This window comes from Streptomyces tyrfis (assembly GCF_037034285.1).
Classification (GTDB): domain Bacteria; phylum Actinomycetota; class Actinomycetes; order Streptomycetales; family Streptomycetaceae; genus Streptomyces.
Genome location: NZ_JBAGJZ010000005.1, coordinates 1 through 115,343 on the forward strand (window position 1 = coordinate 1; position 115,343 = coordinate 115,343).

At 72.6% G+C, this 115,343-nt stretch carries 83 protein-coding genes, 1 tRNA gene, 2 pseudogenes and 1 riboswitch (1 of these 87 running past the window's edge); of the genes and pseudogenes, 60 read left to right on the plus strand and 26 right to left on the minus strand.

Features of this window, described 5'->3' with window-relative positions; translation table 11 throughout:
* The first annotated feature begins 259 nt into the window (after positions 1-259).
* Positions 260-332 (plus strand) — tRNA-Thr (locus tag WA762_RS05325).
* A gap of 123 nt (positions 333-455) precedes the next feature.
* Here WA762_RS05325 and WA762_RS05330 read toward each other — a convergent pair.
* Complete coding sequence (locus WA762_RS05330) at positions 456-3,083, minus strand: SpoIIE family protein phosphatase (protein ID WP_335933324.1); 2,628 nt, start codon at positions 3,081-3,083, stop codon at positions 456-458.
* Positions 3,084-3,485: 402 nt separating this feature from the next.
* Here WA762_RS05330 and WA762_RS05335 point away from each other — a divergent pair, with 402 nt between their 5' ends.
* The 9 genes and pseudogenes from WA762_RS05335 to WA762_RS05375 all read left to right on the plus strand — a co-directional run bounded on the left by WA762_RS05335 (position 3,486) and on the right by WA762_RS05375 (position 17,936).
* The gene (locus WA762_RS05335) at positions 3,486-8,918 is read left to right on the plus strand and encodes a HAMP domain-containing protein (protein ID WP_335933326.1); all 5,433 of its coding nucleotides are present in this window, start codon (positions 3,486-3,488) and stop codon (positions 8,916-8,918) included.
* Positions 8,919-9,159: 241 nt separating this feature from the next.
* Complete coding sequence (locus tag WA762_RS05340; RefSeq protein ID WP_335933328.1) at positions 9,160-9,831, plus strand: response regulator; 672 nt, start codon at positions 9,160-9,162, stop codon at positions 9,829-9,831.
* Between the two features lie 400 nt (positions 9,832-10,231).
* Positions 10,232-13,039 carry a DNA translocase FtsK gene (locus tag WA762_RS05345; RefSeq protein ID WP_335933330.1) on the plus strand — a complete coding sequence of 936 codons (2,808 nt, stop codon included), beginning with the start codon at positions 10,232-10,234 and terminating at the stop codon, positions 13,037-13,039.
* Between the two features lie 204 nt (positions 13,040-13,243).
* Positions 13,244-14,047 carry a helix-turn-helix domain-containing protein gene (locus WA762_RS05350; RefSeq protein ID WP_335933331.1) on the plus strand — a complete coding sequence of 268 codons (804 nt, stop codon included), beginning with the start codon at positions 13,244-13,246 and terminating at the stop codon, positions 14,045-14,047.
* Between the two features lie 159 nt (positions 14,048-14,206).
* Positions 14,207-15,676, plus strand: coding sequence for a 30S ribosomal protein S12 methylthiotransferase RimO (rimO, locus tag WA762_RS05355; RefSeq protein WP_335933332.1), 1,470 nt, complete (start codon positions 14,207-14,209; stop codon positions 15,674-15,676).
* Positions 15,673-16,356 (plus strand): CDP-diacylglycerol--glycerol-3-phosphate 3-phosphatidyltransferase, encoded by a 684-nt coding sequence (gene pgsA, locus WA762_RS05360; RefSeq protein WP_335933333.1) that lies wholly within the window; start codon positions 15,673-15,675, stop codon positions 16,354-16,356. Before rimO ends, pgsA begins: the two co-directional genes overlap by 4 nt.
* Positions 16,353-16,862 carry a CinA family protein gene (locus WA762_RS05365; protein WP_335933335.1) on the plus strand — a complete coding sequence of 170 codons (510 nt, stop codon included), beginning with the start codon at positions 16,353-16,355 and terminating at the stop codon, positions 16,860-16,862. The genes pgsA and WA762_RS05365 overlap by 4 nt, the downstream gene beginning before the upstream one ends.
* Positions 16,863-16,971: 109 nt before the next feature.
* Positions 16,972-17,355: a helix-turn-helix domain-containing protein gene (locus WA762_RS05370; protein WP_335933337.1), complete on the plus strand. Its 384-nt coding sequence runs from the start codon at positions 16,972-16,974 to the stop codon at positions 17,353-17,355.
* A gap of 307 nt (positions 17,356-17,662) precedes the next feature.
* Positions 17,663-17,936: pseudogene (locus WA762_RS05375) on the plus strand (ferritin family protein).
* 795 nt (positions 17,937-18,731) lie between these two features.
* On the opposite strand, the gene WA762_RS05380 reads toward WA762_RS05375, so the two are convergent.
* From WA762_RS05380 to WA762_RS05390, 3 genes are all read right to left on the minus strand, one after another.
* Positions 18,732-19,496, minus strand: a complete 765-nt coding sequence (locus WA762_RS05380; protein WP_335933339.1) for an SDR family NAD(P)-dependent oxidoreductase — start codon at positions 19,494-19,496, stop codon at positions 18,732-18,734.
* A gap of 183 nt (positions 19,497-19,679) precedes the next feature.
* Positions 19,680-20,513, minus strand: coding sequence for a DNA-formamidopyrimidine glycosylase family protein (locus WA762_RS05385; protein ID WP_335933340.1), 834 nt, complete (start codon positions 20,511-20,513; stop codon positions 19,680-19,682).
* Positions 20,514-20,713: 200 nt separating this feature from the next.
* Positions 20,714-25,390, minus strand: coding sequence for an Lhr family helicase (locus tag WA762_RS05390; protein ID WP_335933341.1), 4,677 nt, complete (start codon positions 25,388-25,390; stop codon positions 20,714-20,716).
* Between the two features lie 116 nt (positions 25,391-25,506).
* Between WA762_RS05390 and WA762_RS05395 the strand changes: the two genes are divergently transcribed.
* From WA762_RS05395 to WA762_RS05405, 3 genes are all read left to right on the plus strand, one after another.
* Entirely contained in the window at positions 25,507-26,376 is an 870-nt protein-coding gene (locus WA762_RS05395) for an AraC family transcriptional regulator (RefSeq protein ID WP_335933343.1), read from the plus strand.
* Between the two features lie 136 nt (positions 26,377-26,512).
* Complete coding sequence (locus WA762_RS05400; protein ID WP_443080522.1) at positions 26,513-27,352, plus strand: AzlC family ABC transporter permease; 840 nt, start codon at positions 26,513-26,515, stop codon at positions 27,350-27,352.
* Positions 27,349-27,672: an AzlD domain-containing protein gene (locus WA762_RS05405; protein ID WP_335933344.1), complete on the plus strand. Its 324-nt coding sequence runs from the start codon at positions 27,349-27,351 to the stop codon at positions 27,670-27,672. Before WA762_RS05400 ends, WA762_RS05405 begins: the two co-directional genes overlap by 4 nt.
* Positions 27,673-27,871: 199 nt before the next feature.
* Here WA762_RS05405 and WA762_RS05410 read toward each other — a convergent pair whose 3' ends face one another.
* Positions 27,872-28,786, minus strand: coding sequence for a hypothetical protein (locus WA762_RS05410; RefSeq protein WP_335933346.1), 915 nt, complete (start codon positions 28,784-28,786; stop codon positions 27,872-27,874).
* A 79-nt stretch (positions 28,787-28,865) separates the two neighbouring features.
* Here WA762_RS05410 and WA762_RS05415 point away from each other — a divergent pair, with 79 nt between their 5' ends.
* From WA762_RS05415 to recX, 4 genes are all read left to right on the plus strand, one after another.
* On the plus strand, positions 28,866-29,060 hold the full coding sequence (locus tag WA762_RS05415) for a DUF3046 domain-containing protein (protein WP_335933348.1): 195 nt from the start codon (positions 28,866-28,868) through the stop codon (positions 29,058-29,060).
* Positions 29,061-29,261: 201 nt separating this feature from the next.
* On the plus strand, positions 29,262-30,434 hold the full coding sequence (locus WA762_RS05420) for an AI-2E family transporter (RefSeq protein ID WP_335933613.1): 1,173 nt from the start codon (positions 29,262-29,264) through the stop codon (positions 30,432-30,434).
* A 253-nt stretch (positions 30,435-30,687) separates the two neighbouring features.
* Positions 30,688-31,809 carry a recombinase RecA gene (gene recA / locus WA762_RS05425; protein WP_335933349.1) on the plus strand — a complete coding sequence of 374 codons (1,122 nt, stop codon included), beginning with the start codon at positions 30,688-30,690 and terminating at the stop codon, positions 31,807-31,809.
* 3 nt (positions 31,810-31,812) lie between these two features.
* Positions 31,813-32,538, plus strand: coding sequence for a recombination regulator RecX (gene recX, locus WA762_RS05430; protein WP_335933350.1), 726 nt, complete (start codon positions 31,813-31,815; stop codon positions 32,536-32,538).
* Between the two features lie 206 nt (positions 32,539-32,744).
* On the opposite strand, the gene WA762_RS05435 is transcribed toward recX, so the two are convergent.
* The gene (locus WA762_RS05435) at positions 32,745-34,217 is read right to left on the minus strand and encodes an MFS transporter (RefSeq protein ID WP_335933352.1); all 1,473 of its coding nucleotides are present in this window, start codon (positions 34,215-34,217) and stop codon (positions 32,745-32,747) included.
* Positions 34,218-34,376: 159 nt separating this feature from the next.
* On the opposite strand from WA762_RS05435, the gene WA762_RS05440 reads away from it, so the two are divergent.
* Positions 34,377-35,081 carry a TetR/AcrR family transcriptional regulator gene (locus WA762_RS05440; RefSeq protein ID WP_335933353.1) on the plus strand — a complete coding sequence of 235 codons (705 nt, stop codon included), beginning with the start codon at positions 34,377-34,379 and terminating at the stop codon, positions 35,079-35,081.
* 195 nt (positions 35,082-35,276) lie between these two features.
* Here WA762_RS05440 and WA762_RS05445 read toward each other — a convergent pair whose 3' ends face one another.
* The 9 genes from WA762_RS05445 to WA762_RS05480 form a co-directional block, all read right to left on the minus strand.
* Positions 35,277-36,005 carry a DUF6197 family protein gene (locus WA762_RS05445; protein WP_335933354.1) on the minus strand — a complete coding sequence of 243 codons (729 nt, stop codon included), beginning with the start codon at positions 36,003-36,005 and terminating at the stop codon, positions 35,277-35,279.
* Positions 36,006-36,421: 416 nt separating this feature from the next.
* Entirely contained in the window at positions 36,422-36,859 is a 438-nt protein-coding gene (locus WA762_RS05450) for a rhodanese-like domain-containing protein (protein ID WP_335933356.1), read from the minus strand.
* Positions 36,856-37,425, minus strand: coding sequence for a cupin domain-containing protein (locus WA762_RS05455; protein ID WP_335933358.1), 570 nt, complete (start codon positions 37,423-37,425; stop codon positions 36,856-36,858). The genes WA762_RS05450 and WA762_RS05455 overlap by 4 nt, the downstream gene beginning before the upstream one ends.
* Positions 37,426-37,501: 76 nt before the next feature.
* On the minus strand, positions 37,502-37,588 hold the full coding sequence (locus tag WA762_RS35635; RefSeq protein ID WP_311605579.1) for a putative leader peptide: 87 nt from the start codon (positions 37,586-37,588) through the stop codon (positions 37,502-37,504).
* A gap of 32 nt (positions 37,589-37,620) precedes the next feature.
* A complete protein-coding gene (locus WA762_RS05460; protein WP_335933360.1) occupies positions 37,621-39,261 on the minus strand; it encodes an FAD-dependent monooxygenase in 1,641 nt (546 codons plus the stop codon).
* Between the two features lie 253 nt (positions 39,262-39,514).
* Positions 39,515-40,417 (minus strand): amino acid ABC transporter permease, encoded by a 903-nt coding sequence (locus WA762_RS05465; RefSeq protein WP_335933361.1) that lies wholly within the window; start codon positions 40,415-40,417, stop codon positions 39,515-39,517.
* Positions 40,414-41,079: an amino acid ABC transporter permease gene (locus tag WA762_RS05470; protein WP_335933363.1), complete on the minus strand. Its 666-nt coding sequence runs from the start codon at positions 41,077-41,079 to the stop codon at positions 40,414-40,416. The genes WA762_RS05465 and WA762_RS05470 overlap by 4 nt, the downstream gene beginning before the upstream one ends.
* A 78-nt stretch (positions 41,080-41,157) precedes the next feature.
* Complete coding sequence (locus WA762_RS05475; protein ID WP_335933365.1) at positions 41,158-42,000, minus strand: glutamate ABC transporter substrate-binding protein; 843 nt, start codon at positions 41,998-42,000, stop codon at positions 41,158-41,160.
* A 92-nt stretch (positions 42,001-42,092) separates the two neighbouring features.
* The gene (locus tag WA762_RS05480) at positions 42,093-42,878 is read right to left on the minus strand and encodes an amino acid ABC transporter ATP-binding protein (protein WP_335933367.1); all 786 of its coding nucleotides are present in this window, start codon (positions 42,876-42,878) and stop codon (positions 42,093-42,095) included.
* Positions 42,879-43,242: 364 nt separating this feature from the next.
* Between WA762_RS05480 and WA762_RS05485 the strand changes: the two genes are divergently transcribed.
* Together WA762_RS05485 and WA762_RS05490 are read left to right on the plus strand one after the other, a co-directional pair.
* Positions 43,243-43,935, plus strand: coding sequence for a response regulator transcription factor (locus WA762_RS05485; RefSeq protein WP_335933368.1), 693 nt, complete (start codon positions 43,243-43,245; stop codon positions 43,933-43,935).
* 55 nt (positions 43,936-43,990) lie between these two features.
* Entirely contained in the window at positions 43,991-45,385 is a 1,395-nt protein-coding gene (locus tag WA762_RS05490) for a sensor histidine kinase (protein WP_335933369.1), read from the plus strand.
* 168 nt (positions 45,386-45,553) lie between these two features.
* Here WA762_RS05490 and WA762_RS05495 read toward each other — a convergent pair whose 3' ends face one another.
* Positions 45,554-46,552 carry a TAXI family TRAP transporter solute-binding subunit gene (locus tag WA762_RS05495; RefSeq protein ID WP_335933371.1) on the minus strand — a complete coding sequence of 333 codons (999 nt, stop codon included), beginning with the start codon at positions 46,550-46,552 and terminating at the stop codon, positions 45,554-45,556.
* A gap of 121 nt (positions 46,553-46,673) precedes the next feature.
* On the opposite strand from WA762_RS05495, the gene miaB reads away from it, so the two are divergent.
* Both miaB and WA762_RS05505 read left to right on the plus strand, forming a co-directional pair.
* Positions 46,674-48,203, plus strand: a complete 1,530-nt coding sequence (gene miaB / locus WA762_RS05500; RefSeq protein WP_335933372.1) for a tRNA (N6-isopentenyl adenosine(37)-C2)-methylthiotransferase MiaB — start codon at positions 46,674-46,676, stop codon at positions 48,201-48,203.
* 126 nt (positions 48,204-48,329) lie between these two features.
* On the plus strand, positions 48,330-49,043 hold the full coding sequence (locus WA762_RS05505) for a class III extradiol dioxygenase subunit B-like domain-containing protein (protein WP_335933373.1): 714 nt from the start codon (positions 48,330-48,332) through the stop codon (positions 49,041-49,043).
* A 167-nt stretch (positions 49,044-49,210) separates the two neighbouring features.
* On the opposite strand, the gene WA762_RS05510 is transcribed toward WA762_RS05505, so the two are convergent.
* Complete coding sequence (locus WA762_RS05510; protein ID WP_335933374.1) at positions 49,211-49,483, minus strand: antitoxin; 273 nt, start codon at positions 49,481-49,483, stop codon at positions 49,211-49,213.
* A gap of 239 nt (positions 49,484-49,722) precedes the next feature.
* Between WA762_RS05510 and miaA the strand changes: the two genes are divergently transcribed.
* The 6 genes from miaA (at position 49,723) to hflX (ending at position 58,065) form a co-directional block, all read left to right on the plus strand.
* Positions 49,723-50,661 carry a tRNA (adenosine(37)-N6)-dimethylallyltransferase MiaA gene (gene miaA, locus WA762_RS05515; RefSeq protein ID WP_335933376.1) on the plus strand — a complete coding sequence of 313 codons (939 nt, stop codon included), beginning with the start codon at positions 49,723-49,725 and terminating at the stop codon, positions 50,659-50,661.
* Between the two features lie 107 nt (positions 50,662-50,768).
* Positions 50,769-51,350 (plus strand): hypothetical protein, encoded by a 582-nt coding sequence (locus tag WA762_RS35640; RefSeq protein WP_443080523.1) that lies wholly within the window; start codon positions 50,769-50,771, stop codon positions 51,348-51,350.
* 84 nt (positions 51,351-51,434) lie between these two features.
* Positions 51,435-52,307 carry a diaminopimelate epimerase gene (gene dapF, locus WA762_RS05525; protein ID WP_335933378.1) on the plus strand — a complete coding sequence of 291 codons (873 nt, stop codon included), beginning with the start codon at positions 51,435-51,437 and terminating at the stop codon, positions 52,305-52,307.
* A gap of 258 nt (positions 52,308-52,565) precedes the next feature.
* Positions 52,566-54,689 (plus strand): RelA/SpoT family protein, encoded by a 2,124-nt coding sequence (locus WA762_RS05530; protein WP_335933380.1) that lies wholly within the window; start codon positions 52,566-52,568, stop codon positions 54,687-54,689.
* Positions 54,690-54,855: 166 nt separating this feature from the next.
* On the plus strand, positions 54,856-56,310 hold the full coding sequence (locus tag WA762_RS05535; protein WP_335933382.1) for a M1 family metallopeptidase: 1,455 nt from the start codon (positions 54,856-54,858) through the stop codon (positions 56,308-56,310).
* A gap of 234 nt (positions 56,311-56,544) precedes the next feature.
* Positions 56,545-58,065: a GTPase HflX gene (gene hflX, locus WA762_RS05540; protein ID WP_335933384.1), complete on the plus strand. Its 1,521-nt coding sequence runs from the start codon at positions 56,545-56,547 to the stop codon at positions 58,063-58,065.
* 126 nt (positions 58,066-58,191) lie between these two features.
* Here the strand turns inward: hflX and WA762_RS05545 are convergent, their stop codons facing one another.
* Positions 58,192-59,412: a trypsin-like serine peptidase gene (locus WA762_RS05545; protein ID WP_335933386.1), complete on the minus strand. Its 1,221-nt coding sequence runs from the start codon at positions 59,410-59,412 to the stop codon at positions 58,192-58,194.
* Positions 59,413-59,790: 378 nt separating this feature from the next.
* Between WA762_RS05545 and WA762_RS05550 the strand changes: the two genes are divergently transcribed.
* From WA762_RS05550 to WA762_RS05570, 5 genes are read left to right on the plus strand one after another with little or no spacing between them, the layout of a single operon-like run.
* Complete coding sequence (locus WA762_RS05550) at positions 59,791-61,170, plus strand: diaminobutyrate--2-oxoglutarate transaminase family protein (RefSeq protein WP_335933388.1); 1,380 nt, start codon at positions 59,791-59,793, stop codon at positions 61,168-61,170.
* Positions 61,171-61,198: 28 nt separating this feature from the next.
* The gene (locus tag WA762_RS05555) at positions 61,199-63,112 is read left to right on the plus strand and encodes an IucA/IucC family protein (RefSeq protein ID WP_335933389.1); all 1,914 of its coding nucleotides are present in this window, start codon (positions 61,199-61,201) and stop codon (positions 63,110-63,112) included.
* Positions 63,113-63,155: 43 nt separating this feature from the next.
* Complete coding sequence (locus WA762_RS05560) at positions 63,156-64,100, plus strand: GNAT family N-acetyltransferase (protein WP_335933391.1); 945 nt, start codon at positions 63,156-63,158, stop codon at positions 64,098-64,100.
* A gap of 60 nt (positions 64,101-64,160) precedes the next feature.
* Complete coding sequence (locus tag WA762_RS05565) at positions 64,161-66,143, plus strand: IucA/IucC family protein (protein WP_335933392.1); 1,983 nt, start codon at positions 64,161-64,163, stop codon at positions 66,141-66,143.
* A gap of 38 nt (positions 66,144-66,181) precedes the next feature.
* On the plus strand, positions 66,182-68,152 hold the full coding sequence (locus WA762_RS05570; protein ID WP_335933393.1) for an ATP-dependent DNA helicase: 1,971 nt from the start codon (positions 66,182-66,184) through the stop codon (positions 68,150-68,152).
* Between the two features lie 99 nt (positions 68,153-68,251).
* Here WA762_RS05570 and lexA read toward each other — a convergent pair whose 3' ends face one another.
* A complete protein-coding gene (lexA, locus tag WA762_RS05575) occupies positions 68,252-69,046 on the minus strand; it encodes a transcriptional repressor LexA (RefSeq protein WP_335933395.1) in 795 nt (264 codons plus the stop codon).
* A 761-nt stretch (positions 69,047-69,807) separates the two neighbouring features.
* On the opposite strand from lexA, the gene nrdR reads away from it, so the two are divergent.
* The 3 genes from nrdR (at position 69,808) to WA762_RS05590 (ending at position 74,453) form a co-directional block, all read left to right on the plus strand.
* On the plus strand, positions 69,808-70,320 hold the full coding sequence (nrdR, locus tag WA762_RS05580) for a transcriptional regulator NrdR (protein ID WP_335933397.1): 513 nt from the start codon (positions 69,808-69,810) through the stop codon (positions 70,318-70,320).
* Between the two features lie 167 nt (positions 70,321-70,487).
* On the plus strand, positions 70,488-73,385 hold the full coding sequence (locus WA762_RS05585) for a vitamin B12-dependent ribonucleotide reductase (RefSeq protein ID WP_335933398.1): 2,898 nt from the start codon (positions 70,488-70,490) through the stop codon (positions 73,383-73,385).
* 297 nt (positions 73,386-73,682) lie between these two features.
* Positions 73,683-74,453 carry a GNAT family N-acetyltransferase gene (locus WA762_RS05590; RefSeq protein WP_335933400.1) on the plus strand — a complete coding sequence of 257 codons (771 nt, stop codon included), beginning with the start codon at positions 73,683-73,685 and terminating at the stop codon, positions 74,451-74,453.
* A gap of 214 nt (positions 74,454-74,667) precedes the next feature.
* Here WA762_RS05590 and WA762_RS05595 read toward each other — a convergent pair whose 3' ends face one another.
* The gene (locus tag WA762_RS05595; RefSeq protein ID WP_335933402.1) at positions 74,668-75,204 is read right to left on the minus strand and encodes a TerD family protein; all 537 of its coding nucleotides are present in this window, start codon (positions 75,202-75,204) and stop codon (positions 74,668-74,670) included.
* Between the two features lie 386 nt (positions 75,205-75,590).
* Here WA762_RS05595 and WA762_RS05600 point away from each other — a divergent pair, with 386 nt between their 5' ends.
* The gene (locus WA762_RS05600) at positions 75,591-76,196 is read left to right on the plus strand and encodes a YdbC family protein (RefSeq protein WP_335933404.1); all 606 of its coding nucleotides are present in this window, start codon (positions 75,591-75,593) and stop codon (positions 76,194-76,196) included.
* A gap of 140 nt (positions 76,197-76,336) precedes the next feature.
* Here WA762_RS05600 and WA762_RS05605 read toward each other — a convergent pair whose 3' ends face one another.
* The gene (locus WA762_RS05605; protein ID WP_335933406.1) at positions 76,337-76,858 is read right to left on the minus strand and encodes a GNAT family N-acetyltransferase; all 522 of its coding nucleotides are present in this window, start codon (positions 76,856-76,858) and stop codon (positions 76,337-76,339) included.
* 104 nt (positions 76,859-76,962) lie between these two features.
* Between WA762_RS05605 and WA762_RS05610 the strand changes: the two genes are divergently transcribed.
* The 5 genes and pseudogenes from WA762_RS05610 (at position 76,963) to WA762_RS05630 (ending at position 82,700) form a co-directional block, all read left to right on the plus strand.
* Positions 76,963-77,622 (plus strand): histidine phosphatase family protein, encoded by a 660-nt coding sequence (locus tag WA762_RS05610; RefSeq protein ID WP_335933408.1) that lies wholly within the window; start codon positions 76,963-76,965, stop codon positions 77,620-77,622.
* A 30-nt stretch (positions 77,623-77,652) separates the two neighbouring features.
* Complete coding sequence (locus tag WA762_RS05615) at positions 77,653-78,555, plus strand: ADP-ribosylglycohydrolase family protein (protein WP_335933410.1); 903 nt, start codon at positions 77,653-77,655, stop codon at positions 78,553-78,555.
* Between the two features lie 629 nt (positions 78,556-79,184).
* Positions 79,185-81,070, plus strand: a pseudogene (locus WA762_RS05620) (DUF4153 domain-containing protein).
* A gap of 241 nt (positions 81,071-81,311) precedes the next feature.
* Complete coding sequence (locus WA762_RS05625) at positions 81,312-82,022, plus strand: ribonuclease HII (protein ID WP_335933413.1); 711 nt, start codon at positions 81,312-81,314, stop codon at positions 82,020-82,022.
* A 60-nt stretch (positions 82,023-82,082) separates the two neighbouring features.
* Positions 82,083-82,700: a hypothetical protein gene (locus WA762_RS05630; RefSeq protein WP_335933414.1), complete on the plus strand. Its 618-nt coding sequence runs from the start codon at positions 82,083-82,085 to the stop codon at positions 82,698-82,700.
* A gap of 88 nt (positions 82,701-82,788) precedes the next feature.
* On the opposite strand, the gene WA762_RS05635 is transcribed toward WA762_RS05630, so the two are convergent.
* Complete coding sequence (locus WA762_RS05635; protein ID WP_443080520.1) at positions 82,789-83,475, minus strand: hypothetical protein; 687 nt, start codon at positions 83,473-83,475, stop codon at positions 82,789-82,791.
* 496 nt (positions 83,476-83,971) lie between these two features.
* Between WA762_RS05635 and WA762_RS05640 the strand changes: the two genes are divergently transcribed.
* From WA762_RS05640 to WA762_RS05665, 6 genes are all read left to right on the plus strand, one after another.
* Positions 83,972-86,131: a RecQ family ATP-dependent DNA helicase gene (locus WA762_RS05640; RefSeq protein WP_335933416.1), complete on the plus strand. Its 2,160-nt coding sequence runs from the start codon at positions 83,972-83,974 to the stop codon at positions 86,129-86,131.
* 302 nt (positions 86,132-86,433) lie between these two features.
* On the plus strand, positions 86,434-87,759 hold the full coding sequence (locus WA762_RS05645; RefSeq protein WP_335933418.1) for a DUF4192 domain-containing protein: 1,326 nt from the start codon (positions 86,434-86,436) through the stop codon (positions 87,757-87,759).
* A gap of 375 nt (positions 87,760-88,134) precedes the next feature.
* Positions 88,135-88,899, plus strand: a complete 765-nt coding sequence (locus WA762_RS05650; RefSeq protein WP_335933420.1) for an NUDIX hydrolase — start codon at positions 88,135-88,137, stop codon at positions 88,897-88,899.
* A 1,022-nt stretch (positions 88,900-89,921) separates the two neighbouring features.
* Positions 89,922-90,788: a FadR/GntR family transcriptional regulator gene (locus tag WA762_RS05655; RefSeq protein ID WP_335933616.1), complete on the plus strand. Its 867-nt coding sequence runs from the start codon at positions 89,922-89,924 to the stop codon at positions 90,786-90,788.
* Between the two features lie 323 nt (positions 90,789-91,111).
* Entirely contained in the window at positions 91,112-92,659 is a 1,548-nt protein-coding gene (locus WA762_RS05660) for an RNA polymerase sigma factor (RefSeq protein ID WP_335933422.1), read from the plus strand.
* Positions 92,660-93,184: 525 nt separating this feature from the next.
* Entirely contained in the window at positions 93,185-94,015 is an 831-nt protein-coding gene (locus tag WA762_RS05665; protein WP_335933424.1) for a S1 family peptidase, read from the plus strand.
* Between the two features lie 104 nt (positions 94,016-94,119).
* Here WA762_RS05665 and WA762_RS05670 read toward each other — a convergent pair whose 3' ends face one another.
* Entirely contained in the window at positions 94,120-94,353 is a 234-nt protein-coding gene (locus tag WA762_RS05670; RefSeq protein WP_335933425.1) for a DUF7455 domain-containing protein, read from the minus strand.
* A 439-nt stretch (positions 94,354-94,792) separates the two neighbouring features.
* Between WA762_RS05670 and WA762_RS05675 the strand changes: the two genes are divergently transcribed.
* From WA762_RS05675 to WA762_RS05700, 6 genes are all read left to right on the plus strand, one after another.
* Positions 94,793-96,913, plus strand: coding sequence for a DNA gyrase/topoisomerase IV subunit B (locus WA762_RS05675; protein ID WP_335933427.1), 2,121 nt, complete (start codon positions 94,793-94,795; stop codon positions 96,911-96,913).
* A 220-nt stretch (positions 96,914-97,133) separates the two neighbouring features.
* Entirely contained in the window at positions 97,134-97,652 is a 519-nt protein-coding gene (locus WA762_RS05680; protein WP_335933429.1) for a DUF1453 domain-containing protein, read from the plus strand.
* On the plus strand, positions 97,649-98,812 hold the full coding sequence (locus WA762_RS05685) for a sensor histidine kinase (protein WP_335933431.1): 1,164 nt from the start codon (positions 97,649-97,651) through the stop codon (positions 98,810-98,812). The genes WA762_RS05680 and WA762_RS05685 overlap by 4 nt, the downstream gene beginning before the upstream one ends.
* Complete coding sequence (locus WA762_RS05690; RefSeq protein WP_335933433.1) at positions 98,809-99,477, plus strand: response regulator transcription factor; 669 nt, start codon at positions 98,809-98,811, stop codon at positions 99,475-99,477. Before WA762_RS05685 ends, WA762_RS05690 begins: the two co-directional genes overlap by 4 nt.
* A 130-nt stretch (positions 99,478-99,607) precedes the next feature.
* Positions 99,608-100,051, plus strand: a complete 444-nt coding sequence (locus WA762_RS05695; protein ID WP_335933617.1) for a DUF485 domain-containing protein — start codon at positions 99,608-99,610, stop codon at positions 100,049-100,051.
* Complete coding sequence (locus WA762_RS05700; RefSeq protein ID WP_335933435.1) at positions 100,048-101,640, plus strand: solute symporter family protein; 1,593 nt, start codon at positions 100,048-100,050, stop codon at positions 101,638-101,640. The genes WA762_RS05695 and WA762_RS05700 overlap by 4 nt, the downstream gene beginning before the upstream one ends.
* A gap of 196 nt (positions 101,641-101,836) precedes the next feature.
* Here WA762_RS05700 and WA762_RS05705 read toward each other — a convergent pair whose 3' ends face one another.
* Complete coding sequence (locus WA762_RS05705; protein WP_335933437.1) at positions 101,837-103,213, minus strand: citrate synthase; 1,377 nt, start codon at positions 103,211-103,213, stop codon at positions 101,837-101,839.
* Between the two features lie 109 nt (positions 103,214-103,322).
* Here WA762_RS05705 and WA762_RS05710 point away from each other — a divergent pair, with 109 nt between their 5' ends.
* Together WA762_RS05710 and WA762_RS05715 are read left to right on the plus strand one after the other, a co-directional pair.
* The gene (locus WA762_RS05710; RefSeq protein WP_335933439.1) at positions 103,323-104,483 is read left to right on the plus strand and encodes a citrate synthase; all 1,161 of its coding nucleotides are present in this window, start codon (positions 103,323-103,325) and stop codon (positions 104,481-104,483) included.
* A gap of 20 nt (positions 104,484-104,503) precedes the next feature.
* Entirely contained in the window at positions 104,504-105,736 is a 1,233-nt protein-coding gene (locus WA762_RS05715) for a CobW family GTP-binding protein (RefSeq protein ID WP_335933440.1), read from the plus strand.
* Positions 105,737-105,794: 58 nt separating this feature from the next.
* Here the strand turns inward: WA762_RS05715 and WA762_RS05720 are convergent, their stop codons facing one another.
* The gene (locus tag WA762_RS05720; RefSeq protein ID WP_335933441.1) at positions 105,795-108,245 is read right to left on the minus strand and encodes a DNA gyrase/topoisomerase IV subunit A; all 2,451 of its coding nucleotides are present in this window, start codon (positions 108,243-108,245) and stop codon (positions 105,795-105,797) included.
* 281 nt (positions 108,246-108,526) lie between these two features.
* On the opposite strand from WA762_RS05720, the gene WA762_RS05725 reads away from it, so the two are divergent.
* The 3 genes from WA762_RS05725 to WA762_RS05735 all read left to right on the plus strand — a co-directional run bounded on the left by WA762_RS05725 (position 108,527) and on the right by WA762_RS05735 (position 112,660).
* The gene (locus WA762_RS05725; RefSeq protein WP_335933443.1) at positions 108,527-109,909 is read left to right on the plus strand and encodes a M16 family metallopeptidase; all 1,383 of its coding nucleotides are present in this window, start codon (positions 108,527-108,529) and stop codon (positions 109,907-109,909) included.
* Between the two features lie 23 nt (positions 109,910-109,932).
* On the plus strand, positions 109,933-111,315 hold the full coding sequence (locus tag WA762_RS05730; RefSeq protein WP_335933618.1) for a M16 family metallopeptidase: 1,383 nt from the start codon (positions 109,933-109,935) through the stop codon (positions 111,313-111,315).
* A gap of 372 nt (positions 111,316-111,687) precedes the next feature.
* Positions 111,688-111,855, plus strand: a riboswitch (cyclic di-AMP (ydaO/yuaA leader).
* A gap of 13 nt (positions 111,856-111,868) precedes the next feature.
* Complete coding sequence (locus WA762_RS05735; RefSeq protein ID WP_335933445.1) at positions 111,869-112,660, plus strand: M23 family metallopeptidase; 792 nt, start codon at positions 111,869-111,871, stop codon at positions 112,658-112,660.
* Between the two features lie 389 nt (positions 112,661-113,049).
* On the opposite strand, the gene WA762_RS05740 is transcribed toward WA762_RS05735, so the two are convergent.
* The gene (locus tag WA762_RS05740) at positions 113,050-113,331 is read right to left on the minus strand and encodes an HPr family phosphocarrier protein (protein WP_335933447.1); all 282 of its coding nucleotides are present in this window, start codon (positions 113,329-113,331) and stop codon (positions 113,050-113,052) included.
* A 174-nt stretch (positions 113,332-113,505) separates the two neighbouring features.
* Here WA762_RS05740 and WA762_RS05745 point away from each other — a divergent pair, with 174 nt between their 5' ends.
* Positions 113,506-115,343, plus strand: the 5' portion of a protein-coding gene (locus tag WA762_RS05745) for a bifunctional acetate--CoA ligase family protein/GNAT family N-acetyltransferase (protein WP_335933449.1). 1,126 nt of this gene lie beyond the right edge of the window; the window shows 1,838 of its 2,964 coding nt (coding positions 1-1,838); the start codon lies at positions 113,506-113,508; its stop codon lies beyond the right edge, outside the window.

Sequence of the window (115,343 nt, forward strand, 5' to 3'; positions counted from 1 at the left end):
GCCTTTATGGCACGGGGCTTCCTTGCGTTATGGGATGTTCTCCTCCGATCGCTCCCGACCGGACGTCCGTTGGGCCCGGCTCGCCCAGCCGGCCGCGGCAGCGGCTTCGCCGGCCGGGGAGGGGCGGCGAAGCAGGCGGGGAACCGGGGTGAAGGTACGTGGGGAACCGGAGCGAAGGTATGTCAGGAACTTCTGTGGCCAATGGTTCTGAGCACCCCTGAGTTCAGGGTATGCTTTACTCGTTGCCACAGCGCAGCAGGCCCCAATAGCTCAGTCGGTAGAGCGTCTCCATGGTAAGGAGAAGGTCTGCGGTTCGATTCCGCATTGGGGCTCAGGTATAAGAAAGGCCCTCGTCACTCGACGAGGGCCTTTCGCTTGTTCGGAGCCGGCATGTCCACTCGGGTGCCGCGGACGGCTTCCGTCCCGTGACGTGTGGTCGGGCGGGCGAAGTGTGGTCAGGCGGCGGGCGGTTCGGGTACGCGCATGGCGAGGATGGCCATGTCGTCCGACGCGGGCTCTGCGGCGAAGCGCTCGACCGCACGCAGGATGCGTGCGGCCACCGCGCCGGCCGTCAGGCCCGTACAGGTGGACAGGACGTCGGCCAGGCCGTCGTCGCCCAGCATGCGGGTGCCCTCGCGGCGTTCCGTGACGCCGTCCGTCACGCACAGCAGGACGTCGCCCGGATCGAGCGTCACCGTCTGCTCGTACAGGTCGAGATCCTCCATGACGCCCAGCAGCGGCTGCGGTTCGGCCGCGGCCTCGACCGAGCCGTCCTGGCGCAGGCGCAGCGGCAGCGGATGGCCCGCGCAGACCACCTTCAGCAGCGCGCTGCCGTCCCCCTGGGGCCACAGCTCGCCGTAGAGCAGGGTCAGGAAGCGGCTCCGGGCGCCCTCGTCCAGAATGGCCGCGTTGAGGCGCTCCAGCACCGCGGGGCCGCCGAAGCCCTCGCGGGCGAGGAGGCGCAGGGCGTGACGGGCCAGGCCCGTGACGGCCGCGGCCTCCGGGCCCGTACCACAGACGTCACCGATGGCGAAGCCGTACGCGCCGTCGCGGATCGGGAAGACGTCGTAGAAGTCGCCGCCGACCTCGTTGCCCTCGCCCGCCGCGCGGTAGATGACCTCGATCTCGACATTGGGGACCTCGGGCAGCTCCGGCGGCAGCAGACTCCGCTGGAGGGACTGGCTGATCGCCATGCGCTCCGAATAGAGGCGGGCGTTGTCCAGGGCCAGCGCGGCACGCCGCGACAAGTCCTCGGCCAGTTCCAGGCTCTCCTGGCGGAAATGGTCGTCCGAGGGCTTTCCGAGCGTGAGCATGCCGATGACCCGGTTGCGGGCGACCAGCGGCAGCACCACCGTTTCTCCGCCCACCGCCGCCGCGGTGGCGAGCGTCGTGCCGATCCCGGGGCCCGGCCCGCCCGGCTCGGACAGGCCGAGGGTGCGCATCGAGGTGCGCAGGGCCGCCTGATGGGCCGCCTCCGACGGGGCGGGCCAGATCCGGGCGCCGGGCGTCGGCACGGGGTCCGGCGGGGCGATCCGGGAGAGCAGGGCCTTGAGTCCGTCGATGCGCTCCTCGTCCTCGTGCAGCACATACGACAGGTACGGCTCCGAGATCTGGTCGGCGATCGTGTAGACGGCGCACCAGGTGGCCAGCGTCGGCACCGTCATCTGCGCCATCAGCGCCAGTGTCTGGTCCCGGTCCAGGGTGCCCGCGAGCAGGTCGGACGCCTCGACGAGGAAGGAGAGCGAGCCGCGGCGCAGCCGCTCCAGCTCGCCCAGCCGGGCCGACTCGACGGCCAGCGCGATGCGGTCGGCGGCGAACTGCAGACGCAGCGCCTCCTCGTTGGTGTACCGGCCCGCAGCCTCCGCGGCGACGCCCAACGAGCCCGTCAGACGGCCCTCGACCTTCAGCGGCACCGTGACCACGGACCGCATCCCCGTGCCGCCGAGCAGCGGGACCGCGCCGGGGACCATGTCCAGGTCCTCGTGGACGGCGGGCATCCGGGCGGAGCCGTAGCGTCCGGTCCCGGCCTCGACCGGGACCCGGGCGAAACGCTGGCGGGCGGAGGGCAGGCCGGTCGTGGCCCGCACCTCCAGCTCCGTCTCGTCGTCCGTGGCCAGGAGCAGGAACGCCGCGTCCGCGTCGAGCATGTCGCGGGCCCGCTCCACCGTGCGCTGGAGCAGGCCGTCCAGGTCGTCGGGGGCGGGGGAGCCGATGAAGATCTCGAACGGGTCCGTCTTGCGGCCCTCGGCGCTCGCGTCGGAGACCGGGGCGCGGGGCGGGGACTGGAGGACCGCGCGCTCGTAGTCCCGCACCAGCAGGCAGACCGTCGACGGCTCGCCGTGCGGATCGCGGACCCGCAGATGCGAGGCGTACACCGGGATGGTGCGGCCGTCGGCGCCCCGGATCCCGTAGCTGCCCTCCCAGCGCGAGAGCCGCAGGGCCTCCGCGATGCCGGTGTTGGTGCCCGGAGTCTGCGGCCAGGCCGTGAAGTCCGTGAGCTGCTTTCCCACGACCTGGTCCGGGGCGTGGCCGAAGAGGTACGCGGCGTCTTCGTTCCAGGCGGTCACCGAGCCGGCTCCGTCGGTTTGGACGACGGCCACCCGGACCCGCTCGTCGGCGACCGGGAGCAGCCCCACCGGGAGCTCCGGGCCGGCAGAGCGGATGCCCACCGGGCGTTCGGGAAGATCCAGCTGGAACCAGACGTGCTTGTGGGCGGGGGAGTACTCGACGCCCCAGCGGGAGGCCAGCGACGCGCAGAGCAGCAGCCCCCGGCCGTTCTCCCGGTCCGGGCCGGCGAAACCCGGCCCCGGGCGCTGGAGCGGCACCTCGCGCTCCGGGTAGTGGTCGGAGACCTCGATACGGACGCCGTCCTCCGTGCGCAGACAGAGCACGTCCGCGGTGGTCCCGGCGTGCACGACCGCGTTCGTCACGAGTTCGCTGGTGAGCACGACGGCGTCGTCGACGACGTCCGTGTACCCCCAGCCCTGGAGGGTGTCCCGGACGAAGGCGCGGGCGGTCGCGACGGAGCGCCCGACCGGTTCGAAGGTGGCGGCCGCGCGCGCGGTGATCACAGCACTCCCCATGTGGTGTCTCGTCGCTTCCCCGAGTCGTGTGCCCGTTTCTCGCCGCTTCGATTCGCCTAGCCAGGCTAGACGCTCGCTCCCGGCACCGGGTACACGAGGTCCGACTTCGAGCAGTAACGGCCAGGAACCGGCATGTGAGCGGACAAGTACGGGCTTTCCGACAGGACGGATCGCGACAACAGCGGGAGGCCGCACGTCGATCCGGTCGAGCCTGGTACGTTTCAACGATTTGACGTCCGCATGGTCACCCGTCGACGGTGGGCAGTGGCGGTGAGCCAATCAGGAACTGGGCAAGCTCCCAGTCAGGACCCGAGCGAAACGGTCAACCCCTGCGGGAGGGACACGGTGGAGTCTGGCGTGGCGGCGCGGGGATCACGAACGCGCACAAAAGGCGGACAGCCCGTGAGGAAGAAGCGCAATGCGACCATCGACGTCGACGCGGCGGCGCTCAACAGACTGCTGGCGGGACTCGTGGCGATGCGCGACGGGAACTTCCGCCGGCGCCTGACCGTCTCGGGCGACAGTGTGATGGCGGAGATCGCGGCGGTGTTCAACGAGGTCGCCGACCGCAATCTCCACCTCACCGGCGAGCTGGCCCGGGTGAGGCGCGTCGTCGGACGTGAGGGGAAGCTCACCGAGCGGCTGGAGACGGGGGCCTGCGAGGGCTCCTGGGCCGCCGCCATCGACGCCTCCAACGAGCTGGTCGACGACCTGGCCCGCCCGGTCTCGGAGGTCGGGCGGGTGCTGTCCGCGGTGGCCGACGGCGATCTCGAACAGCGGATGGAGCTGCGGTCGCACACGGCCGACGGAACGGTGCGCCCGCTGCGCGGCGAGTTCCTGAAGGTCGCCCGCACGGTCAACAACCTGGTCGACCAGCTCTCGGCGTTCACCGAGCAGGTGACCAGGGTCGCGGTCGAGGTGGGGACCGAGGGCAAGCTGGGCGGCCAGGCCCAGGTGCGCGGGATGTCCGGGTCGTGGAAGGACCTCACGGACTCCGTGAACACCATGGCGTACCGGCTGACCGCCCAGGTCCGGGACATCGCCCTGGTCACGACGGCGGTCGCCAAGGGCGATCTGTCGCGGAAGGTCACCGTCCATGTGGCCGGCGAGATGCTGCAGCTGAAGAACACCGTGAACACGATGGTCGACCAGCTGTCGTCGTTCTCCTCCGAGGTGACCCGGGTCGCCCGCGAGGTGGGCACGGAGGGCATCCTCGGCGGTCAGGCGCAGGTGCCCGGCGTCGCCGGGGTGTGGAAGGACCTCACCGACTCGGTCAACACGATGGCCGGGAACCTGACCTCCCAGGTGCGCGGGATCGCCGAGGTGACCACGGCCGTCGCCAACGGCGACCTGTCGCAGAAGGTGACGGTGAGCGCGCGCGGCGAGGTCGCCCAGCTGGCCGAGACCATCAACCAGATGACCGAGACGCTGCGGACCTTCGCGGACGAGGTCACCCGGGTGGCCAGCGAGATCGGCGGCGAGGGGCTGCTCGGCGGTCAGGCGCAGGTGCCGGGCGCCGCCGGGACCTGGAAGGACCTCACCGACTCGGTGAACACGGTCTTCCGGAACCTGACCACGCAGGTCCGCGACATCGCGCAGGTCACCACGGCGGTGGCCAGCGGAGACCTGTCTCAGAAGGTCACGGTCGACGTGGCCGGCGAGATGCTGGAGCTGAAGAACACCGTCAACACGATGGTCGACCAGCTGCAGTCCTTCGGTTCGGAAGTGACCCGGGTGGCCCGGGAGGTCGGCGTCGAGGGCCGGCTGGGCGGCCAGGCCGAGGTGCCGGGCGCGGCGGGCACCTGGAAGGACCTCACCGACTCGGTGAACACCGCGTTCCGGAACCTCACGGGCCAGGTCCGCGACATCGCGCAGGTGACGACCGCGGTCGCCAACGGCGACCTGTCCCAGAAGGTCACGGTCGACGTCGCGGGCGAGATGCTGGAGCTGAAGAACACCGTCAACACGATGGTGGCGCAGCTCTCCTCGTTCGCCGACCAGGTCACGCGGATGGCGCGGGACGTGGGCACCGAGGGCCGGCTGGGCGGTCAGGCGCGGGTCGACGGCGTCTCCGGCACCTGGAAGGAGCTCACCGACTCCGTCAACTTCATGGCCGGGAACCTGACCTCCCAGGTGCGGGAGATCGCCCAGGTGACGACGGCGGTGGCGCGCGGGGACCTGTCGCAGAAGATCGACGTGGACGCCCGCGGCGAGATCCTGGAACTCAAGAACACCATCAACACCATGGTCGACCAGCTCTCCGCCTTCGCGGACCAGGTGACCAGGGTCGCCCGCGAGGTGGGTACGGACGGGCGGCTCGGCGGCCAGGCCCAGGTGCCCGGGGTGGCCGGGGTGTGGCGCGATCTGACCGACTCGGTGAACGGCATGGCCGGCAACCTCACCGACCAGGTCCGCAGCATCGCCCAGGTCGCCACGGCGGTGGCGCGCGGCGATCTGTCGCAGAAGATCGACGTGGACGCCCGGGGCGAGATCCTGGAACTCAAGAACACCCTGAACACGATGGTGGACCAGCTCTCGAACTTCGCCGAGCAGGTGACCCGGGTCGCCCGCGAGGTGGGCACGGAGGGCATGCTCGGCGGCCAGGCCGAGGTGCAGGGTGTGTCCGGCACGTGGAAGGACCTCACCCAGTCCGTCAACGGCATGGCGAACAACCTGACCCTCCAGGTCCGCAACATCGCCGAGGTCACCACCGCGGTCGCCAACGGCGACCTCTCCAAGAAGATCACCGTCGACGCCAAGGGCGAGATCCTCGAACTCGTCACGACCGTCAACACCATGGTCGACCAGCTGCTCAACTTCGCCGACGAGGTGACGCGCGTCGCCCGCGAGGTGGGGACCGAGGGCATCCTCGGCGGCCAGGCCCGGGTGCGCGGGGCGACCGGCATCTGGAAGGACCTCAGCGACAACGTCAACCTGATGGCCAACAACCTGACCAGCCAGGTGCGGAACATCTCCCGGGTCTCGTCCGCCGTCGCCAACGGGGACCTGACGAAGAAGGTCACCGTGGAGGCGCGCGGCGAGGTCGCCGAACTCGCCGACACCGTCAACACGATGGTGACGACGCTGTCCTCGTTCGCCGACGAGGTGACGCGCGTCGCCCGCGAGGTGGGCACCGAGGGCGAACTGGGCGGCCAGGCCCGCGTGCCGGGGGTGTCCGGCACCTGGAAGGACCTCACCGAGTCCGTGAACTCGATGGCGTCCAACCTGACCGGTCAGGTCCGGCAGATCGCCGCCGTCACCACGGCCATCGCCAGGGGCGACCTCACCAAGAAGATCGACATCGACGCCCGGGGCGAGATCCTGGAGCTGAAGGACACCATCAACACCATGGTCGACCAGCTCTCCTCGTTCGCCGAGCAGGTGACCAGGGTGGCCCGCGAGGTGGGCACCGAGGGCCAGCTGGGCGGTCAGGCCCGGGTCCGGGACGTCGACGGCACCTGGCGCGACCTCACCGAGTCGGTGAACGAGATGGCCGGCAACCTCACCCGCCAGGTGCGGGCCATCGCCGCCGTCGCCACCGCGGTGACCCGGGGCGACCTCAACCTCAAGGTCGACGTCGACGCGGCCGGCGAGATCCAGGCCCTGCAGGACAACATCAACACGATGATCGCCAACCTGCGCGACACCACGGCCACCAACAAGGAGCAGGACTGGCTCAAGGGCAACCTCGCCCGGATCTCCGGCCTGATGCAGGGGCGGCGCGATCTGGACGACGTGGCCTCGCTGATCATGAGCGAGCTGACCCCGGTCGTCTCCGCGCAGCACGGCGCGTTCTTCCTGGCCGTGCCGACCGGGGACAGCGACACGGTGGGCGTCGACGGCGACGAGGACGGCTCGTACGAGCTGTGCATGAGAGGCAGCTACGGGTACTCGGCCGGGTCGATGCCGACCACCTTCCGGCCCGGCGAGACGCTCATCGGGACGGCGGCGGAGGAGAAGCGGACCATCCAGGTGGACAACGTCCCGCCGGGGTACCTGAAGATCTCCTCCGGGCTCGGCGAGGCGCCCCCCGCGCATGTGATCGTGCTGCCGGTGCTCTTCGAGGGCAAGGTCCTCGGCGTGATCGAACTGGCCTCCTTCCAGCCGTTCACCCAGATCCAGCGGGACTTCCTCAACCAGCTCGCCGAGATGATCGCGACGAGCGTCAACACCATCAGCGTCAACACGAAGACCGAGAAGCTCCTTGAGCAGTCGCAGCAGCTCGCCGAACAACTGCGGGACCGGTCCATGGAGTTGGAGAACCGGCAGGAGGCGCTCGAGGCGTCCAACGCCGAACTGGAGGAGAAGGCCGCGCTGCTGGCCCGGCAGAACCGCGACATCGAGGTCAAGAACACCGAGATCGAGGACGCCCGGCAGGTCCTGGAGGAGCGTGCCGAACAGCTCGCGGTCTCCATGCGCTACAAGTCCGAGTTCCTGGCGAACATGTCGCACGAGCTGCGCACCCCGCTCAACTCGCTGCTCATTCTCGCCAAGTTGCTGGCGGACAACGCCGAGGGCAATCTCTCGCCGAAGCAGGTGGAGTTCGCGGAGACGATCCACGGGGCCGGTTCCGACCTGCTCCAGCTGATCAACGACATCCTCGATCTCACGAAGGTCGAGGCGGGCAAGATGGACGTCAGCCCGACCCGGATCGCGCTGGTCCAGCTGGTCGACTACGTGGAGGCGACGTTCCGGCCGCTCACCGCGGAGAAGGGGCTCGACTTCTCCGTACGGGTCTCGCCGGAACTGCCCGCGACGCTGCACACGGACGAGCAGAGGCTGCTCCAGGTGCTGCGCAACCTCCTTTCCAACGCGGTGAAGTTCACCGACAGCGGGGCGGTCGAGCTGGTGATCCGGCTCGCCACCGAGGACGTGCCGAACGCCATCCGCGAGCAGCTCCTGGAGGCCGGTTCGCTGCGTGACGCGGACGCCGAACTGATCGCCTTCTCCGTCACCGACACCGGGATCGGGATCGCGGCCAGCAAGATGCTGGTGATCTTCGAGGCGTTCAAGCAGGCGGACGGCACCACCAGCCGCAAGTACGGCGGCACGGGCCTGGGCCTGTCCATCAGCCGGGAGATCGCCCGGCTGCTGGGCGGTGAGATCCACGCGGCTAGCGAGCCGGGACGCGGCTCGACGTTCACGCTGTATCTGCCGCTGCATCCGAACCAGGTGCCGCCGCAGGGCACTTCGCCGAACGGCCCGGAGGGCGCCGAGACACCGGGGGCCGCGGCCGAGGAGGCGTCGTTCCCGCCGGCCGTCGCCGGGGCCGAGCCGGGGGCCGCCGCGCACGACGCGGACGGGTCCGGCGGAGCCGCCCCGTACCGCCGCCAGGCCCTCGGCGGCGCGGAACGGCGGCCGGCGCTGCCGTCCCGCGCCTCCGCCACGGGCACAACCGGGCAGGAACCGTGGGTTCCGGAGGGCGGGCAGGCGCCGGAGGCCCGCAGACCGCTGCGGTTCCGCGGCGAGAAGGTGCTGATCGTCGACGACGACATCCGCAACGTCTTCGCGCTCACCAGCGTGCTGGAGCAGCACGGCCTGTCGGTGCTGTACGCCGAGAACGGCCGGGTCGGCATCGAAGTCCTTGAACAGCACGACGATGTGACGGTCGTGCTGATGGACATCATGATGCCGGAGATGGACGGCTACGCCACGACGGCGGCGATCCGCCGGATGCCGCAGTTCGCCGGGCTGCCGATCGTCGCGCTGACCGCGAAGGCCATGAAGGGCGACCGGGAAAAGGCGATCGAATCCGGTGCTTCCGACTATGTCACGAAGCCCGTCGACCCTGATCACCTTCTTTCCGTAATGGAGCAGTGGATGCGCGAAGAGTGATCATCAAGGGAACAGAATTGCGATGAGTTGATGATCGGTCAGGCGTGCGGAATGTGGGGGCCGGGCACGGGAACCTTCCCGCCCGCTCCCGCGTTTTCGCTGTGTGCACAGTGACATCGCGGTGACAGGGTGTGGTGACGGACACGGTGCGGCTACCATGACCGGCACAAGGACGGACGGCGTAAGGGAGTCGTCCCCTGGGGCGGCGCCCGGTGCAATTCCGGGGCGAGGAGGACGGGCCATGGTGCAGAAGGCCAAGATCCTCCTGGTCGATGACCGGCCGGAGAATCTGCTGGCGCTGGAGGCCATCCTCTCTGCGCTCGATCAGACGCTGGTACGGGCATCGTCAGGGGAGGAAGCGCTCAAAGCGCTGCTCACGGACGACTTCGCGGTCATTCTGCTGGACGTCCAGATGCCAGGCATGGACGGTTTCGAAACCGCCGCGCACATCAAGCGACGGGAACGCACCCGGGACATCCCGATCATCTTCCTCACCGCGATCAATCATGGTCCGCACCACACCTTCAGGGGATACGCGGCGGGCGCGGTGGACTACATCTCGAAGCCGTTCGATCCGTGGGTGCTGCGGGCGAAGGTCACGGTCTTCGTCGATCTCTACATGAAGAACTGCAAGCTGCGCGAGCAGGCGGCGTTGCTTCGGCTCCAGCTGGAGGGCGACGCCGAGACAGGCGCGGGTGGGGAGCCCGCCGGGCTGCTGGCCGAGCTCTCGGCGCGGCTCGCCGCCGTCGAGGAGCAGGCCGAGGCGCTCTCCAAACAGCTCGACGACGAGTCGGCGGACGCGGCGGCCGTGGCCACCGCCGCCCATCTGGAACGCAAGCTGACCGGCCTGCGCCGGGCGCTCGACGCGCTGGAGCCCGGCACCGGAAGCGGCGCGGCCGCCCTTCCCTCCTAAGGGCTGTCCCGTAATCCCTGGCGGGCGCGCGACGACGGCTACGGCACCTCGCCGCGTTGTCGGAACGGCCCGGCGCCCTCCTGCGTAGCGCACCGGGGCCGGGAGCACGCCGCCCGAGGGCCGGTGCGAGGGGGCGGGCCGCGGGGGCCGTCGCCGTGCCGGTCCGGGGCGTACGACCCGGGGCGGGCCGCGGGGCGACTTCCCGCGCGGGGAGCGGCCGTAGCCCGGGGTGTCGGTCAACTGCCGCACAGCACGGCGCGCCCGACGGGCCGTCACCCGGCGCGCCACGTCGCACGCCGTCGTGAGCGTGTGTCAGTTTCCGGCCTCCGCGCAGCGACACGGTTGGGTGAAGCGGCGGGCACACGTGTTCACCGCCGCCGACACAGGTAACCTCGGCATCATGGCCTCACGTACGTCCGGCAAGGGTTCCCAGGGCACGGCGGGCACCGCGAAGGGCGCCGGCCGTACCGCGGGGACCGCCAAGAAACCCGTGCCGGCCAAGAAAGCCGCGCCCGCCAGGAAGCCCGCGGCGAAGCCCGCCGCGAAGAAGGCCGCGCCCGCGCGCAGGCCGCCCGCCAAGAAGGCGGCGGCGAAGAAGGCGGCCGCGCCCCGCCCGGCGCCGTCGCCCACCGGCGGCGTCTACCGTCTGGCGCGCGCCGTCTGGCTCGGCGTCGCCCACGCCGTCGGCGCGATGTTCCGCGGCGTGGGACGCGGCGCGAAGGGGCTCGACCCCGCGCACCGCAAGGACGGCCTGGCGCTGCTGCTGCTGGGCCTCGCGCTGGTCGTCGCCGCCGGCACCTGGTCCAATCTGCGCGGACCCGTCGGCGACCTCGTGGAGATGCTCGTCACCGGGGCCTTCGGCCGGCTCGACCTGCTCGTGCCGATACTGCTCGGCGTCATCGCCGTGCGGCTGATCCGGCACCCGGAGCGGCCCGAGGCCAACGGACGCATCGTCATCGGGCTCTCCGCCCTCGTCGTCGGCGTGCTGGGGCAGGTCCACATCGCGTGCGGATCGCCCGGCCGGAACGACGGCACGACGGCCATGCAGGACGCGGGCGGGCTCATCGGCTGGGCCGCCTCCAAGCCGTTGGTCTACACCATGGGCGAGGTCCTCGCCGTACCGCTGCTGCTGCTGCTGACCGTCTTCGGGCTGCTCGTCGTCACCGCCACCCCGGTCAACGCCATTCCGCAGCGGTTGCGGCTGCTCGGCACCAAGCTGGGCGTCCTCGACCCGCCGCACGACCCGGAGGACGAGGAGAACGACGACGAGCGCTACGAGGAGCAGTGGCGCGAGGCCCTGCCCGCCCGCTCCCGCCGCTCGCCCGCCCGTCGCCCGGGCGCCCCCGCAGAATTCGACCCGGAGCAGGCGGAGGTCGAGGCGCTCTCCCGGCGCCGGGCGCCCCGCAGGTCCTCCGCGCAGTCCTCGGCGGACCGCGGCATGGACCCGGTGGACGTCGCCGCCGCGGCGGCCGCCGCGCTCGACGGGGCCGTGCTCAACGGCATGCCGCCCTCGCCGGTCGTCGCCGACCTCACCCAGCGCATCGCCGCCGAGCGCGAGCGTCCGGCCCCGCCGGTCCCGGGGGCCAGGGCGGGGGAACCCGCCGCAGGTGCGGGCCGGCCCCAGAAGCCCGGGGTGCCGGCGGGCGCCGTGCCCGACCTGACGAAGCCCGCCCCCGACCGGTCGCAGTCCGAGCCGCTGCCGGCCCGCGCCGAGCAGCTCCAGCTGTCCGGGGACATCACCTACTCCCTGCCCTCGCTCGACCTGCTGGAGCGCGGCGGACCGGGCAAGACCCGCAGCGCCGCCAACGACGCGATCGTCGCGGCCCTGACGAACGTCTTCACCGAGTTCAAGGTCGACGCCGCCGTCACCGGCTTCACCCGGGGGCCGACGGTCACCCGCTACGAGGTCGAGCTGGGCCCCGCCGTGAAGGTCGAGCGGATCACCGCCCTCGCCAAGAACATCGCGTACGCCGTGGCCAGCCCCGACGTCCGGATCATCTCCCCGATCCCGGGCAAGTCGGCGGTGGGCATCGAGATCCCCAACACCGACCGCGAGATGGTCAACCTCGGGGACGTGCTGCGCCTCGCGGACGCCGCCGAGGACGACCACCCGATGCTGGTCGCGCTCGGCAAGGACGTCGAGGGCGGCTACGTCATGGCCAACCTGGCGAAGATGCCGCACGTGCTGGTGGCCGGGGCGACCGGGTCCGGCAAGTCGTCCTGCATCAACTGCCTGATCACCTCGATCATGGTCCGGGCGACCCCGGAGGACGTCCGCATGGTGCTGGTCGACCCCAAGCGCGTCGAGCTGACCGCGTACGAGGGCATCCCGCACCTGATCACGCCGATCATCACCAACCCCAAGCGCGCCGCCGAGGCCCTCCAGTGGGTCGTGCGGGAGATGGACCTCCGGTACGACGACCTCGCCGCCTTCGGCTACCGGCACATCGACGACTTCAACCAGGCCGTGCGCGACGGCAAGGTCAAGCCGCCGGAGGGCAGCGAGCGGGAGCTGTCGCCCTACCCGTACCTGCTGGTGATCGTCGACGAGCTGGCCGACCTGATGATGGTGGCGCCGCGCGACGTGGAGGACGCCATCGTCCGCATCACCCAATTGGCCCGCGCCGCCGGCATCCATCTGGTGCTCGCGACGCAGCGGCCCTCGGTCGACGTCGTCACGGGTCTGATCAAGGCGAACGTGCCCTCCCGGCTCGCCTTCGCGACGTCGTCCCTGGCCGACAGCCGGGTCATCCTCGACCAGCCCGGCGCCGAGAAGCTGATCGGCAAGGGCGACGGCCTGTTCCTGCCGATGGGGGCCAACAAGCCCACCCGCATGCAGGGCGCCTTCGTCACCGAGGGCGAGGTCGCGGCCGTCGTCAAGCACTGCAAGGATCAGATGACGCCGGTCTTCCGCGACGACGTGGTGGCCGGCACCGCCAAGAAGAAGGAGATCGACGAGGACATCGGCGACGACCTGGACCTGCTCTGCCAGGCCGCCGAACTGGTCGTGTCCACGCAGTTCGGGTCCACCTCGATGCTCCAGCGCAAGCTGCGGGTCGGGTTCGCCAAGGCGGGTCGGCTGATGGACCTGATGGAGTCACGCGGCATCGTCGGGCCGAGCGAGGGATCCAAGGCCCGGGACGTCCTGGTGAAACCCGACGAGCTGGACGGCGTGTTGGCCGTGATCCGCGGGGAAACCGCCTCGTAGGTGAAGTACGGGCAACCCTTTCGTCGGGTCGTACGTCAAGTTGGAAGGAGGAGCGGCAGGATGGTCCTTCCAGGGGCGGTCCGGCGCGTCGGACGGCGTTCGAGTCCGATGGCGTACAAAGTGCTTCCTCCCGGTTGCCCCACCCTTTCGTACCCCCCCTAGACTGAACACCCAGCAGGTGGCTCACGCTCGAAAGGCGCCCCCGTGTCCATCGGCAACTCTCCCGAAGACGACCGGCCTTCGATCGGTCGAGCGCTTCAGCAGGCTCGTATCGCCGCAGGTCTCACGGTCGAAGAGATCAGTACGTCCACGCGGGTGCGCATCCCCATCGTGCACGCGATCGAAGAGGACGATTTCTCCCGCTGCGGCGGCGACGTCTACGCGCGCGGTCACATCCGCGCGCTGGCGCGCGCCGTCCACATCGATCCGGAACCACTGGTCGCGCAGTACGACGCCGCGCACGGCGGCCGTCCCGCGCCCACCCCCGCGGCCCCGCTGTTCGAGGCCGAACGCATCCGTTCCGAACCCCGCCGGCCCAACTGGACGGCGGCCATGGTCGCGGCCATCGTCGTCGTCGTCGGTTTCGTCGGCTTCACGGTCCTCAAGGGCGGCAACGGCAACAGCCCCGCGACCACGCAGGTCGCGGAGGGCGCGGCCGCCCACTCGGCCGGCCCCCGTCCCAAGGCGAGCAAGTCCGCGGAACCCAAGCCGGACAGCTCCGACAGCGCCATCGCCGCGGCCCCCCGGGACAAGGTGACGGTGAAGCTCAGCGCCAGCCAGGGCAAGAGCTGGATCTCCGCCAAGGACCACAGCGGACGGCTGCTCTTCGACGGGCTGCTCCAGCAGGGCCAGTCCAAGACCTTCCAGGACCAGGAACGGGTCGACCTCGTCCTCGGCGACGCCGGGTCCATCGAGCTGTTCGTGAACGGCAAGAAGGTCGAGGACAAGTTCCAGCCGGGCCAGGTCGAGCGACTCTCGTACACGAAGGGCGACCCGGCGGTCGGCTGACACCCGGCCCCGGAGAGCTCCGGACCAGGCGGCGGGCGCCCGGCGATCGTGCCGGGCGCCCGCCGTTCTCGTCACCGGACGTGACGGGGAAACGACGTGGGAACGACGAGGGAACCCTGCACGGCGGGGCGTGTGCCGGGACAAAGTAGTCTTGAGCCCATGCCCGAACGCCGTACCGTCGCCCTTGTCACTCTCGGCTGCGCCCGTAACGAGGTGGACTCGGAGGAGCTCGCAGGCCGCTTGGCAGCGGACGGCTGGGAGCTCGTCGAGGACGCCTCCGACGCGGACGTCGCCGTCGTCAACACCTGCGGATTCGTCGAGGCCGCCAAGAAGGACTCCGTCGACGCCCTCCTCGAGGCCAACGACCTCAAGGACCACGGCAGGACCCAGGCCGTGGTCGCCGTCGGCTGCATGGCCGAGCGCTACGGCAAGGAGCTCGCCGAGGCCCTGCCCGAGGCGGACGGAGTCCTCGGATTCGACGACTACGCCGACATCTCCGACCGCCTCCAGACCATCCTGAGCGGCGGCGTCCACGCCTCGCACACCCCGCGCGACCGCCGCAAGCTCCTGCCGATCAGCCCGGCCCGGCGGCAGGACGCCGACGTGGCCCTGCCGGGGCACGCGCAGCAGCCCGCACCGGCGCCGGAGGACCTGCCCGAGGGCGTCGCCCCGGTCTCCGGTCCCCGGGCGCCCCTGCGCCGGAGACTGGGCGCCAGCCCCGTCGCCTCGGTGAAGCTGGCCTCCGGCTGCGACCGGCGCTGCTCCTTCTGCGCCATCCCGTCCTTCCGCGGCTCGTTCATCTCGCGGCGTCCGTCGGACGTGCTGGGGGAGACCCGCTGGCTGGCCGAGCAGGGCGTGAAGGAGGTCATGCTGGTCTCCGAGAACAACACCTCGTACGGCAAGGACCTGGGCGACATCCGGCTGCTGGAGACGCTCCTGCCGGAGCTCGCGGAGGTGGACGGGATCGAGCGGATCCGGGTCAGCTATCTGCAGCCCGCGGAGATGCGGCCGGGCCTCATCGACGTGCTGACCTCGACCCCGAAGGTCGCCCCGTACTTCGACCTGTCCTTCCAGCACTCGGCCCCGGGCGTGTTGCGGGCGATGCGCCGCTTCGGCGACACCGACCGCTTCCTGGAGCTCCTGGAGACCATCCGCGGCAAGGCTCCGCAGGCCGGCGCCCGCTCCAACTTCATCGTCGGCTTCCCCGGCGAGACCGAGGCCGACGTGGCGGAGCTGGAACGCTTCCTCACCGGCGCCCGGCTCGACGCCATCGGCGTGTTCGGGTACTCCGACGAGGAGGGCACCGAGGCGGCCGGCTACGAGAACAAGCTCGACGCCGACGTCGTCGCGGAGCGCCTGGCGCACATCTCGCAGCTGGCCGAGGAGCTGACCTCGCAGCGGGCCGAGGAGCGCCTCGGCGAGTCCCTCCAGGTGCTGGTCGAGTCCGTGGACGACGAGGACGGCGCGGTGGGGCGCGCGGCGCACCAGGCCCCCGAGACGGACGGCCAGGTGCTCCTCACGGCACGCGAGGGTCTGGTGCCCGGCCTTATGGTCGAGGCAAAGGTCGTGGGCACCGAGGGAGTGGACCTGGTGGCCGAGTGTTCCGAGCTCGTGGAGGCGGCCAGATGACGGGAGTCCCGGCATCCGCGGCGGGCGGTTCCGGCGCGACGCCGGTCCGCGGCGGCAGGCTGGGCACCGCGGCCGTCAACCAGGCCAGTCTCTGGAACATCGCCAATCTGCTCACCATGCTGCGGCTGGTGCTGGTGCCCGGCTTCGTGCTGCTGCTGCTGCACAACGGCGGCTACGACCCGGCCTGGCGGTCGTTCGCCTGGGCGGCGTTCGCCGTGGCCATGATCACCGACCTGTTCGACGGCCACCTCGCACGCACGTACAACCTCGTCACCGATTTCGGGAAGATCGCCGATCCGATCGCGGACAAGGCGATCATGGGCGCGGCGCTGATCTGTCTGTCGTACCTGGGTGATCTTCCCTGGTGGGTCACGGGCGTGATCCTCTTCCGCGAGATCGGCATCACGCTGATGCGGTTCTGGGTGATCCGCCACGGGGTGATTCCGGCCAGTCGCGGCGGCAAGATGAAGACCCTGGCCCAGGGGGTGGCGGTCGGCATGTACGTCCTGGCGCTGACGGGCCCGCTCGCCACCCTGCGCTTCTGGGTGATGGCGCTGGCCGTCGCGCTGACGGTCGCCACCGGGCTGGACTACGTGCGCCAGGCCGTCGTGCTGCGACGCAAGGGGCTCGCGGCCGAGCGGGCCGCGGCCCGCGCGTCCGCCGGGGAGACGGAGCGGTGACGGCCGCGGCCGAGGCGCTGGCGCTGCTCGCGGAGCGCGGCCAGACCCTCGCCGTCGCGGAGTCGCTCACCGGTGGGCTGGTCGCCGCGGAGCTGACGTCCGTGCCCGGCGCCTCGCGCTCCTTCCTCGGGTCCGTGACGGCCTACGCGACGCCGCTGAAGCGCGATCTGCTCGGCGTGGACGGGGCCCTCCTGGCGGAACGCGGTGCGGTCGACCCGGACGTGGCGCGGCAGATGGCGACAGGTGCGCGTCGCGTTCTCGGTGCAGACTGGGGAGTGGCGACCACCGGTGTCGCGGGCCCCGACCCGCAGGACGGAAAACCCGTCGGCACGGTCTACGTGGCCGTGTCCGGGCCGGACGGCGCGGAGAAGGTGACCGCGCTGCGATTGAACGGCGGCCGTGCGGACATCCGTAGGGAGAGCGTACGGAACGTTCTCGCACTGCTTTCCGGCGAACTCGGCAAGAATGCAAGCGCACAGGATACGGAACAGAACGGGGGGAATTGATGTTTGCAGCCCTGAGTGAACACGACATCGCTCCCCGCACGGCCGCGGCGCAAGGCGGTACGGTGGGGCGTGAAGGATGCGGCTACGCGGTCCGAGGAGGGAGCCACCGATGATTCTGCTCCGTCGCCTGCTTGGTGACGTGCTGCGTCGGCAGCGCCAGCGCCAAGGCCGTACTCTGCGCGAAGTCTCCTCGTCCGCCCGAGTCTCGCTCGGCTATCTCTCCGAGGTGGAGCGGGGGCAGAAGGAGGCGTCCTCCGAGCTGCTCTCCGCCATTTGCGACGCGCTGGACGTACGGATGTCCGAGCTCATGCGTGAAGTGAGCGACGAGCTGTCCCTGGCCGAACTGGCCGAGTCGGCGGCAGCCAGCGATCCGGTACCCGTACCGGTGCGCCCGATGCTCAATTCCGTCTCCGTGACGTCGGTGGCGGGTGTGCCGACGGGTCGGGTGACCATCAAGGCGCCCACGGAAGCGGTGGATGTCGTCGCCGCCTGACCGCGTGGTCCGGTGTGCGGTGGAAGCCCCGGTCGGCCCCTCGTGGGGCGGCCGGGGCTTCCGTGTGTCCCACGGATTCTCCGATGGGTTCCCTCATGGACCCTCTCGCGAGCTCTATCGCGGGCCCATTCGCGGGTTCGCTCCTGGGTTCACTCATGGGCTCCGAACGGCCCGGTGCGCGGGCGCTCTCCGGAGTCCAGCCCGCGATGCCTTTCCTGGCCTGGCGGACATCCTCGAATGGCCGTTTTGTCCGGCTGTGCAATCGTGGTTGATGTCGAGCGGAACAGGGAGAGGAACGGAGAAACGCATGTCCGTGGTGAAGAGCCCGTTGTCCGGGTCCGACCTCAAGATCGTCGGAGACGCGTCGCAGGGCGCCCTGGTGGACCTGGTCGACCTCTCTCTCGTGGCCAAGCAGATCCGCTGGAACGTGGTCGGGCCGCGGTTCCGGTCCGTGCGCCTCCAGCTCGACGAGGTGGTCGACACCGCCCGTCGGCCCCGATCCGGTCAGCCAGGATCTGCTCATCGGCCTCACCGCCGATCTTGAGCAGCAGGCATGGATGTTCCAGGCGATGGAGGCCTGACGCGCGCGGAGCGGCATGACGTACATCGACTACCGCCACCGCGTCGAGATGGAGGCCTGACGCGCGCGGAGCGGCAGCGCGGTGCCGGCTCGTCGGGCCGACCCTCCTCGTACGAGACCGCCGCCCCGGCCCGGCCGCGTCGGCCCGCCTTGCGCCGGCGCGCCGTACGGGCCCGCCGCCGTGAACCCGCACAGCCCGCTCGGGGAACTCAGGGCGAGAGCGCGCGACGGACCGTGCCACAGGCCGCGCGCCGATGGCGCACCGGTGCGCCCTCCCGCCGAGCGAGCGCGCCGGACTAGGTTCGGCCGGAGGAGGCAGCCATGGTGCGGCGATGGGTGCCGGCGCTCGTCCTCGGCGGGGTGTGGTGGTGGGCCGTACTGAGGCTCGTCCTGGAGCCGTCCCACGCGGGGCTCGTCGAGGGCGCGGTGGCGGCGGGCGGATGGGGGCTGAGCCTGCTGCCCGTCCACGCGGCCGCGGCCGCGGGGCGTGAACGGGGACGGGGGCGGTCGGGGACGCCGGGCACCGGCACGGCTCCGGGGCCGGACGCGGACTGGCCGTCCCGGGCCCGGGCGTGGTGGGCCGACGGGTGGTGCGAGGCGGAGGCGCGCGGCGCGGAGTGGTGGTACCGGGGCCGGGCGCGGTGTGCGGGCTGGTGGACCGGTGTCGGACGGCCGGGCGCGGCGCGGTGGTGGGCCGCCGCGATGGGGCGCGTGCGGCGGATGGGTCGGGGCGGGGCGTGGTGCGCCGGTCGGCGGCGGAGCGCCGGCGCGCGGCGCGGGAGCCGGGCCCGGCGGACTACCAGGGCATGGCCACGCCACCGTTCGGGCGGAGGACCTGACCGGTCATGAACGCCGACGCGTCGGAGGCGAGGTGCAGCACGGTGTGGGCGACGTCCTCCGGCTCGCCGACCCGGCCCAGCGGCGACATCCGCGCCATCGCGGTCTCCGCCCGGTGCTGCTGCTCCGCGTCGTGGCGGGCGGTCATCGGGGTGCGGATCCAGCCCGGGGCGACGGCGTTGACGCGGATCGACCGGGGCCCCAGTTCGGTCGCGAGGGTCCTGGTCAGCTGGACGACGGCCGCCTTGGCCGCGCTGTAGCAGAGCAGCCCGGGGCTCGCGGCGTCGACCGCCCCCGAGGCCATGGTGATCAGCGAGCCGGGCGCGCCACGCGCGATCATGCCGCGAGCCACTTCCTGGCAGGCGTACAGGACGCCCTTGAAATTGACGGAGAACACGCGGTCCAGATCGTCGTCCGAGGTCTCCAGGACATCGCTGGTGTGCATGATCCCGGCCGCCGTGACCAGGACGTCGAGGTCGCCGGCGGCGGTCACCGCCGCTCTCAGCCGGCCACGATCGGTGACGTCGAGGGAGTGGAGGCGGGATGCGCCGCCCGCTTCGGCGATCAGGTCCTGGGTCTCCACCAGTCCGTTCTCGTCGAGGTCCGCGCAGTGCACTACGGCGCCCGCCGCCGCGAGCAGGACGGCGCAGGCCCGGCCGATGCCGCTCGCCGCCCCGGTGATGAACGCGGAGTGCCCCGTCAGGTCGTACGCCGTGAGAACCATGGCCGGACCGTACGACTCGATCTGACGACTCGTCAACTACTTGGTCTGGAAGGGAATGTGAGGTGTGTGAGGGCTTTCTGGGCGGATGGGAGAGGCTTGGTGCCGGTGCCGGTGCCGGTGCCGGTGCCCGGCATGGGCGGGGTGGTGGGTGGTGGATGCCCGCGGTCGGGGGCGGGGTGGGGATCAGCTCGTGGGGCCCGTCTGGCAGTGGGGGCACCAGTAGGTGGGGCGGGCGTCCTGGTCGGCCGTGCGGACCGGGGCGCCGCAGCGCAGACAGGGGCGGCCTCCTCTGCCGTAGACCCAGAGCCGTTCGTGCGCGCCGTGGCGGCGGGGTGAGGCGCCCGGGTACGGGTACGGGGCCGAGCGCGCGAGCGTCGTGGTCGTGCGCGTCGGACGGTCGCGGTTGGCATCGAGGAGCCGCTTGGCCGTGGTGACGAGGCGGAGGGCGGTGGGGGCGCCCAGCTCGCCCATGGGGAGCCAGGGAGTGACGCGGGCGAGGAAGCAGAGCTCGGCCTTGTAGACATTGCCGATGCCGGCCAGGTTGCGCTGGTCCAGCAGGGCCTCGCCGACCGGGCGGGACGGCTCGGCGAGCAGATTGCGCAGGGCGGTGTCCGGGTCCCAGTCGGGGCCCAGGAGGTCGGGGCCGAGATGGCCGACCACCCGTTGCTCCTCCCCGGTACGGAGGAGTTCGAGGACCGGGAGCCGGTAGCCGACGGCCGTGTGACCGGCATTGGCGAGTACGGCGCGGATCTGGTGCGCGGGACCGCCGCGCCAGCGCTCGCCGGGGGCGTAGACCCGCCAGGCGCCGTCCATCCTCAGATGGCTGTGGAGGGTGAGGCCGCCCTCGACGCGGGTGAGGAGGTGCTTGCCGCGCGAGACGACGTCCAGCACCGTCCGCCCGGTGAGGTCGGCGGTCGCGAACCGGGGGACCCGCAGGTCGGAGCGGGTGAGGATCCGGCCGGCGAGTGCCGCGTGCAGGCGTTCGGCGGTCTGGAGGACGGTGTCTCCTTCGGGCATGCCTCCATGATGCGACCTCGGGGGAGGGGAGCGGCCGGCCCGTACCGGGGTGACGGAGGAGGCCGGTGAGCGCGGCACGGGCGGTGAACCGGGCGCGGCCGGTGAACGGCCCGCGGGCGGCCCGTCGGCGCCGCGGCACGGTCGGCGGACTGGCGGACTGGCGGGCCGGCGGGCCCGCGTATCCGCGCGGCCGGTGGGTTTCAGGCGCGGAGGCGGAGGCCCCGGGGGGTGGCCAGGAATCCGGCCGCCTCCAGGGCGCGTCCGAACGGGGACGTCAGGGACGAGGCGCCGTTGACGCGTTCCACCGTGACCGTGCCGAGGGTGCCCGCTCGGGCAGCCGAGGCCAGCGCACCGGCCGCCGCGACGAGTGCGGGGTCCTGCGGGTCGGCGGGCCAGGCCAGCAGCGTCTTGCCGCCGCGCTCCATGTACATGGTCAGCTCGCCGTCGACCAGCACCACCAGGGCGCCCGCCTTGCGGCCCGGCTTGTGCCCGGCCCCGTCCGGCGACTCCGGCCAGGGCAGCGCCGCGCCGTACGCGTTGGCCGGGTCCGCCGCGGCCAGCACCGCGGCCTGGTGCGCGGCGCCCGGTTCCGCGCGCTCCCGTGCCGTGGACACCGCGCGCAGCCGGTCGACCGCGCCGTCCATCGCGAACTGGGCCGCGCCCAGCCCCTCGACCACGTAGCCGCGCCGGGCCCGGCCGTTCTCCTCGAACGCGGAGAGCACCCGGTACGCGGCGGAGAACCCGCCCTCGACCCCCTCGGCCTGGACCGCGCCGCGGGTCACCACCCCGTGCCGGTCCAGGAGCGTGCGCGCCAGGGCGTGCGCGCGGTGCGTGGGATCCGGCTCGGCGTCGGGCAGCAGCGACCAGCGGCCCGAGACGGTGGGCGGGCCGGTACGGGACACGGGCCGGGCGGCGGCCGTGAGCGAGCCGTAACGCCCGCGCGGAACGCTCCGTCTCGCGCGGTGGGCGGTCGATCCCGCCGTCCGTCCGGAGCCGAGGAGCGAGCGCAGCGGGGCCAGTGTGTCGTTGGTGAGGCGGCCCGACCAGGCCAGGTCCCAGACGGCGTCGGCCAGTTGCGGATCGGTGCAGTCCGGATGTGTGGTGGCGCGGACCTGGTCGGCTATCTGCCGGAAGAACAGGCCGTAGCCGCCGCTCAGGGCGGTCAGCACGGATTCGTGCAGCGCGGTGAGTTCGAGGGGGTGCGGGGGCGGGAGGAGCAGCGGCGCGCTGTCGGCGAGGTAGAGGGACAGCCAGCCGTCCTTGCCGGGCAGCGCCCCCGCCCCGGCCCAGACGACCTCGCCGGTGGTCGTCAGCTCATCCAGCAGCGCGGGGGTGTAACCCGTCACCCGGCTCGGCAGGATCAGCTTCTCCAGGGCCGACGCCGGGACGGGCGCGCCCTGCAACTGCTCGATGGCGCGGGCCAGCCCGTCGATCCCGCGCAGGCTCTGGTCGCCCAGGTGCTGCCACCGCGGCAGGAAACCGGCGAGCGCGGCGGGCGGGACGGGCTCCAGCTCGTGGCGGAGCGCGGCGAGCGAGCGCCGCCGCAGCCGGCGCAGCACGGCGGCGTCGCACCACTCCTGACCGATGCCGGCGGGGTGGAACTCGCCCTGGACGATCCGGCCGGCCGCGGCGAGCCGCTGCAGGGCCCCGTCCGTGACCGCGGCGCCGAGACCGAACCGCGCGGCGGCCACCGCGGAGGTGAACGGGCCGTGCGCGCGGGCGTACCGGGCGAGGAGATCCCCGAGCGGGTCCTTCACCGGCTCGGTGAACGCCTCCGGGACACCGACCGGGAGGGCCGTCCCCAGCGCGTCCCGCAGGCGTCCCGCGTCCTCGATCGCCGCCCAGTGGACCGTCCCGCCGATTCTGACCCGGATCGCCCGGCGGGCCGCCGACAGCTCCGGGGCCCACGACGGCCGGGCGCCCCGCTCGACCAGCTCCTCGTCGGTGAGCGGGCCGAGGACCCGCAGGGCGTCGGCCACCCCCTCGGCGTCCTTGATCCGGCGGTCCTCGGTCAGCCACTGGAGCTCCCGCTCCAGCTCGGTCAGCACATCGGTGTCGAGCAGCTCGCGCAGCTCCGCCTGCCCGAGGAGCTCCGCCAGCAGCCGGGAGTCGAGGGAGAGGGCGGCGGCCCGCCGTTCCGCGAGGGGCGAGTCGCCCTCGTACAGGAACTGGGCGACGTAGCCGAACAGCAGCGAGCGGGCGAACGGCGAGGGCTCCTGGGTGGTCACCTCGACCAGCCGGACCCGGCGCGCCTCGAGGTCGCCCATGAGCTCCGACAGGCCGGGCACGTCGAAGACGTCCTGGAGGCACTCGCGGACCGCTTCCAGAACGATCGGGAAGGAGCCGAACTCCGAGGCCACCTGGAGCAGTTGCGCGGCGCGCTGGCGCTGCTGCCAGAGCGGGGTGCGCTTGCCCGGGCTGCGGCGCGGCAGCAGCAGCGCGCGGGCCGCGCACTCGCGGAACCGGGAGGCGAAGAGCGCCGAGCCGCCGACCTGGTCGGTCACGATCTGGCCGATCTCGCCCGGATCGAACGTCACGTCCGCCGCGCCGACGGGGGGTTGGCCGCTGTCGTACGACAGGTCCGGCGGCGGGGCTGCGGCCGGGTCCTGCCCGGGGTCGGCGTCCAGCAGGTCCAGCCCCAACAGGTCGGCGTCGGGCAGCCGCAGCACGATTCCGTCGTCGGCGTGCATCACCTGGGCGTCCATGCCGTACCGCTCGGCGAGACGGGCGTTCAGCGCGAGCGCCCACGGGGCGTGCACCTGCGCGCCGAAGGGGGAGTGGACGACGACCCGCCAGTCGCCCAGTTCGTCGCGGAACCGCTCGACCAGGACCGTCCGGTCGTCCGGGACATGACCGCAGGCACGACGCTGCTCTTCGATGTACGACAGGGTGTTGTCCGCGGCCCAGGCGTCGAGCCCGGCGTCGAGCAGCCGTCGCCGGGCGTCCTCGGGCGGCATCCCGCCGATCTCCCGGAGGAACGCGCCCAGCGCGCGGCCCAGCTCCAGCGGGCGGCCCAGCTGGTCGCCCTTCCAGAACGGCAGCCGGCCGGGAACCCCGGGGGCGGGCGACACCAGGACCCGGTCGCGGGTGATGTCCTCGATCCGCCAGGACGTCGTGCCGAGCGTGAAGACGTCCCCGACCCGGGACTCGTACACCATCTCCTCGTCCAGCTCGCCGACCCGGCCGCCGCCCTTCCTTGGGTCGGCGCCCGCGAGGAAGACCCCGAACAGCCCCCGGTCGGGAATCGTCCCCCCGGAGGTCACGGCGAGCCGCTGGGCGCCGGGCCGGCCCGTGACCGTACCGGCGATCCGGTCCCAGACCACGCGGGGGCGCAGCTCGGCGAAGGCGTCGGACGGATAGCGTCCGGCGAGCATGTCCAGCACGGCGGTGAACGCGGACTCCGGGAGCGAGGCGAAGGGCGCGGCGCGGCGGACCACGGCCAGCAGGTCGTCCACCTGCCAGCTGTCCAGCGAGACCATCGCGACGAGCTGCTGGGCCAGCACGTCCAGCGGGTTGGCGGGAATCCGGAGCGCCTCGATGGAGCCCTCGCGCATCCGCTCCGTGACCACGGCGGCCTGCACCAGATCGCCCCGGTACTTGGGGAAGACCACGCCGGTGGAGACCGCGCCCACCTGATGCCCGGCGCGGCCGACCCGTTGCAGCCCGGAGGCGACTGACGGCGGCGACTCGACCTGGATCACCAGATCGACCGCCCCCATGTCGATGCCCAGCTCCAGACTGGACGTGGCGACCACGGCCGGCAGCCGCCCCGCCTTGAGGTCCTCCTCCACCTGGGCGCGCTGCTCCTTGGAGACCGAACCGTGGTGCGCGCGGGCGAGCAGCGCGGGGGCACCCCTCGCGGCCCCGGACTGGGCCATGACCTGGGCCGGGGCGTGCGCCTCCGGCAGCGGCGGGGCGGGACCGTCGTCCCCGGGCACGGCGCCGGCGGCCCGCTCGTACGCGATCTCGTTGAGCCGGTTGCACAGCCGCTCGGCCAGGCGGCGGGAGTTGGCGAAGACGATGGTGGAGCGGTGCTCCTGGACGAGGTCGGCGATGCGTTCCTCGACATGGGGCCAGATCGACGGCTTCTCGGCCTGGTCCGGCCGGCCGGCGTCGGAGGCGGGGGAGCCGCCGAGCTCGCCCAGGTCCTCCACCGGCACGACCACCGACAGATCGAACCGCTTGGCGGCGGGCGGCTGGACGATCTCCGCCTTCCGGCGGGGCGAGAGGAAGCGCGCCACCTCGTCGACCGGCCGGACCGTCGCCGACAGGCCGATCCGCCGCGCGGGGCGGGCCAGCAGCTCGTCCAGACGCTCCAGGGAGACGGCCAGATGGGCGCCCCGCTTCGTGCCCGCCACGGCGTGCACCTCGTCGAGGATGACCGTCTCGACCCCGGACAGCGCCTCGCGGGCCGACGACGTCAGCATGAGGAACAGCGACTCGGGCGTGGTGATCAGGATGTCCGGCGGGCGGGTCGCCATCGAGCGCCGCTCGGCGGGCGGGGTGTCGCCGGAGCGGATGCCCACCCGGATATCGGGCTCGGGCAGCCCCAGCCGCACCGACTCCTGGCGGATGCCGGTCAGCGGCGAGCGCAGATTGCGTTCGACGTCGACCGCGAGGGCCTTGAGCGGCGACACGTACAGCACGCGGCAGCGCTTCCTCGTCTCGGCGGGCGGCGGGACGGACGCCAGCCCGTCGAGCGCGGCGAGGAACGCGGCCAACGTCTTGCCGGAGCCGGTCGGCGCGACGACCAGCACGTCCGACCCCGCGCCGATCGCCCGCCAGGCGCCCTCCTGCGCGGCGGTGGGCGCGCTGAAGGCGCCGGCGAACCAGCCACGGGTCGCGGGGGAGAACGAGTCGAGCACGGAACCGGCCATGTCCCCCATCGTGCACCCCGCCACTGACAACGGCCCGTGACCGCCCGCGGCGGACACCCGCCCCCGTGGACGCGACCGCCCCGCGCCCGCGCCCGCCACCTGCGAGAATGCCGCCCATGGCCGCGATATCGGAGCCGGGACCCGGGGAGTGGGCGAGACACTGGCGGTACGCGGAACTGCCCGGCCTCGACCTGCTGCGCGCCCGGTACGTGCGCCACACCTTCCCCCGTCACAGCCACGAGGGATACGTCTTCGGCACCATCACGCACGGCGTGGAGGACGTCGGACTGCCCGACGGCACCGTCCACGCGGGTCCCGGAGTCGTCGTCATGATCAATCCGGAGGTGCCGCACACCGCCAGGGCCGGTGTGCCCGAGGGCTGGGTGTACACCACGCTGTACCCGTCCGCGCGGGTCGTGAAGGACATCGCGGCCGAGACGACCCGTCTGCGCGGCACCGTCGGATTCACCGAGACCGGTGTCACGGACCCGTGCGCGGCCCGGCTGATCGGCGAGGTCCACCGGGCCGCCGAGGAGGGCGACGCGCTCGCCGCCGACACCGTGCTGCGGGTCATGGTCACGCGGCTGCTGGGCCGGCACGGCGGCGCGCTGCCCACGCGCGTGCCCCGTTCGGCCGGCGCACGCGACGCGGCGCGCGCCCGGGCCGTGCTGGAGGACAGGATGGCGCGGCCGCCCACCCTGGAGGCGCTGGCCGCGGAACTCGGCACCGGCCAGTTCGCCTTGCTGAGGGCCTTCCGGAAGCAGTACGGAATGCCGCCGCACGCCTGGCTCACCGATGCCCGGGTGCGGGCCGCGCGGCGGCTGCTGGACGCGGGGCGGCGGCCCGCGGAGGTGGCCGCCGAGGTCGGTTTCACCGACCAGCCGCACCTCAACCGCCATTTCACCCGGATCGTGGGAGTGCCCCCGGGCGCGTACCGGCGCGAACGTGCAGGAACGTACAAGACCGGGACCGATCCGAGCACGTAGCGTTCCGGACGTGGCAGAAGAGATAACGGTCCCGGAAGGGCGCGGGGAGGCGGCCGACGCGTGCCGCGACGGCGCACACGCCCCGGCGAGGCGGGAGGAGACGTTCGAGAGGACGTCCACGGCGTCGTCCGCGGCGGTGTCCACGGTGCAGCTCACGGCGACGCCCACGGAGAAGAAGCCCACGGAGAAGAAGCCGGACGCGGCCGTCGTGCGCGACGCGCTCGGCGTGGGGACGGCGGTCGGGCTCTCCGGTTTCGCCTTCGGGGTGACGGCGGCCGGTTCCGGGCTGAGTCCGCTGCAGACCTGTGTGCTCAGCCTCGCCGTCTTCACCGGCGCCTCGCAGTTCGCCCTCGTGGGCGCCCTCGCGGCGGGCGGCAACCCGTACACCGCGGCCGCCGGGGCCTTCTTCCTCGGCGTGCGCAACGCGTTCTACGGCCTGCGGCTGTCGCAGCTCCTCGCGCTTCCGCGCGCGCTGCGCCCCTTCGCCGCCCAGTGGGTGATCGACGAGACGACCGCCGTGACGCTGGCGCAGCCGACCCGCCGGGCCGCCCGGCTCGGCTTCGCCGTCACCGGACTCAGTCTCTACGCGCTGTGGAACCTGACGACGCTGCTGGGCGCGCTCGGCGCCGAGGCGCTGGGGGACACCGACGCCTGGGGGCTGGACGCGGCGTCCCCTGCGGTCTTCCTCGCCCTGCTCGCGCCGATGCTGAAGAGCGCCGCGGAACGCGCCACCGCGGCGCTCGCGGTCCTGCTCGCGCTCGGGCTGCTGCCCGTACTGCCCGCCGGCGTCCCCGTCCTGCTGTCCGCCCTCGCCGCACCCGCGGTGCTCTTCCTGTGGGGACGCGGCGGAGGACCGGGCGGGGACATGAACACGGCGGGCGGGGACGCGACCGCGCCAGGCCGGGACGCGACCGGGTCGGGCGGGGACGCGACCGAGTCAGGCCGGGGAATGACCGCGACGGAGGCGGACCGATGAACGTCTGGATCGCCATCGCGTTGACCGCCGTCGGCTGCTACCTCGCCAAACTGCTCGGCCTGCTCGTCCCCGCGGGGGTGCTGGAACGCCCCCTCACCCGGCGGCTCGCCGCCCTCCTGCCCGTGGCTCTCCTGGCCGCCCTCACCGCGCAGCAGACCTTCGGCGACGGCGGACAGCTCACCCTGGACGCCAGGGGCGCGGGGCTCGCGGCGGCGGCGCTCGCGCTGGTGCTGCGCGCGCCCTTCCTCGTGGTGGTGGGGTCCGCCGTGGCCGTCACGGCGGCGGTGCGCGCCCTCGGACCGGTGCTCTGGGGAGGGTGAGCCGGCCACGGGCGGTGACAGGGCCCCGGGGCGACGAGGGCGCGGGCGGCGGCGAGGGGCGTGGGCGATGACGGGCGCGGGCGACGAGGGGCGTATGACGGGCGCGCCCGGCGTGCGCCGGTGACGTGCCCGGTCGAGGGGCCTGCGGGCGCGCACTCCTCGCCCGTCGGCGAGCCGGTGCACGCGCCCCGGCACGTTCTCAGCCGAGGTCGCGCCCATGGGCTCGCAGGGTCACGAGCGCCTTGAGGGTCACCAGGGGCCGCCCCTCCAGGGCCGTGCCCGGGGCCCACTGGCGCCAGTTCACCGGCCAGCCGCCGTCCGCCTGCTGCTCGGATTCGAGATGGTCGAGCGAGCGCTCCAGCTCCGCGTCGGTGAACCAGGCGCGCGCCAGCGAATCGGGCGTGCGGGCGTAGTCGTACGGGAAGTGCTGCTCGCCCGGGGCGTATCCGGCTGCCACCGGGTACTCCGCGCGCCGGTCCGGATCCAGCACGACGAGCCGCTGCTCCCGTACCAGCCGCCCCAGCCGGGCGGCCGCCGCCTCGGCGCGGGCCCGGTCCGGGGCGCCGTCCAGAAAGGCGAGCGCCGCCTCGATCTCGTAGGGGTGCGACCGGTTCAGGGCGTCGACCGCCGCCCAACAGAAGTCGGTGGCCCGGAACAGCCAGGCGTGCCACACCGCGTTACGGTGCAGGAGACCGACCACGGGGCCGGTCGCCAGCAGCTCCGCGCGCGGCGTGTCGACGATCGGGATGAACGGCGCCGCCGGGTACCCGCGCTGGGTCGGCAGCAGGGCGGGCAGCGCCCCCTCCTTGGTCGACACGTCGCTCAGGAAGCGGCAGATCCGTTCCACCCGCGGCCCGCCGCAGCGGCCGATGGAGTCGAGGACGGAGAGCGCGTGCGCGATGTGCAGCGGCTGACTGACGGGGCCGCGCAGATCGGGTTCGAGGGCGTGCCCGTAACCGCCGTCCTCGTTCAGGTAGGCGGCCAGCGCGGTCTCCACGGCGTCCGCGCTCCCCTCCAGGAAGTGGTGGGCGAACCGCCGTTGTTCCAGGACTCGGGCGGTGAGCCAGATGAACTGCTCGGCACGGTTGAGGGGACTTGTTCCGGTTCCAGCCATGGACCGACCGTAGGGCGGTAAGCGCTCTCGGCGGGCCGCGGCGGCCGGGCTGCACTCTCAGGAGCGCGATACTGGGGTCATGCGGTTGACGATTTTCTGGGAACGGATGGCGGACCACTTCGGCGCCGGGTACGCCGACTCCTTCGCGCGCGACCACGTGATGTCCGAACTCGGCGGGCAGACCGTGCACCAGGCGCTGGCGGCGGGCTGGGAGGCCAAGGACGTCTGGCGCGGGGTCTGCGCGGCGGTCGGCGTCCCCGCCGACAAGCGCTGACCCCGGCCCGTCGACGGCCCGACCTGTGCCGTTGCGCGGGGCGGACCGCCGTTCGTCACCGTGGTGGGTGAGACTGGAGCGGTGCCATCTGCAGACGAGACCGCCCAGACCCCCCAGACCGTCCGGAACCGGACGGCCCCCACCCGGCCCGTCGCGCCGGATCCGCCGGCCGCGACGGCCGGTGCCAGGCCGATGGCGCGCATGCCCGTGTGGCTGCCGCGCGCCATGGTGCTGGCCCTGGCGCTCTACGCCTGCTTCCAGCTCGGCAGCTGGGCGTTCGACCAGCTCGTCGGGCTGCTGATCAACGTACTGATCTCGTTCTTCCTGGCGCTCGCCATCGAACCCGCCGTGAGCCGGATGTCGGCCCGCGGAATGCGCCGCGGTGTCGCCACCTTCCTGGTCTTCCTCATCGTGCTGATAGCCTCCACCGGCTTCGTCGTCCTGCTCGGCTCGATGCTCGCCGGACAGATCGTCGACATGGTCGAGGAGTTCCCGAAGTACCTGGACTCGGTGATCAACTGGATCAACCAGACCTTCCACACCGAACTCTCCCGGGTCGAGGTCCAGGACAGCCTGCTGCACTCCGACTGGCTGCAGAAGTACGTCCAGAACAGCGCGAGCGGCGTGCTCGACGTCTCCACCACCGTGCTCGGCGGGCTGTTCCGGCTCCTGACGATCTCCCTGTTCTCGTTCTACTTCGCCGCCGACGGCCCCCGGCTGCGCCGCGCCCTGTGCTCGGTGCTGCCGCCCGCCAGGCAGGCGGAGGTCCTGCGGGCCTGGGAGATCGCCGTCGACAAGACGGGCGGCTACCTCTACTCGCGCGGCCTGATGGCGCTCATCTCCGGGATCGCCCACTACGTCGTGCTGGTGATCCTCGGGGTCCCGTACGCCCCGGCGCTCGCCATCTGGGTCGGCCTGGTCTCCCAGTTCATCCCCACGATCGGCACGTATCTGGCGGGGGCCCTGCCGATGCTGATCGCGTTCACCGTCGACCCCTGGTACGCGGTGTGGGTGCTCGGCTTCGTCGTGGTCTACCAGCAGTTCGAGAACTACGGCCTGCAGCCCAAGCTCACCGCCAGGACCGTGGACATCCATCCGGCCGTCGCCTTCGGCTCGGTCATCGCGGGCACGGCGCTGATGGGCGCGGTGGGCGCGCTGATCGCGATCCCGGCCGTCGCCACCCTCCAGGCGTTCCTCGGCGCCTATGTGAAGCGGTACGACGTGACGGACGACCCCCGGGTGCACGGCGGCGGCCGGCAGCGGGGTGAGGCGTTGCTCACGCGGCTGCGCCGGTCCTGGCGGACGGGCGGGGACGACGGGGGCGGCGGCGGACCGGCCGGGGCCGCGGAGACGAGGAGCCCGGAGAGCGTCTGAGCCGCCGGGCGGGGCCCGGGCCCCGCCCGGCGCACGCGTACGCGCGGCGGGGCCGGCCCGGCCCGGCGCGTGCGCTTGACACTAAAATCGAACATCCATTCTTATGGGATTCCGGTGAGATTCCGGCCGGGTCCTCCCCGGGCTCGGCCGCGGAGTTTTCCACAGGCCGGGAGGACGTCGAGGCCCATTGTCAGTGGCAGGGGTTAGCGTCTTTGACGTGAAGCGATCGACACAAGCAAATCGGGTGGAACCCATGGCAGGAACCGACCGCGAGAAGGCGCTGGACGCCGCGCTCGCACAGATTGAACGGCAATTCGGCAAGGGTGCCGTGATGCGTCTCGGCGAGCGGCCGAACGAGCCCGTCGAGGTGATTCCGACCGGGTCGACCGCGCTCGACGTGGCTCTCGGCGTCGGTGGTCTGCCGCGCGGTCGTGTGGTGGAGGTGTACGGACCGGAGTCCTCCGGGAAGACGACGCTGACGCTGCACGCCGTGGCGAACGCGCAGAAGGCCGGTGGTTCGGTGGCCTTCATCGACGCGGAGCACGCCCTCGATCCCGAGTACGCGAAGAAGCTCGGCGTCGACATCGACAACCTCATCCTGTCGCAGCCGGACAACGGCGAGCAGGCCCTGGAGATCGTGGACATGCTGGTCCGCTCCGGCGCCCTCGATCTGATCGTCATCGACTCCGTCGCCGCGCTCGTGCCGCGCGCGGAGATCGAGGGCGAGATGGGCGACTCGCACGTGGGTCTCCAGGCGCGTCTGATGAGCCAGGCGCTGCGGAAGATCACCAGCGCGCTCAACCAGTCCAAGACCACGGCGATCTTCATCAACCAGCTGCGCGAGAAGATCGGCGTGATGTTCGGATCGCCGGAGACCACGACCGGTGGCCGGGCCCTCAAGTTCTACGCCTCGGTGCGCCTCGACATCCGCAGGATCGAGACGCTGAAGGACGGCACCGAGGCCGTGGGCAACCGCACTCGTGTCAAGGTCGTCAAGAACAAGGTCTCGCCGCCCTTCAAGCAGGCCGAGTTCGACATCCTCTACGGTCAGGGCATCAGCCGCGAGGGCGGCCTGATCGACATGGGCGTGGAGCACGGCTTCGTCCGCAAGGCCGGCGCCTGGTACACCTACGAGGGCGATCAGCTCGGCCAGGGCAAGGAGAACGCCCGCAACTTCCTCAAGGACAACCCCGACCTCGCCAACGAGATCGAGAAGAAGATCCTCGAAAAGCTGGGCGTCGGCGTCAGGGCGGAGGACAAGGCTGCCGAGGGCGGTGCGGCAAGCGGTGCGGCGGCCCCCGCGGAGAGCGCCAAGCCGGTGCCCGCTCCGGCGGGCAAGACCAAGCCCGCCAAGGCCGCGGCGGCCAAGAGCTAGGCCGTGACGCGTCGTACGGATTGGCCGCTCGACGCCCCTGGCCCGGGCGTCGGCCCAGGATCCGGGTTCGCTGCCGGACACGCCTCCGAGGGCGAGGACGGGGGCGGACGCGGGGCGGCCTCCGGGGCCGGCTCGGCCTCCGGTTCCGGAGAGGGGGCGGGGCGCCGTGCCCGCTCCCGTTCCCGAAGCAGCGGTTCCCCCTCCTCGTCGAGGGCCGAGAAGGGGGAACCGCGAGATCCGGTCGAGCAGGCCCGCAACGTCTGCCTGCGGTTGCTCACCGGGACCCCGCGCACCCGCAAGCAGCTCGCGGACGCCCTGCGCAAGCGGGAGATCCCGGACGAGGCGGCGGAGGAGGTGCTGTCGCGCTTCGAGGACGTCGGCCTGATCGACGACGCCGCCTTCGCGGACGCGTGGGTGGAGTCCCGGCACCACGGCCGGGGGCTCGCCCGCCGCGCGCTCGTTCGCGAGCTGCGCACCAAGGGGGTGGACTCGGCCGTGATCGACGAGGCGGTCGGGCAGCTCGACGCGGAGCAGGAGGAGGCGACCGCCCGGGAGTTGGTGGCGCGCAAGCTGCGCTCCACTCGCGGGCTGGAGCGGGACAGGCGGCTGCGTCGTCTCGCGGGCATGCTCGCCCGCAAGGGCTACGGGGAAGGAATGGCCCTGCGCGTGGTGCGCCAGGCGCTGGAGGAGGAGGGGGAGGACACGGAGGGGCTGGACGAGCCGTTCTGATCGGCCGCACGAGGGTGCGTGCGTTCCGCGCGGCGGTTCGCCTGTGACGGCAGCGGCGTGGGCGCGAGCACGTCGGGCGAGGGCGCTTTGCGGCCGTCGGGCGGCGTGGGGGGAGGCGCGCGGTGGACAGCGGCGGAGCCGGGAGCCTGGAGCCACCGGCGCCACGGCGTCGGCGGGTCGGGTGGAGACCCGGTCGGGTCGTCGGCTCAGACCTCGACCGCGGCCTGGTGGTCCGGCGCCGGCTGCCCGGACGTGGCGGCGGCACCCCCGTCCTTGCTGCCGGAGACGGCGCGGACGGCCGGGATGAGGCCGGCGATCAGCGCGGCGACCAGTGCGATGCCACAGCCGATGGCCAGGCCGGTGCGGAACCCGCTCTCGGAGGTGAAGGTGTGGCCGCCCATGGTGACGGTCAGCTGGGAGAGGACCACGCCCATCACGGCGGCTCCGACCGAGGTGCCGAGTGAACGCATGAGGGTGTTGAAGCCGTTGGCGGCGGCCGTCTCGGCGAGTGGCACCGAGCTCATGATGAGCGCGGGCATCGAACCGTAGGCGAGGCCCACGCCGCTGTTGATCACCATGAGCGCCAGCATGAGGCCCCACGCGGAGCCCATGAGCGCCAGCGACAGGCCGTACCCGGCGGCCAGCACCAGGACACCGCAGATCAGGGTGAACTTCGGGCCGCGGGCGTCGGTGAGCTTCCCGCCGAGCGGCGAGACGATCATCATCATGATCCCGCCGGGCGCCATCCACAGACCCGCGGCGAGCATCGACTGTCCCAACCCGTAGCCGGTGGCCTCGGGGAACTGGAGCAGCTGCGGCACGACCAGCATGCTCGCGTACATGCCGAAACCGACGAAGACGGAGGCCACGTTGGTGAGCAGCACCCGCGGGCGGGCCGTGGTGCGCAGGTCGATCAGCGGATCGCGGGTGCGCAGCTCCCAGGCGCCCCAGGACAGCAGGATCACCGCGGCGGCGGCGAACAGCCCGAGGGTGGTCGCTGAGCCCCAGCCCCAGTTGGCGCCCTTCGACACGGCGAGCAGCAGACAGATCAGCCCGGCGCCGAGGCCCACCGCTCCCGGGGCGTCGAAGCGCTCACCCCTGGCGCCGGCCGGGACCTCCGGGATGAGGAACCAGATCGCCACGGCGATCAGCGCGGCCAGCACGGCGGAGCCCCAGAACAGCACGCGCCAGTCGGCGTACTGGGCGACCGCCGCCGCGATCGGCAGGCCGAGCCCGCCGCCGATGCCCATGGAGGCGCTCACCAGCGCGATGGAGGAACTGAGCTTCTCCGGCGGGACCACGTCACGCAGCAGGGCGATGCCGAGCGGCACCATGCCCATGCCCATCCCCTGCAGCCCGCGCCCGACGATCATCGGCACGACGGAGGAGGCGAGGGCGCACACCAGCGAGCCCGCCACGAGCGGCACGGAGCACGCCAGAAGCATGCGGCGCTTGCCGGTCAGGTCACCGAGCCGTCCGGAGATCGGCACGCAGATCGCGCCCGCCAGCAGGGTGACGGTGATCACCCATGCCGCGTTCGACGATGTGGTGTGCAGGATCTCGGGCAACTCGGCGATGAGCGGCGTGACCAGTGTCTGCATGATCGCGGCGGTGATGCCGGCGAGGGCCAGCGTGGCGACCACACCGCCGGTGCGGGCCGTGGGCTGGGGGGCGTCCATTCGGGACTCCAGAAAGTGAGGAGGCCGCCGGGCTCGGTTCGCGCGCCGGGGGCCTCATGTAAACAACTGCTTACACAGACGCTAGAGCAGCTCCGGGCGTGTGGTCAACATTTGTTTACATCGCGGGGGACGTACCGTTCGGGTGGAGAGAGGACAGCGATGAAAGCCAGCAACACCCCGGCCGGTCCCGCCCGCCAGGCGTCGAAGGCCGGTACGCAGCCCCGGACCCGGTCGGCCGGTGCGCCGTCCGCGACGTCGTCGGCCGGCGGCCCGGCGGCATCCCGGCGCGGAGGCGGTGCCAGAACCCGTGCGCTGCTGCTCGACTCGGCCCGCCGCCGTTTCGCGCACGACGGATACGCGGCCACCACCGTGCGCGACATCGCCGACGACGCCGGAGTCAACGTCGCGCTGATCAACCGTTACTTCCAGTCCAAGGAAGGGCTCTTCGAAGCCTGCCTGAAGGGGGTCATCGACGAACTCGGCCGCGAGGCGGGGGCGGTGGCCGGCCTGGAGCAGGTGCCGGAGCGGATCGGCGCCTACACCGCCGGTCTGCTCACCGCGGACGGCTCCCGGGACGCCCTCCTCCTGCTGCTGCGCGCCTCGGGCGACGACCGTACCGAGAAGATGCGCACCGGTCTGCTGCGCACGTTCAGCGAGCGGCTCGCCGCGGCGGCCGGGTGGCGGCCCGACGCCCCCGACGGGGACCGGCTGCTGCTGCGCGCCCAGCTCGTGCTGTCGGTGACCTTCGGCATCACGGTGCTGCGGGCGTCCCGCGGCCTGGAGCCGCTCGCGTCGGCCACCGAGGGGGAACTCGGCGGGCCGTTGGGCGAGCTGGCCGACGCCCTGCTCACCGGGCGGCACTGAGCCGCGGTGCGCCGGACCGGCCGCCGGACCGGTCCACGTGCCGGGGCCCGCTGACGCGCCGGGGCCGGTCGGCCCGTCAGCCGGCGGCCGGACCGGAAGGGGCCGGCCAGGCCGCCGGGCCGGGAGGCGCGGTCGCGGGCCGCGCCCGTCGTCGTCGCGCACGGAGCGTCCCCCGCCGCCCCGCCCCGCCCCGCCTCACTCGCCGGCGCGGGCGGCGCGGGCGATGGCGGCGTCGACGAGGGCGACCGCCTCCTCGGCGGTGCGGCCGGGAAGACGGTTCCACGGCCCGATCAGGCCGGTCCAGCCCCGGGAGCGGAGTTCGGTGACGAGCCAGGCGCCCGCCCGGTCCACGGTGTCCAGCGAGCCGTAGCCCAAGCGGTGCGCGGTGAGCAGTGCGCCGCAGACGCAGCGGGCCCCCCGGATGTCGCGAAGCCGGTAGGGAGTGTTCTGCCAGCCCCACTCGGTCAGGATCTTCCGCGCGTAGGCGAGATGGGTGGAGGGGCGCACGTCGGGCTGCCCGATACGCCGCCAGGAGTGCAGCCGGTCGGGGAGGATCGCGCCCAGCCGCCCGGGGAGCGGGCGCTCGCGCGGGGCGCTGCCCGACAGGGCGCGGACGGACTCGGCGATGAGCTGTTCGACCGGTACGGAGAGCAGCGCGCGCCAGTCCGCGGTCCCGTGGTCCGGCGCCCGTTCCGCGCCCCCGGGCGTCTTCTCCGTCGTTCCGGCTGCCTGTTCCGTGGCTCCGGGGGAGAGGGGCGGTGCCGGCTCGGGCTCGGCGGCGGTGAGCCCCCAGCCGGAGACGATCTGCCGCCAGGCCTCCGTGTCGTACAGACGTGCCGCCTGGGCATCGAGCTGATCGGGGGTCAGTGCGGGGGCGGGGGCGGGGGCGGGAGAGGGCGTGGGGGTGGGGATCGGGGTCGGCATGGGCGCGCAGCCTCCGGCGGGTTCTCGGCGTGGAGTCGAATATCCGACTTTGTGCTGAATGTCCGCCGTGAACGCAGATCGCTCCACCGGAGTGCGGCATTCGGGTGTGTCGCCGGGGATCCGGGGGATGGGCGAGGTGCGGGCGGCCCGCCGCCGACGGCGCGGAGCCGGGCCGTTCCCGGCCGGTTCCGGGCCGACGCGGGGTGGGGGCCCACCGCTCCCGCGCAAGTCGGACCGCACGTCACCGCCGCGCGTCACCACCCGCGTCCCGCGCCCGCGCCCCGCATCTCGTGCGAGCCGGCGCACCCAGAACATCTCGCGCCCGCGCGCATCTCGTGCCCGCGCGAGCTCCCCGAGCCCGCCAGTCCCGCGCGAGCCCCCCACACGAGTTCCCCGGGCGGGCCCGGCGAGCCTTCTCACGCCTGGACGGGGAGCCCCGCCGCGCGCCACGCCTGGAAGCCGCCGATCAGGTCCGTCGCCCGGTGCAGCCCCAGTCGGTGCAAGGACGCGACGGCGAGGCTCGACGCGTACCCCTCGTCGCAGATCACCACGATCCGCAGATCGTGGCCCACCGCCTCCGGGACCCGGTGGCTCCCGTACGGATCGAGCCGCCATTCCAGTTCGTTGCGCTCGACGACCAGCGCCCCCGGGATCAGCCCGTCCCGCCTCCGCAGCTCCGCGTAGCGGATGTCGACGAGCAGCGCCCCGTCGGCGGCCGCGGCGGCGGCCTCCCCGGGGCCGACCCTGACGAACCCGGACCGGACCCGTTCCAGCAGTTCGTCGATTCCGACCGGCGCCGGTCCGCCCGCGGGGCCGGTCCGCTCGGGCGGTCCGGCCGGGCGGGGGCGGCTCACTGCCAGTCCTCCGGACGTTCGACCTGTTCGAGCCGGAGCACGGTGCCGGTGCGGCTGTACCGCCGGATGCGGGGCAGCGGCGGGAAGTACGCGTGGACGGAGACGGCGTGCTCCGTGGTGGACTCGTTCAGCACCTCATGGACATGGTGACGGCCGAACGCCCTGCCCTGCCCGGCGGGCAGCGCCCGGGAGCGGTCGATCCCCTCGGTGAGCTCCAGGGTCTTCCAGCCGTCGGTGGGCAGCCGGGCGGCCAGCGAGTACTCCTTGAGAGCGCCGGTCGCGGTGGTGAACGCGCCGATCGAGTCGGCGTGGTCGTGCCAGCCGGTGCCGGCGCCCGGCGGCCAGCCGATCAGCCATGCCTCGCTGACGCCGGGACCGTCGAGCGGAATCCAGGTGCGCCCCTCGGGATCGAGGGGCAGCGAGGCGACGATCGCGGCGTCGGCGGCGACACGGCGGACGAAGTCGAGCAGCTCGGCGGCCGACGGGCCGGAACCGGCGCCGGGGCCGGCGGGCGGAGACGCGGAGGGTGCGGAAGGGGAGGGCGAGGAAGGAGCAGACGCAGACAAGGGGAGCCGTCCTGAAGGGTTCGCGCGGAGGCACGCCGTACGGGTGAGCGCACGGCGTAGCAAGGAAGGGGCGAGTTCAGCAGGACGGGCGACACACGCAGCCCGCATAGCGGACGAGGTCCATATGGACCCTCCGCCACAGGCGCACATCGGTGTCGGTCACGTTCCGGAGTACACCACGCGGTCGCGCGGCGGTCAATTGATGTCCGCCGTGCGGTCGGCGCGGGCGGCGGTGGGCGCCGCCCCGCCGCGCACCGTGTCCGCCGCGGCGAAGAGCTCCTGCGCCCGCACCCCGCCGAACGACGCCACGAGATGACCGTCGGGCCTGATCAGCAGCACCGTGTGGGCCGGGGCGCCCGGGTAGCCCTCCGTCACCAGCAGCTCGCCGGGGGCCGGCAGCGCGTCGACGGCCGCGGCCAGACGCGGCATGACGCCCGCGGACTTCCAGTGCCGCCGGTCCCAGACCCCGGTGCCCGGCGCCACCAGGAGCACCAGCAGCTTCCCCCGCCCCAGCCGCTCGCGCAGCCGTACGGCGGTGCCGTCGGGCGCCGTCACCCGCACATCGGTGACCGGCGCACCGGGGGGCGTACCCACAAAGGTGTGCGCCTCGGCATGCGACGGCGCAAGGGGCGAATGCGAGTACGAAGGGGGCGCGCCGAGGGGGCCCCGGCCCAGATGCCCGTCCATGAGCAGCGAGTCGTGCCCCCGTGCGCTCCCCGGGACCAGGCTCCGCAGCCCTCCGCCGCCGCGCAGGATCGGCAGCGACTGGTCCGCGGCGCGCAGCCGCGCGGCCACCGCCGCCCGCCGCTCCGCCTGATAGCTGTCGAGCAGCGCGTCCGAGGCGCCGTGGTGCCAGGCCAGGGCCAGCTTCCAGGCGAGGTTCTCGGCGTCCCGCACCCCTTCGTCGAGCCCCTGGGTGCCCAGCGCGCCCAGCAGATGGGCGGCGTCCCCGGCCAGGAAGGCCCGCTCGGCCCGCCAGCGCAGGGCGAGCCGGTGGTGCAGCGTGTACACGCCGGTGTCCAGCAGTTCGTACGCCGGTGTCTGCCCGCACCAGCCGTCCAGGGTGTCCCGGATGCGGGCGATCAGGGCGTCCGGGGTGACCAGCTCGCCGCGCGGCGGCAGCAGCCAGTCCAGCCGCCAGACGCCGTCCGGCAGCGGCCGCGCGGTCACCTCGGCGCCCCCGCCGCGCCACGGCGGCAGCCGGTGCAGCACGGCCCGTCCGGGCCACGGCAGTTCGGCGCGCAGCGCCGCGACCGCGTGCCGCTCCACCGCCGTGCGCCCGGGGAAACGGATGTCGAGGAGCTTGCGCACGGTGGACCTGGCGCCGTCGCAGCCCACCAGGTAACTGCCGCGCCACCACGTGGAGTTCGGCTCCCTGGTGCGCACCGTGACCCCGGTGGCGTCCTGTTCCAGCGAGTCGATCCGGCTGGGCGCGGCCACCTGCACGAGCCGGTGCGCGGCCACCGCGTCCCGCAGGCCGCGGGTCAGCGCGTGCTGCGGCAGATGGACGGGGGAGGGGGGCGGCGGCGCGTCGTCGGCGTCCTCCGGGTCCCCGTCCCCGCTTCCGCCCGCGCCCAGGGGCAGCTCGCGTACCAGTTGCTTGCGCCGCATGGACCGCCAGCCGGACCAGCGCGCGCCCTCGTGCCGGAGCGTCTCGCAGCCCAGGCGTTCCACCAGGTCGGCGGTGTCCTCGCGCAGCACCACGGTCCGGGCGGGGCGCGTCTCGTTCCGCTCCGGATCCTCGTCGAGGAGGACGCAGGGGACGTCCTGCGCGGCGAGGGCGAGCGACAGCGCCAGGCCGACCGGCCCCGCGCCGACCACGATCACCGGGTCCACGGGGCGGCTCCTCGAATCCGTGCGCACGCCGTCGGCGCCGGAGCCGGAACCGGCGGCGGCGACGCGGGTGAGAGGGGCGAACCGCCCGTGGACGGACCGGAGGACGGAGGAGGTGTGGTGGCGGCGGGGGAAGGGGGCGCGATCACAGAACGTATGCAACCTACTGCCGGTGCCCGCGTCAAGCGACACCGGAAGCGGCGAGGGGCGGTGGCATGACCGCCACCGCCCCTCGGGCGCCTGGTACGACGCGTGGTCAGGCCGCGTGCCCGTCCTCGACCACGAGCGCCGGCTCACCGATCGTCGTCGGTGCGCCCCCGGGCGAGGTGCCCTTGTTCTTCTTGGCGCGCCGCAGCCACTGCTCCAGCCGGCGCGCGAACGTGGTGAGCGCGAAGTTCACCGCGATGTAGATCACCGCCACGACGGTGAAGCAGGCGATGGTGTTCGCGCCGTAGTTGGCGCTCATCGGGCGGACCGAGGCGAGCAGTTCGGGGAAGGTCAGCACGGCGCCGCCGAGCGCGGTGTCCTTCATGATCACGACCAGCTGGCTGACGATCGCCGGCAGCATGGCCGTCACCGCCTGCGGCAGCAGCACGGACGTCATGATCTGGCTCTTGCGCATGCCGATCGCCTTGGCCGCCTCCGCCTGCCCCTTCGGCAGAGAGTCGATGCCGGCCCGCACGATCTCCGCCAGCACGGAGGCGTTGTACAGGACGAGACCGGTCACCACGGCGTACAGCGGGCGGACATCGGTGCTGATGTCGGTGTACTCCGCGTACACCGCGTTCGCGGTGATCATCAGGATCAGCACGGGAATGGCGCGGAAGAACTCCACGACGACCCCGGAGGGCACGCGGACCCACCGGTGGTCCGAGAGCCTGCCGATACCGAACAGGGCGCCCAGCGGCAGCGCGATGACCAGGGCGAAGAACGCCGCCTTGAGGGTGTTCTGGAGCCCCGGCCAGATGTACGTCTCCCACGGCTGGGAACTGGTGAAGAAGGGCTTCCACTTGACCCAGTCGAGCTGGTGCTTCTCGGCCAGGCCGTCGTACACCCACCACACCACGACCGCGGCGCACACGACGAACAGTGCCGTGTACAGGATGTTGCGCGCCTTCGCGCGGGGGCCGGGGGCGTCGTAGAGAACCGAGGAACTCATCGCTTCACCGCCACCTTCTTGCTCACCCAGCCGAGGATCAGGCCGGTCGGGAGGGTCAGGACGACGAAGCCGAAGGCGAAGACCAGCGCGATCAGAATCAGCTGGGCCTCGGCCTCGATCATGCCCTTCATCAGGTAGGAGGCCTCGGCGACCCCGATCGCGGCGGCCACCGTGGTGTTCTTCGTCAGCGCGATCAGCACGTTGGACAGTGGATTGACCACCGCGCGGAACGCCTGGGGAAGGATGATCAGCCACAGCACCTGGGTGAAGCTCAGCCCGAGCGCACGTGCCGCCTCGGCCTGGCCGACCGGCACCGTGTTGATGCCGGAGCGCAGCGCCTCGCAGACGAAGGCGGCGGTGTAGGCGATCAGGGAGAGCACCGCGAGCCGGAAGTTGATGTCCTTGAAATCGCTCGCGCCGAGTGTGACGTTCAGCGTCTGGGAGAGACCCAGCGACGAGAACACGATGATCACGGTCAGCGGAATGTTCCGGACCACGTTCACGTACGCGGTGGCGAAGCCGCGCATCAGGGGGACCGGGCTGACCTTCATGCCGGCCAGTAGCGTTCCCCATATGAGGGAGCCGAGAGCTGAGTAGACGGTGAGCTGCACCGTCACCCAGAAGGCCCCCAGCAGGTCGTAACCTTCAAGAAAGTCGAACACGATCTCCCGCGCTTCCGCGTGTCGGAGGGAGGGCACGGCGCGCCGCCGTCACGGGCGGCGCGCCCGGTCAGCCCCGCTTCACTTGACGATGTCGCCGATCTTCGGGGCGGGCTCGTTCTTGTAGTTCGCCGGGCCGAAGTTGTCCTTGACGGCCTTGTCCCAGGAACCGTCCGAGACCATCTTGGTGAGCGCGTCGTTGATCTTCTTCTTGAGGTCCTCGTCGCCCTTCTTCAGGCCGATGCCGTAGTTCTCGTTGGTCATCTTGAAGCCGGCCAGCTTGAACTTGCCCTGGAAGTTCTGCTGCGAGGCGAAACCGGCCAGGATGCTGTCATCGGTGGTCAGCGCGTCGACGGCCTTGTTCTCCAGACCGGACAGACACTCCGAGTAGCCGCCGTACTCCTGGAGCTGAGCCTTCGGCGCCAGCTTGTCGTGGACGTTCTTCGCCGAGGTCGAGCCGGCGACCGAGCACAGCTTCTTGTTGTTGAGGTCGGCCGGGGACTTGAACGAGTCGTCGTCGGCGCGGACGAGGATGTCCTGGTGCGCCAGCAGGTACGGGCCCGCGAAGTCGACCTTCTGCAGCCGCTCGTCGGTGATCGAGTAGGTGGCGGCGATGAACTTCACGTCACCGCGCTCGATCGCCGTCTCGCGGTCGGCGCTCTTGGTCTCCTTGAAGACGATGTCCTTGGCGTCGTAGCCGAGTTCCTTGGCGACGTACGTGGCGACGTCGACGTCGAAGCCGGTGTACTTGCCGTCGGGGGTCTTCAGGCCCAGACCGGGCTGGTCGATCTTGATGCCGATCGTGATCTTGCCGCCGCCCGAACCGTTCGAACCGCCGTCCTTCTTGTCGGAACCACAGGCGGTGGCGGCGAGGGCGAGCGCGAGCACGGCGGCCGAGGCGGTGGTGACCTGACGAAGCTGCATGGTGGGTTTCCCTAGAGTTGACGCGATGAGGGTGACCGCCGGCCCCGGGACCGGCGGTGAGGAATCGATCGGGTGCGATCAATCGGTTGCGATCAGTGGTGAAGGATCTTCGACAGGAAGTCCTTGGCCCGGTCGCTGCGCGGGTTGCTGAAGAACTGCTCGGGCGTGGCCTGTTCGATGATCTTGCCGTCCGCCATGAAGACGACCCGGTTCGCGGCCGAACGCGCGAATCCCATCTCGTGGGTGACCACGACCATCGTCATGCCGTCCCGGGCGAGCTGCTGCATGACCTCCAGCACCTCGTTGATCATCTCCGGGTCCAGCGCCGAGGTCGGCTCGTCGAACAGGATCACCTTGGGATCCATCGCCAACGCCCGTGCGATCGCCACGCGTTGCTGCTGGCCGCCGGAGAGCTGGGCGGGGTACTTGTCGGCCTGCGTCGCCACGCCCACCCGCTCCAGCAGCGAACGGGCCTTCTCCTCGGCGGTCTTCTTGCCCGTCCTGCGGACCTTGAGCTGGCCCAGCATCACGTTCTCGAGCACCGTCTTGTGCGCGAAGAGATTGAACGACTGGAAAACCATCCCGACGTCGGCGCGGAGCCGGGCCAGCTCCCTGCCCTCCTGGGGCAGCGGCCTGCCGTCGATCGAGATGTCACCCGAGTCGATCGTCTCCAAGCGGTTGATCGTGCGGCACAGCGTGGACTTCCCGGACCCGGAGGGCCCGATGACGACCACGACCTCGCCCCGGGCGATGGTCAGGTCGATGTCCTGGAGCACATGCAGCGCGCCGAAGTGCTTGTTGACGTCGCTCAGTACGACAAGGTCGTTGGCCGCGACCGCGGCCTCCTCGGCGCCCTTGGTCACTGAAACTCCGCTCATCGGCTTCTTGCTCCGTCCTCCTCGGTTGGGAAGGACCCTAGGGTGCGGTACGACCAGCGTCATCACATCTGAGCGAGAATTGAGGATAACGATCCGCGGGTCCACGGACACACCCTGTGAGCGGCTGTGCGGGTGGGGTGCCCGGGGCGTACCGGGTGGATAACAGATGGCTCGATGCGGTGGGCGGGCCCTTGACTGACGTACCGCTCATCGGAGTGGATGCCCTCGTACGCCATGACGTGAAACACCTCCGTACGGGGAAGTGACGAGAGGCGTACGGAAAACGGCACCGACGCCGCCCGCGCATCGCGCGGCCACGGACACACCCTGCGGGACGTGACACCGCACCATCGGAAGGGGGCGCATGAGACTGCTGCTCGTCGAGGACGACAACCACGTCGCCGCCGCCCTCTCCGCGATACTCGCCCGGCACGGCTTCCGGGTCGTGCACGCGCGCACCGGCGAGGAGGCGCTCCAGGCGCTCCTGCCCGCGGACACGGAGCCCTTCGGCGTCGTGCTCCTCGACCTCGGCCTGCCCGACCAGGACGGCTACGAGGTGTGCGGGAAGATCCGCAAGCGCACCTCCACCCCGGTGATCATGGTGACCGCCCGCTCCGACGTCCGGTCGCGGATTCACGGCCTCAACCTGGGCGCCGACGACTACGTCGTCAAGCCCTACGACACCGGCGAACTCCTCGCCCGCATCCACGCCGTCAGCCGGCGCACCTCCACGGGCGAGGACACCCTGTCCACGCCGGTCGCCGCGCTGCGTCTGGGGCACGTCCGGATCGAACTGCCGACCCGCCGGGTCAGCGTCGACGGCGCGGAGATCCAGCTCACCCGCAAGGAGTTCGACCTGCTCGCGCTGCTGGCCCAGCGGCCGGGCGTGGTCTTCCGAAGGGAGCAGATCATCAGCGAGGTGTGGCGCACGAGTTGGGAGGGCACCGGCCGCACGCTCGAAGTGCACGTGGCCTCCCTGCGCTCCAAGCTGCGGCTGCCCGCCCTGATCGAGACGGTGCGCGGGGTCGGCTACCGCCTCGTCGCCCCGTCCGCGTAGCGGCGTACGGCGGCTCACGGTGCCGAGCAGAGGCGAGTAGAGGCGGACGTCCCAGGTGCGCACCCGGTTGCTCCCCCTGCTCATCGTGCTGATGGCGAGCGTGCTGCTCGCGCTCGGCTTCCCGCTGGCCGTGAGCGTGGCCAACGCCCAGCAGCAGCGCGTCGTCGTCGACCGCATCGACGACGCGGCGCGGTTCGCCGCGCTCGCCCAGTTCGTCGCCGAGCGCAGCCCCGGCTACGACGAGCGGCGGCGCACCCTGCGCGGCGAACTGGACACCTACGCCTCCGTGTACGGCATCCACGCCGGCGTCCTCTACCGCGACGACAGCGCCATGGCCAAGGCCCCCGCGGCCTGGGAACTGCCCCTGGACGGGGAGGGGCGCGAGGCGTTCAAGGAGGCGCTGCTCGGGCGGCGCAGCCACGACCCGCCGCAGGTCTGGCCGTGGCAGCGGGGCAGGATCGTCATCGCCTCGCCCGTCGTGCGGGACGGCGACGTGGTCGCCGTCGTGGTCATCGACTCGCCCACCACCGAGATGCGCGCGCGCACCCTGCGCGGCTGGCTGCTCATCGCGGCCGGCGAGGCGGTCGCCATGCTGGTCGCGGTCGGCGCCGCGATCCGGCTCACCGGATGGGTGCTGCTGCCGGTGCGCACCCTGGACGCGGCCACCCACGACATCGCCAGCGGGCGGATGCGGTCGAGGGTCGCGGCCTCCGGGGGCCCGCCCGAACTCCGGCGGCTGGCACGCTCGTTCAACGAGATGGCGGACAACGTCGAAACCGTGCTGGAGCAGCAGCGCGCCTTCGTCGCGGACGCCTCGCACCAGTTGCGCAACCCGCTCGCCGCGCTGCTGCTGCGGATCGAGCTGCTCGCGCTCGAACTCCCCGAGGGCAACGAGGAGATCGCCTCCGTGCGCACCGAGGGCAAGCGGCTCGCACAGGTCCTGGACGATCTCCTCGACCTGGCGCTGGCCGAGCACGCCGCGGCCGACCTCCAGCTCACCGACATCGGCGCGCTCACCGAGGAACGCGTCGCCTCCTGGCGGCCGGTCGCGGACGACAGGGGAGTGCGGCTCCGGGCGGACGGCCCGGCCGCCGTGACGGCGTGGACGGACCCCATCGCCCTGTCCAGCGCCCTGGACGCCGTCATCGACAACGCGCTGAAGTTCACCCCCGCCGGGGAGGAGGTCCTGGTCACGGTCGGCTCCGGGCGCGACGACGTCACGGTCGTCGTCGCGGACCGCGGCCCCGGCCTCACCCCCCAGGAACTGGAGCGCGTCGGGGACCGCTTCTGGCGCAGCACACAACACCAGAACGTGAAGGGTTCCGGTCTCGGGCTCTCCATCTCCAAGGCGCTCCTGGCGGCGGGCGGCGGCTCCCTCGCCTACGCGGCCAACGAACCCCACGGGCTGCGCGTGACGGTGACGGTGCCGCGCAACGGCCCCCAGGGCTGAGCCGACGCGGACGTACCGGGCGCGTGGAACGCGTGGACTTCACGGCCTCGCGGCCTCCGGGAACCTCACGGCCCGCACGGGTCCCACCGGCACACCGGCCACACGTCCGCGCCGCACGCGGGCCTCACGCCCGAGCCGCACGCGGCCCCACGCCGGTCCGGCGGCGCGCTACGGCTTCACCGAGCGGTAGTAGCGCTTGGCCCCCTCGTGCAGCGGCAGCGGATCGGTGTAGATCGCCGTCCGCAGATCCACCAGCTGGGCCGCGTGCACCTCGCGCCCGATCCGGTCCCGGCTGTCGATCACGGTGCGGGTGAACGCCTCGGTCAGCGACGGATCGGTGCGGTCCGTGGTCACCAGCACATTGGCGATCGCCACCGTCGGCACCGCCTGCCCCTGCTGGGCGGTGCGATAGGCGTCGGCGGGCATCACGGCCGACCGGTAGTGCCGGGCCGACCCGCCCGCGGCCTGGAGCTCCTTGATCAGCGGCGCCTCCAGCGGTACCAGCCGGATCGGGAACCGGTCCGACAGCTCCTGCACGGCCGAGGTCGGCAGACCGCCGGACCAGAAGAAGGCGTCGAGCCGCCCCTGCTCCAGCTTCCGCGGCATGGTGTCGATGCCGTCGGGCACCGGCCGCACGTCGTCCGCCGGATCGAGGCCCGCGGCCGTCAGGAGCCGGTCGGCGACCAGCCGCACGCCCGACCCCGGCTGCCCCACCCCGACGCGCCTGCCCCGCAGGTCCGAGACCTGCCGCACCGGCGAGTCCCGGGGCACCACCAGCTGGATGTAGTCGTCGTACAGCCGCACGCAGCCGCGCAGCCGGTCGGCGCCCGGACCGCGGTCGCGCAGATAGGTGGCGAGGGCGTCGGCGGTGGCGATGGTGAAGTCCGCCTGCCCGGTCGCCACCCGCGCGATGTTCTGCCGGGAGCCCTCACTGGTCCTCAGCCGGATGGACACCCGCGGCAGATCCCGGGCGAGATCGCCCCTCAGCCGCTCGCCGTACCGCTGGTACACCCCGCTGCGCACCCCGGTGCTGAAGGTCAGCGTCCCGCTCGGCGCCGGCTTCCCGAGCGGGAGCAGCCACCACAGCAGCAGCCCGAGCGCGACGACGAGGACGGCGCCGGCCCGGAGGGCGCGCCGGCGGCCGGGACGGGGCGGTGCCTGGAGCATGGCGGCGATCCTGCCAGCCCGTCCCGGCGATGACCAGGGGATCGGGCGGGCCCGTTCCGCGCCGGCCGGGACCGCGGCCTCCGGCGCGGGAGGCGCTCGGCGGACCGCCTACCCTTGAGGGATGACCAGCAGCAGCGACCGGAGCCCCGCAGTGGACGTCCCAGCACCCAAGAGCTACGAAATCCGCACCTACGGGTGCCAGATGAACGTCCACGACTCCGAGCGGCTGTCCGGACTGCTGGAGGAGGCGGGTTACGTACGCGCCGCGGAGGGCTCCGACGGCGACGCCGACGTCGTCGTCTTCAACACCTGCGCGGTGCGGGAGAACGCCGACAACAAGCTCTACGGCAACCTCGGCCGGCTCGCCCCGATGAAGACCAGGCGCCCCGGCATGCAGATCGCCGTCGGCGGCTGCCTGGCCCAGAAGGACCGGACGACCATCGTCGAGCGCGCCCCCTGGGTGGACGTCGTCTTCGGCACGCACAACATCGGCAAGCTGCCCGTGCTGCTGGAGCGCGCCCGCGTCCAGGAGGAGGCGCAGATCGAGATCGCCGAATCCCTGGAGGCGTTCCCCTCCACGCTCCCCACCCGCCGCGAATCCGCCTACGCGGCGTGGGTCTCCATCTCCGTCGGCTGCAACAACACCTGTACCTTCTGCATCGTCCCGGCGCTGCGCGGCAAGGAGAAGGACCGCCGCACCGGCGACATCCTCGCCGAGATCGAGGCGCTGGTCGCCGAGGGCGTCTCGGAGATCACCCTGCTCGGGCAGAACGTCAACGCGTACGGTTCCGACATCGGCGACCGCGAGGCGTTCTCCAAGCTGCTGCGCGCCTGCGGGAGGATCGACGGCCTGGAGCGGGTCCGCTTCACCTCGCCCCACCCGCGCGACTTCACGGACGACGTGATCGCCGCCATGGCCGAGACGCCCAACGTGATGCACCAGCTCCACATGCCGCTGCAGTCCGGCTCGGACACCGTGCTCCGGGCGATGCGGCGCTCGTACCGCCAGGAACGCTTCCTCGGCATCATCGAGAAGGTGCGCGCCGCGATGCCGGACGCCGCCATCTCCACCGACATCATCGTGGGCTTCCCCGGCGAGACCGACGAGGACTTCGAGCAGACCCTGCACGTGGTGCGCGAGGCGCGCTTCGCCAACGCGTTCACCTTCCAGTACTCCAAGCGCCCCGGGACCCCGGCCGCCGAGATGGCGGGGCAGATCCCCAAGGAGATCGTCCAGGAGCGCTACATGCGCCTGTCCGCCCTCCAGGAGGAGATCTCCTGGGAGGAGAACAAGAAGCAGGTGGGCAGGACGCTGGAGATCATGGTCGCGGAGGGCGAGGGCCGCAAGGACGGGGCCACCCACCGCCTCTCCGGCCGCGCCCCCGACAACCGCCTGGTCCACTTCACCGAGCCCGACGAGGAGGTGCGCCCGGGCGACGTGGTGACCGTGGAGGTCACCTACGCGGCCCCGCACCACCTGCTCGCCGAGGGGCCGGCGGTGGCCGTACGGCGGACCCGGGCCGGGGACGCCTGGGAGAGGCGCAACACCGCCGAGGCCGCCAAGCCGGCCGGCGTGATGCTGGGGCTGCCGGGCATCGGCGCCCCGGCGCCGCTGCCCGCCGTGGCGGCCCCCGGCTGCGGCTGCGACTGACCGGCCGCAGCGGCCGTCGGCCCCCCCGGCGCGCGTGCGCGGCGCGCGGACCGGCCCCGTCGGCGACCGGGGGAGCGGAGGCGGCGGACGGCGGAGGCGGCGCACGCAGGCAGTACGCTGCCGGACATGCTTGTCGCCGCCGCTGTCTGCCCCTGCCCGCCCCTGCTGGTGCCCGAGGTCGCCGCCGGCGCCGCGCCCGAACTCGACGCGCTGCGGGAAGCCTGCGCCGACGCGCTGAAGACGCTGGCCGCGGCCCGGCCCGAGTTGCTGGTCGTGGTCGGGCCAGCGGCCCACGCCGGGCGCGGACCGCACGCCGAGGGGGCCGTCGCCACCTTCCGGGGCTTCGGCGTCGACCTCGGCGTACGTCTGGGCCGCGATCTCGGGCCCGCCCCGGAGCGTACGCTTCCGCCGTCCCTGGCGGTCGGCGCCTGGCTGCTCGCCCGGGCACGATGGGCGGACACGCCCGTCGAGGGCCTCGGCGTGGGGGAGCCCCTGGAAACGGAGCGCTGCGTGAGCACCGGGCGGGATCTCGCCGCCCGGGCGGACCGGGTGGCACTGCTGGTCATGGGCGACGGCAGCGCCTGCCGCACGGTCAAGGCCCCCGGCTATCTGGACGAGCGCGCCGAGGCGTTCGACGCCGCCGCCGCGCACGCCCTGGGCACGGCCGATCCGGCCGCGCTCATCGCGCTGGACGAGTCGCTGGCGTACGAACTGAAGGCGGCGGGCCGTGCGCCCTGGCAGGTGCTCGCGGGCGCCGCCGAGGGCGCGGGCCTGCGCGGGCGGCTGCTGTACGAGGACGCCCCCTACGGCGTGGGCTACCTGGTGGCCGCCTGGTCCTGAGCCGCCGCGGGACGTCCGCCCGCACGCCGGGGCGTCGCCCGACCGCTCCCCGAGAGCGCGCGGTCACGCGGCATACGGCCGCGCGGCTCGGTCACCGTACGGCCGTGTACCGGTTTGATCCCTGCGCACACCTCGCCCGCCCCCGGGCGTCGCCGCCCGGCGTCGTCTCACGGAGTGGGCGGCGGCGTGTCCGGCGGCGTGCCCTTCTCGTGCTCGGGCGTGCCCTCCTCATGCTTGTGGGACAGGCGCTCGACCGCTTCCTTGGCCTTCCTCGCGCCGGACTCGATCTTGTCGCTGTACTTGCCCTTGGTCTTTTCGTCGACCGTCCGCGCCGCCTTGTCGAGTCCGTGGTCGATCTTCTCCCCGTGCTGATGCGCGAGTTCGCCGACCTTGTCCCTGGCGGGGCTCAGCTTCGCCTTCAAAGTGTCCAGGAAGCCCATCGGGCACCGTCCCTGCTCGGAAGAAACGTCTCCGGACGTCCTCCGCGGCCTCGCCGCCGACCACCGCGCCGACCGTATGGCAAACCGGGATAAACGCCCGCGTTCACCTACAAATTCTACTGGCGCGGGCCGGGATTCGCGCCGTCCCCGACCGCTGCCCGCACCAGCCCGGGGCGCGGCCGCCGGTCCGGGCGCGCGACCCGTTCGGAGTACCCCGGGAGGTTTGCGAGACTGGGGCGGTGACAAGCTCAGCTCCCGCGCCGCGGGTCATCGCCGTCGTCGGTCCCACCGCTGCCGGAAAGTCCGATCTGGGGGTGTTCCTCGCCCAGCGGCTCGACGGCGAGGTGATCAACGCCGACTCGATGCAGCTCTACCGGGGCATGGACATCGGGACCGCGAAGCTGACGCCGGACGAGCGCGGAGGCGTTCCGCACCGTCTGCTGGACATCTGGGACATCACCGAGACCGCCAGCGTGGCCGCGTACCAGCGGCTGGCCCGGGCGGAGATCGACCGACTGCTCGCCGAGGGCCGCACCCCCGTCCTGGTCGGCGGCTCCGGCCTCTATGTGAAGGGTGCCATCGACGCCCTGGAGTTCCCCGGCACCGACCCCCGGGTGCGGGCCGGGCTGGAGCGGGAGCTGGCCGAGCACGGCCCCGGAGCCCTGCACGCCCGGCTCGCCGCCGCCGACCCCGAGGCGGGCCGGGCCATCCTGCCGGGCAACGGCCGTCGGATCGTCCGCGCCCTCGAGGTCATCGAGATCACCGGCAAGCCCTTCACCGCCAACCTGCCGGGTGACGAAGCGGTGTACGACGCCGTCCAGATCGGCGTCGACGTGGCCCGTCCGGAGCTCGACGAGCGCATCGCCCGCAGGGTCGACCGGATGTGGGAGGCGGGACTCGTCGACGAGGTGCGCGACCTGGAGGCCCGCGGCCTGCGCGACGGAATCACCGCGTCGCGGGCGCTCGGCTACCAGCAGGTGCTCACCGCGCTGGCCGGGCGGTGCACAGAGGAGGAGGCGCGCGCCGAGACCGTCCGCGCCACCAAACGCTTCGCGCGCCGGCAGGACTCGTGGTTCCGCCGCGACGCCCGGGTCCACTGGCTGGACGGCGGCGCGGAACACCGCGGGGAACTCCTGGACCGTGCCCTGGCGTTGGTCGAACGAGCGGTTACAGCCTGATCACGTGATGGCATCGGGACGCTCAGCCCGTCAGTCCGGCGTCCCGGAGCGTGCCATCATCGAGCATCGATCGATCAGCGGAGTCCGAGTTGGGAGGGCGCGTGGCGATGGAGGCCGGCCCTCGCGACACGGAAGACGACGCACCGGGCAGGCGGCGCGCGACGGCGCACGAGCCGGTCCACGGGGCGGCGCACGACGCGGTTCCCGGCGCGCCGCACGAGGCCGCGCGCGAGTCCGTTCCCGACGCGGCGCACGAACTCCCGCACCAGGCGGTTCACGGGACCGCGCACGAGTCGGAGCACGAGCCGGACCGGCTGAGCCCCGACGGACCGGACGAACTCGACGTGCCCCCCGAGGTCGAGGTCGAACTGCGCCCCGCCAGGCGGCTGCGCATCTGGCAGCTCGCGCCGATCGTGGTGCTCGCCGCCATGGGCTCGCTGATGTTCGCCTTCCCGCTGGCCTTCGAGTTCGGCGACGGCGGCGCGGTCGTGGCCATGCTCGGCCTGCTGATCAGCTGCTGCGCCGCGGGCTGGGGCATGATGGCCGCCCGCCGCGTCGGCCACACCTGGCCCGGACTGCCGCCGAGGGGCAGCGGGGAGCGGCCCGACTGGCGCGTGATCGCCCTGTACGTCGTCCTGTGCCTGGTGCTGGTCGTCCTGGCCGTCGGACGGGTGGCCCGGCTGCGCTGACCCGCCCGCCCCGTCGCCGCCCCGTGCGGCGGTCCTCGAGGACCGGCTTCGGCGGCTGTCGGCGCCGCCTCGTACAGTTGGCCCGTGAGCACTGCGCAGATCGCCTTCCTCAAGGGCCACGGCACCGAGAACGACTTCGTGATCGTCCCCGACCCGGACGACGCCCTGGACCTGCCCGCCGCCGTCGTCGCCCGGCTGTGCGACCGCCGCGCCGGCATCGGCGGGGACGGGCTGCTGCACGTCGTGCGCTCCGCCGCCCACCCCGAGGCGCGCGCCATGGCGGACGAGGCGGAGTGGTTCATGGACTACCGCAACGCCGACGGCTCGATCGCCGAGATGTGCGGCAACGGCGTGCGCGTCTTCGCCCGCTACCTCCAGCGCGCCGGACACGCCGGGAAGGGCGATCTCGCCGTCGCCACCCGGGGCGGGGTGAAGAGGGTGCGCGTCGCCGGGGACGGCGACATCACCGTCGCCATGGGCCGCGCGACCCTGCCGGAGGCGGGCGTCACGGTCACCCTGGGCGGCCGCAGCTGGCCCGCCCGCAACGTCGACATGGGCAACCCGCACGCCGTCGTCTTCGTCGACGACCTGGCACACGCCGGCGACCTGCTCTCCGCGCCCCCGTACAGCCCCGCGGCCGTCTACCCCGACGGCGTCAACGTCGAGTTCGTCGTCGACCGGGGGCCGCGCCATGTGGCCATGCGCGTCCATGAGCGGGGCTCGGGCGAGACCCGCTCCTGCGGCACGGGCGCCTGCGCCGTCGCCGTCGCCGCGGCCCGCAGGGACGGCGCCGACCCGGCGAGGACCGGCACGCCGGTCACGTCCACGGTCGACCTGCCCGGCGGCGCCCTCGTCATCACCGAGCACCCGGACGGCGAGATCGAGATGACCGGCCCCGCCGTGATCGTCGCCGAGGGCGTCATCGACCCGGCCTGGCTCGCGGCCCGGCCCGCGTAGCCCCGGGGCGCGGGCCGCGGGCCCGCGCGATCCGCTCCGGACCCGCCGCCGCTCCGGCCGGGAGACCGGGCGCCGCCTCCGGGCCGTGTCCGGCATGACCGAAACGGCGGGTTCCGCGGCTTCGCTCGAATGGGTGATCCGTTTCACGCTGGGCAAGAGCGGGACTCCGCCACGTGGTGGGCTCGATAGCATCAAGCACCGGCCCGGAGGCGCGACCGCGCCATCCTCCGCCGGTCGACGTCGCCGGAGGTGCCCCCCATGAGCGCAGAGGCCGCCAACCCAGGTACACCCGTCCGCAGACGGGGCCGTCCCCTGATCGACCTCCGCAGACTCGGCCGCGTCGCCCTCCTCGGCCCCGTCCCCCGCGACCGGCTGCCGGACGCCATCAGCCATGTCGCGGAGGCGCACCGCGCCCACCATCCGGACGCCGACCTCTCCATCCTGCACCGGGCCTATCTGCTCGCCGAGTCCTCGCACCGCGGACAGATGCGCAAGAGCGGCGAGCCGTACATCACGCACCCGCTCGCCGTCACCCTGATCCTCGCCGAACTCGGCGCCGAGACCACCACGCTCACCGCCTCGCTGCTCCACGACACCGTCGAGGACACCGAGGTGACGCTCGATCAGGTGCGGGAGCAGTTCGGGAAGGAGGTCTGCTACCTCGTCGACGGCGTCACCAAGCTGGAGAAGGTCGACTACGGCGCGGCGGCCGAACCCGAGACCTTCCGCAAGATGCTGGTCGCCACCGGCGACGACGTCCGGGTGATGTCGATCAAGCTGGCCGACCGGCTGCACAACATGCGCACCCTCGGCGTGATGCGCCCGGAGAAACAGGCCAGAATCGCCAGGGTCACCCGCGACGTGCTGATCCCGCTCGCCGAACGGCTCGGCGTGCAGGCCCTCAAGACCGAGCTGGAGGACCTCGTCTTCGCGATCCTCCACCCCGAGGAGTACGAGGAGACCCGCGCGCTGATCGCCGCGGCCGGGCCCGACCCGCTCGCGCCGATCGCGGACGACGTCGCGAGGGTCCTGCGGGAGGCGGGCATCCCGGCCGACGTCCTCATCCGGCCGCGTCACCACCTCTCCGTGCACCGGGTCCGGATCAAACGCGGCGAGCTGCGCGGCACCGACTTCGGCCGCCTGCTGGTCCTCGTCGGCGAGGACGCCGACTGCTACGCCGTCCTCGGCGAACTGCACACCTGCTTCACCCCGGTGATCTCCGAGTTCAAGGACTTCATCGCCGCGCCCAAGTTCAACCTCTACCAGTCCCTGCACACCGCGGTCGTCGGCCCCGAGGGCGCGGTCGCGGAAGTCCTCATCCGCACCCACCGGATGCACAAGGTCGCCGAGGCGGGCGTCATCGCCCTCGGCAACCCCTACGCCTCGGACAACGGCCCGGGGCCCGGTCCCGGGTCCGCCGAACCCGCGGACGGGGAGCGCGCCGACCCGACCCGCCCCGGCTGGCTCTCCAGGCTCCTGCAGTGGCAGCGGTCGGCCCCGGACCCGGACACCTTCTGGACCACCCTCCGCGCCGACCTCGCCCAGGACCGCGAGATCACGGTCTTCGGCGCCGAGGGCGGCACCCTCGGCCTGCCCGCCGGGGCCAGCTGCGTCGACGCCGCCTACGCCCAGTACGGCGACCGGGCGCACAACTGCATCGGGGCCCGGGTCAACGGCCGGCTCGCCACCCTCGGCACCGTGCTGAACGACGGCGACACCGTGCAGCCGCTGCTGGCCGAGGACGCCGGATCCGGCCCCTCGCGCGCCTGGCTCGACCACGCCCGCACCCCCGCCGCCCGGATCGCCATCACCGGCTGGCTGGACGCCCACCCCGAGGCCCCGCAGGGCCCGCACGGCCGCCGGCGCGGGCCCCGGCCCGCCGCGCCCCACTCCCCGGGGGCCGCCGCGGGGACCGGCGACGAGCACGGCGCCGGGACCGCCGTGGCGGACCTGCCGGACGCCACCGTGCGCCTGGCGGGCTGCTGCACGCCCGTGCCCCCCGACGACGTCACCGGATTCGCCGTCCGCGGCGGCACCGTCACCGTGCACCGGCTGGAATGCCCCACGGCGGTCCGGATGCGGTCCGCCGGCCGGCCGCCGGTCGCCGTCAGCTGGGGCGAGACGGCCGCCTGCCGGGTCACCCTGATCGCCGAATCGTTCGGCCGCCCCCGGCTGCTCGCCGACCTCACCGAGGCGATCGCGACGGCGGGCGCGGCCGTCGTCTCCGCCACCGTCGAACCCCCCAGCGAACAGCGCGTCCGCCACACCTACACGCTGCAACTCCCCGACGCCGCCGGGCTTCCCGCCCTGATGCGCGCCATGCGCGAGGTGCCCGGGGTGTACGACGTGAGCCGCTCCCGGCACCCCGCGGCCGCCGTCTGACCCGCCCCGGGGGCCGTTCCGCGACCCGCGGCGGACCGGTGCTCCCCGGCGGACCGCGCGGTCCGCCGCCCGCCCGCGCGTGGCGCCGCCCGCCGCGGGGACCTCGTTCGAGTGGTGCGGCGCGTGCCGCGCCCGCCCGGACCGGCGTCGCTGATAGCGGTAGTTCATGCCGTTCATCTCCCGCCGCTCGCGGGCCGTCCTGCTGGCCGCCGCGTCGGCCGCCCTCGTCGCCGCCGCCCTCCCGTCGCCCGAGCCCCTCGGCATCGGGGACCGGCTCTTCCCGTACCTCGGCAACCCCGGTTACGACGTCCTCTCCTACGACATCGCCCTGACCTACCACGGCAACAACAGCAGACCGCTGGACGCCGTCACCACGATCGATGCCCGCACCACCGAACCGCTGGACCGGATCAACCTCGACTTCACCCGGGGCGCCGTCCGCGCGGTCGAAGTCAACGGCCTGCGCAGCGACTTCGCCACGGCGGGGGAGGACCTCGTCGTCAGCCCGCCCGGCCGCCTCCCGTCCGGAGTGCCCCTGCGCATCACCGTCCACCACACCAGCGACCCGAACGGCGGCCGGGACAGCGGGGGTTGGGTGCCCACTGCCGACGGACTGGTCATGGCGAACCAGGCCGACGCCGCGCACCGGGTCTTCCCCGGCAACGACCACCCCGCCGACAAGGCGTACTTCACCTTCCGGGTCACCGCGCCCAAGGGGCTCACGGTCGTCGCCAACGGCGTGCCCGTCCGCACGGTCCGGCACGGAGCCGAGACCACCTGGATCTACCGCACCGCGCACCCCATGGCCACCGAACTCGCCCAGGTCGGCATCGGCCGGTCCGCCGTGCTGCGACGCACCGGACCGCACGGGCTGCCGATGCGCGACGTGGTCCCGGCCGCCGACCGCGACCGGCTGGAGCACTGGCTCGCCAGGACGCCGGCCCACCTCGCGTGGATGGAGCGGCAGGTCGGCCGCTACCCCTTCGAGACGTACGGGCTGCTGATCGCCGACACCGAGACCGGCTTCGAGCTGGAGACCCAGACCCTCTCGCTCTTCGAGCGGTCGCTGTTCGAGCCGGGCGACTACCCCGAGTGGTACGTCGAGTCGGTCATGGTGCACGAGCTCGCCCACCAGTGGTTCGGCGACAGCGTGTCCCCCCGCACCTGGTCCGACCTGTGGCTCAACGAGGGACACGCCACCTGGTACGAGGCCCGCTACGCGGAGGAGCTCGGCGGCCGGCCGCTGGAGAGCCGGATGCGCGACGCCTACCTCAGGTCCGACGGCTGGCGCGCTGCGGGCGGCCCGCCGGCCCGCCCGGAGACCCCCGCGCCCGGACAGAAGCTCAGCCTGTTCCGGCCGGTGGTCTACGACGGCAGCGCGCTGGTCCTGTACGCGCTGCGCCAGGAGATCGGCGCGAGCGCCTTCGACCGGCTGGAGCGGAGCTGGGTGCGCGGGCACCGCGACTCCGACGCGACCACCGCGGACTTCGTCCGGCTGGCGTCACGGATCGCGGACCGCGACCTGACCGCGTTCCTCGACGGCTGGCTGTACGGCGCGAAGACCCCGCCCATGCCGGGCCACCCGGACTGGCGCAGCGCCGAACCGCCCGTGCGGCGGTGAGGCGGGCGGCCCGGTCGCACCGGCCCCGGCCGGTCCCGTCGCCCGGGACCCGCCGCGCCCGGGGCGATTGCGTCCGGCCGCGCGGGCTAAACCCGGGTGACGGGCCCGGCGCGCCGTGCCACTATCGACGAGTCGCCCCGGGGCCCCGGGCCGACGATTCACCGCACGGGGAATCATCGGCCGAGGCCACGCGTTGTGGCTGATGAACCACACTTCCATCGACGTAAGGATCCAATGACCTCCTCTTCTTCCCTTCCCCAGGACGCGCGGGACGCGCGGAGCGCTACGGAGAACGTGACCGAGAGCCTCACAGAGGGCCTCCGGGCCGACGCCCTGATGGAAGAGGACGTCGCCTGGAGCCACGAGATCGACGGAGAGCGCGACGGCGAGCAGTTCGACCGCTCCGAGCGCGCCGCCCTGCGACGGGTGGCCGGTCTCTCCACCGAGCTGGAGGACGTCACCGAGGTCGAGTACCGGCAGCTGCGCCTGGAGCGCGTGGTGCTGATCGGCGTCTGGACCTCCGGCACCGCCCGCGACGCGGAGAACTCCCTCGCGGAACTCGCCGCGCTGGCCGAGACGGCCGGCGCCCAGGTGCTCGACGCCGTCTACCAGCGCCGCGACAAGCCCGACCCGGCCACCTACATCGGCTCCGGCAAGGCGCTGGAGCTGCGCGACATCGTCCTCGAATCCGGGGCCGACACCGTCGTCTGCGACGGTGAGCTCAGCCCCGGCCAGCTGATCCACCTGGAGGACGTCGTCAAGGTCAAGGTGGTCGACCGGACCGCCCTGATCCTCGACATCTTCGCCCAGCACGCCAAGTCCCGGGAGGGCAAGGCACAGGTCTCGCTGGCGCAGATGCAGTACATGCTGCCGCGACTGCGCGGCTGGGGCCAGTCGCTCTCCCGCCAGATGGGCGGCGGCGGTTCCAGCGGCGGTGGCGGCATGGCCACCCGAGGCCCCGGTGAGACCAAGATCGAGACGGACCGGCGCCGGATCCGCGAGAAGATGGCGAAGATGCGCCGGGAGATCGCGGAGATGAAGACCGGCCGCGAGATCAAGCGCCAGGGGCGCAAGCGCAACAACGTGCCCTCGGTGGCCATCGCCGGCTACACCAACGCCGGCAAGTCCTCGCTGCTCAACCGGCTCACCGGCGCGGGCGTCCTGGTGGAGAACGCCCTGTTCGCCACCCTGGACCCGACCGTGCGCCGGGCCGAGTCCCCGGGCGGCCGGGTCTACACCCTGGCCGACACCGTCGGATTCGTACGGCATCTGCCGCACCACCTCGTCGAGGCGTTCCGTTCCACCATGGAGGAGGTCGGCGAGTCCGACCTGATCCTGCACGTGGTGGACGGCTCCCACCCGGCACCGGAGGAGCAGCTCGCGGCCGTCCGCGAGGTCATCCGCGACGTCGGCGCGGTGAACGTGCCCGAGATCGTGGTGGTCAACAAGGCGGACGCCGCGGATCCGCTGGTGCTCCAGCGACTGCTGCGCATCGAGAAGCGCGCCATCGCCGTCTCGGCGCGCACCGGAGACGGCATCGACGAGCTGCTCGCGCTCATCGACACCGAGTTGCCCAGGCCGTCGGTCGAGATCGAGGCGCTCGTGCCGTACACCCGGGGCGGTCTCGTCTCCCGGGTGCACGCCGAGGGCGAGGTCGTCTCCGAGGAGCACACCACGGAGGGCACCCTGCTCAAGGCCCGGGTCCACGAGGAACTGGCCGCCGAGCTCTCCTCGTTCGTCCCCGTGGCGCACTGACGGCGGCGGCGTCGCCCGCCCCGTTCGCGTACCGGACGAAGGCCCGCTCCCGCACCGGGAGCGGGCCTTCGCCGTGGGCCGGGCCCACGGCGGTGGGCCGGCACCGGGCCCGGTGCCGGCCGTGCGTCACCGCCCCGCGTACTTCTCGCTGACCGAGCGGTAGAGCTCCTCGGCCTCCTTGCCGAGCCGCGGCCCAGCCAGCCAGCCGGCCGTCACCGGGCCGATCGAGGTGTTCGACACCAGGGCGGGCCTGCCGTCCCGCCCGGCCGCGACCCAGCCGCCGCCGGAGGAGCCGCCGGTCATGCTGCAGCCGATGCGGTACATCGTGGGGTCCTGCGCGGTCAGCGACAGCCGGCCCGGCCGGTCCTCGCACTGGTACGCCTTCTGGCCGTCGTACGGCGGACCCGCCGGGAAGCCGGTGGCGGTCATCGACGCGATCTTCGGCACGGCCGGGGCGTCGAACTCGACGGGCAGCGCCGAACCGACCGTCTCCTCCAGGGACTTGCCCGTCGCGCCCTTCTCCGGAGTGACCCGCAGCACCGCGAAGTCGTACGGGGCGCCCTGCCCGCCGACCGAGGACCCCTGCGCGATCCACTGGTCGGACGTCTGTGCCCACTGCCCCCACCACACGCCGTACGGGGCCAGCTGCTCCCTGCTCGCCTTCTTCAACGCGGCCGTCGGCAGGCCCTCGTCGTTGTACGACGGCACGAAGGCGATGTTGCGGTACCAGCCGCCCTTCCTGCCCGCGTGCACGCAATGCCCCGCCGTCCACACCAGGTTGGACTTCCCGGGGTGCGCCGGGTCCTTGACCACGGTCGCGGAGCACACCATGGAGCCCTCGGGACCGTCGAAGAAGAGCTTCCCCGACTCGGCCGCGCTGTCGTGGTACGGCGTCCGCACGGCGGTGGCCCGGACCGGCGCGGGCGTCGGGTCCGTCACCCCGATGTCGCCGGATATGTCGTTCTCCACCGGCCGCTCCGGCGCCTTGTCGGCGTCCCGCATCCGGTCCGGGTCCCAGAGATCCTCGATGATCGGGTTGACGAAGTCCTTGGCCTCGCGCAACCACTTGTCACGGTCCCAGTTCTTCCACTCGCCGTTCCTCCACCGGTCGAGGTCGATCCCGTGGGCCTTGAGCCGGTCCTTCAGGTCGTCCGGAACGGTGATCCTGCCGTCCGTCGCCTGGCCGGCCGCCCGGGCCGGCTTGTCGCCCGCGCCGTCCTCCTCCGGCCCGCAGGCGGTGGCGGTGAGCGCGAGGACCGCGGCGACCGCGGACGCGGCGAGCGCCGAGGAGCGCCTGCGCCGCCCTCCGCCGGGACGTGCGGCGAGAGCCGGTCGACTGAGTCGCATGTGGTGATCCCCCTGGGACTTCGTAACTCAACACTTCGGTACTGCACTTCGGTGGCGCGCCGATGCGCCGTGCCTCCGCGTCGCACGCCGGCGCCGCCGCCCGTCGTCGGCGCGAACACCTGACCGGCGTCCGGGGAACCGGGCGAGCGTCGTGTGCGGCCCCCCACTATGCCGGTGCCGGTGGTGACGGCGTGAGGCAGGGCCGCGGTTCCGCCTCCGCAAGGATCTTCGGATATACCCGTGATCCGCCGCCCCCGGCGTCGTTGGTACACGCGAGGGACTTCGAGGGCGGCGTTCACCCCCGTGGTCCGTCCGCGTGCCGGCGCACCGAAGCGCGACCGTGACAGGGCACAACCGTGAGCGGGAGGACCGACAACCGTGGCCGTGACCGAACCAGCTCCGGTGGCAGCACCGGCGGCGCACGAGGGCATCCTGCGCCGTCAGTCGATGCGCGAGTCCGCCGCCCGCACCTACGCGCGTTCGCTGCCGATCGTCCCGGTGCGGGCCCGGGGAATGACCATCGAGGGCGCGGACGGGCGGCGGTATCTCGACTGCCTCTCGGGAGCGGGCACCCTGGCGCTGGGCCACAACCACCCGGTGGTGCTGGAGGCCATCACGAAGGTGCTCGACTCGGGCGCCCCGCTGCACGTCCTCGACCTCGCCACCCCGGTCAAGGACGCCTTCACCACGGAGCTCTTCGCCACCCTGCCGCCGCGGTTCGCCGACGACGCCCGGATCCAGTTCTGCGGACCCGCGGGCACGGACGCCGTCGAGGCGGCCTTCAAGCTGGTCCGCGCCGCCACCGGTCGCGACGGGATCCTCGCCTTCACGGGCGCCTACCACGGAATGACCGCGGGCGCCCTGGCCGCCTCGGGCGGCGCCGAGGACGTACGGGTCACGCGCCTGCCGTTCCCCCGCGACTACCGCTGCCCCTTCGGCGTCGGCGGCGGACGCGGCGCGGAGCTCGCCGCCCGGTGGACGGAGAACCTCCTGGACGACCCCAAGGGCGGCGTCCCGGCCCCCGCCGGGATGATCCTGGAACCGGTGCAGGGGGAGGGCGGTGTGATCCCGGCCCCCGACGACTGGATGCGCCGCATGCGGGAGATCACCCGTGCCCGGTCCGTGCCGCTGATCGCCGACGAGGTGCAGACCGGCGTCGGCCGCACCGGGGCCTTCTGGGCCGTCGAGCACAGCGGGATCGTCCCCGACGTGATGGTGCTCTCCAAGGCCATCGGGGGCTCCCTCCCGCTCGCCGTGATCGTCTACCGCTCCGGTCTCGACACCTGGCAGCCCGGCGCCCACGCCGGCACCTTCCGGGGCAACCAGCTCGCGATGGCCGCCGGCACCGCCACCCTCGCCTTCGTCCGGGAGAACGACCTCGCCGCACGCGCCGCGACGCTCGGGGCCCGGATGCTCGCCCGCCTCCAGGGACTCGCGGCGGACCACCCGTGCGTGGGGGACGTGCGCGGCCGGGGACTGATGATCGGGGTGGAGCTCGTCGACCCCGAGGCGTCCGCGCCGGACGGCAGTCCCGAACCACCGCCCGCCCCCGCCCTCGCCGCCGCCGTCCAGCAGGAATGCCTGCGCCGCGGCCTCATCGTCGAACTCGGCGGACGGCACTCCACCGTCGTACGCCTCCTCCCGCCCCTCACACTCACCGACGAACAGGCGACAGCGGTCGTGGACCGCCTCGCCGACGCCCTGGCAGCCGCCGAGCGTCTGCCGCATCGCCGGAACGCGGCCGGGCCGATCCTCTGACCCGGCCACCCTCACAAGGAAGACCGCAGTGAACCCCACCCCCCCGCCCCGGGCCGACGGCCCTCCCCCCCTGCCGCAGCGCTCGGAGACCCGACACACCGGGAACCTCGTCGCCGAGCGCACCGTGCCGCGCCAGAAGGCCGCACCCCACGGCGAGCGGTACGCCCCGCCGCCCCGGATCCCCCTCGCGCCCCCCGGCGGCCGCTCCGACCGTCCCGACCACCCGGACCATCTGGATCACCCCGACCCGCTGCGCGCCGCCGACGCGGCGGGCGTCGAGAACCTGCTCCGCTGCTGGGTCCGGGAGAACGACCTGCCCCGCCCCGGGACGGACGTCCTGCGCATCCCGCTCCCCGCCAGCGGAACGGCGCTGCTCGTCCCGGTCGCCCACTGGTCCCTGACGGGCTGGCACCGCTTCGGACCGCCCGCCCTGGAGGGCGCGCCCGCCGGGGCGCCGACCGCCGACGCCGTCACCGTCGCCGCCCTGCTGGGTCGTGAGGCCGGCCGTGACGAAGGCGCCGACCTGGTGGCCCGGGTGGCCGACTCGGTCCGGCGCACCGCGGACTTCGTCGCCGAACGGCGCCGCGCCCCCCAGGCCCCGGCCGAGGCCGACCCCTTCCTCGCGGCCGAGCAGTCACTGCTCCTCGGCCACCCGCTGCACCCCACCCCCAAGAGCCGCGAGGGGCTCTCCGACGCCGAGGTCCGCCGCTACTCGCCCGAGCTGCACGGCTCCTTCCCGCTGCACTGGATGGCCGTCGACCGGTCCGTGCTCGCCACCGACTCCGCCTGGACCGAGCGGGGCCGCCCCGTGCCCGCCGCCGAACTGCTCGCCGCCCAGGCCGGGGAGCTGCGGATCCCCGACGGCACCGCGCCGCTCCCGCTCCACCCCTGGCAGGCCCGCGACCTCGCGCACCGCCCGGCGGCCCGCGCCCTGTTCGACGCCGGACTCCTCCACGACCTCGGACCGCACGGCGGGCCCTGGCACCCCACCTCCTCCGTCCGCACCGTGCACCGCCCCGGCGCCCCGGTCATGCTCAAGCTCTCCCTCGGCCTGCGCATCACCAACTCCCGCCGGGAGAACCTCCGCAAGGAGCTCCACCGAGGAGTCGAGGTGCACCGCCTGCTCCGCAGCGGACTCGCCACCCAGTGGCACGCGGCCCACCCGGGCTTCGACATCGTCCGCGACCCGGCCTGGCTCGCCGTCGACGGCCCGGACGGCGCGCCCGTCACCGGTCTCGACGTGGTGCTGCGGCACAACCCGTTCGGCCCGCAGGACGACGCGGTCTGCGTCGCCGCCCTCACCGCGCCGCGGCCGTGGCCGGGACGGGCGGGCACGCACTCGCGCCTCGCCGCCGTCGTCCACTCCCTGTCCGCCGCCACCGGGCGGGCCGTCGGCGCCGTGGCCACCGAATGGTTCCTGCGCTACCTGGACCGGGTCGTGCTCCCCGTGCTCTGGCTCGACGCCCACGCGGGCGTGGCCCTCGAAGCACACCAGCAGAACACCCTGGTGATGCTCGACCGCCACGGCTGGCCCGTCGGCGGCCGGTACCGCGACAACCAGGGCTACTACTTCCGCGAGTCGCACCGCCCCGCACTGGAACGGCGGCTCCCCGGCATCGGATCGGCCAGCGACACCTTCGTCTCCGACAAGGTCACCGACGAACGCTTCGCCTACTACCTCGGCATCAACAACGTGTTCGGGCTGATCGGGGCCTTCGGCGCCCAGGGCCTCGCCGACGAGCGGGTCCTCGTGGCCGCGTTCCGCCGGTTCCTCGATTCCGCGACCGCGCTCGGCTCCCCGCTGCCCGCCCATCTGCTGGACCACAGCCACCTGCGGTGCAAGGGCAACCTGCTGACCCGGCTGCACGGTCTCGACGAACTCGTCGGCCCCGTCGACACCCAGTCCGTCTACGTGACCATCGCCAACCCGCTGCACGGCTGAGGATCACGCCCACCGCCCGAACCACCGAGAGGAGAGCGACACCATGGCTCCCGCCGACGCGCCCACCGGCGCCGGTACCGGCCCAGCCGCACCGACCGACACGAGCGCCGAGGACACCCTGGATCTGCCGCTCTCCGAGGAATTCCTCGGCCTGTTCGGGCACGGCGCGGAGGGCACGCCGACCGTCCCGGCGCGCCCCGACGCGGCGGACGCGCCCTCCGCTCCCTCCGCGCCGGGCGGGTCGGGCGCGCCGGTGTCCGCCGCGCCGACGGTGCCACCGGCGTCACCGGCACCGCTCGTGTCACCGGCGTCACCGGTGGTATCCGTGCCGTCCGCGTCGCCGTCGCCGGGCGGCGGCGGGGGCGCGGACCCGGCGCCGGAGACCGCCCGGAAGGCCACGAGCAGGGCGGCCCGGTCCGAACTGCTCGACCAGCCGGAGGGCTGGGGTCCCGTCACCACTCCGGCCGGGGTGTTCCAGCTCGTCCCCGTACGGCTGGATCGCGACCTCGCCCTCGTCAGCCGCTGGATGAACGACCCCGCGGTCGCCGCGTTCTGGGAACTCTCCGGCCCTGAAACGGTCACCGCCGATCATCTCCGGCCCCAACTGGACGGCGACGGACGCAGCGTCCCCTGCCTCGGCGTGCTGGCCGGCGTCCCGATGAGCTACTGGGAGCTCTATCGAGCCGATCTCGATCCACTGGCCCGCCACTATCCCGCGCGTCCGCACGACACCGGAATCCACCTGCTCATCGGCGGTGTCGACAACCGCGGACGCGGCGTGGGCACCACCCTGCTCCGGGCCGTCTCCGACCTGGTCCTCGACCACCGCCCGCTCTGCGGACGCGTCGTCGCCGAGCCCGACCTGCGCAACACACCGTCCGTGTCCGCCTTCCTGAGCGCCGGCTTCCGCTTCTCCGCGGAGGTCGAGCTCCCCGACAAACGAGCCGCCCTGATGGTCCGCGACCGAATCCACCGGGCCCAGCTGTGAACGAATCGCTGTGGTCCCCACTCCGCCCGAAACCCATCGGTGTCACCCCGAGGAGCCTTTGTGCCGACATATCCCGCGAGCGATGACGCAGCCGAATCCGCCTCGTCGCTCAGCACGCCAGGACTGAACCGGACGGCGTGGGACACAGCCGCCGCCCGACTGCTCGCGAAGATGCTCGGCCAGTTCGCCTACGAGGAAGTCGTCCAGCCGGTCCGCCGCCCCGGCGGCGAGGGGTACACCCTCGCGCTCGACGACGGCGGAACACTGGCCTTCAGGGCCCGGCGGGGGGTGTACGACGGCTGGACGGTCGTCCCCGACTCGATCACGGAACTGCGGGGAGACACCGGGAGCGCCGACGCCGACGGCCCGACCCGGAACGAGGGCCCGGCCCGGCGCCGCCGTCCGTCCCAGGGCGACGGCCCGGCCCGTGGTGACGGCCCGGACGCCGTCCCGCCCCGGGACCGGAGCACGGGCGCGGACGCCGACGCCCACGCCGTCCCGTTCCGCGACCCCTTGCGCTTCCTCGCCCGCGCCCGGCACCTCCTCGGCATCGACGGCGCCACCCTCGGCCACCTGATCCGCGAGATCACCACCACCCTCGCCGCCGACGCCCGGCTCGACCACACCGCGCTCCCCGCCGCCCGGCTCGCCGAACTCGACTACGCCGACCTCGAAGGCCACCAGACCGGCCACCCCTGGCTCGTCGCCAACAAGGGCCGCCTCGGCTTCTCCGCCGCCGACGCCTCCCGTTACACGCCCGAGGCCCGCACCCCGGTCCGCCTGCCGTGGATCGCGGTCTCCACCCGGATCGCGGCCTACCGGGGCGTCACCGGTCTCGCCGCCCCCGAGCGGCTTTACGGCCGGGAGCTCGACCCGGCCGTCCGCGCGTCCTTCGACGCCGCGCTCCGGGCCCGGGACCTCGACCCCGGCCAGTACCTCTTCCTCCCCGTGCACCCCTGGCAGTGGGACGAATGGATCGTTCCGCTCTTCGCCCCGGCCATCGCCGCAGGCGATGTCGTGCTTCTGCACGACGACCCCGACCTGCGGCTTCCGCAGCAGTCCATCCGGACCTTCACCAATGTGAGCCGCCCCGAGCGGCACACCGTCAAGCTGCCGCTGTCCATCCTCAACACCCTGGTCTGGCGCGGGCTGCCCACGGAACGCACCCTCGCCGCCCCCGCCGTCACCGCCTGGATCCAGGGGCTGTGCGCGCAGGACCCCTTCCTGCGCGACGGCTGCCGGGTCGTCCTCCTCGGCGAGGTCGCCTCCGTCACCGTCGAGCACCCGCTCTACGACCACCTGCCGGAGTCGCCGTACCAGTACAAGGAGATCCTCGGCGCGATCTGGCGCGAGCCCCTCCAGCCCCGGCTCGATCCCGGCGAACGGGCCCGGACCCTCGCCTCGCTGCTCCACACCGACCTGCACGGGCGCGCCTTCACCGCCGAACTCGTCGCCCGTTCCGGACTCGCCCCCACCGCCTGGCTGACCCGGCTCTTCGCCGCCCTGCTGCCCCCGCTGCTGCACTTCCTCTACCGCTACGGCACGGTCTTCTCCCCGCACGGCGAGAACGCCATCGTGGTCTTCGACGACCGGGACGTGCCGGTACGCCTGGCGATCAAGGACTTCGTCGACGACGTGAACATCAGCGCCCAGCCGCTGCCGGAAAACGCGTCCATGCCGCAGGACGTCCGCCGCATCCTGCTCACCGAGGACCCCTCCTTCCTTCCCCAGTTCATCCACGCCGGGCTGTTCATCGGCGTCTTCCGCTTCCTCTCCCCGCTGTGCGAGGAGCAACTAGGAGTCTCCGAGGATGATTTCTGGTCACTCGTGCGGGCCGAAATCCGGCGCTACCACGCCCGCTTCCCCGAGCTCAAGGAGCGGTTCGAGATCTTCGACATGCTGACGCCGCGCATCGACCGCCTCTGTCTCAACCGCAACCGCCTGCACGTGGACGGCTACCGGGACCGCCCGGGACGCCCGCACGTGACCGTCCACGGGACCGTTCCCAACCCGCTCCACCCCGTCGACCACGACCGGGAGTGATCGCCGTTGTCAGTGGTGCCCCGTAGGGTGGACGGGCTATGACGAAGCCATCCCTCCCCGAGCTCCTCCACGCCGCCGTGACCGCCGTCGGCGGTTCGGAACGGCCCGGCCAGGCCGCCATGGCCGAGGCCGTCGCCGAGGCCGTCGACGACAACTCGCATCTGCTCGTCCAGGCCGGCACCGGCACCGGCAAGTCCCTCGGCTACCTGGTGCCCGCACTGGCACACGGGGAGCGCGTCGTGGTGGCCACCGCGACCCTGGCGCTCCAGCGCCAGCTCGTGGAACGCGACCTTCCGCGCACGGTCGACGCCCTCCACCCGCTGCTGCGCAGACGCCCCCAGTTCGCCATGCTCAAGGGCCGGTCGAACTATCTGTGCCTGCACCGGCTCCACGAAGGGGTGCCGCAGGACGAGGAGGAGGGCCTGTTCGACCAGTTCGAGGCCGCGGCGCCGTCGAGCAAGCTCGGCCAGGACCTGCTGAGGCTGCGCGACTGGTCGGACGAGACGGAGAGCGGCGACCGCGACGACCTCACCCCGGGCGTCTCCGACCGCGCCTGGGCACAGGTCTCCGTCTCCTCCCGGGAGTGCCTGGGCGCCACCAAGTGCGCCTACGGGGCCGAGTGCTTCGCGGAGCAGGCCCGTGAGCGGGCCAAGCTCGCCGACGTCGTCGTCACCAACCACGCCCTCCTCGCCATCGACGCCATCGAGGGCGCCCCGGTGCTTCCGCAGCACGAGGTGCTGATCGTCGACGAGGCCCACGAACTGGTCTCCCGGGTCACCGGAGTGGCCACCGGCGAGCTCACGCCCGGCCAGGTCAACCGCGCGGTGCGCCGCGCGGCCAAGCTGGTGAACGAGAAGGCGGCCGACGCCCTCCAGACCGCATCGGAGGGCTTCGAGCGGGTCATGGAGCTGGCGCTCCCGGGCCGCCTGGAGGAGATCCCCGAGGACCTGAACTACGCGCTGCTGGCCCTGCGTGACGCCGCGCGCACGGTGATCTCGGCCATCGGCGCCACCCGTGACAAGTCCGTCCAGGACGAGGACGCCGTCCGCAAGCAGGCGCTCGCCTCGGTGGAGACGATCCACGGCGTCGCCGAGCGGATCACCCAGGCCTCCGAGTACGACGTGGTCTGGTACGAACGCCACGACCGCTTCGGCGCCTCGCTGCGCGTCGCGCCGCTCTCCGTCTCCGGACTGCTGCGCGAGAAGCTCTTCACGGACCGCTCCGTGGTGCTCGCCTCGGCCACCCTCAAGCTCGGCGGGGACTTCAACGGGGTGGGCGCCTCACTCGGACTGGCCCCCGAGGGCACCGAGGGCGACGACCTCCCGCAGTGGAAGGGGCTCGACGTCGGGTCGCCGTTCGACTACCCGAAGCAGGGCATCCTGTATGTCGCCCGGCACCTGAACACCCCCGGCCGGGAGGCGTCCCGCACCGACATGCTGGACGAGCTCGCCGACCTCGTCGAGGCCGCGGGCGGGCGCACGCTCGGGCTGTTCTCGTCGATGCGGGCGGCCCAGGCGGCCGCGGAGGAGCTGCGCGGCCGGCTCGACAAGCCGATCCTGCTCCAGGGCGAGGAAACCCTCGGCGAGCTGATCAAGAACTTCGCCGCCGACCCCGGGACCTGTCTCTTCGGCACGCTGTCGCTCTGGCAGGGCGTCGACGTGCCCGGCCCCAGCTGCCAGCTGGTGGTCATGGACCGGATTCCGTTCCCCCGGCCCGACGACCCCCTGATGAGCGCACGCCAGAAGGCGGTGGAGGAGGCCGGCGGCAACGGGTTCATGGCCGTCGCGGCCACGCACGCGGCGCTGCTGATGGCGCAGGGCGCCGGCCGGCTCGTACGGGCCACGGGCGACAAGGGCGTGGTCGCCGTCCTCGACCCCCGGCTGGCCAACGCCCGGTACGGCAGCTATCTGCGGGCCTCGTTGCCCGACTTCTGGTACACCACCGACCGCAACCAGGTGCGCCGCTCGCTCGCGGCGATCGACGCGGTGGCCAAGGCCGACGGGCGATAGCCCTCACGGAGCCCTGTGAACGCGGAGCGGCATGAAGAAGGGCCCCGGGAGCCGTTGGGTCGGTCCGGGGCCCTGATGCCGGGGCGCGCGTGCGAGGGGTCAGACCCGTCGCAGAACGGCCACCACCTTGCCGAGAATGGTCGCCTCGTCGCCGGGGATGGGCTGGTACGCGGCGTTGTGGGGGAGGAGCCAGACATGACCGTCCTCCCGCTTGAAGCGCTTGACCGTGGCCTCGCCGTCCAGCATGGCGGCCACGATGTCGCCGTTCTCCGCGACGGGCTGACGGCGCACGGTGACCCAGTCGCCGTCGCAGATCGCCGCCTCGACCATCGAGTCGCCGACGACCTTGAGGACGAACAGCTCGCCGTCGCCGACGAGCTGGCGGGGGAGCGGGAAGACGTCCTCGACCGACTCCTCGGCGAGAATCGGGCCACCGGCCGCGATCCGGCCGACGAGCGGCACATAGGAGGCGGCGGGCTTGCCGGTGGTGTCGGCGGGCTGGGTGCTGGGCTGGTCGGAGCCGCGGACCTCGTACGCGCGGGGGCGGTGGGGGTCGCGGCGGAGGAACCCCTTGCGCTCCAGGGCCATCAGCTGGTGGGCCACGGAGGACGTGCTGGAGAGCCCCACCGCCTGGCCGATCTCCCGCATGGACGGCGGGTAGCCCCGCCGCTGCACGGAATCCCGGATCACCTCGATCACCCGGCGCTGCCGGTCCGTGAGCCCCGAGCTGTCGGCCCGGATGCCTGGGGGGCGACCGGGCAACGAGCGCGCTGGGCGCATGGGCTCGGGCCCCTCCGCGTTCGTGAGGTGGTCATTCATGGCGCGCACCGGCTCCAGTCGACTCTGGGAGCGGTCCTGGGCGGTGATGGTGGCACTGTCTGCGGTGGTGGTCACGTCGGCCCCTCTCGAATGGTCTCCCTGGCTGGACAACGGTAGTAGCTTTCGAAAGGTTGCGCCAAACACACGTTCGAGTGAAAAACGAATAAAAGCCTGTTGCGGGTTCGTCGCCGGGTGTATGCGCGAGTGGGTGCGAGCCGGTGCCGCACGGCGGTGACCAGCGGTTCCGGCCGTGGCGCGGGCCCGGGTGGCCGCTCGCGCCCCGTTCGGAGCGTGGCCGGCGGCGCCTGCCCGGCCCCGCCCCTCTCCGTCGCCATGGCGACCGTCTCCGGCGGCCGTGAGGGGGCGGGGGAGGCGGCCGCGCCACGCCCGGGCCGTCCGGGCGTGGCATCCGGCGGCCGGGGCGGCGGGGGGCTCGTGCGGCGTCGGCGAGTCGCCCGCCGCCCCGCTCCCCGATTGATTGCGGTAGCCTCCGCGACACGGTGAGGCCCACGACCGCGGGGGCGCCGCGCGGGGCCCCGCCGGCCCGTCGCGCGCGCCCCGGAGGCGGGCCCCGCGAGCCCGGCGGTCCGGTCGTTCCCGTACCCTCGTGCACGGCCGCTCCGCCTGCCCGCCGGCTGTCCGCGACACGCGACACGCTAGGGCCAAATGCGCGACCAAACCCAAGATCTAGTGGTTGGATTGTTTCGGCCACCCAGAAGTTGTGGTCCCCGGTCAGCCGGGGGTGTGGCCATCGCCTATGCTTGTGACTGCTTCGAGGGGCCCCGGCGGGGTCCGACGAGGCTGTTCAGTCGTGCTGTGAAGGAGGGTTCGGAGCCATGCACTGCCCCTTCTGCAGGCACCCCGACAGCCGGGTCGTCGACAGCCGCACCACCGACGACGGCACGTCGATCCGCCGCCGTCGCCAGTGCCCCGACTGCTCCCGCCGTTTCACGACGGTGGAGACCTGCTCGCTGATGGTGGTCAAGCGCAGCGGCGTGACGGAACCCTTCAGCCGGACCAAGGTCATCTCGGGCGTGCGCAAGGCGTGCCAGGGACGGCCGGTCACCGAGGACGCCCTCGCCAAGCTCGGCCAGCGGGTCGAGGAGGCGGTGCGCGCCACCGGCAGCGCCGAGCTGACCACCCATGACGTGGGTCTGGCGATTCTCGGCCCCCTGCAGGAACTCGACCTCGTCGCGTACCTGCGTTTCGCGTCCGTGTACCGGGCGTTCGACACACTCGAAGACTTCGAGGCCGCGATCGCGGAACTCCGCGAGCAGCGGCCTCCCGCGGAGGAGCGCGGGACCGGCGCGGCCCTGGCGGCCCCCGTTTCCGCCGTCGCCGCCGACTGAGCGGCGGCCGACCGGTCCTGCGGCCGGCCCCGCGGTCCGGTCGCGCGACAGACGGCTTCATGAACCCGCCCCGGGCGTCCTTCGTGGCGCGCGGGGCAGCAGAGACAGACTGTGCCCGGGAAGTTCTGGGCACTTCAGGGCGTTTTTGCCCACATATGGGAGGCGGCATGACAGAGACGGCGAGCGGCCCGGCACGAGGTTCCCGAGCCAAGGGTTCCAAGGCGAGCAAGGGGCTGCGTATCGAGCGCGTCCACACCACCCCCGGCGTGCATCCGTACGACGAGGTGGTCTGGGAGCGCCGTGACGTCGTCATGACCAACTGGCGCGACGGTTCGATCAACTTCGAGCAGCGCGGCGTCGAGTTCCCCGACTTCTGGTCGGTGAACGCGGTCAACATCGTCACCAGCAAGTACTTCCGCGGGGCCGTCGGCACCCCGCAGCGCGAGACCGGTCTGAAGCAGCTCATCGACCGGATCGTCAAGACGTACCGCAAGGCCGGCGAGGACCACGGTTACTTCGCCTCTCCCGCGGACGCCGAGATCTTCGAGCACGAGCTGGCGTACGCCCTCCTGCACCAGATCTTCAGCTTCAACTCGCCGGTGTGGTTCAACGTCGGCACGCCCCAGCCGCAGCAGGTCTCCGCCTGCTTCATCCTGTCCGTCGACGACTCCATGGAGTCGATCCTCGACTGGTACAAGGAAGAGGGCATGATCTTCAAGGGCGGTTCCGGCGCCGGCCTGAACCTCTCCCGCATCCGCTCCTCCAAGGAACTGCTCTCCTCCGGCGGCAACGCCTCCGGCCCGGTCTCCTTCATGCGCGGAGCCGACGCCTCCGCCGGCACGATCAAGTCCGGCGGCGCCACCCGGCGCGCGGCCAAGATGGTCATCCTCGACGTCGACCACCCCGACATCGAGGGCTTCATCGAGACCAAGGTGAAGGAGGAGGAGAAGATCCGCGCCCTGCGCGACGCGGGCTTCGACATGGACCTGGGCGGCGACGACATCACGTCCGTCCAGTACCAGAACGCCAACAACTCGGTCCGGGTGAACGACGAGTTCATGAAGGCCGTCGAGTCCGGCGGCAAGTTCGGGCTGCGCGCCCGGATGACCGGCGAGGTCATCGAAGAGGTCGACGCCAAGGCCCTCTTCCGCAAGATGGCCGAGGCGGCCTGGGCCTGCGCCGACCCGGGCATCCAGTACGACGACACGATCAATCACTGGCACACGTGCCCGGAGTCCGGCCGGATCAACGGCTCGAACCCGTGCAGCGAGTACATGCACCTGGACAACACCTCGTGCAACCTGGCGTCGCTGAACCTCATGAAGTTCCTCAAGGACGACGGCAAGGGCAACCAGTCCTTCGACGTCGAGCGCTTCTCGAAGGTCGTCGAGCTGGTCATCACCGCGATGGACATCTCCATCTGCTTCGCCGACTTCCCGACCCAGAAGATCGGCGAGAACACCCGCGCCTTCCGCCAGCTCGGCATCGGCTACGCCAACCTCGGCGCCCTGCTGATGGCGACCGGCCACGCCTACGACAGCGAGGGCGGCCGTGCCCTCGCCGGCGCCATCACCTCGCTGATGACCGGCACCTCGTACAGGCGCTCCGCCGAACTCGCCGCCGTGGTCGGCCCGTACGACGGCTACGCCCGCAACGCCGAGCCGCACCAGCGCGTGATGAAGCAGCACGCCGACGCGAACGCCGCCGCCGTCCACATGGACGACCTGGACAACCCGATCTGGGCCGCCGCGACGGAGGCCTGGCAGGACGTGATCCGCCTCGGCGCGAAGAACGGTTTCCGCAACGCGCAGGCGTCGGTCATCGCGCCCACCGGCACCATCGGTCTGGCGATGTCCTGCGACACCACCGGTCTGGAGCCCGACCTCGCCCTGGTCAAGTTCAAGAAGCTGGTCGGCGGCGGCTCGATGCAGATCGTCAACGGCACCGTCCCGCAGGCCCTGCGCCGCCTGGGCTACCAGGAGGAGCAGATCGAGGCGATCGTCGCCCACATCGCCGAGCACGGCAACGTGGTCGACGCCCCCGGCCTGAAGACCGAGCACTACGAGGTCTTCGACTGCGCCATGGGCGAGCGCGCCATCTCCCCGATGGGCCACGTCCGCATGATGGCCGCGATCCAGCCGTGGATCTCCGGCGCCCTGTCCAAGACGGTCAACATGCCGGAGTCGGCGACCGTCGAGGAGGTCGAGGAGATCTACTTCGAGGCGTGGAAGATGGGCGTCAAGGCGCTCGCCATCTACCGCGACAACTGCAAGGTCGGCCAGCCCCTCTCCGCGAAGACCAAGGAGAAGGAGAAGTCCGCGACGGACGCGGTCACGGCCAAGGCCGAGGAGACCATCCGCAGCGCGGTCGAGAAGGTCGTGGAGTACCGTCCGGTCCGCAAGCGCCTCCCCAAGGGCCGCCCGGGCATCACCACCTCCTTCACGGTCGGCGGCGCCGAGGGCTACATGACCGCCAACTCCTACCCGGACGACGGTCTCGGCGAGGTCTTCCTGAAGATGTCCAAGCAGGGCTCCACGCTCGCGGGCATGATGGACGCCTTCTCCATCGCGGTCTCGGTCGGTCTGCAGTACGGCGTCCCGCTGGAGACGTACGTCTCGAAGTTCACCAACATGCGCTTCGAGCCGGCGGGCATGACGGACGACCCGGACGTGCGGATGGCGCAGTCGATCGTCGACTACATCTTCCGCCGTCTCGCGCTGGACTTCCTGCCCTTCGAGACCCGCTCGGCGCTGGGCATCCACTCGGCCGAGGAGCGTCAGCGCCACCTCGACACCGGCTCGTACGAGCCCTCGGACGACGAGATCGACGTCGAGAGCCTGGCCCAGTCCGCCCCGGTGCAGACGGAGCCGCTGAAGGCGGTCGCCGCCCCGCAGGAGACGGAGCGGCCGGCCCCGAAGACGGCGCACACCTCGGCGGAACTCGTCGAGATGCAGCTGGGCATCAGCGCGGACGCGCCGCTCTGCTTCTCCTGCGGGACGAAGATGCAGCGCGCCGGTTCCTGCTACATCTGCGAGGGCTGCGGCTCGACCAGCGGCTGCAGCTGAGGCGACGGGCGGCATCGCGTCCGACGCGGCCTTGAGCATCCGCCGCCGAGGGCGCTGATCCGCGCGAGGGGCTGATCCGTTCGAGAGGGCGCCGACCACCGGTCGGCGCCCTCTTCGGCGATACGGATTCCGACGGCACGGATGAGGTCCCGAGGTCGCAGGGGCGCGTTCGCCGCGCGACGCCGGGCCGCCCGCCTCGCGTGGCACGTGCCGTCGCCCGGCCGCGAGGCGGATTGCGAACGGGGACCACGGGGGCCGCCGGGGACCACTGGACGGCCCTTATTTTAGGCTCCCCACATGCCTTCAGAGCTTCAGCGGATCAGGGCCTTCCTCTCCGCCTTCGCCCGCCGCCAGGCCGCGCACACCGTCCCCGTACCCGGCGGGTTCGCCGTATACGACGACGCCTTCACCCATTCCCGAGGGAACAACCAGGTCGTCATCGACGCGTCCACGGACGCGTCCGTCGACGCCGAGGCGCTGCCCGCCCTCGCGGAGGAGGCACTGGGCCATCTGCCGCATCGACTGATCTCCGTCCTCGACGACGAGGTCGGAAGGGCGTGTGCGGAGCCGCTGGTCCGGTCCGGGTACACCCACTCCACGTATCTGATCATGCTGCACGCAGGCCCGGCCCCGGCCGGCGGACCGGCGGAGGAGGTGGGCCTCGAAGCGATACGCGCTCCACTGGCGCAGTGGTGGCGGGCACGCCTTCCGGACGCCGGCAGCGAGGTCGTACGCCACCTCGTCGACCGGCGCGAGGCACGCCGTCGCGGGGCCGACGACGTCCGGATCATCGGCGCCCGTACGGAGCAAGGGGAAGTCGCCGCCTGGGCCGACCTCTATCTGGACCCGGCATCCGGGACGGCCCAGATCGAGGACCTGATCACCGGGGAGCCGCACCGCAGGCGCGGTTACGCCGACGCCGTGCTCGCCGCCGCCCTGCGCCTGGCCGTCGACGGCGGCTGCGGTACGCGCTTCCTGACCGCCGACGCGGCGGACTGGCCGCGTCACTGGTACGAGCGCCGCGGCTTCTCGGTGATCGGCCATCAGCACTGCTTCGAACGAGGCTGACGACATGACGGCGCGTCAATTTGCGTCTGCGCCCGCAGGGTTCTGCGAGGCCGCTCGGCAATGAGGTCGAGGGTCCGGTCGGCCTCGACGCCCCTCCCGGGCTTCCGGGCTCCCGGGCCGTCCCTCGGGCCGGTACGGGCAGTGCCCGGAGGGGGCGGGTCCTGGAACGCGTCGGGGCCCCACGGGCTTCGGCCGAGAACGACCGGCGGGCGTGTCACGCTCCGGTGGGGCGGCTACCCATCGCCGTGGTGAACGACGCGGGGTCCCCGTCGAAGCCCCTGACGGCGCCGTGGAACCTCCAGACTCCGGAGGCGTCGCGGACGAACTCCGCGACGGTCGCGGCGGTGGCGTCGCCCACCGAGGAGAGGTCGTCCTCCGAGAGGTTGGTGTAGCCCTCCCGGACCCGCACGCCCGTGTTCGGGATGTCGTCGAACGTCTTGCGGCCGTCCCGCTGCTGGATCACCACTCCGACGACCACCCGCGCGTACGCGGTCGACAGCCGGCTCAGCTCCAGGGTCATCACCTCGTCGAAGCCGAAGCCCTGGCCGGTCCTGCTGTCGCGGTCGAGGTTGATGGTGCCGTCCGGCGAGCGGCTGTCGAAGTGCACGAGATACGCGGGGCTGCCGTAGGGGGAGTCGGCGGTGTAGGTGCCCGCGATGATGTCGAGGTCGTGATCCGGAGCGCCGGGGGGACTGGGATCCCATTTGAGTCCGACCTCGACCTTCTCGATGTCCTTGTTGGGCGTGCTCATCGGACTTCCCTCCTTGGTTCGCCGCCGGGCCGTTCATGCCTCGATGCCCGTTCATACCCCGATCATGTCGGCAACCGACCACGGAACCAACAGGGTTGGGCGAGGCCGACGGAATCGGGCCACGCGGCCGGCGGGCGCGAAGGAGGGCGTGACGGTCGAGGAGGCGGCGCACTCGCCGAGGGGGGCGGGGCGGCGATCGGCGTTCCGTTTGTCGCCGACGCCGGCCGCCAACGTGGGGCGCGGCCGGGGGAGATGGGACGCGACCGCTTCCTCGCGGTGAGGCTCGGTCCGGTGCTCGTCCCTCAACTGCCCTATCCGGGCGGCCGGTTCGAATCCGACGTGCCGTGGCATGACCAGGCCGACGCCCGGCACCGTACGATGGCGCGGTGCTGGTCAAGTGGATTCGTTGCACCGTGGTGGACCGTCGAGGGTTTGAACGGGAACAGCGAAAGTGGGCGGGGCTGCTGGGAGAGCCGGGATTCCGGGGACAGGGCGGAGGCTGGAGCCGAGGGCGTCCCGATGTGGCGCATGTCTTCGCCTTCTGGGAGAACCGTGTCTTCTACGACTCGTTCATGGCGCGCGGGCACGACCGGCTGGCGGGGGCCCAGTCCGCCACCTGTGGCAGCGTCCAGACCAAGCTGTTCGAGCACCGCTTCGACGTGAAGACCGGCTTTGAGCCGCGCTTCACCGACGCGGACGTCGTCAGGGTGGCCCACAGCAAGGTCCACGAGGAGCGGGTCGAGCACTTCGCCCTGATGCAGGAGCGGGTGTGGAACCCGGCGATGGCCGGATCGCCCGGCATGCTGCGCGGGGTGTTCGCGGAGGCGCCGGGACACGAGTTCCTCGTGCTGTCGATGTGGCAGTCGAGCGCGGAGCGCGGCAAGTACCGGGCCGGCAGCATCGAGCGGCTGACCCAGCGGACCGGGATCGAGGACGACGTGGCGGCGGTGGCGGGGGACGTCGTACAGCTCGAACCGTCCTGGACGGTGTGACGGAGGCGGCGCGGAGGGCCCCCGCCCGTTGCCGTTGCCGTAGGAGCGGCCGCCGCACCGGGCGTACGTCGGCGTATGTGCCGGGCGTACGCCGGGCGTATGCGCCGGGCGAGCGCGCCGGGGCGGGGGCGTCGCGGGCGTCAGGGGGCCGTCGCGGCCGTCAGCCCGACCCGTTCGTACTCGACCTGCTCCAGAGGGTTGCCGTCGCCGAAGTCGAAGGCGCGTACCGCCCCGCTCTCGGCGAACCCGCACTTGGCATAGAAGCGGCGGGACCGCGGGGTGTCGCGCAGGGTCCACAGATGGACGCCGGGAAAACCGTCGTCGTGCAGCCGGCGCAGGGTCTCGGCCATCAGGACCGCCGCGATGCCGCTGCCCCAGCTGTCGGGATGGCTGTAGAAGCTGTGGAGCTCGGCCAGCCCCGGCCGTTCCGAGGAGGGGGCGTGGACGGACAGCGCGAGGGGACGGCCGTCCTGCTCGGCGAGGAGGATCGTGCTCGTGGGCCGTTCGACCCGCTCGTGCCAGCGGACCCGCCTGCTCCGCACCCCGCGCGCGGCGAACTCCGCGTCGAAGAAGGGCGCATAGGCCGCCTCCCAGGCCGCGGCGTGGATCTCGCCCAGGGCGGCCCCGTCACCCGGGCCGACACGACGTACTTCGATCACCATCCGCCCACCCTAAGAGCTGTCCCGTCGTCCTTCCCGCCATCCCCGGCGGGCGGCGGGCCGCCGCCCGCCCGCCCGGGGCGAGGGGCAGCGCTTAGGGTCGGACCATGGCACGACCGCAACGCATCGTCCTCGTACGGCACGGGGAGTCCGAGGGCAACGCAGACGACACGGTGTACGAGCGCGTGCCGGACCACGCGCTGAGGCTCACCTCGACCGGGCTCCGCCAGGCCAGGGAGACCGGTGCGCGGCTGCGTGAGACGTTCGGCGGCGAACGGGTCAGCGTCTATGTCTCGCCCTACCGCCGCACCCACGAGACGTTCCGGGCCCTGGATCTGGACCTGGAGCGGGTGCGGGTGCGGGAGGAACCGAGGCTGCGGGAGCAGGACTGGGGGAACTGGCAGGACCGGGAGGACGTGCGGCTGCAGAAGGAGTACCGGGACGCCTACGGGCACTTCTTCTACCGGTTCGCCCAGGGGGAGTCCGGGGCCGACGTGTACGACCGGGTCGACGCCTTCCTGGAGAGTCTGCACCGGAGCTTCGAGGACCCGGAGCATCCGCCGAACGTCCTGCTGGTCACGCACGGACTGACCATGCGTCTGTTCTGCATGCGCTGGTTCCACTGGTCGGTGGCCGAATTCGAGTCGCTGTCCAACCCGGGCAACGGAGAGACCAGGACCCTGATACTCGGAGAGGACGGGCGCTACACCCTCGACCGGGCGTTCGAGCGCTGGCGCGTTCCTGAGCCGTACGGCATCACCGGATAGGTGCGCCATCACCGGATAGAGTGGAAGGCGATGACGACCGCCGACCCCGCCTCCGACCAGCGATTCGCACGCGCTCTGGCCAGCCTGCGCGGACTGGCCGTGGGAGACGCGCTGGGGTCCCAGTTCTTCGTACCGGTCAACCATCCGTTGCTGAAGCGGCGCGGGCTGCCCGCCGGCCCCTGGCAGTGGACGGACGACACCGAGATGGCGTCCTCGGTGGTGGCCGTGCTGGCGGCGCACGGGCGGATCGACCAGGACGCGCTCGCCCACTCCTTCGCCGAGCACCATGACTTCGACCGGGGGTACGGGCCCGCCGTGAACCGGCTGCTCCGGCTGGTCAGGGAGGGCGGCGACTGGCGTGAGCTGGCGTCCGCGCTGTTCCAGGGGCAGGGCTCCTGGGGCAACGGCTCCTCGATGCGGATCGCACCGCTCGGGGCCTGGTACGCGGACGACCCGGAGCAGGCCACGCACCAGGCCGAGATCTCCTCGTACACCACGCACCAGCACCGCGAGGCGGTCGTGGGCGCGATGGCCGTCGCGGCGGCGGCGTCGCTGGCCGCGGCGCGTCCCGGGCCGCCCTCACCTACGGAGTTCCTCGACGGCGTGATCGACCTCGTGCCGCGCAGCGCGGTCGGCGCCGGGCTGCGACGGGCCCGCGACATGCTCGACTACGACGACACCGGAACGGTCGCCGCGGTCCTCGGCAACGGGCGACGCACCAGCGCCCATGACACCGTCCCGTTCGCCCTCTGGTCCGCGGCGCGCAACCTCGGCGACTTCGAGCGGGCCTTCTGGGAGACGGCCCAAGCGGGCGGCGACGTCGACACCACCTGCGCGATCGTCGGCGGCATCGTCGCGGCGAGCACGGCGGGCGCGCCACCGGCCGACTGGTCGGAGCGGACGGAGGAACTGCCGGACTGGCTCCCGCGTTAGCCGACTGGAGCTCTCCGCGGAGCGGCCTCCCGACGCCCGGCATCGTCCGCTGACCGGTGTCCCGACGCCTTTTCTTTTTCTCCGCAGACCGGTGTCCCGACGCCTTTTCCCCTAAGACCGGTCTCCCGACGCCTTTTTCCCCGCGGACCGGTCTCCCGACGGGCCTTCTCGGCGACGCGGTCCGGGCGGACGGCGGCACCGGACCCCGCGACGCGGCACCGCCGACGCCCCGACCGGCCGGCGTCAGAGGTGTCTCGCGCGTGATGGGCGACCGACCCGAGTGTCCCCGAGCGTCATGGTCGTGACACAGCTTTCCCCCGCACGAGGAGGCGAGGAAGAGGAGGCTACTCTTTCGGCCACGCAGCCCCGGTGATCACCCGGTTGGGCGTGCGCCGAAATGAGACGCCGGGGTGCCCCCGTGCTGCCCAATGGCGGTGCGCGCGGGCGCTCCGGTGGGGGAGGGGTCCCCTTGTCCGACCACACAGCGCGTGCGGATCACGCGGCGGAAGAATCCGGGCCGGGGGACGGCGCCGCCGGTGCCGCCGAGCGACCCGAGCCGGCGGGAGCGGGTGAGAATCGGGAACCGGTCGCGCTGACGGCGAAGAAGACCGCGCCACCGGAGCCCGCCGATGCCGGGCCCGGCCCCGGCGACGGCGACGAGCCCGGCCCCGACGACGGCGACGAGCCCGGATCCGGCGGCACCGGCTCCGGCCCTGGCGACGGCGGGTCCGGGTCCGGATCCGGCCGCACCGAGCCCGGCTCCGGCGATGCCGATCCCGGCTCCGGTGACAGCGCGCCCGGCAGTACGCCTGACAGCGCGCCTGACATCACGCGCGGCGGTGCGCCCGGCATCGTGCCGGAGGCTTCCGGCCCCACCCGCGCCGCCGGGGCCGCGCGCCCACGCGGGGCACGGCGATCCGCAGCCCCCGCCCGATCCCTGGCGGCCGAGCGCCGCTCCCGGACCGCTCGACCCCCGGCGGGCGAGCACCGTTTCCGGGCCGTCCGCGCCCGCGTCGCCGCGCCGCGCCGGCCCCCGTCCGGAGCGCGACGCTCTGCTGCGTCCTCGCCACCGCGTTGCTCAGCGGCCTGATGCTGGGCGACGGCCTCGGTGTCAATCTGCTGCTGGTCGCGGTCCCGGCGGCGCTCGGCGCCTGGTTCGCCGCACGAACCGCCGGCCGCCGTCCCCGCCCGCGAACGGCGGTCTGGGCGGCCGGTGGCCTGGTGCTCCTCACCGTCCCGGCGCTGCGGGACGCCGGATGGCCCGCCTTCCTCGCCGTCGCGTCGGCCGTGGCGCTGGGCTCGCTCGCCCTGCACGGCGGCCGTGGCTGGCTGGGCGTTTTCCTCGGTTCGCTGGGCCTGTTCACCTCCATCGCGGACGGGCTGGCCTGGGGCGGGCGGGGCGTGCGCGAGCGCATGGCCGACTCCCGGAACCGCTGGGGCACCGCACTCCGTACCGCCGCCGTGGCGGGCGTCCTCCTCGTCGTGTTCGGCACCCCGTTCGCGAGCGCCGACGCCGCCTTCGCCGACGTGCTCGGCGCCCTGATCCCCGACGTGTCCCCGGCGGGCAGCCCCTGGCGGCTGTTCCTGTGCGCGGTCGGCCTGGTGGGCGCGCTGGCCGCCGCCCACACGGCGGCGGCCCCGGCGCACTGGGACGGCGTCGCCGTCCGGCCCGGCAAGGCGCGCGGGCGGCTTGAATGGGCGCTGCCGCTCGACGTGCTGGACCTGCTGTTCGCCGCGTTCGTCGCCGTCCAGCTGACCGTGCTGCTCGGCGGCGACGACACGGTGATGGCCGAGACCGACCTCAGCCGCCCAGTACGCCCGGCAGGGCTTCTGGCGGCTTCTCCGGGCCACGATCCTCACCCTGCTGGTGATCGTGTTCGCGCTGCGGCGGGCCCCGCGCGGACGGCCCGGGGACCGCACCCTCGTACGGAGCGTGCTCGGCGCGCTCTGTCTGCTCACCCTGGTCGTCGTGGCGTCCGCGCTGCGGCGCATGGCCCTGTACGTCGACGCGTACGGTCTGACGCGGCTGCGCGTCTCCGTGGCCGCGGCGGAGCTCTGGCTGGGCGTGGTCCTCGTTCTGATCACGGTCTTCACCGTGCTCGGGCCTCGTCTGCTGCCGCGTGCCGTCGCCGCGAGCGCGGCCGCCGCGGTGCCGGCGTTGGGGCTGGTGTCGCCCGACGGTCTGATCGCGGACCAGAACGTCCAGCGGTACCGCGCGGACCGGACCATCGACCTCGACTGCCTCCAGGGACTCTCCGCCGACGCCGTACCGGCCCTCGACACACTGCCCGAGCCGCTGCGCTCCTGCGCCCTGTGGAACATCGAGGACGCGCTGCGGTCCTCGGACACACCCTGGTACGCCATGAGCCTGGGCGAGGTGCGGGCCCGGGAGATTCTGCGCGAGCGCGGCACGAGCGCCCCGCAGGGCGCCTGCGAAGCCCCGCGCATGGGCGTCGGGGAAGCGTGGGAGCGCGTCGACGGCCCGCACAGCACGTACACGACGCACGGCCCCTGACGCGTGCGCCCGAACTGCCGCCCGCCGGGGCCGCCATGGCGTCCGGACCGCCGTCCGGACCGCCGTCCGCGCCCGGTCGCGGTCCCGTCGCGCGGCGTTCCGGACGGCGTCGCGGCGGCGCCGGTACGAGGGTCCGCGCGCACGCGGCGGACCCTTTCCCGGCGCGGTCCGCGTTCCGCGTGGTCGACAGGCGCCCCCGGGGTGTTGCCGGCGTTCCCGTCGGCGTACGCTGACAGGCGCCATGCCGTACGAACCACCCACGCACACTGTCGAGCGCTCGTTGCGCGCCACCACCGGTGCCAGGACCGTCGCCGGTGTCGACGAGGTCGGACGCGGAGCGTGGGCGGGACCGGTCACCGTGTGCGCGGCCGTCACGGGCCTGCGCAGGCCCCCCGCCGGACTCACCGACTCCAAGCTGATCACTCCCAGGCGCCGCGCCGAGCTGGCGCCGCTGCTGGAGAGCTGGGTCACCGCGTTCGCCGTGGGGGACGCCTCCCCGCAGGAGATCGACGACCTGGGCATGACGGCGGCGCTGCGCCTCGCCGCGGTCCGCGCCCTCGACGCCCTGCCGGTGCGGCCCGACGCGGTGATCCTCGACGGCAAGCACGACTACCTGGGACAGCCCTGGACGGTCCGCACGGTGATCAAGGGCGATCAGAGCTGCATCGCCGTCGCGGCGGCCTCGGTGATCGCGAAGGTCCGCAGGGACGCGATGATGGCCGAACTGGGCGCGGAATCCGGCGAGTACGCGGCGTTCGGCTTCGGTGCCAACGCCGGCTACCCGTCGCCTGCGCACAAGGCCGCCCTGGCGGAGCTGGGTCCCACGCCCCACCACCGTCTCTCGTGGTCCTACCTCGACGCGCTGCCGAGGTGGCAGCATCTCAAGAAGGTCCGTTTCTCCGCCGAGGCGGCCGCACTGGAAAGCGGGGGCCAGCTCGGCTTCGACTTCTGACCGCGCACAAGTACCCACCCTCCGACGCCCCGTGCGTCGGCGTTTGATAGACAACCACCCATGCCTCTCATCCCCGAGGAGCCTCAGATTCACGAGAGCGCCCAGGGTCCCCGCGCCGCTTCGGCCGCAGGCCGCACCGCGCCGACCCCCCGTCCCGTACCCGGTCCGCGTTCAGCGGCCACGCCGCGTCCCGGTCGCCCGGGCACCGGCCCCGCGAGGCCCGCGCCGCCGACGCAGCGCCCGCACCCCTCCTCCGGCAACGCCCAGGCGGCACGCCAGGAGAATCGTTCCGCGCCGCAGCTCCAGCTGATCCCGGCCTCGGCCGCAGCCGCGCTCGACGCCGCCGACGAGGCGGTGGACCTGCTGCTCGACTCCGGGCGCGCGCCGGGCGAGATCCTGGTGGTCACCACCGGTGAGCAGCACCCGTGGGCCGCGCACGAACTCTCCTTCGGCGAGGCCGCCTACTGGGCCCAGCACGAGGCCGGCGAGGACGTCTTCTTCGCCCGTGCCGACGCCCTGGGCCGGCTGAAGGCCCGTCCCGTGGTGATCGTCGCCGTCAACGGCGAACGCGGCGACGTCGCCGCCGCGCTGTCCGGCGCCCGCTCACGGGCGGGAGCCCTGCTGATCGTGTGCGGGGACCCGCAGCGGGTCAACGCGGTGCTCGGCGCCGGCGTCTGACCGGCGGCGGGCCCACCGCCCGGCGGACCCGGTGGCCCGGTGCGGCGGCCGGGTCCGCGGCCGTCGGCCGGTGCACGTCGCCGTGCCGTCAGCGCGCGGCGGTGCGACGCGGCGCCCGGGCCGCCCCGCCGCCGGTGCGCGTCGACGGCGGACCGGCCGCGAGCACGGGCGCGGCGGGAGGCGGGGGTTCCGACGTGGCGTCGGGCCGGCGGCCGCCGCGTCCCTCGCCCAGTACCTGCCAGCCCCCGCGGGTCAGCGTGATGTACGCGCCGCACCGCAGGCCGTGCAGGGTGCAGGCGTCCCGCAGCCCCCACATCCACGCCCCGTCCTCCTCCGTCCAACAACCGTCGCCCTCGCGGCAGTAGAGCAGCACGGCGGTGCGGACCGGGCTGCGGCGGCGCAGGTCGTGCGGGATGACCCGGCGCAGATGCGCCAGCAGCGCGTTGCGGAACTCCCAGCCGTCCGCGGCCATGGCGCGGCGGGCGAACGAGGCACTGGCCGCGAGGCGTTCGTCATGGTCCAGCACCGCGACGACGGCCGTTCCCGGAACGGGCCGGTGCCGTGCGTGCAGGCCGCCGACGACGTCACGGGGAGCGCGCAGCAACGGGATGCCCGCCTCGGCCCACTCGGCCGGTTCGAGCATCCGGGAAAGCCGGTTGGGCGACCAGTCGGTGAAGGACGCGGACGCGGACGCCGGCGCCGCCGGTCCGGCCGCCGACGGCGAGGCGGACACCGGCTCCGGGACGGCTGCGGACGGTACGAATCCGAAGGCCACGATCCTCCCTTCGCGTACGCGCCCACCTCGCGGGCAGGGACGAGCGAGGACGCACCGGGGCACACCCGTTCCGAAAAGGGGAACGCGCGTGCGGGGAGCAGATCCGATTCTCCCTGCCGTTCCGACCGGCGGCAACGAGCAATCGACACAGCCGCCGGGAATGAGCGGGATTGCCTCGGATGTTCCTCCCCGTGCCGCGTCGCGCAGCCCCCGGCGCTCCGTGCCGCGTCGTTCCCGGGCGCGCGGCGCCGTGCCGCTTCCGGGCACACCGTGAACGCATGGCGCCGCGCCGCTCCCGGAGTGCCCTGCCATGCCGGGCGCGCCTGGGACCCCGCCTGCGACGCGCCGGGCCGCGCGCCGACCGCGCCTCCCGACCGGTCCCGCCGGGCAGACCGGCCCCGCCCCCGACCGGCACGGAACAGGAGGGCCGTCGCCAGTGCGCCGTCACGGGGAGTGAAGTGGCCGATCCCCCCTCCCTTCGGGTTGCATGGGGGGCATGGACAACCTGGACCTCCGCGCCGAAGCCGATGCCGTCCTCGCCGAACTCGTCGGCGCTCCCGACGGGGCGGCGCGCCTGCGGGAGGACCAGTGGCAGGCGGTGGCGGCTCTGGTGGAGGAGCGACGGCGTGCCCTGGTGGTGCAGCGCACGGGCTGGGGCAAGTCTGCGGTGTACTTCGTCGCCACCGCCCTGCTGCGCCGGCGCGGCTCCGGCCCGACGGTGATCGTCTCGCCGCTGCTGGCGCTGATGCGCAACCAGGTCGAGTCGGCGGAGCGGGCCGGCATCCGGGCACGCACCATCAACTCCGCCAACCCGGAGGAGTGGGACACCATCTACGGCGAGGTGGACCGGGGCGAGACCGATGTCCTCCTCGTGAGCCCGGAACGCCTCAACTCGGTGGACTTCCGGGAACAGGTGCTGCCCGGACTCGCGGCCACGACCGGCCTGCTCGTGGTCGACGAGGCGCACTGCATCTCGGACTGGGGCCACGACTTCCGTCCCGACTACCGCCGGCTGCGCGCGATGCTCGCCGACCTCGCTCCCGGTGTTCCGGTGCTCGCGACCACCGCGACCGCCAACGCGCGGGTCACCGCGGACGTGGCCGAGCAACTGGGCACCGGCGCGGGCGAGGCCCTGGTGCTGCGCGGCCCGCTGGAGAGGGAGAGCCTGCGGCTGGGGGTGATCCGGCTGCCGGACGCCGCGCACCGCCTGGCCTGGCTCGCGGAGCACCTGGACGAGCTGCCGGGCTCCGGGATCGTCTACGCCCTCACCGTCGCCGCCGCCGAGGAGGCCACCGCCTTTCTGCGGCAGCGCGGCTTCCAGGTGGCCTCCTACACCGGGCGCACGGAGAACGCCGACCGGCTCCAGGCCGAGGCGGACCTGCTGGAGAACCGGGTCAAGGCGCTGGTCGCGACCTCGGCGCTGGGCATGGGCTTCGACAAGCCGGACCTCGGCTTCGTGGTCCATCTCGGCTCGCCGTCCTCCCCGATCGCCTACTACCAGCAGGTCGGACGCGCGGGGCGAGGGATGGAGCACGCGGAGGTGCTGCTGCTGCCGGGCAAGGAGGACGAGGCCATCTGGCGGTACTTCGCCGACACCGCCTTCCCGCCCGAGACGCTGGTGCGGCAGACCCTCTCGGCTCTCGCCGACGCGGGACGCCCGCTCTCCGTGCCCGCCCTGGAAGCGGTCGTGGACCTCCGGCGCACCCGGCTGGAGACCATGCTCAAGGTGCTCGACGTGGACGGAGCGGTCACGCGGGTGAAGGGCGGCTGGACGAGCACCGGGCGGCCCTGGACGTACGACACGGAGCGCTACGCCTGGGTCGCCCGCCAGCGGGCGGCCGAGCAGCAGGCCATGCGCGACTACGTGAGCACGCCCGGATGCCGGATGGAATTCCTGCGCCGGCAACTGGACGACGAGGGGGCGGCCCCATGCGGCCGGTGCGACAACTGCGCCGGCGCCTGGGCCGATTCCTCCGTCTCCGCGGAGGCGTTGACGGGCGCGACGAAGGAACTGGACCGCCCGGGAGTGGAGATCGAACCGCGCCGGATGTGGCCGACGGGGATGCCCGCCCTCGGCGTCGACCTCAAGGGGCGCATCCCCGCCGGCGAGCAGTGCTCCACCGGGCGGGCGCTGGGACGGCTCTCGGACATCGGCTGGGGCAACCGGCTGCGCCCGCTGCTGGCCGACGACGCGCCCGACGGCCCCGTACCCGACGACGTCCTGCGGGCCGCCGTGGCGGTCCTCGCCGACTGGGCGCGCTCGCCCGGCGGTTGGGCGCCGAACGCCCCGGACGCCTCCGCCCGGCCGGTGGGAGTCGTCGCCCTGCCGTCGCTGACCCGTCCGCGACTGGTGGATACCCTCGCACGGGAGATCGCGGCCATCGGCCGCATGCCCTTCCTGGGCAGCCTGGCGTACACCGGGCCGGACGGAGCGCACGCGGCCCGCCGCAGCAACTCCGCCCAACGCCTCCGCGCGCTGTCCGACGCCCTCGCCGTCCCAGACGAGCTGGCCGGCGCGCTGGCCGGACCCTCGGGCCCTCTCCTGCTCGTGGACGACCGCACCGACTCCGGCTGGACCCTCGCGGTCGCCGCCCGCCTGCTGCGCCGTGCCGGGGGCGGCCCGGTCCTCCCCCTGGTTCTCGCCGCGGCGGGCTGAGCCTCGCCGGAAGGGCGGGAGGCTCGCGAGGACTGGGCCCGCGCCGAGCCGCGGGCCCACGCGAAGCCGGGGACGTGCGCACAGCCGCCCCCATGCCCGCCGCAGGCGGCGCCGACCGGGAAGTGATCCCGGCATCCGGCGCCGCCCCCGGCACGGTGCTGTCGATTTTCGCCCTCGGCGCGAACAGGTCATCGCCCCATGCAACCGGATGACCACGACAGAGCGCCAACGGCCCCGGACCCCTGTGGATAAAGTTATCCACAGGGGTCGCGGAAATCGGCCGGGCGCGGGACGGTCATGCCATGAATCAGCACCACGAATCCACCGGCCCGGTCGACGAGCAGCAGCAGATCACCCTGCGGGGGCCTGCCGAACTGGCCGACGCCCTTCCGTACCTCATGGGCTTCCACCCGAACGACAGCGTGGTCATGGTCGCGCTGCACGGCGGCCGGGGCCGCTTCGGCGGGCGGCTGAGGATCGGCATTCCGCCGGAGCCCGGCGAATGGCCGTCCGTCGCCGAGCAACTGGCCGAGTGCCTGATCAAGGGGAGCGAGCGACGCGGGCAGCGGCCCGACGCGATCGTCGTCTTCCTCTGCCAGGACCCCGCCGAGAGCGAGAACGGCAACCAGGTCATGGAACGGCTGCGCCCCCTCGCCCAGAGGCTGCGCACGGCTTGCGGCGCACTCGACGTGCCCGTGCTCGAAGCGCTCTGCATCTCCGACGGCCGGTACTGGTCGTACTGCTGCCCCGACGCGCGCTGCTGCCCGGCTGAGGGCAATCAGATGGCGATGCCCGGCACCTCGGTGATGGCGGCCGCCGCGGCCTACGCGGGCATTCAAGTGCGCGGCACACTACGGGAGATGGAAGCGAGGCTCGCGCCCCTGACCACATCGGCGGCGGCCGAACAGCAGCGCGCGCTCGACTCGGCCGGGGTGGAGATGATCCCGAGGCTCCTCGACGCGGTGGGGCGCGAGGACGTGTCCAGGGAGACCCTCGCCCTCGTCCGGCGGCTCATGAAGCGTCTGGCGGAGGCGCCGGTGGCGACCCCCTCCGCGGCGGACGTCGAGGACGACCGACTGATCGGTCATGACGAGGCGGCCGCCGTGATCCTCGGCCTGCAGGACCGTGTGACGCGGGACAGGGCGGCGGAATGGATGGAAGGGCCCGAGGCCCGTTCCGCGCTGCGGCTCTGGCGTGCGCTCGCGCGTCGCTGCGTCACGCCCTACGAGGAACACGCCGCCGCACCCCTGACCCTGGCCGGATGGGTCTCCTGGTCGACCGGGGACGAACCCGCCGCACGGGTCGCGCTCGGCCTCGCCCTGCGGGCGGACCCGCACTACACCTTCGCCCAGCTCCTCCACGAGGCCTGCAATCAGGGGCTCGACCCGGAGACGCTGCGCCGCTGCCTCCGGGGCGAGCGCGAGGCGCGGGCGGCCGAGCGGGAGCGGACCGCGGAGCAGGCCACCCGCCCCGGCGCCGGACGGGGCACGCCGCACCGCAGGGTTCGCCCGGCCGCCGTCCGGCGGAGGAGGCCGCCACGGGGCCCCGCCTGCCCGGACACGACACCGTCCAGGCGCCGCTCCAGGCGGACGTCCCCACTGCGCCGCGTCGGCGGGGACGGCCGGTGACCGCGGTCCCGATGACGCCGGACGCACTGACGGGCCCGGAGACGGGCCGCATGGGGCGAGCCGGGTGACCCGTGGGGGCCGGCGCGGGTGACGGTGACCGCCCGGGCCCCGCGACACACGAACGGCCGAGCCCGCGCCGATTTCAGAGCCCGGCGCCCGCCCGCGGCCGGGCTTCCCGGCTCCCCGGGCGGTCCTGGCGGGACACCCGCCCCGTCGGCGAGCCGGGCCAGGCCGCTCCGCCACCGTGCGCCCCGCCGATCCGGCCATACGGGACGACGGGGACAAGGGCACAACGAACAGCGCCACAACGACAGTCGAGCCCGAGAGCACGGCGAAGGGAGTGTTTATCGTCAGGAAGACGACTATGATCACTGCATGCCGCCCTACGACCCGTCGACCTTCCCGCCCTTCGCAGTCACCGTCGACCTGGTTGTGCTCACGGTGCGCCGCCATGCGCTGTGCACGCTGGTGGTCCGCCGCGGTGAACCGCCCTTCCAGGGCAGATGGGCGCTGCCCGGCGGGTTCGTCAGAGCCGATGAGGACCTCGGGGCAGCCGCGGCGCGCGAACTGGCCGAGGAAACCGGGCTGTGCGCCCAGGACCCGGCGGCCCCGGCGGTCGGCAACGGCGCGCATCTGGAGCAGCTGGCCACCTACGGAGCTCCCGGGCGCGACCCTCGGATGAGGGTGGTCAGCGTCGCCCACCTCGCACTCGCCCCGGACCTGCCCGCGCCACGGGCGGGCGGCGACGCGAACTACGCCCGCTGGGCGCCGGTCGACGACCTGCTCGGACACGACGGCGGGGCCGGTGGCGAGAGCGAGAGCCAGGCCGCGCTCGCCTTCGATCACGCGCGGATCCTCGCCGACGGTGTCGAACGCGCGCGCTCCAAGATCGAGTACTCCTCCCTGGCCACCGCCTTCTGCCCGCCGGAGTTCACGGTCGGTGAGCTCCGGCGGGTGTACGAGGCGGTGTGGGGCGTCGTGCTGGATCCCCGGAACTTCCATCGCAAGGTGACCGGCACGCCGGGCTTCCTCGTGCCCGCGGGCGGGACGACCACCCGGCAGGGCGGCCGCCCCGCCCAGCTCTTCCGGGCAGGCACGGCGACGCTGCTCAACCCGCCGATGCTGCGCCCGGAGGTCTGACCGCCGGGGAACACCCCCGTCATCTGACGCTGCGTGAAAAGTCGGATACATCACGTTATCTTGCTGCGGTACCGGGCCTGCCGTCGAGCGGTCCCCTTCTGTGAGAGAAGTGATGCTCCAGGCCAACGGACTCACCAGCGCCTCCGGCGTGGCGTGCCGGCCGTCGGGGCCGGCCGTCGCCTTTGAAGCCCGGCCCGGCCATGCTCTCGGGCTACCGGGCCGCCGGCCGGGCGGCACGGCGGCTCTCCGACCGACGCTCGAACTCGGCCCCGGCGGGGACGCCCGCTCCGGGGGCGAGCCGCCGTACCCCGCTCCGTACCCGCGCATGGAACGGGCCGGAAGGGCGGGCCGGGCGTATCGCGACGCGGGGGCGTGTGCGGTGCATCGCGGCGCAACCACTCCCGGCATTCCCTCTCCGTTCCTCCCCGGGATCGGAGTGGGCATCCCTTCCGCAGGATCGCGACGGCAACTCCCGCCGCGGCCGCCCTCCTTGCCGTCCCTCGGCCTTTCCTCCGCCTCGCCCGCTCGGGGCGCACCCCGCTGACCGGTCGCAGCCGCACCCGCCTTCGCGGGGGTCCTGCGCTCCGCTCCGGTGCGTATGTGGGGGTGATCGGCCACGATTACCCGGAACCTCGGCACGAGTTGGGCCGGGCAAGTCGTCGGCCGCGCCTGGTCGGTGCGGGAATGCCGGGCGCCGGGTGTTCTCGGGGCGGCGGTCGAACTCGCCCTCGTGGTCGCCGTTCCCGCAAGTGCCGCCCCGTCGCTGTCGTCGTCCGCCGTCATCGTCGGTCCCGTCCCGCCCCCACGTGTTCACCGGCCTTCGTGGCAGGGTTCGTTGGTGATCGGAAACGGCGGTGATCCGTTTCGAGGATCGCAACTGCCTTGAAAATGCCTGTTTTGCGGAGAAAAGGCGTCAATTGGGGGGCGGGTGCCGATCACCCTTTCGTGTGCTTTTCACCAAAGACCTCAAGGGGTGCGGGAGCCGCGCCGACAAAGGATGCGTGAGTACCCTTGCGCACACCATGATGACCGCCGCCCGCTCCGCCGATTCCGGTCTCGCCGGCCCGGGTGAAATCGACCGCTACTCGTATGCGGAGGCGCCGGCCGGCGAGCGCGCCGCTCTGCGTTCCTGGGAAGGGGCCGACGCCGAGCTGGGCCGGGCCGGCCGGCGTGGCTCGGCCAGCCGGGGCCGGGGCCTGCACGGCCAACTCGTTCAGCAGCTGGGCCAGATGATCGTCTCGGGCGATCTGGGAGCCGACCGCCCCCTCGTGCCGGAGGAGATCGGCCAGCGTTTCGAGGTCTCCCGTACCGTCGTACGCGAATCGCTCCGCGTCCTTGAGGCGAAGGGCCTGGTCAGCGCCCGGCCCAACGTGGGCACCCGGGTCCGCCCGGTCAGTGACTGGAATCTGCTCGATCCCGACATCATCGAATGGCGCGCCTTCGGCCCGCAGCGCGAGGACCAGCGGCGCGAGCTCGGGGAGCTCCGCTGGACCATCGAACCGCTCGCGGCCCGTCTCGCCGCCGGGCACGGCCGCGAGGACATCCAGCAGCGCCTCGGCGACATGGTCGAGATCATGGGCCACGCGCTCGCCCAGGGCGACGTGATCACCGGTTCGCGGGCCGACGCGGAGTTCCACTCCCTGCTCATTCAGGCGGCGGGCAACCGCATGCTGGAGCACCTTTCCGGGATCGTCGCCGCGGCCCTCCAGGTCTCGGGCGGTCCGGCCACCGGCTGTGACCGTCCCACCGAGGCGTCCCTCGCCCACCACGCCCGGATCGTCGACGCCCTCGCGTCCGGGGACGCCTCCGGCGCCGAAGCCGCCATGCGTCAACTGCTCGTCGTCCACCCCGAGGTGGAAAGGGTGGTGCCCGCCCCCCGCGAGCACTGAACGCAGCACGGTCAGGGTGTGTGAACCGCGTGTCGCCGGACCCCAGCGGTCCGGCGACATAATTGTGGCGAGATGGCACGCCTGACCGCTTTCGTCGCAAATGAGGTGTGACTCGGGCCACGCGGATTGGGCGTAACACTCCTCGAAGCAGTGCGATGACCTAAGAGGTGACCGCCACGGAAGGAATACAGCAGCCGTTCAGTGCGCTGTGCAGTTCTGAGGCCAAACCCGCGCCGTCGGTACATTCCCTGCCCGGCGGTCGTCGGCTCCGTCCTCTCCAGGGCCGGGCCGGAAGCCGTTTCCATCGTTCCGAGAGGTTGTTCGTGTCGGCCAGCACATCCCGTACGCTCCCGCCGGAGATCGCCGAGTCCGAGTCTGTGATGGCGCTCATCGAGCGGGGAAAGGCTGATGGGCAGATCGCCGGCGATGACGTGCGTCGGGCCTTCGAGGCTGACCAGATTCCGCCAACCCAGTGGAAGAATGTTCTGCGCAGCCTCAACCAGATCCTCGAGGAAGAGGGTGTGACGCTGATGGTCAGTGCCGCGGAGCCGTCCAAACGTGCCCGCAAGAGCGTCGCAGCGAAGAGCCCGGTCAAGCGCACCGCCACCAAGACAGTCGCGGCCAAGACGACCGTGACCAGGACCGTCGCGGCGGCCGCCGCCCCTTCGGCGGAGACCGCGGGCGCGGTGGCCGGTGACGCACCCGCGACCGGACCCGCGAAGAAGGCGGCAGCCAAGAAGACGGCAGCCAAGAAGACCGCCGCGAAGAAGACGGCGGCGAAGAAGACAGCCACGAAGAAGGCCGGGAAGCAGGACGACGAGCTTCTCGACGGCGACGACCTGGCCGATGAGGTCAAGGTCGGCAAGGTCGAGGAGGAGGAGGGCGAGGGCGAGAACAAGGGCTTCGTCCTCTCCGACGACGACGAGGACGACGCGCCCGCGCAGCAGGTCGCCGTCGCCGGCGCCACCGCAGACCCGGTCAAGGACTACCTGAAGCAGATCGGCAAGGTCCCCCTCCTCAACGCCGAGCAGGAGGTCGAGCTCGCCAAGCGCATCGAGGCCGGCCTGTTCGCGGAGGACAAGCTGGCGAACTCCGACAAGCTCGCGCCGAAGCTCAAGCGCGAGCTGGAGATCATCGCCGAGGACGGCCGCCGCGCCAAGAACCACCTGCTGGAGGCCAACCTCCGTCTCGTGGTGTCGCTGGCCAAGCGCTACACCGGCCGCGGCATGCTCTTCCTGGACCTGATCCAGGAAGGGAACCTCGGTCTGATCCGCGCGGTCGAGAAGTTCGACTACACCAAGGGCTACAAGTTCTCCACGTACGCCACCTGGTGGATCCGTCAGGCGATCACCCGCGCGATGGCCGACCAGGCCCGCACCATCCGTATCCCGGTGCACATGGTCGAGGTCATCAACAAGCTCGCCCGTGTGCAGCGGCAGATGCTCCAGGACCTGGGCCGTGAGCCCACTCCGGAGGAGCTGGCCAAGGAACTCGACATGACCCCCGAGAAGGTCATCGAGGTCCAGAAGTACGGCCGCGAGCCGATCTCCCTCCACACACCGTTGGGCGAGGACGGGGACAGCGAGTTCGGTGATCTGATCGAGGACTCCGAGGCGGTCGTTCCGGCCGACGCGGTCAGCTTCACGCTTCTCCAGGAGCAGCTGCACTCGGTGCTCGACACGCTCTCCGAGCGCGAGGCGGGCGTGGTCTCGATGCGCTTCGGACTCACCGACGGCCAGCCGAAGACACTGGACGAGATCGGCAAGGTCTACGGCGTGACGCGTGAGCGCATCCGTCAGATCGAGTCGAAGACCATGTCGAAGCTGCGCCACCCGTCGCGTTCGCAGGTGCTGCGCGACTACCTCGACTAGTGTCCCTCCCGGCAACGTCTGCCCCGTCACGTCGCCGGGCCGCACTCCCCCCAAGGCCTTGAGGGCCGGGGGGACCCCTTCGGCGTCGGCCGGAAGCCCACGTGGCCCCTCCCCGAGTTCTCGGCTTCGTTCGAGCAGGGGAGGCCACCATCCGTGGGCTTCCGGCCGCCTCGCGATCGCACGCACCGGACGGCGTTCCTCCCGGGCGAAACCTGCCGGTCACGGCGCTGGGTCCGTCCGGCAGAGGACGCCGTCCGCCCGGAAGGGCGGTCCGGCGGGGTCCGTCACGCGCCTTTCGCGACGCGACGAGTCGCCCCGGGTACGCGACCGTGCGCGGTCGGCTTCCGAACCGAGGGTGTGCGCACGCGGCGGACGCCGTGCGATGGGCCGCCCTTGAATCCGAGTTCTCAGGCCGGGGGCCCGTATCCCCGGGGGAGTCGGGCCCTCGGCCTATCTGCGGGTGCGGTCGGGGTCGGCTGCGACGACTCTGGGTAAGAGGTCTTCACCGCAGAGTCAGGAGTGCGCATGTCCCGTACCGACTTCCGAGCCCTGTCCGGGGCGCTCGCCGTGGTCGCCGCCGCGGCCGCGATACCGCTCGGAACCTCCGTGCCCGCCGCCGCGGACAGCATCGTCGTCGGTGGCCAGCCCGCACACGTCAAGGACAGCCCCTGGGTCGTGGCCCTGTCCAGCCGCGAGCGGTTCGGGCAGACGCGTGCCGGCCAGTTCTGCGGAGGCGTCGTGGTGGCGCCCACGAAGGTGCTCACCGCCGCGCACTGCCTGAGCCGGGCGGCGCTCGGCGTCGACATCGCGAGGGTGCGCGACCTGAAGGTCATCGCCGGCCGCGACAGCCTGCGAGGGAGTGGCGGGCAGGAGATCCCCGTGCACGCCACCTGGAGCAACCCGAGGTTCGACCCCACGACGAACGCGGGGGACCTGGCCGTGCTCACCCTGGCCGACCCGCTCCCCGCGAAGAGCGTGATCCCGATGGCCGAATCCGGTGACGCGGCGTACGAGTCCGGCACCGCGGCGAAGGTCTACGGATGGGGTGACACGACCGGCAACAGCGATTACGCCTCGTCACTCCGCTCGGCCAGGTTGACCGTGCTGCCGGACAGCACGTGCGAGCGCGCCTACCCGGGCGGCAGGAACGGCACGTACGACGCCTCGGCGATGCTCTGCGCGGGCGAACCGCAGGGCGGGTACGACGCATGCCAGGGCGACAGCGGAGGCCCGCTGGTGGCCCGCGGGAGGCTCATCGGGCTGGTGTCCTGGGGGAACGGCTGCGGCCAGCCGGGCAGTCCCGGGGTGTACACCCGGGTCTCCGCCGCCATCGGCTGGCTGCCGGAGGGCGTCTGAACGACACCGGACCGTGATGGCGAGAACGGGCGGCTTCCCCGAGGGGAAGCCGCCCGTCGGCAGGTCCGGAACCTGGCCCTGCAGCTCGTCGTGGACGCGAGGTGTCAGTGTCGTTCCTCTTCGACGGCGTGCTCCTGCACGGCCGTCAGCCTGTCCGTCTCATCCTGTATCTCCGCGGCGATCTTCTTGAGTTCCGGCTCGAACTTGCGACCGTGATGGGCGCAGAAGAGCAGTTCACCACCGCTGATCAGGACGACGCGCAGATAGGCCTGGGCGCCGCAGCGGTCACAGCGGTCTGCTGCGGTCAGCGGGCTCGCGGGGGTCAGAACAGTAGTCACGTCGCCTCTTCTCTAGCTCGACGAGCTGTCGTACCAGGGTCAACATCCAACCAGGCCGAAAACGTTCCCGCTCGTGGCTTTTCTTTGAAATTTCTTCTCAAGATGGCTGTCTGTTGCCGGTTGGCGGCGAATGTGCCGTATTGCGTAGCGCTACGGTTTCGCGTTGCTTGTCTCGGTGGATCGATCCTCCCCGGCCGGCTTGCCGGTTTGTTCTGAGGACGTGCCCGGAGCCTAAATGGTTCATGCCTGGAAGGGAACGTGATGTGCGCGTCACTCCCGCAAGAGATCGAACATGCATGCGAGGCTGGACTAGTGTGAGGGTTCTCGGAGGGTGGCGTTACAACCGCTCTACCAGGCCTCGGTACCCTCTCAGCGGCGACCGAAGCCGATCCCCGTACCCACCGGGCCCCAAAAAGAAATTCAGCGAGGAGCGAACCGCGTGACCGCCGATACGTCCGTGCCGTCCACTGCGCTGCTGACCGGAGCAGACCGAGACGGTTCCAACTACACCGCGCGGCACCTCCTCGTCCTCGAAGGACTCGAAGCGGTCCGCAAGCGTCCCGGCATGTACATCGGGTCCACCGACAGCCGTGGCCTCATGCACTGCCTCTGGGAGATCATCGACAACTCCGTCGACGAGGCCCTGGGCGGCTACTGCGACCGCATCGAGGTCATCCTCCACGAGGACAACTCCGTGGAGGTCAGGGACAACGGGCGGGGCATCCCGGTCGACGTCGAGCCCAAGACGGGCCTGTCCGGCGTCGAGGTCGTGATGACGAAGCTGCACGCCGGCGGGAAGTTCGGCGGCGGCTCGTACGCCGCGTCGGGCGGACTGCACGGCGTGGGCGCCTCCGTGGTCAACGCCCTCTCCGCCCGGCTCGACGTCGAGGTCGACCGCAACAGCGCGACCCACTCGATCAGCTTCCGCCGAGGGGTCCCGGGCATCTTCACCGAGCAGGGGCCGGACAGCCCGTTCGATCCGGCCAACGGGCTGATCAAGGGCAAGCGGGTCCCGAAGACGCGCACCGGCACCCGCGTGCGCTACTGGGCGGACCGGCAGATCTTCCTGAAGGACGCCAAGCTCAGCCTGGAGACGCTCCACCAGCGGGCGCGCCAGACCGCCTTCCTCGTCCCCGGTCTCACGATCGTCGTGCGCGACGAGCGCGGAATCGACGGCGAGGGCGCGGCCGAGGAGACCTTCCACTTCGACGGCGGGATCAGCGAGTTCTGCGAGTACCTCGCCCAGGACAAGGCGGTCTGCGACGTCCTGCGCTTCTCCGGACAGGGCACGTTCAAGGAGACCGTGCCGGTGCTGGACGAGCGCGGGCACATGACGGCGACCGAGGTCACCCGTGAGCTCGGCGTCGACATCGCGATGCGCTGGGGCACCGGCTACGACACCAACGTCAAGTCCTTCGTCAACATCATCGCCACCCCCAAGGGTGGAACGCACGTCACTGGCTTCGAACGTTCCGTGACCAAGACCCTCAACGAGGCCCTGCGGTCCGCCAAGCTGCTCCGGGTGGCCGAGGACGACATCGTCAAGGACGACGCCCTGGAGGGGCTAACGGCGGTGGTGACCGTGCGACTGGCGGAGCCGCAGTTCGAGGGGCAGACCAAGGAGGTGCTCGGCACCTCGGCGGCCAACCGGATCGTCGCCAACGTCGTCGCGAAGGAGCTCAAGGCGTTCCTGACCTCGACGAAGCGCGACGCCAAGGCGCAGGCCAGGGCGGTCCTGGACAAGGCGGTGGCGGCGGCGCGCACCCGTATCGCCGCCCGCCAGCACAAGGACGCCCAGCGCCGGAAGACGGCGCTGGAGTCCTCCTCGCTGCCCGCCAAGCTCGCGGACTGCCGCAGCGACGACGTCGACCGCAGCGAGCTCTTCATCGTCGAGGGCGACTCCGCGCTGGGTACGGCCAAGCTGGCCCGGAACAGCGAGTTCCAGGCGCTGCTGCCGATCCGGGGCAAGATCCTCAACGTGCAGAAGGCGTCCGTCTCGGACATGCTGAAGAACGCCGAGTGCGGGGCGATCATCCAGGTCATAGGAGCGGGGTCGGGCCGGACCTTCGACATCGACGCCGCTCGCTACGGGAAGATCGTCCTGCTGGTGGACGCCGACGTCGACGGCGCGCACATCCGCATCCTGCTGCTGACCCTGTTCCAGCGCTACATGCGGCCCATGGTGGAGGCGGGCCGGGTCTTCGCCGCCGTGCCCCCGCTGCACCGGATCGAGCTGGTCCAGCCCAAGAAGGGCCAGGACAAGTACATCTACACCTACTCGGACAACGAGCTGCGCCAGCGGCTGCTGGAGCTCCAGCGCAAGAACGTCCGGTACAAGGAGTCGATCCAGCGCTACAAGGGTCTGGGCGAGATGGACGCCGACCAGCTGGCGGAGACCACGATGGACCCCCGCCACCGCACCCTGCGGCGGATCAACATCGGCGACCTGGAGTCGGCCGAGCAGGTCTTCGACCTGCTGATGGGGAACGAAGTCGCCCCGCGCAAGGAGTTCATCACCAACTCGGCCGCCACCCTGGACCGCTCGCGCATCGACGCCTGAGCGAGGCCCCGGGCCGAGGGCCCGGACGACGGGCGACACGGCCGGGGGAGAAGACCCGGCGGGCTTCCGGGCGGAGCCCGGGCGGGCTCCGGGAGATGCCGTCTCCACCCACGGGTGGAGACGGCATCTCCACCCGTGATCAACCCCTGAGCCGATCCTCCGCCCCGTCCGGCTCCGTAGCGTCGAAGGCGTCCGTCCTTCCCGCACCACGGAGGCAGTCATGTCGGGGTTCGTCGACGTCCTGGTGGCCATCGCCGTCGTCGCCTTTGTCGTGATCCGCCAGTTCTCGGCGCGTCGGCTCTCCGACGACCGGCGCTGGTGGGTCCTGCCGGGCGTCCTCCTCGTCATGTCGCTGAGACAGCCCGGGCTGGTCGATCCACGCCACGAGGCGCTGTCCGCGGCGGTCCTCGGCGCGGAGCTGGTCGTGGCGCTGGCGACCGGCGCCGCCTGGGGCTGGACCTCCCGTCTGTGGCGCGAGGCGGACGGCTCGCTGTGGAGCAGGGGCGGCAAGGCCACCGTCCTCGTCTGGACGGCGGGACTGGCGCTGCGGGTCCTTCTGTACGGGACGGCGGCGGCGCTGGGCGTACACCAGGGCAGGTCCGCCCTGCTGTCGACCCTCGCGGTGACCCTGGCCGCGCGCGGCGGCGTGCTGATGTGGCGGGCCGGTAGGCCGGGGACGGCATACGGTGCTTCCGGCGACGAGGCGTCGTCGCGGCCGCGACGGAAGGACCGGGTATGACGCGCACGGCTTGGACGCGCTGGCCGTCCAGAGAAGCGCTGTCGACGGTGAGCCGCACCCGGCCGAGGGCGCTGCTCGCCTGGTCCGTCCGGCTGGGTCTGCTCGGCGCCATGCTCTGGGGCACCTTCGCCGGCGGGCGTTTCGGGGCGTGGCAGATCGCGGTCGGGCTGGTGGGGGTCCTGGGCTGCGCGGCCGCCGCGCGGGCGTTCTTCCGGACCAGCCTGGAACACCGGCTGTGGCCTTCGCTCGGGCTCCTGGCCCTGTTGTCGGCGGCGGCGTTCGGGGCGAAACAGGCCGGCGCCGATGTATCCGCCATGGTCCTCTGGTGCGGATGCGCCATCGTCTCCCTGGAGCGGCTGCCGCTCGCGGCGGGTCTGCCGGCCACGGCCGCCGCCCTCGGCGCCTACGCCGCCGCCGACGCCGACGGCTGGCCGAACACGGCCCTGACCGCGGCGGGCCTCGCCCTCGCGGGTTACGCGCTCCGGCTGGACGCCGAGGCTCGCGGACATGCGCAACGGCTGCTCGCGCAGGAGCGCGCGGCGCGGGCCGCGGAGGCCGAGACGGCCGCTCTGGACGAGCGGGCCAGGATCGCGCGGGAGATCCATGACGTGCTCGCCCACAGCCTCTCCGCCCAGATGGTCCATCTGGAGGCGGCCCGGCTGCTGATCGAGCGGGAGCCGCCGGGGGAGTTCCGGGACCGGATACTGGAGCGGGTGGTCGCGGCGCGCGCCATGGGGCGCGAGGGCCTCGCGGAGACGCGGCAGGCGCTCTCGGCGCTCCGAGGGGAGGTGACCCCGGTGGAGGAGTTCCTGCGCAAGCTGGTGGCCGTGGAGTCCGCGGAGATCAGCGTCTCGGGCGAGCAGCGGGCCCTGACCGCCGAGGCGTCCCAGGCCGTCCGCAGAGTGGCACAGGAGGCCCTGACCAATGTGCGCAAGCACGCGCCGGGGGCCCGGGCCTTCGTCCGTCTGGAGTATCTTCCCGGCGAAGTCGCCCTGGAGGTCAGGGACTCGGGGGGAGGCGGCCGCAGGGGAGAGCTCGCCGGCAGCGGCTCCGGATACGGTCTGCTGGGGATGAGGGAGCGGGCCGAGCTGCTGGGCGGAACGCTGGATGCCGGTTCCGGCGAGGAGGGATTCGTGGTGAGCCTGCGGGTGCCCGCGTGAACGCACGGGTCGTGGTCGCCGACGACCAGTCGGTGGTGCGTGAAGGCATCGTGATGCTGCTGGGGCTGTTGCCCGGAATCGAGGTGGTCGGTTCGGCGAAGGACGGTGAGGAGGCTGTCGCGCTCGTGGCCGAACTCGCCCCCGACGTGGTCCTGATGGACCTGCGCATGCCCCGCTGCGACGGGGCCGAGGCGACACGGCGGATCCGTAGGGACCATCCGGGTACGCAGGTGGTGGTGCTCACGACCTTCGGGGACGACGACTCCCTCTTCCTCGCGCTGCGGGCCGGGGCCCGGGGCTACCTCACCAAGGACGCCGGGGGCGAGGAGATCGTACGGGCCGTTCACGCGGTGATGTCCGGCGAGGCCGGTTTCTCGCCCTCCGTTCAGCGCCGGCTTCTGGAGCATGTCACCGCCCCGCCCCCGCCTCTCGCGGAGCGGCCGCTGCCCGACGGCCTGACACCGCGCGAGGCCGAGGTGCTGGTGCTGATCGCCGAAGGGCTGTCCAATGCCGAGATCGCACGGCGGCTGCACGTCTCGCAGGCCACGGTCAAGAGCCACATCAACAACCTCTTCGCCAAGGCCGGGGTGCGCGACCGGGCACAGGCAGTCCGCTATGCGTACGTTCGGGGCATCGCGCAACCGCCCGGCTCGGTCATCACCTGATGAGGTGAAGACCGGCGATGAACTGCCCGAGATCTTCCCGATCTGCCCATTCTTGGGTACGCGGCCGAAGTGGTCCGTGGACAAGGGGAGTTGTTCGGTGGAGAAGGAAGCAGGGCGCGACACCGCAACGGTGCGGTTCGACGACCCGTGGTACGACACGCTCGCGTCCGGGTGGGGCGAATTGGACGGCGAGGGGAATTTCGCACCCGCGGGAGCGTCCGGCCCCGGTGCCTCCCGGCGCCGTCCCGGCGCGGCCGAGATCTACCTGGAAGTGCAGGGTGGCGAGGCCTTCCAGGAGGTGCGCCGCCGATACCGGCGCTTCGTCCTCCCCGCGACGCTCGCCTTCCTCGCCTGGTATCTCGCCTATGTCGTGGTCGCGATCACCGAGCCCGGGCTGATGTCCCGCCCGGTGGCCGGCGCGGTCAATGTCGCGATGGTCGCGGGACTCGGACAGTTCCTCACGACGTTCCTCCTCACCTGGGCGTACGCGCGGCACGCGCGCCTGCGCAGGGACCGCGCCGCACTCGAACTGCGCTGGGAGACACAGGAGATGACACGGGAGGCCGGGCGTTGAACGGGAACCATCAGACGCTGGCGCTCGTGCTCTTCAGCGTCTTCATCGCCGTGACGCTCGCCATCACCACCTGGGTGAGCCGCGACCGGCACGGCTCGGCCGAGGAGTTCTACGCCGGCGGCCGGCTGTTCTCTCCGATGGAGAACGGTTTCGCCATCGCCGGCGACTACATGTCGGCGGCCTCCTTTCTCGGCATCTCCGGTCTGATCGCCCTCTACGGCTACGACGGCATGCTGTACTCGGTCGGGTTCTTCGTCGCCTGGCTCGTCGTGCTGCTGCTGATCGCCGAACTGGTCCGCAACTGCGGGCGGTTCACCCTCGCCGATGTGGTGGCGGCGCGCATGAGGCAACGTCCGGTGCGGATCGCGGCAGGCACGTCGTCCGTCACCGTCTCCGTGCTCTACCTGGTGGCGCAGATGGTCGGCGCGGGCAGCCTGGTCGCCCTGCTCCTCGGGGGCACGAGCGGCGCCGCCCGTTCCTGGACCGTCATCGGTGTCGGCGCGCTCATGGTGATCTATGTGTCCCTGGGCGGGATGCGCGCCACCACCTGGATCCAGATCGTCAAGGCCGTCCTGCTGATGGCGGGGGCGGCCGTGCTCACCGTGCTCGTCCTGGTCCGCTTCCACGGCGACTTCAACGCGCTGCTGGACTCCGCCGCGCGACGCAGCGGAGACGGAAGCCGCTTCCTGTCGCCCGGTCTCCTCTACGGCGGGACCTGGACGGCGCGCATCGACTTCATCAGTCTGGGCCTGGCCCTGGTGCTCGGCACGGCGGGGCTGCCGCACATCCTGTCGCGGTTCTACACCGTGCCGACCGCCCGGGCGGCCCGCAGGTCGGTCGTCTGGTCCATCGGGCTCATCGGCAGCTTCTATCTGATGACCATCGCGCTCGGGTTCGGGGCGGCGGCGCTGGTCGGCCCGGCCGACGTACGGGCGTCGAACGCCGCGGGCAACACGGCCGTTCCGCTGCTGGCCCTGGTCCTCGGCGGGGGCGAGGGATCCGCCGCGGGAACGATCCTGTTCGCCGTCGTGGCGGCCGTCGCCTTCGCGACCATCCTCGCCGTCGTCGCGGGGATCACCCTCGCCTCGTCGGCGTCCGTCGCCCATGACCTCTACGCCTCGCTCCGGCGTCCCGGCTCCAGGCAGTACAGCGAGGTCGCCGTGGCCCGGGCCGCGGCGACCGGGATCGGCGTGGCGGCCATCGGGCTCGGCCTGATCGCCCAGAACCTGAACGTCGCGTTCCTGGTCGGGCTCGCCTTCGCCGTCGCCGCCTCGGCCAACCTTCCGGCGCTGCTCTACTCCCTCTTCTGGCGGCGCTTCACCACCAGGGGAGCGGTCTGGTCGATCTACGGAGGGCTGCTCCCCGCCGTGCTCCTGGTGGTGTTCTCCCCGGTCGTCTCCGGCAGCCCGACCTCGATCTTCCCCGGGCTCGACTTCCAGTTCTTCCCTCTGGAGAACCCCGGCCTGGTGTCCATTCCGCTGGGCTTCCTGGCCGGCTGGGCCGGAACGGTGACCTCCACCGAGCCGTCCGACGCCGCCAAGCACGCGGAGACGGAGGTCCGCGCCCTCACCGGGGCCGGGGCCGTGTAGCCGCCCGGCCGTACGCGGGGGACGGTCCGGCCGGACCGCCGGCGGGAGGGGACCGGCGGAGGCCGGGCCCGCCCCCCCGTCATAGCGCAACCGCATGCCGAGGAACGGCGTGCCGCCGGACCGGTCCCTGCCTGGCGGGTACGGGGCCGCCGAGGTCCGTGCCGGGCCGTGACCGATGGGCAAAGGCCCCGCGGCGTCAGGCCCCGTCCGAGTCGTCCCCGTCCCGCCCGGCGGGCCGCTCCTTTCCCGAGGCGCCCGAGGCGCCCGAGGCGCCCGGCGCGACCGGGGGCAGCGGCTGAGGGGGGCGCGGGCCGCCGTACTGGCCGGTGGGCCGCATGCGCAACGGCCGTTCCGCGTACTCCTCCAGGGCGTGCGCGATCCAGCCCGCCGTGCGGGACACCGCGAACACCGTTTCGCCCGCCTCCGCGGCCATGCCGCAGGAGACCGACAGCACGGCCAGCGCCAGATCGACATTGGCGTGCAGGGGGGTGTGCCGGGCGGCCGTGGCGACCACGTCGTGCGCGGCGGCGAGTGCGGGGGCGGCCCCGGGGACGTCCGCGAGCAGGGCGAACAGGGCCGTCGCCCGCGGGTCCTCGGAGGTGTAGAGCCGGTGGCCGAGCCCCGGCACGCCGCGTCCGGCCCGCAGATGGTCCGCCACAACCGGCACGGCGCCGCCCCGTTCCAGGACCTCGCTCAGCATCCGGTGCGCGAGGCCGCTCGCCGCTCCGTGCAGCGGGCCCTCCAGAACTCCGAGGCCGGCGGAGACCACCGCGTACGGGTGGGCGTGGGCGGACGCGGCCACCCGGGCGGCCAGGGTCGAAGCGGCGAGATCGTGGTCGATCAGCAGGGCGAGCGCGGTGTCCAGCACCGCGAGCGACGGCGCGTCCGCCGGGCGGGCGGTGAGCCTCGGCCACAGTCGCCGGGCGAGCCCGGGTTCCGCGCCGCCCGCCCGCCCCTCCCCGTCATCGGCGGAGGCGGCGCCGGGCGCTTCGGGCAATGCGCGGACCAGCGTCGGGATCAGGCTTCGCGCGCTTGCCAGCACGGACTCGCGCGAGAGGTCGAAACGGAGCGGGTCGGCCGTCGCCGCGGCGACCACGGCCACTCGCAACCGGTCCGTCGGGCCGCTGTGGGCGGGCAGCGCACCGACCGCCCGGCGTGCCGCCGTCAGGGCCTCGGCGGGGGCCGTGAAGCGGATCCCCGGCCGCAGAACACCGGTCCAGAGCCACTCGGCGACCTCCTCGTAGGCGTACCGCCGGGCCAGTTCCGTCGCGTCGACCCCGCGGAAGTAGTACCGGTCGCCGTCGATCAGCGTGATGCCGGTACGGAAGACCAGGTCGCCCGCGCCGACGGCGGAGGACTCACGGCGGCCCGATCGGCGGGCCAGCGCGTCCACCTCCGCGGCGTCGAACGTGCTGCCCCTCCCGCCGGGGGCGCGTCTGCTGCTCAGCTGGCCCCGGCTGACGTAGGCGTACACCGTCTCCGGCTTCACTCCGAGACGCTCCGCCGTCTCCCTCGTGCTGAGCCGCCGCGATGTCACCTCGTGACCGGCGCCGGAATCCTCCCGCTCCTTCATGTGCCGACTGTATCCATATTGATGGAATCAATGTTGACAGGATTGAAGTCAATCATGAATGGTCGAATCAATGTAGGTGGTTCCGGCGCTACGCCCATGGAGGAGAACGATGCAGACCACGACCGGCGGAAGCCCGCTCGACGCGCCCCGGGGGCTCGCGGGTGTCGTCGTTACGGACACGGCGCTCGGCGACGTCCGCGGGCGCGAGGGCTTCTACCACTACCGGCAGTACTCGGCGATCGAACTGGCGGGGACCCGGAGCTTCGAGGACGTCTGGTACCTGATGTCCGAGGGCGAGCTGCCCGACGCCGCCGCCCGGGACGCCTTCGCCGCCCGGACCGCCGGGCTGCGACGGCTGCCCGCGGAGGTGCGGGGCGCCCTGCCCGCCATAGCTCGCGCGGGGGCCGGCGCCGGCCCCCTGGCGGGGCTGCGCACCGCCCTCTCGCTCCTGGGCGCGTCGGCGGGCTTCCGGCCGGTGTACGACATCGACGCCGGCCGCCGCCGCGAGGACGCGCTGGCCGCCTGCGCCGCCGTTCCCACCCTGCTCGCCGCCCTGTACCGGCTCGGGCGGGGTCTCGAACCGATCGAGCCCCGCGACGACCTGCCGCACGCCGCCGACTACCTGCGCATGCTCACCGGCTCGCTGCCGGACGCCGCGCGCGTGCGGGCCGTGGAGCGGTATCTGATCTCCACCGTCGACCACGGCTTCAACGCCTCGACCTTCACCGGCCGGGTCGTCGCCTCCACCGGCGCCGACGTCGCCGCGTGCCTGGTGGCGGCCGTCGGCGCACTCTCCGGTCCGCTCCACGGCGGCGCGCCCAGCCGCGCCCTGGACACCCTGGACGCCATCGGAACCCCCGACCGCGTCGACGGCTGGATCCGTGAACGGGTGCGCGCGGGGGAGCGGATCATGGGGTTCGGCCATCCCGTCTACCGCACCGAGGACCCCCGCTCCCGCATGCTGCGGGACATCGCCCAGGATTTCGGCGGTCCCCTCGTCGACCTGGCCGTCGAGGTGGAGCGGCGGGTCGAGTCGATCCTCGCCGAGCTCAAGCCGGGCCGCGAGCTCCACACCAACGTGGAGTTCTACGCCGGAGTCGTCATGGAGCTGTGCGGGCTGCCGCGCGAGATGTTCACGCCGACGTTCTGCGTGGCCCGGGCCGTCGGCTGGAGCGCCCATATCCTGGAGCAGGCGGAGGACTCGAAGATCATCCGTCCGGCGGCCCGTTACGTCGGCACGCCCCCGCCGCAGCCGGTCCCGATGCCCTGACGACCCCGAGGAAGGTCCCGTTGAACCCGCCGTCCCCGTCCCGCACGAAGCAGATCCCGGTCATCGTCCTCGCGGGGTTCCTGGGGTCGGGCAAGACGACACTGCTCAACCACCTCCTCCACAACCGTGCGGGGAACCGGATCGGAGTGATCGTCAATGACTTCGGTTCGATCGAGATCGATGCGATGACGGTCTCGGGACAGGTCGGTTCGACGGTCTCGCTCGGCAACGGCTGCCTGTGCTGCGCGGTCGACGCGAGCGAACTCGACGCCTTCCTGGAGACGCTGACGCGGCCGTCGGCCCGTCTCGACGTGATCGTCATCGAGGCCAGCGGGCTCGCGGAGCCGCAGGAACTCGTCCGCATGCTTCTGGCCAGCGACAATCCGCACATCATGTACGGCGGTCTGGTGGAGGTCGTCGACGCGGCGGAGTTCGAGGCCACCCGACGGAAGCACCCGGAGATCGACCGCCATCTGGCCGTCGCCGATCTCGTCGTCCTGAACAAGGCCGACCGGGTCGGGGACGAGGAGCTGGCACGCGTGCGCGACGCCGTCGCCGCGACCGGCACGCCGGGCGCCGACGGCACGTCGGGCGGCACGGCGGGCGCGGTCATCTGCGCCACGTACGGGCGTGTCGACCCCGAGCTGCTCTTCGATCCGTCGCTGCGCCCGGACGGCGAGGAGAAGGCGCGCCAGCTCAGCTTCGAGGACCTGCTGTCGGCGGAGCGGGCCGAGGGGGAAGGGGCCGACGCCGGGCACGAGCACCATCTGCACGCCGCGTACGAGAGCGTGTCCTTCACCGCCGACGTGCCCATGGACCCCCGACGGCTGATGGAGTTCCTCGACTCCCGGCCGCAGGGGCTCTACCGGATCAAGGGCTTCGTCGACTTCGGCGCGGGCGACCGCGCCAACCGGTACGCGCTGCACGCGGTCGGCCGGTTCCTGCGGTTCGAGCCGCAGCCGTGGACGCGCGGCGAACCGCGCCTCACCCAGCTGGTGCTGATCGGCTCGGGCATCGACCCGGAGGCCCTGCACAAGGAGCTGTCCGACTGCCGTCGGACGGACACGCCGACCGTCGACGCGCCGGCCCCGGTCCCGGGCGTGTCGGGCCCGGGCGTGTCGGTCCCTGTCGTGTCGGATCCGGGCGTGTCGGATCCGGGGGCCGCGGTGTTGAACGCGGCGCAGGACACCGCACTGGAGCGGGGCATGTGGGGCGTCCTGCGGTATGTGCGGCGGCCCGACGACGAGGAGTGACGAGGGATGTGCGGGGGAGCGGCCCGGCCGCTCCCCCGCACATCGTCCGCCGGGCCGGTTACGCCGGTCCCGCGACCGCCGCGACCGGCTTCGCCAACGGCGCCCCCGAACCGTCACGCCGCGGGTCCGGCGCCGGCAGCTCGGCGGGCGCGCCGTTCTTCTGCGCGGCCCGCGCGGGGGCGGCGCCCGCCCAGGCGAACACCAGGGCGTCCTCGCCCTTGAGGAACCGCTGGCAGCGCACCCCGCCGGTGGCCCGGCCCTTGCGCGGGTACTGGTCGAACGGCGTGAGCTTGCACGTCAGCATCGAGTCGTCCAGCAGGCCGTGCGAGCCCGCCACCGTGAACACCACCCCGTCCGCCGCCGGGTCCACGGCCGTGAACGAGATCACCGAGGCGCCCGCCGTGAGCTTGATCCCCGCCATCCCGCCGGCGGGCCTTCCCTGCGGCCGCACCTGCGCCGCCTGGTAGCGCAGCAGTTGGGCGTCGGACGTGATGAAGACCAGGTCCTCCTCGCCCGTGCGCAGCTCGGCCGCGCCGACGATCCGGTCGCCGTCCTTGAGGGCGATGACCTCCAGCTCGTCCTTGTTGGCCGGGTAGTCCGGAACCACGCGCTTGACGACCCCCTGCAGGGTGCCGATGGCCAGGCCGGGGGACGACTCGTCCAGCGTGGTCAAGCAGACGACTTCCTCATCACTCTCCAGGGTGAGGAATTCCGAGACCATCGCCCCGCCCGAGAGGTTGGGCCCCGCGTGCGTGTCCGGCAGCTGCGGCAGATCGACGACCGAGAGCCGCAGCAGCCGCCCCGCCGACGTGACCACACCGATGTCGCCGCGGGCCGTCGCCGGCACGGCGGACACGATCACGTCGTGCTTGGCGCGCTTGGCGTCCTCGGCGAACACGATCGGCTCGTCGTTCGCGGTACGGGCCAGCAGACCGGTCGACGACAGCAGCACCCGGCACGGGTCGTCCGCGACCTGCAGCGGCACCGACGCGACCTGCGTGCCGGCCGACTCCAGCAGCACCGTGCGCCGCTCGGTGCCGAACTTCTTGGCGACCGTCGCCAGTTCCGACGAGACGAGCTTGCGCAGCGCGGTGTCCGACTCGAGGATCGTGGTCAGCGCGTCGATCTCCTTGTTGAGCCGGTCCCGCTCGCTCTCCAGCTCGATCCGGTCGAACTTGGTCAGCCGGCGCAGCGGAGTGTCCAGGATGTACTGCGTCTGGATCTCGCTCAGCGAGAAGCGCTGGATGAGCCGCTCCTTGGCCTGCGCCGAGTTGTCGCTGGAGCGGATGAGCCGGATGACCTCGTCGATGTCGAGCAGCGCGACCAGCAGGCCCTCGACCAGGTGCAGCCGGTCGCGGCGCTTGCCCCGGCGGAACTCGCTGCGCCGGCGCACCACGTCGAAGCGGTGGTCGAGGTAGACCTCCAGCAGCTCCTTGAGGCCGAGCGTGAGCGGCTGCCCGTCGACCAGCGCCACGTTGTTGATCCCGAAGGAGTCCTCCATCGGGGTCAGCTTGTAGAGCTGCTCCAGCACCGCCTCGGGCACGAAGCCGTTCTTCACCTCGATGACCAGACGCAGCCCGTGCTCGCGGTCGGTCAGGTCCTTCACGTCCGCGATGCCCTGGAGCTTCTTCGACCCGACCAGGTCCTTGATCTTGGCGATCACCTTCTCCGGACCCACCGCGAAGGGCAGTTCGGTGACCACCAGGCCCTTGCGACGGGGCGTGACGTTCTCCACGGAGACGGTGGCACGGATCTTGAACGTCCCGCGGCCGCCGGCGTACGCGTCCTTGATGCCGCCCAGGCCCACGATCCGGCCGCCGGTCGGCAGGTCGGGTCCGGGGATGAACCGCATCAGGGTCTCCAGGTCCGCGCCCGGATGCTTGATCAGATGGCGGGCGGCGGCGACGACCTCGCCCAGGTTGTGCGGCGGCATGTTGGTCGCCATGCCGACCGCGATCCCGGACGCCCCGTTGACCAGGAGGTTCGGGTACGCGGCCGGGAGCACGGAGGGCTCCTGCTCCTGACCGTCGTAGTTCGCCTGGAAATCGACGGTGTCCTCGTCGATCGACTCCGTCATCAGGGACGTCGCGTCGGCCATCCGGCACTCGGTGTACCGCATGGCGGCCGGCGGGTCGTCGTTGCCGAGCGAGCCGAAGTTGCCGTGGCTGTCGACCAGGGGGAGCCGCATGGAGAACGGCTGCGCCAGACGGACCAGCGCGTCGTAGATCGACGCGTCGCCGTGCGGGTGGAGCTTGCCCATGACCTCGCCGACGACGCGCGCGCACTTCACGAAACCGCGGTCGGGGCGCAGTCCCATCTCGTTCATCTGGTACACGATGCGGCGGTGCACCGGCTTCAGGCCGTCACGGGCGTCGGGCAGGGCCCGCGAGTAGATGACCGAGTACGCGTACTCGAGGAAGGAGCCCTGCATTTCGTCGACGACGTCGATGTCGAGGATGTTCTCCTCGAAGTCGTCCGGCGGCGGGGTCTTCGTGCTGCGGCGGGCCATCGCTGCTGCGACTCCTTCACGGATTCTGTTCGGGCAACCTCAGGTTCTGTCGCGGACCATTGTGGACCGCCGCACTGACATCACCGACCTCGCCCCGTCCCTAGCGCGGTCCCCGGACCCGTCCGACGGTACCCCCGGACCGGTCCGGAGAGCGCGCGCCGGGTGGTGCGCCCCTCTTTCACGCGAACTTCCGCGGTATGGGAACTTCGTCAGGTGCCTGTGCGCTTGCTTACAGTGGCAGGTCTCGCAGCAAAACCAGTAACGCGATCGAAGGGACGTACATGCCCATGGGTCACACGGCCACAGCCCAGGCCGGTTCCGGCGGCTTGACAGCGACCGAGCACCGCCTGGCCAACGGCCTGCGCGTGGTGCTCTCGGAGGACCATCTGACCCCGGTCGCCGCGGTCTGCCTCTGGTACGACGTCGGATCACGCCACGAGGTCGAGGGGCGCACCGGCCTGGCGCACCTCTTCGAGCACCTGATGTTCCAGGGCTCCGCCCAGGTCAAGGGGAACGGGCACTTCGAGCTGGTGCAGGGCGCCGGCGGTTCGCTCAACGGGACCACCAGCTTCGAGCGCACCAACTACTTCGAGACGATGCCCGCGCATCAGCTGGAGCTGGCCCTCTGGCTGGAGGCGGACCGGATGGGCTCCCTGCTCTCCGCGCTCGACGAGGAGTCGATGGAGAACCAGCGCGACGTCGTCAAGAACGAGCGGCGCCAGCGCTACGACAACGTCCCGTACGGCACGGCGTTCGAACGGCTGACGGCGCTCGCCTACCCGGAGGGCCACCCGTACCACCACACTCCGATCGGCTCGATGGCGGATCTGGACGCCGCGACGCTGGAGGACGCCCGCGCCTTCTTCCGCACGTACTACGCGCCGAACAACGCGGTGCTGTCGGTCGTCGGCGACATCGACTCCGAGCAGACGCTCGCCTGGATCGAGAAGTACTTCGGCTCCATCCCGTCCCACGACGGCAAGCAGCCGCCGCGCGACGGCGCGCTGCCCGAGGTCATCGGGGAGCAGCTGCGGGAGGAGGTGCGCGAGGAGGTCCCGGCGCGGGCCCTGATGGCCGCCTACCGGCTGCCGCACGACGGCACCCGTGAGTGCGACGCGGCGGACCTCGCGTTGACCGTGCTCGGCGGCGGCGAGTCGTCGCGCCTGCACAACCGCCTGGTCCGCCGCGACCGCACGGCCGTGGCGGCGGGGTTCGGGCTGCTGCGGCTGGCGGGCGCCCCGTCGCTGGGCTGGCTGGACGTCAAGACGTCCGGCGGCGTGGAGGTGCCGCAGATCGAGACGGCGGTCGACGAGGAGCTGGCCCGGTTCGCCGCCGAGGGGCCGACGCCGGAGGAAATGGAACGCGCGCAGGCGCAGTTGGAGCGCGAGTGGCTGGACCGGCTCGGTACGGTCGCGGGCCGCGCCGACGAACTCTGCCGGTACGCCGTGCTGTTCGGCGACCCGCAGCTGGCCCTGACGGCCGTGCGGCGGGTGCTCGACGTGACGGCGGAGGAGGTCCAGGCGGTCGCCAAGGCCCGGTTGCGTCCCGACAACCGGGCGGTGCTGGTCTACGAGCCGGTGGAACCGGCCGAGTCCGCGGACGGCGCGGACGCCGACGAGACCGACGCCGACGACACCGACGCGCACGAAGGAGCGGGCAAGTGACCGACGCCGCGACTGGAGTATCGATGCAGTTCCACCCCCGCCCGGCCGCCGGCGTCGCCCGCCCCTGGGCCTTCCCCGCGCCGGAGCGCGGTTCGCTGCCCAACGGGCTCACGGTGCTGCGCTGCCACCGCCCGGGCCAGCAGGTGGTGGCGGTCGAGATCGTCGTCGACGCCCCGCTGGACGCCGAGCCCGAGGGCCTGGACGGCGTGGCCACGATCATGGCGCGGGCCCTGTCCGAGGGCACCGACAAGCACACCGCCGAGGAGTTCGCCGCCGAGCTGGAGCGCTGCGGCGCCACGCTCGACGCGCACGCCGACCACTCCGGCGTCCGGGTGTCCCTGGAGGTCCCGGCCTCCCGGCTGGCCAAGGCGCTCGGGCTGGTGGCCGAGGCGCTGCGGGCCCCCGCCTTCGCCGAGAGCGAGATCGAGCGGCTGGTGCGCAACCGGCTCGACGAGATCCCGCACGAGCAGGCCAACCCGGCCCGGCGCGCCGCCAAGCAGCTCTCCAAGGAGCTCTTCCCCGCCACCTCGCGGATGTCGCGACCGCGTCAGGGCACCGAGGAGACGGTGGAGCGGATCGACTCGGCGGCGGTGCGCGCCTTCTTCGACGCCCATGTCCGTCCGTCCGCGGCGACCGCCGTGGTCGTCGGCGACCTGACCGGCATCGATCTGGAGGCCCTGCTCGCCGAGACGCTCGGGGACTGGTCCGGCGACACCGCCGAGCCGCGTCCGGCCCCGCCGATCACGGCCGACGACACCGGTCGCGTGGTCGTCGTGGACCGTCCGGGCGCGGTGCAGACGCAGATGCTGATCGGCCGGATCGGGGCCGACCGGCACGACAGCGTGTGGCCGGCCCAGGTGCTGGGCACGTACTGCCTGGGCGGCACGCTCACCTCGCGGCTGGACCGGGTGCTGCGCGAGGAGAAGGGCTACACCTACGGTGTCCGGGCCTTCGCCCAGGTCATGCGTTCCTCGGCCCCGGACTCCGCCACCGGGGCGACCGGTGCGGCCATGCTCGCGATCAGCGGATCGGTGGACACCGAGTCGACCGGACCGGCGTTGTCGGACCTGTGGACGGTCCTGCGGACGCTGGCGGCCGAGGGGCTCACCGACGAGGAGCGCGAGACCGCGGTGCAGAACCTCGTGGGCGTCGCACCGTTGAAGTTCGAGATGGCGGCCTCGGTCGCCAGCACCCTCGCCGACCAGGTGGAGCAGCATCTTCCGGACGACTACCAGGCCCACCTGTACGCCCGGCTCGCGGAGGCCGGCACGGTCGAGGCGACCGCGGCCGTGGTCAACGCCTTCCCGGTCGACCGGCTGGTGACGATCCTCGTCGGGGACGCGTCCCGGATCCAGGAGCCGGTGCGGGCGCTGGGCATCGGTGAGGTGTCGGTGGTCACCGGCTGACGGCGGCGCCCGGGCGCGCCCGGGGGCGGGGCTCGCCCCGTGCTCCCGCGGCCCCGGTGCGGGCGACGGGGCGGGGAAGCGGGCGCCCGGCCTCGTCCGCGTGCGGGCGGATGCCGTCCCGGCCCCGAGGTACGGGAAAAGGCCTCCTCGACGTGCGCCGGGCGCGGGGCGGCACCCGCCGCGCGGATGTGAGGGGGAGCCCTGTGGGCGATGTCTCGCCGGGCCTTCCCCGAGATCCGTTCCGGCGGCGGGGTTGCCCGTACGCCCTGTGGCATGCGCTACAAAACGGCTTGTGCGTTTGGCGAACGAACAGACAGGCGCATAGCGTCTACCAGGCTGTTCGCCCCTCGTACGTCGCGACCGCGACGCACCGGACAGCCATCGCCGAGTCCCCGCCGGGCATACGCCCGAGGGAGCCGGGGACCCACGCAGTCCCTGGGGTGAATCGGACGTCCGGGTCTTCATGAGGCCGGGACGCCCGTAGGAGACCTTCCTGCTCCGAACCCGTCAGCTAACCCGGTAGGCGAGAAGGAAGGAAAGGACCAGCCACTTCATGGCGTTCACCCGTGCCACCGGGAAGCATCGTGCCCCGAACCGGCTGACGTGCACCGGTGCGAAGATCGCCGGGGTCGCGGCCCTGGCCGCCACCGGCGTCGTCGGAGGCGTCGCCTCTCCGGCTCTGGCCGCGGAGACAGAGGCCCCCGCCGTCGACGAGACCGGACTGAACCAGGTCATCGCCATCGAGGACGTCATCGCCGACCGGATCGACGCCCAGGCCGCGGCTCAGCAGCACCAGGCCGACGTCGCCGAGGCGAAGGCGGCGGCCCAGCGAAAGGCCGAGGCCGAGAAGCGCGCCGCGGCCAGGGCGAAGGCCCGGGCCGAGGAGAAGCGCGCCGCCGAGGCGCGGGCCGCCCGCTCCGCCGAGCGCGCCCGCCTGGGCGCCTTCCGGCTTCCGGTGGCGGGCTCCTACGTCACCACCGGGTACAAGTCCAGCGGTTCGCTCTGGTCCTCCGGAAGCCACTCGGGCATCGACTTCCACGCGGCTTCCGGCAGCTCCGTCGTCGCCATCGGCTCCGGTACGGTCGTCGAGGCCGGCTGGGGCGGCGCGTACGGCAACAACATCGTGCTCCGGATGACGGACGGCACGTACACGCAGTACGGGCACCTCTCCTCGATCGGCGTCCGGGTCGGGCAGAGCGTCCTGGCGGGTCAGCAGATCGGGCTGTCCGGCTCGACCGGCAACTCCACCGGCCCGCACCTGCACTTCGAGGCCCGGACCACTCCCGCCTACGGCTCCGACATCGACCCCGTCGCGTATCTGCGCGCTCACGGCGTCGCGGTCTGACCGGCGTTCCGCCCGCAACCGCCCGAAGGCCCCGGCAGCACCGTGCCGGGGCCTTCGCATGTCCGGGCCGGGGCGGCCGCCGCGTCTTCCGCCCGGCGAAGCGCCGTTCCGTCCGGAGTCGTACCGCTCGTCCGCGGCGTGCCGGACATGGTGAAGGGCCGTGCCGGACATGGTGAAGGGCCGCGGCTCCAGGGCTGCTTCCGGGAGTTCCCCGGTGGCTGGAGATTCCGCGGCCCTTTCGTCGGACCGGACCGAATGGAATCGGGCGGAACCGAAGCAGTCCAAACCGAATCAGACTGAACCGAAGTGGACCGAATCGAAACGGGCTGGGCCGAGTGGGACGGAGTCGATCCGGTCCAGGCCGGACCGGGCGGTTCCTGCGAACCGGATCAGACGGTTTCCGGGAGCTCGTCGAGGCCCTCGGCGACCAGCTTCGCCAGGCGGTCCAGAGCGGTCTCGGCGTCCTCGGCGTCGGACGCGAGCACGATCTCCTCGCCGCCCCGCGCGCCGAGACCGAGCACCGCGAGCATGGAAGCGGCGTTCACCGGGCTGCCGTCGGCCTTGGAGACCGTCACGGGGACACCCGACGCCGTGGCGGCACGGACGAATATGGAAGCGGGGCGGGCGTGCAGGCCCTCGGCCCAGCCGACGTTGACACGGCGCTCAGCCATTGGTTCTGCCCTTCATGGGTCAATAGTTGTCTAGACCATTCTCTCATGTGGTGCGCGGTGCTCGGGCCGGTCCGCGCCGCACCCATGACCAGTGCCGCAACGCCGTTCGGCCTCCCTCAGACTGCCCCGGCCCCGGCACGTACGCGACCGGTGGGCGAGCCGTAGTCTGTGCCCATGCAGTCTTCGTCGGAGTCGAGTCCGCATCACGCCTACCCCGATCACTGGGAAGCAGACGTGGTTCTCCGCGACGGAGCGACCGCGCGGATCAGGCCGATCACCACGGACGACGCCGAACGCCTGGTCAGCTTCTACGAGCAGGTCTCCGACGAGTCGAAGTACTTCCGTTTCTTCGCCCCGTATCCGCGGCTGTCCGCCAGGGATGTGCACCGCTTCACCCATCACGACTACGTCGACCGGGTGGGGCTCGCGGTCACCGTCGGCGGCGAGTTCATCGCGACCGTGCGCTACGACCGGATCGACGGGCGCGGCCGGCCCGCCTCCGCGCCCGCGGACGAGGCCGAGGTCGCCTTCCTCGTGCAGGACGCGCACCAGGGCAGGGGAGTGGCGTCGGCGCTGCTGGAACACATCGCCGCCGTGGCCCGTGAGCGCGGCATCCGCCGTTTCGTCGCCGAGGTGCTCCCCGCGAACACCAAGATGATCAAGGTGTTCCGGGACGCCGGCTTCACCCAGCGGCGGAGTTTCGAGGACGGCTCCGTCCATCTCACCCTGGACCTCGAACCGACGGCCGAGTCCCTCGCCGTCCAGCTCGGCCGTGAACAGCGGGCCGAGGCGCGCTCCGTGCAACGGCTGCTGGCCCCCGGTTCCGTCGCCGTCATCGGAGCGGGCCGCACGCCCGGCGGGGTCGGCCGCACGGTCCTGCGCAACATCCTCGGGGCCGGGTTCACCGGCCGCACCTATGCCGTGAACCGCTCCTTCGCCGCCGACCAGGGCACCATCGACGGCGTCCCCGCCCACCGATCCGTCGGCGAGATCGGTGAGCCGGTGGACCTCGCGGTCGTCGCCGTCCCCGCCGAACGGGTCCCGGAGGCCGTGGCCGACTGCGGCGAGCACGGTGTCCAAGGGCTCGTCGTGCTCTCCGCCGGATACGCGGAGTGGGGAGCGGAGGGCAGGGACCGACAGCGCGAACTGGTCCGCCAGGCGCGCTCGTACGGGATGCGGATCATCGGCCCGAACGCCTTCGGCGTCATCAACAACGCCGAGGCCGTCCGGCTGAACGCCTCCCTCGCTCCCGAACGGCCCGAGCCCGGACGCATCGGACTGTTCTCCCAGTCCGGGGCGATCGGCATCGCGCTGCTCTCCCGGCTCTACCGGCAGGGAGCGGGACTCTCCACCTTCATCTCGGCGGGCAACCGCGCGGACGTCTCGGGCAACGACTTCCTGCAGTACTGGTACGAGGACCCGGACACCGACGTCGCCCTGCTCTACCTCGAATCGTTCGGCAACCCGCGCAAGTTCATGCGGCTCGCCCGGCGCACCGCGGCCGTGAAACCCGTGGTCGTGGTGAAGGGGGCCCGGCACAGCGGCGCCACCCCGCCCGGCCACGCCGTGCCGGTCAGCCGGATTCCGGACGCCACGGTCTCCGCGCTCATGCGGCAGGCCGGTGTGATCCGCGTCGACACGGTCACCGAGATGGTCGACGCGGGTCTCCTCCTCGCGGGCCAGCCGCTGCCGGCGGGCCCCCGGGTCGCGATCCTGGGCAACTCCGAATCGCTCGGCCTGCTCACCTACGACGCCTGCCTGACCGAGGGGCTGCGTCCGCGGCCGCCCCTCGACCTCACCACCGCCGCGACGCCGCAGGACTTCCGGGACGCCCTGACCGAGGCCCTCGCCGACGAGGGCTGCGACTCCGTGATCGTCACGGCCATCCCATGGGTGGGCGAGGACGGCGAGGCGGAGGCGGGCGACGGCGAGGTGCTGGCGGCCGCGCTGCGTACGGCCGCCGAGGCGGGCCCCGGCAAGCCGGTGGCCGTGGTCCATGTGGAGATCGGCGG

Excerpts from the sequence above, each read along its gene's own strand:
- WA762_RS05330 (WP_335933324.1), bottom strand. The coding sequence starts at position 3,083 with ATGGGGAGTGCTGTGATCACCGCGCGCGCGGCCGCCACCTTCGAACCG.
- WA762_RS05340 (WP_335933328.1), top strand. The coding sequence starts at position 9,160 with ATGGTGCAGAAGGCCAAGATCCTCCTGGTCGATGACCGGCCGGAGAAT.
- WA762_RS05345 (WP_335933330.1), top strand. The coding sequence starts at position 10,232 with ATGGCCTCACGTACGTCCGGCAAGGGTTCCCAGGGCACGGCGGGCACC.
- rimO (WP_335933332.1), top strand. The coding sequence starts at position 14,207 with ATGCCCGAACGCCGTACCGTCGCCCTTGTCACTCTCGGCTGCGCCCGT.
- pgsA (WP_335933333.1), top strand. The coding sequence starts at position 15,673 with ATGACGGGAGTCCCGGCATCCGCGGCGGGCGGTTCCGGCGCGACGCCG.
- WA762_RS05370 (WP_335933337.1), top strand. The coding sequence starts at position 16,972 with ATGATTCTGCTCCGTCGCCTGCTTGGTGACGTGCTGCGTCGGCAGCGC.
- WA762_RS05380 (WP_335933339.1), bottom strand. The coding sequence starts at position 19,496 with ATGGTTCTCACGGCGTACGACCTGACGGGGCACTCCGCGTTCATCACC.
- WA762_RS05385 (WP_335933340.1), bottom strand. The coding sequence starts at position 20,513 with ATGCCCGAAGGAGACACCGTCCTCCAGACCGCCGAACGCCTGCACGCG.
- WA762_RS05390 (WP_335933341.1), bottom strand. The coding sequence starts at position 25,390 with ATGGCCGGTTCCGTGCTCGACTCGTTCTCCCCCGCGACCCGTGGCTGG.
- WA762_RS05395 (WP_335933343.1), top strand. The coding sequence starts at position 25,507 with ATGGCCGCGATATCGGAGCCGGGACCCGGGGAGTGGGCGAGACACTGG.
- WA762_RS05405 (WP_335933344.1), top strand. The coding sequence starts at position 27,349 with ATGAACGTCTGGATCGCCATCGCGTTGACCGCCGTCGGCTGCTACCTC.
- WA762_RS05410 (WP_335933346.1), bottom strand. The coding sequence starts at position 28,786 with ATGGCTGGAACCGGAACAAGTCCCCTCAACCGTGCCGAGCAGTTCATC.
- WA762_RS05415 (WP_335933348.1), top strand. The coding sequence starts at position 28,866 with ATGCGGTTGACGATTTTCTGGGAACGGATGGCGGACCACTTCGGCGCC.
- WA762_RS05420 (WP_335933613.1), top strand. The coding sequence starts at position 29,262 with ATGCCCGTGTGGCTGCCGCGCGCCATGGTGCTGGCCCTGGCGCTCTAC.
- recA (WP_335933349.1), top strand. The coding sequence starts at position 30,688 with ATGGCAGGAACCGACCGCGAGAAGGCGCTGGACGCCGCGCTCGCACAG.
- WA762_RS05435 (WP_335933352.1), bottom strand. The coding sequence starts at position 34,217 with ATGGACGCCCCCCAGCCCACGGCCCGCACCGGCGGTGTGGTCGCCACG.
- WA762_RS05440 (WP_335933353.1), top strand. The coding sequence starts at position 34,377 with ATGAAAGCCAGCAACACCCCGGCCGGTCCCGCCCGCCAGGCGTCGAAG.
- WA762_RS05445 (WP_335933354.1), bottom strand. The coding sequence starts at position 36,005 with ATGCCGACCCCGATCCCCACCCCCACGCCCTCTCCCGCCCCCGCCCCC.
- WA762_RS05465 (WP_335933361.1), bottom strand. The coding sequence starts at position 40,417 with ATGAGTTCCTCGGTTCTCTACGACGCCCCCGGCCCCCGCGCGAAGGCG.
- WA762_RS05475 (WP_335933365.1), bottom strand. The coding sequence starts at position 42,000 with ATGCAGCTTCGTCAGGTCACCACCGCCTCGGCCGCCGTGCTCGCGCTC.
- WA762_RS05480 (WP_335933367.1), bottom strand. The coding sequence starts at position 42,878 with ATGAGCGGAGTTTCAGTGACCAAGGGCGCCGAGGAGGCCGCGGTCGCG.
- WA762_RS05485 (WP_335933368.1), top strand. The coding sequence starts at position 43,243 with ATGAGACTGCTGCTCGTCGAGGACGACAACCACGTCGCCGCCGCCCTC.
- WA762_RS05495 (WP_335933371.1), bottom strand. The coding sequence starts at position 46,552 with ATGCTCCAGGCACCGCCCCGTCCCGGCCGCCGGCGCGCCCTCCGGGCC.
- miaB (WP_335933372.1), top strand. The coding sequence starts at position 46,674 with ATGACCAGCAGCAGCGACCGGAGCCCCGCAGTGGACGTCCCAGCACCC.
- WA762_RS05505 (WP_335933373.1), top strand. The coding sequence starts at position 48,330 with ATGCTTGTCGCCGCCGCTGTCTGCCCCTGCCCGCCCCTGCTGGTGCCC.
- WA762_RS05510 (WP_335933374.1), bottom strand. The coding sequence starts at position 49,483 with ATGGGCTTCCTGGACACTTTGAAGGCGAAGCTGAGCCCCGCCAGGGAC.
- WA762_RS35640 (WP_443080523.1), top strand. The coding sequence starts at position 50,769 with ATGGAGGCCGGCCCTCGCGACACGGAAGACGACGCACCGGGCAGGCGG.
- WA762_RS05530 (WP_335933380.1), top strand. The coding sequence starts at position 52,566 with ATGAGCGCAGAGGCCGCCAACCCAGGTACACCCGTCCGCAGACGGGGC.
- WA762_RS05535 (WP_335933382.1), top strand. The coding sequence starts at position 54,856 with ATGCCGTTCATCTCCCGCCGCTCGCGGGCCGTCCTGCTGGCCGCCGCG.
- hflX (WP_335933384.1), top strand. The coding sequence starts at position 56,545 with ATGACCTCCTCTTCTTCCCTTCCCCAGGACGCGCGGGACGCGCGGAGC.
- WA762_RS05545 (WP_335933386.1), bottom strand. The coding sequence starts at position 59,412 with ATGCGACTCAGTCGACCGGCTCTCGCCGCACGTCCCGGCGGAGGGCGG.
- WA762_RS05560 (WP_335933391.1), top strand. The coding sequence starts at position 63,156 with ATGGCTCCCGCCGACGCGCCCACCGGCGCCGGTACCGGCCCAGCCGCA.
- WA762_RS05570 (WP_335933393.1), top strand. The coding sequence starts at position 66,182 with ATGACGAAGCCATCCCTCCCCGAGCTCCTCCACGCCGCCGTGACCGCC.
- nrdR (WP_335933397.1), top strand. The coding sequence starts at position 69,808 with ATGCACTGCCCCTTCTGCAGGCACCCCGACAGCCGGGTCGTCGACAGC.
- WA762_RS05585 (WP_335933398.1), top strand. The coding sequence starts at position 70,488 with ATGACAGAGACGGCGAGCGGCCCGGCACGAGGTTCCCGAGCCAAGGGT.
- WA762_RS05590 (WP_335933400.1), top strand. The coding sequence starts at position 73,683 with ATGCCTTCAGAGCTTCAGCGGATCAGGGCCTTCCTCTCCGCCTTCGCC.
- WA762_RS05595 (WP_335933402.1), bottom strand. The coding sequence starts at position 75,204 with ATGAGCACGCCCAACAAGGACATCGAGAAGGTCGAGGTCGGACTCAAA.
- WA762_RS05605 (WP_335933406.1), bottom strand. The coding sequence starts at position 76,858 with ATGGTGATCGAAGTACGTCGTGTCGGCCCGGGTGACGGGGCCGCCCTG.
- WA762_RS05610 (WP_335933408.1), top strand. The coding sequence starts at position 76,963 with ATGGCACGACCGCAACGCATCGTCCTCGTACGGCACGGGGAGTCCGAG.
- WA762_RS05615 (WP_335933410.1), top strand. The coding sequence starts at position 77,653 with ATGACGACCGCCGACCCCGCCTCCGACCAGCGATTCGCACGCGCTCTG.
- WA762_RS05625 (WP_335933413.1), top strand. The coding sequence starts at position 81,312 with ATGCCGTACGAACCACCCACGCACACTGTCGAGCGCTCGTTGCGCGCC.
- WA762_RS05630 (WP_335933414.1), top strand. The coding sequence starts at position 82,083 with ATGCCTCTCATCCCCGAGGAGCCTCAGATTCACGAGAGCGCCCAGGGT.
- WA762_RS05640 (WP_335933416.1), top strand. The coding sequence starts at position 83,972 with ATGGACAACCTGGACCTCCGCGCCGAAGCCGATGCCGTCCTCGCCGAA.
- WA762_RS05645 (WP_335933418.1), top strand. The coding sequence starts at position 86,434 with ATGAATCAGCACCACGAATCCACCGGCCCGGTCGACGAGCAGCAGCAG.
- WA762_RS05650 (WP_335933420.1), top strand. The coding sequence starts at position 88,135 with ATGCCGCCCTACGACCCGTCGACCTTCCCGCCCTTCGCAGTCACCGTC.
- WA762_RS05655 (WP_335933616.1), top strand. The coding sequence starts at position 89,922 with ATGATGACCGCCGCCCGCTCCGCCGATTCCGGTCTCGCCGGCCCGGGT.
- WA762_RS05665 (WP_335933424.1), top strand. The coding sequence starts at position 93,185 with ATGTCCCGTACCGACTTCCGAGCCCTGTCCGGGGCGCTCGCCGTGGTC.
- WA762_RS05680 (WP_335933429.1), top strand. The coding sequence starts at position 97,134 with ATGTCGGGGTTCGTCGACGTCCTGGTGGCCATCGCCGTCGTCGCCTTT.
- WA762_RS05685 (WP_335933431.1), top strand. The coding sequence starts at position 97,649 with ATGACGCGCACGGCTTGGACGCGCTGGCCGTCCAGAGAAGCGCTGTCG.
- WA762_RS05705 (WP_335933437.1), bottom strand. The coding sequence starts at position 103,213 with ATGAAGGAGCGGGAGGATTCCGGCGCCGGTCACGAGGTGACATCGCGG.
- WA762_RS05710 (WP_335933439.1), top strand. The coding sequence starts at position 103,323 with ATGCAGACCACGACCGGCGGAAGCCCGCTCGACGCGCCCCGGGGGCTC.
- WA762_RS05720 (WP_335933441.1), bottom strand. The coding sequence starts at position 108,245 with ATGGCCCGCCGCAGCACGAAGACCCCGCCGCCGGACGACTTCGAGGAG.
- WA762_RS05725 (WP_335933443.1), top strand. The coding sequence starts at position 108,527 with ATGCCCATGGGTCACACGGCCACAGCCCAGGCCGGTTCCGGCGGCTTG.
- WA762_RS05730 (WP_335933618.1), top strand. The coding sequence starts at position 109,933 with ATGCAGTTCCACCCCCGCCCGGCCGCCGGCGTCGCCCGCCCCTGGGCC.
- WA762_RS05735 (WP_335933445.1), top strand. The coding sequence starts at position 111,869 with ATGGCGTTCACCCGTGCCACCGGGAAGCATCGTGCCCCGAACCGGCTG.
- WA762_RS05740 (WP_335933447.1), bottom strand. The coding sequence starts at position 113,331 with ATGGCTGAGCGCCGTGTCAACGTCGGCTGGGCCGAGGGCCTGCACGCC.